Raw genomic sequence first — 112,225 nt, 5'->3', positions numbered from 1 at the left:
GGACGGGTCCAGGAGCGTGACCTGGACGCCGCGGCGGGCGGCGAGGTAGCCGATGGCGCCCATCAGGGTCGACTTGCCGCCGCCGGGTTCGGCGACGAAGACCGAGAGGCCGGACTTCTCGCGGACCTCGGTGGCGAAGTGCAGGTCGAGGAAGACCGGGCTGCGGGACGTGCCGGCGGTGCGGCCGATGAGGTCGCCGCGGCGGTCGCCGACGACCGAGGCGGCCTGCGGCATCGCGGCGGACATGAGCTTGACGGGCATGCGGCGGACGTACCCGGTCTGGGCGACGGGCTCGCCGGGGATGAACTCGCGGGCGAGCCAGTCCTGGTTCTTCGGGTGCTGGAGGCTGATGCGCATGTCCCGCTGGTACATCTGCATGAGGGTGCGGGCGCGCTCCAGGCACTCCTCCTTCGTGTCGGCGGTGACGGCGAGGCGGTGCCAGCCGTGGGCGCGGGCGGCGTCGATCGGCAGGCCGGTGGTCATCTCGTCGCCGACGCCGAGGGCTCGCTCGGCGAGGCGCTGCAGCTCCGGCGGGGCGTCCATGGCGTGCTCGTCGTAGTCGCGCTGCTGGGAGCGGATGAGGCGGAGCCGGTGGTCGAGGTCGCGGAAGGCCTCGCCGGCGCCGAGGATGTCGATGCGGCTGGACAGCTCGACGGGCCACGGGCAGCGCTCGTGGAAGTGCAGCCACGGCTCGTGGCGCTGGGGGATCTCGAGCTCCTCCATGCGGCCGACGGTGAGGACCGCGGTGTGCTTCTCCTCGCCGGTGAGCCGGTTGACGAGCTTGACGGTGGAGCCGTACGGGCTGCGGTAGCGCTCGATGGACTCGGTGAGGGCGAGGACGTCGCCGGGCTCCCAGTCGCCGTTCGAGCCCGAGAGCAGGCGCGGCGGCTCCATGCCGAGGGCGACGGAGCGGAACACGAGCCACTCGAGCTCCTCGGTGGTGGCGCGGCGGGCGCGCACGCCGAAGGAGCCGAGGACCTCGTCGAACTGGAGGCTGCGCTTCTCGATCTTCTCGCGTTCGGAGAGCTTGGTGCCGCGTCCGAACATGCGGCCGACCTTCTCGCCGACCTGGTCGAACGCGCCGCGCCGGGAGAAGGTGATGCCGAGGAACGTCTCGCCCTCGGCGTGGGAGAGCTGCTGGAGGTGGCGCTGGGCGGCGACGAGGTGGTCGGCCCAGCTGGTGCCGCCGGGGACGGTGCGCAGCGGCCGCGCGGTGTGCTTGTCGACGGTGCGGGCCCACTGGTCGGCCGGGAACGGCCGGGTGGTGCGGCGCAGGTGGACGCGCATGCCGGCGAGGCCGGCGTACTGCTCGGCGATGGCGACGATGAGCGCCTCGCGTTCGAGGTCGGGCCGGAAGGACCAGCGCACGCCGGGCAGCTTGTACCAGGCGGTGACCGACGCGGGCGTGAACGTGACGTGCCCGGCGATCTCGGTGAGGCTCAGCTCCCGGAGCGGCTGGCGCTCCTTCTCGGCCCCGATCGGCTTGACGCGCGCCGGCTTGCCGTCGGCGGACGCCACCCGGACCGCTTCGGCGCGGGCCTGGCGGACCGGGACGAGGTCCTGGCTCGGCGGCCGTTGTGTACTGGTTTGCGCAGCCGGACGGCGACCTGCGGCTGCGGGCCCGCGAGCCTGGTCAACAGCCTGTGGATAACTCGTCCCCTGCTGTGGATAACTGCCGTTGCGCTGTGGATAACCCTGTGGATTCCCGCTGGTCGGAGGCGGTGCGTAACGCTGTGGATACCCCTGTGGATAACTCGGCTGATTCTGTGGATAACCCTGGGGATAATCCTGTGGACGAGTGGTGGAGGGCGGGGTCATCGATGCAGGTGGCGACGCGTGTCGCATCGACTCCACTGGGGACGCCTGACGGGGCTCCCGGGGCGCCTGCCGCGGCTCGCTCTGCGGGCCGGGGGCGCTCTGCGGCCGCGCCTTCGCGGGCTCCCCTCGGAACACCGCGTCCGCGAGGGCGGTCGCGTCGTCGCCGAGGTCGCCGGACGACCGCTCCCGGTCCCGCACGGGCGCGGGGGGCCGGGGGGCCGAGAACTTGGCGACGGGCTGACGGCGGTCCTCGCCGCTCATAGGCGCTCCTCAGTTCGGACGGGCTCCACGAGTGTGGGCCGCAGGCGGATCGATCGGGTCGTGAACGCCGGTATCCGGACCTCGCGGCCGTCGCCGCGCGTGTGCCGCCAGTCGGTGAGCACGGTGCGCAGGACGGTCGTCGCGGGCCGGTCGGCGTCGACGTATCGGAAGATCAGCGAGGTCGCGACGAGGGCGAGGGAGATCTCGATGGCGGGGAAGAGGTCGACGTCGCCGGTGAAGGCCCAGCGCAGCAGCATGAACAGCGCCAGGATCGCGGCGAACGCCCCGTACTGCCCGTAGGGGAGGTGGACCGGGAGCGTGTAGCCGGGGGGGCCGAGGTACAGCAGGCGGGCACGGTAGATGTCGTCGTCGGTGCGCAAGCGCATGGGCGTCCTCCGTCCGGCCTGACTGCTGCAGGGGCGATGTGGGGCTTGCTAGTCCTCTTGGCTGAAGAGCACGTCGACGAGGCCGCCGCCGACGGCGACCAGGACGACCGCGCCGGCGATGAAGGCGATGCCGATGATGGCGATCGTCGACGAGGTGAGGACCCGGCTGACCTCGCCCTTGTTCGCGCGGGCGATGAAGATGAGGCCGAGGATGGCCAGGAGGATCGGGGCGATCTTCGACAGGAAGAACCCGATGATCCCCTGCGTGTTGATCTCGGCGCCGGCCTGGGCGTGCGCGGCGACCGTCCAAAGAGTCTCGTGAACCGTCATCAGTACCATCCTTCCGTCACATAAGTCACTAGAGCCTCACGTAACGCAATTTTCACTCATGTTTCTTGTCTCCCAACCCATCGCGGGGTCTGCCCTCATCATATGCCGGACCCCTGACGGAACGCACCTTCGTCGGCTCGAAGAGCGACCGTAAGACCGGACACCGAGAACTGAAACAGATAAGCCGGGAAGTATCAATCCGATGGCCGTGATCACTGCGTGTCGGCAATCCGACACTAAGATGGGAGCGCCCGGTGTCCTACGATCAAGCCGCACAATAGACCCCGGCAGCCCGCACCGCCCGGAGCGCGCAGCACCAGCCCGAACCGCCCGGCCGCCCGGCCGCGCACCGACCTCGCGGAGACCACCATGGACTACATCGACGACATCGCCGGCCGGCTCACCGCCGCGGCCGTCGCCTTCGCGGTGGCCGGTCTCGCGGTCGCCGCGCTCGCGGCCGTCGCGCTCGGCGGCGTCCGCGCCTCCGAGAAGTGGCCCTCCGCGCCTGTCCCCCGGCTCGGCCGCCCCGCCGTCATGGCCGGCGCGCTCGCCGGCCTCGTCGTCTTCGCCCTCGCCGCGGGACTGTTCTCCCTGGCGCGCTTCGGCACCGATTTGAACGCCAACGTCCGGGTACTCCTCGCCGTGGGCGTGGACCTCCTCGCCCTCGCCGCCGGGCTCTGGCTCGTCGGCTTCGTCGCCGGCAAGGTCGAGATGCGCACCCTGATCGCCGTCCCCGACCACCACGCGACGCCGCCGCCGATCCCGGTCTCCGGCGACCCGACCCGCTACCAGATCCCCGACTACACGGAGACGCCCGTGGAACCCGACCCGCAGGACCAGCCGCACCACTACCCGCCCGAGCCGCGCCACCCCCAGGCCCCCTACGCCCCCGACACGTCCGGGACCGGGAGCCTCCCCGCGACCCGGCCGAACGTCCCCACGATCCCCACCGACACCCGGCCCGGCTGGGTCTTCCAGGACAAGGGCACCGGCGCGTTCTACGCCGCCGTCGCCCAGAGCCGCGGCGGCATCAGCCTCCTCGCCCTCGACGACTTCACCGTCGCCCGCACCGCCTCCCTGGTCGGACCGCTCGAACTCGTCGGCTCCGTCGAGGCCACCGTGTGGCCGCTGGAGAACGGCGACACCCGCGCCGACGCCGGAGCGGATCGCACCGTCTGACACGAAACGGGCTCGGTCACGGAGCGCGCGGTTCGCTATCCTCGGAGTGACCTCCAGCGAAGCGAGCCGCGACTGTGAACGACGCCGAACAGGTCTTCACCGACCTCGACGAGCACGTGACGCTGCGCGTGCTCGACGGCCGCGTCACCGTCGAGGTCGCCCCCTCCGGCCTGCGCCAGCCCCCGCACGCCCTCGCCAACCTCATCGTCGAGCTCGCCGGGCGGATGCCGCGGCCCGGCGACGCGTCCGACCGGGCCCTCGCCGCCGGCGTCGACGCCGTCGCCGGCCTCCAGCAGGCCGCCGCCACCGGCGGCTACGAGGACTTCGCCGCCATGATGCGCGGCCGCCTCGGCATCGAGGCGCCCCAGCACACCCTCAGCCGCGACCCCGAGTTCGACCGCGCCATCGCCAACCGCCTCGACGGTGTCCTCAACGCGATGCGCTCCGCCCAGACCGCCCGCGCCGAACCCGCCCGCGAGGTCCTCACCGCCGAGGTCACCGCCGACGAAGGGGACCTCGCCGTCACCTCCAGCTCCGAGCGCGCCGTCGCCGGCGTGTGGATCGGACCCGAGGCCCGCACCCGCGGCACCGACGGCCTCGGCGCCGCCCTGACCTCGCTCGTCGCCCGCGCCCGCAGCGAGGTCGAGCGCCTCGCCGAGGAGCGCGCCCGCGCCGCCCTCCCCGACGGAGTGGCGAAGACGATCGACAATGCTCCCGAGGACGCCGAACGCGCCGGCGCCGCCACGACGCAGATCGTCGACCGCATCGCCCAGGCCAACGAGACCATCCAGAGGAAGGCAGGACGCGCATGACCCGGATCTTCGACCCCGAGTTCGTCAGCGGGCTCGGCGAGCGCATCGACCAGAAGGTCGTCCCCGTCCTCCAGTCCACGAACGAGGACCTCCCGGCCCTCAGCGAGCTCGACCGGAGCCTCTACACGACCGTCACCCTCCCCATGGCCGCCGCGTACTCCCTCGCGACCTCCACGGTCACCGAGTCGATGGCCGGCGCCGCCGAGTGCTTCCGGCAGATGCGCGACGCCCTCGAGTCCTGCGCCAAGGACATGACCGACACCGACGACGCCTGCGCCCAGGCGTTCGGCGGCAACTGAGGGGGCCGCGCATGTCGACCGGGCAGCACCTCTACGAGGCAGGGGAAGCGATGTCGCCGTACTACAACGGCGTCATCAAGTCCTGCGCGGTCGCCATCGCCCCGCCCGCGATCGTCTTCGGACTCGCCGTGCAGGCCATGGCGACCAGCGTCTACCTCAACCAGTGCAACCCCGGCGACGTCCTCAAGGCCGCCGGCGCCTGGGTCTCCCTCGCCGAGAAGAACACCGAGGCCGCCGACGCCCTCCAGGCCGAGGTCGACACCGTCACCGACGACAACTGGAGCGGCGACGACGCCGACGCGTTCCGCGAGGCCGCCGGGAACGTCAAGGCCCAGCTCCAGCAGCTCGCCGTCACCGCGTTCCTCATCGGAGCCCAGCTCCTCGCGTTCTCGGTGATGCTCACCGTCTACTGGCTGTTCCTCACCGCCTGCACCGTCGTCATGGACGCCTTCCTCGCCGCCTACCTCGCGGCCCTCGCCGGCGTCCTCACCGCCCCCGGCGCCCCCGCGATCATGGCCAGCGCCCAGACCGTCGCCACCAGCCTCGTCGCCTCCATGAAGAGCATCGAGTCGTACCTCATCACCGTCTCCACCGGGTGCGCCACGCTCACCGGCGGGCTCACTGCGATCACCTTCGGGTTCCAGAAGGCCAACGGCAACCCCGTCGACCCGCTCGACGTCGCCGGCGCCGGACTCGCCAACATGCTCGAAGGGTTCCTCGTCTACGGCGTCAACGTCGCCACGATGACCCCCGGCGGCCGCCACGCCAACGTCGCCAACGCCATGCACGTCTTCCAGGGCGTCTCCGCGATCTTCCCGACCTACAAGGGCGACGGCGAGACCGGCGCGCTCCTCGACGGCGGCGGCCCGGCCCTCGGCATCCCCGACTCCCTCCTCAACCTGTGGGAGGACCACGCCCCCGACCGGTTCACCAACCCCGAGTCGGTCAAGTGGCGGTTACCCGGGCGGCCGCGGTCAGGCGGGCCGCCGCCGCGCTGTTCGTCCTCGTCCCGCTCCTGGCCCTCGCCGCCGCCACCGTCCGGTACCTGGAGTTCCGGTCCGCCGCGGGCGGCGCCTCCGGCACGCCCGGCGTCGCCATGGTCGAGCGGGCGAACGTCTCCGGCGGCGGCGACGAGGTCTGCACCGGCGCCTTCACCCCGGACGGCGGCGGCCCCGCGACCGAGGTCGACATCGAGGTCGACGGCCGGTGCACCGAAGGCGATCGCCTCGACGCGTTCCTCGTCGAACCCGCGGCGCTGCACCCGGACTGGTGGGGCCGACCGACCGCGTGGACGGCCGGCACCGGCACGGGCGAGCACCTCGCCCCGGTGATCGCCGTCGTCGTCTTCCTGGTGCTCCCGGTCCTGCTGGCCGCCTGGTGGTTCCGGGGGCCCCTGCGGCGCTCGCTCAGGCGTCGTCCGGCGTCCGGGTAGCCGGCGCGGTCGCGCCCCGGTGCGCGGAGGCGTCGCCCCGGGTCAGCACGGCGTGGATCTCGGCGATCTGCCGTTCGATCGCGGTCAGCCGCTCCCCGATCCGGGCCAGGGCCTCGCGGTCGGCGCGCTCCTCCGCGGCCGACACCCGGTCCACGAACCAGGAGGCGAGGGAGCCGCTGACGAGGCCGACCAGGCCGATCGCCGCGAACATGAGCATCGCGGCCACGACGCGGCCGGTCGCGGTCTGCGGTACGACGTCGCCGTACCCGACCGTCGAGGCCGTCACCACCGACCACCACAGCGCGTCGCCGAAGTCGTGGATCTGGCCGCCCTCCGCGGCGCGCTCGGCGTCCAGTGCGGCCAGGCTCGAGACCAGCAGGATCATCCCGGTCACGCCGGCGATGTACGCGCCGGTCCGCAGGCGCAGCCCCGTCGTGGCGTGGCGCCGGAAGACCTCGACGAACAGCAGGACGGTGCGCACCACGCGCAGCGGCTGGACGAGCGGGAACAGGACCATGACGAGGTCGAGCGGGTGGGTCCGCAGGAACCGGGTGATCCTGCCCCGTCCGGCCATCGCCAGGCGCACCGCGAAGTCGGCGGCGTACAGGGCCCAGACGACCAGCCCCACCGCGGCCGCGGTGGCGTGCGCCCAGCCGGGCAGGCCGGGGTGGAGGATCGGCACCGCGTACGTCGCCAGGAACAGCAGCGCGAGGGTGAGCAGGGGCAGGTTGGTGGCGTGCTCCCAGGCGGTGAGCTGCGGAGGCCACTCGTCTTCGGGAGGGGTTCGAGGGGTCACGGCACCAAGGCTAGCGGCGTCGCGGCGGGGTCGCACACCGTGAATCCGGCACCTCGGGCGCCCCTGCGGGACGGTGCGGCTTGCTACGGTGAAGGGGTCCTGCCACCCGTCCCCCTCGCGAGGTGAGTATCGATGAGCGACAACGAGACCTACCAGGGCCTCGCCGCCGAGCAGCCCGGTCCCGCGGCCCCCCGGGCCGCGTGCTCGGACCCCCAGTGCGGCAACGCGACCGAGCACCCCGCCGAGCGCGGATGGCAGCGGCTCATGTCGGCCGTCCCCTCCGAGGACACGCTGCACCGCCTGCGCCCCAGAGCATCCGCGATGTCGTACCCGTCCGAGGCCGACTTCCGCGCCGCGGTCGCCGCGGCCCGTCCCGACGACGCCGGCGCGCACTCCCTGGAGCGGCTGCGGAACGCCTGGACCGACGACGTCTCCGGCCGCCTCGCCGACTGGCCCGACCAGATCCGCGCCCGCCTCGCCGACCTCGCCGGAGGCTGGTCGGGCCCCGACTTCGAGGCGTTCGCGGCGGTCTGCGCGCAGACCCGCGAACTCGTCGAGGACCTCGTCGACGACGTCGACGCCACCGTCGCGAGCCTCCAGGTCACCGAGGACGCGCTGGCCGCGATCCAGGGCGGCGGTGCAGGCGCGATCCCGTACCCCGCACCGCAGTTCTGGATCGACGGCGACTGGCACAGCTGGGCGTCGGTGCACATCCGGCCCGCCTGGTGGCACGGCGACTGCATCCGCTACACCTGCCAGGACGCCGAGCACGTGCTCGCCCTCGGCGGCGGCGCCCCCGAGCTCGCGACCGAGATCATCGACTACATCGACGAGCGCATCCTCCACTACGTCGACGTCTACGCCAATCCCGCCGCCATCGAGCGCGAAGGCCTCGACCCCGTCGAGGGCCTCACCGTCGAGGAGGCCAAGGAGCTCGCGGTCGCCGACGCCGCCGAGCACTACGGCACCCTCGTCGACCAGAGCTGGGGCGCCTACGACGCCCGCCACGCCGAGATCGACGCCGACATCGAGCGGCGCAGCGCCGACACCGACGCCGAGGCCCGCTCGGTCCGCACCGTCCACGGCGACCGGGACTGCCCGGCCGCCGCCGACCCCGCGTACATGGACCTCGACACCCCGCCCCTTGACCAGCCCTCGGGCCTCGCCGCACCCCGGACCGCGGAGGGCCCGTCCCTGGAACCGCCGTCGGGCCGGCCGGCAGTCGCAGAGGAAGCGGTGCCGGCCGCGGACGACGCACCCGTGCTGGCCGCTCCGGCCGTCGCCGTCGTCGCGGTGGCCGCCGCCCCTGAAGCCGGCGCGACGCCGGACGCGGCGCCCGCCGACGACAAGGCGAGCGAACCCGACGCCGACCCGGTCCAGGACGCTAGCCTGTGGGGCGTCGTCGACGAAGACGACGACCCGTACGCCTGACCCCTTCGAGAACTGGAGCCCCGCATGGCGAACCGCGCCTTCGACCCCGCCGCGCTCGAACGCTGCCGGCAGTTCCTCGGCGACCTCATCGACGAGCTCGAGCACGACGTCATCCCGTCCGTGCGCGACGGCGCCCTGCGCAAGGCCCCCGCCTTCGGGTCCTCGCCCGGCGCGACAGACCACGCCGCCGTCGAGTACGCCGAGTTCCGGGCCGCCGCCTGGCGCGACCTCCAGTACCTTCGCGGCACGCTCCACGGCCTCCGCGCCGGCCTCCAGTCGGCCCTCGACAACGGCGGCGTCGTCGACCGGCAGACCGCCGCCGGGCTCCTCGGGCTCACCGGCGGCGACGATCTCTACGCGTGATCCCGGGCGCCGCGAGCTGCGGTCACGCTCCGTGTTGACCCGGTTGTTCTCAGGCGCACGGTTTGCACACCCCTGCTAACCTGAACCGTGAACTTACAGTCGAGACCCGCGTAATCCCCCCGAAGGACGCAAGGCAGCGCGCAGATTCCGCACCGCCCCGATCGCGCCCTCGCGCGAAGGAGTCTGACCGCACGTCGGGGGACCGTACCGCAGGTACTGAACTCACAGACAGGGAATGCGATGCCGAAGGTCGACCCAGAAGCACTGCGTGCATACCAGCGAACGGTGCAGGCGCAGCTGGACAAGCTTGAAGACGAGATCATCTCCGAACTTCGCCAGGACAAAGGCCTTGGCAAGCTCCCCGCCTTCGGAATGCTCCAGGGTTCGGATGCCGCCCGGCAGACCTACACGTTGTTCCATGAGACCACCTGGAACAACCTTCAGGCGCTGCGCGAGGCCCTCGACGGCATCGTGACGACCCTCGACGACTCTGCGAAGGGCCACGAGGACTCCGACGAGGTCAGCGGCCAGAACTTCGACGCACAGCTGTGACAGTGGTCAGCCGACGACCGGGCGACCGACAGAGAGGACCCAACCAAGTGACCCGAAAACTGACCCTGATCAGCGGTATCGCTGCTGCCGGTGCGGCCGCCCTGGTGCTGTCCGCCTGTGGCGGCGACGAACCTCCCGGGCCGTCCGGGAACGGCGATGCGGACACCGACAGCTCCGGTTCCGGCTCGTACAGCGTGATGGCCGAGTGGGACGGCTGCCCCGCCCTCAGCGACATCCAGGCCATCCACGACTACATGGGGGTCACGGACTGGGGATCCAACGGGCTCACCTCCACCGACATCCCCAGCGGCATGGACGGCGAGGCCTTCAACTGCGGCGCCGTCCTCGCCGAGCTCGCGGTCTTCATGCAGGACAACGAGGCCACCGCTGACCGAGAGATTCCCGGAACCGCGAACATCGACGTCGGCGTGGCCCCGTGGGACTCCGACGCCGAGGCGACCGAGAACTTCCAAGCCCGCGTCGAGCAGCTGCAGACCGCGCTCGAAACCGGCGGCACCGAGTACTCGAACGTGCTGGAAGGCGAGTTCGAAGGCGACTGGGACGAGACCTACTACTACGCCGGCCGTTCCGACGTCGGCTACCTCACCAACGCCATCGCCCGCAAGGGCGACATCGTGATCTACGTGTTCATCGACTACTCGAACGACCCGGCCGTCATCGCGGGCGAAGACCCGATCTTCCCCTTCACCGACGAGGAATTCACCGACTGGGTCCTCAACGAGTACCTCCCGCCGACTTACGCGGACCTCCTCGCCAAGAAAGAGAGCGGACTCTAGCCATGGCAGAAGAATTCGAGAAGGAAGAGTACGGCGACGCCAAAGAGGGGATGGCCAACTCCGCGATCCAGGCCCGGATCAACGAGTTGATGAAGACCCCCACGTGCAGCCTCGGCGAGTGCACCAACAAGACGGTGGACCCCGCTGAGGAGGCTTGGCTCAAGCTGATGTCGGCGGTGCCCAAGGGCGCGGGAGCGACGGCGAACATCCGCCCCTCCCGTGAGATCCAGGGATACGCGCTCCCGGACGGCGAGTCGGTCCAGTCGATGGTCGCCTCGCTCCGCCCGAGCAGTCCCGACGATTACGCGATCCTCGTGATCAGCCAGAAGTGGAAGGACCTCGCCGGCAAGTTCGTCGCTCTCCCCGAGGAACTCCAGACGGGCCTCACCGCGCTCTCCGGAGAGTGGGAGGGCGAGGACTACGACGCCTTCGAAGAGCAGGTTCAGACGGTCATCAAGAACTGCAACAAGGTTCTGAAGGACATCGAGGGCGAAGGCGGTGGCGGCGGCGCCGTCAAGAACCTCGAAGAGAAGGCCGAGGAGATCCTGCGGCAGCAGGGCGGGGACGAGTGCCCCTACCCGTCGCCGAAGTTCCACCTCGAGGACGCCGCGGCCTGCTCGCACAAGATCCACATCCGGCCGCCGTACTTCCCGTCGTGCGAGGTCTTCGCCGACGACGAGACCAAGGTCGCGATGGAGTGGGCCGGGTTCGACGCCACGATCGTCGACGAGGTCGAGAGCGAGCGCCAGCGCGTCTACGACAACTGGATCGAGTACACGAACGCGAACCCCGACTACACCGAGGACGGCAGGAGCGGCGCGGAGCTCGCGAAGCACTACTCCGACGAGTACGCCAAGACCGTGACCGACAATCTCGGCACCGACGGTCAGGAGCAGCTCCAAGAGCAGGCTTCGATCGTCAACGAGGACATCACCGACCGGTCGAGCAACACCGACATGGCGGTGTCGGAGATCAAGCCCGAAGCGGTGCAGTCGGACCCGACGACGTTCAACGACGGCAACACCGAGCCGCCCGGCGGCCTCGACGGCGGCGGGGCTCCTCCCGGCGGCGGCGGGGCGCCTCCCGGTCTCGGCGACATGAAGCCCCCGGGCTCGCCCAAGCCGATCACGCCCTCGAACCCGGGCCTGCCCGACGGCCCCGGCGGCTCCGATCTTCCCGGCGGTTCCGACCTGCCGGGCGGCTCCGACATCCCCGGCCCCGGCGACCTCGAGGACAGCCCGTGGGACCCGTCCACGCCTGACCCGGACGACCTGCCCTCGGGTGGTCTGGCCGGCGGTGGCGGCGGCCTCGGCGGTGGCGGTCTCGGCGGCGGCGGCCTCGGTGGCGGTCTCGGCGGCGCGGGCGGGGGTCTCCCCGGCGGCGGCGCGGGCGGCATCGGCGCCGGTGCGGGCAGCCTGCCTCCGGGCGGCGGCATGGGCGGCATGATGGGCGGCGGCCGCGGCGGTGGTGTCGGCGCCGGAGCGGGCGGCGGCCGCGGTGCGGGTGGTCGCGGCATGGGCGGCGGCGGGCGCGGGCCCGGCGGCATGGGCCGCGGCGGCGGCATGATGGGCGGCGGCATGATGGGCGGCGCCGGCGGCCGACCCGGCGGCATGGGCGAGGACGGTCAGGAGACCGGCACCTGGCTCACCGAGGACGACGACGTGTGGGGCATCGGGAACGAGAACGAGGACCCGTACGCGTAAGCGCTGCAATGTGAACCGGGCCGACGGCGAATGACGTCGGCCCGGTTTGCGTCTGTCCGCGGCTTCCGCCGCCGGCCTGTCACGTCTGTCCGCGGCCGCCCGCGCTGCGCGGCCCGTTCAGCTCACTGGAGCGCCTGCTCGGCGGTCCTCGTCGCGGTGGCGATCGCGGTCCGGTGGTCCTTGAGGAAGTCGAGCACCGGGCGGATCTTCTGGAGGACGTCGGCGACCGCGGCGACGACCTTCGCTGCGGCCGTGGAGATCCGCAGGACCTGCGCGATGGACCGCAAGGCGCTCATGATCATCGAGGCGACCTTGGCGACGCCCGTCGCGACCGCGGCGGCGAGCGAGGCGCCGAAGGTCGCGACGGACGCGGCGACCTGGGGGAGCAGGGTCGAGAGCATCCAGGAGACGCCCTTGGCGATGAGGTCGACGATGTCCTGGCGGAGCATCTTCGCGAGGTCGCCCATCTGGGTCAGCAGGGCGTTCATGCCCACCGCGACGAACCCCATGGTGGACACCGCCCGGCCCGTCTCGCCGACGCTGCCGCGCGCGGCGTCCCCGTCGGCGCCGACCCAGTCGGCGAGCGCCGCGCCGCCGGTCTCGGTGATGTAGTCCCCGACCTCCTGGCAGCCCTCGGCGACCTTCACCCACATCTCCGCGGACCTGCGCATGCGCGACTCGTTGCCGGAGACGAGGCCGACGAGGTCCTCCAGCGGCTGGAACAGCTGGACGAGGAAGTCGAGGAGGGTCCCCGCGAGCCACTGGACGGGGTCGAACTTCGGGTCGGTCACGCACTCGACGAACGCCTGGTACTGCTGGGCCATGTCCATGACCGAGGTGAGGTCCCCGGCGAGGCCGGTGACGGCGTTCGCGATGCCGTCCCAGTCGTTGAGGCCCTCGATCTTCGCGACGTTCGCGTACGTGTTCAGGCCCGCGGTGACAGGCGCGGTCGCGCTCTGGAGCAGGTGCATGCCCGAGTTCGAATGCTGCGACCGGGCGTTGTACAGCAGGCTTCCGTCGGTGTCGCGGCCGCTGACGCGGGTGTCGGTGCCGACGGCGTCCCCGGCCCGGTTGACGCGGGTGTCGTTCCCGCTGCCCGCGAGGACCGAGTTCGCCCACTGGTGCAGGCCGCTGCGGGGGTCGGCGGCGTCCACGGGCCGGGAGCCCTTGCCCGCCAGCGCGTCGTAGCCCTCCTTGACCGAGGGCGTCCAGTCGCCGGCGGCGGCCTGCTCGGGCAGGGCCCCGTCGTTCCAGGTCGGTTCCTCGACGCCGCTCACCGGTCGCCGCCCAGCTGGGCGGCGATCTTCGCCAGGTCGGCGGCGATCCCGGCGTCGTTGCTCTGGTGCGCGTCGGCGCACTCGTCGAGGCGGGCGCACAGGCCCTCGATCGCGGCTTGCGCGTCCTCCAGGGCCGGGTGGAAGACCCCTTCCGACACGCCGAAGTACAAGCCGGCGAACGGGATGCCGCCGAGGCCCCACGTCCACCAGTCGGGGTCGGACTCGCGCGCGTAGTCGGCGACGGCCTGCACCTCGCCCGCGGTCGTCCTGATCTGGGCGGCGGCGTCGCGCAGCTTCTGGGGGTCGACGTCGATCCATGGCATGGGGCATCACTCCGGGGGGTACCAGTGCCGGTCGCGGGGCGGCGGCCGGACTCGGGGCAGGGGCCGAACCGTCCGAATCCACAGCATAGTGACGACCCGCCACTCGGCTCCGCGGCCGCACGGCCACGGTATGGCGTGGGTGCGATAGCTTGGAGCGACGGCCCCCGAGCCCCCTCCGCCCCATCTGTCCAGAGGAGTCCGCATGTCGGATCAGTACGGCTCTGACATCACCCAGTACGGGACCCCCGAGGCGCCCGGCGACGTCCGGCGCGCCGTCAACTCGACGCCCGTCGTCGGCTCGGCCACGAGCCTCGCCGAGAACATCTACGGCACCATCGCCGGCGACGACCGCCTCTCCTCCGCCGCGGGCATCCCCGGCGACATCGCCGGGATCGCCATGCAGGGCCTCCTCGCGGTCCGCGACCCGATCTACGCGCTCGTCAACGCGGGGCTCGGCTTCCTCATCGAGCTCATCGACCCGCTGCAGGAGCTGATGGACTCCGTCGCCGGGGACAAGGACGAGATGGCCCGCCAGGCCGAGGTCTGGGGTCAGGTCGGCGACGCGCTCGGCGCGCTGAGCGGCGAGACCGGCGACGCCGTCCGCAGCAACCTCACCGGCTGGTCCGGCGAGGCCGCCGACGCCGGGTTCCAGCAGCTCAACGCCATCGAGGCCGCGATCATGGCGGCCTCCCAGGAGGCGATGAGCGTCCAGACCCTGCTCGGCTGGGCGCAGGCGCTGTCCGAGGCGATCGAGGGGTGCATCCGCTCGATCGTCGCCGAGCTCCTGTCGTGGCTGGTGACCCGCGGCCTCATCGCGCTGGCGAACAGCGCCTGGTCGTTCGGGGCGTCGGTGGCGACGTTCATCCTCGGCGCCGTCGCCAAGGGCTACGCGATGTTCATGCGGGCCATGCAGTGGGTGCAGAAGAGCGTCAAGGTGTTCTCGAAGCTCGCCACGGTCATGCTGAAGTTCCTGGGCAAGAACCCGTTCCGCGGCATCAACCCCGCCAACGGGTTCGAGCTCGTCGGCAAGGGCCTGTGGCTGGGCGTCCTCAAGAACGTCGGCGTCAAGGCGGGCCTCGGGCTCCTCCAGGGCCGCGGCACCGCGCAGACCACCGCGAAGGGCGCGGCGACGAACGCGGTCTCCGGCGCGATGCTCGACTCCAGCGGCGCGTCCGGCGCGCCGATCACGGTCGACCTCGAGTCGCTGGAGACGACCGCGGGGAGTTTCGACGGCCTCTCCACGAACGCCGGGGCCATCCAGAACGTCGCCCAGGACGCCTCGGTCGCCCAGATGACCTGGGGTCTGACCGGCGCGTTCGGGTTCGAGGAGGCCTACGGCGAGAACACCGTGGGCCTCGCCGAGGCGATCACCGCGATCGAGGGGGCGCTCGGCGGCTCCGCGGTCCTGTTGCGCGGCACCGCCGCCGACTACCAGGCCTCCGACGACCAGGCCGCGGCCGAGCTCAACCGGATCCTCCAGGAATTCGGGAACTGACCTATGGCGAAGGACCCGGCGGTCGACCTCACGCGCGACGCGCAGCGCGTCCTCGGGGCGGGCTGGCTCGAACCGGACGAGCGCCTCATCGAGGCGGCGCCGGTGTGGGGGCTGCCCGCGCTCGACGGCGTCCCGAAGCCGCCGTGGCCCGCCGACCAGCTCGGGCGGCGGGCCGTGAAGGTCGTCGGCTTGACGCTGCTGTGGATCGCCGGGTCCGTGGTCGTGCTCATCGTGCTGCTGGTCCTCGCCGACGGCATGGGCGGCGGAGGCGGGGAGAGCGGGAGCACCCGCACCAAGGGCCCCGCGGTCGTCCTGCACGGCAGGGGCCGCGAGTCGCTGGCCGGGCGCCTCGCCACCCCGGCGCTGCGCCGCCGCGGCTGGTGGGTGTTCACCAACAGGCGGGTCGCGTTCGTCGCCCCGCGCGGCAAGGTCGCCGCGAAGTTCTGGAGCGGATCGGGCCCCGAGAACGAGTTCGCCGGGCCGGTCCCGGTCGACACGGTCGCCGAGGTCCGCGACACCGCCTACACGTACGAGGGCGACGTGGACCGCGTGCGCCGCACCAGGTTCCTGCGCCGCCGCAAGCCCGCGGGCCTGTACAAGCGGGTCCGGTTCGCCGACGGCTCCGGCGTCGACTTCCGCCGCCGCCACCAGTGACCCGCTAGGGCCAGATCCGGGGCGGCACCCAGTCGTCGGGGTCGGCGTTGCTCTGGTAGACGCGGCCGACGAGCGTCTTGGCGCGCTTGGTGATCCGGTGCGCGAGCTGCGGCGCGAAGGGCTCGAAGGCGCCGGCGGCCGGATCCCAGACGCGGCAGACGCGGACGGGGACGTGGACGACCATGGCGTCGCCGCGGCCGGGCACGTCGAGCGTGAACTCGGTGGCGGCCTCGCCGGCGTAGTCGACGCGGAACCGGTGCGGGCCGGGGGCGAGCGGGTGGTGCCAGGCGGACCAGTCGCACGGGACCTCGGCGCCGTCGATCCAGGTGCGGAGCGGACCGGCGTGGGCGAGCGCGAGGGGCGCGCCGGTGCCCTCGTAGGCGGCGGTGCCGTCGCCGTTCCTGGTGAGCCGGTACAGGAACAGGTCGAAGACGAGGAGCAGGCCGCCGTCGACCAGGCCGCGGGCGTCCTCGGCGGACGGGTAGGCGGTCGCGCCCGCTTCGGTGCGGGCCGGGTCGAGGCGGTTCGCCTTGGCGCGCTTGTGGAGTGAACGGGTGGCGAGGATGCCGGCGGCGACGCCGCCGATGAGGGCGAGGCCGCCGACCGCGCCGATCGCGCCGGCGACCGTCGCGAACGCGCCGCCGGGGGCCACCGAGACCGCGATCATCGCGAAGACGAGGGCGGCGCCGCCCGCGACGGCGAGGAGGCAGCCCGCGCCCGAGGCGTTCGCCGCGCGGCCGCCGAGGACCGGGAGGAGGTCGGCCGGGTCGGCGACCCGGTACAGGCGGGTGCGGAAGTCGACCTGGTCGCGGACCGCGACGCCCTGGCCGGTGGTGAAGTGGACGCGGTCGCCCGCGGCGGCGTGGAAGACGGCACTGGCGGCGTCGGCGCCCTGGACTTCGAGCCGGTGCGGGCCGGGGGCGACGTCGAACTGGTAGCGGCCGTCGCCGGCGGCGATCGGGGCGCCGTCGAGGAGGAGGACGCCGGTGCGGTCGAGACTCGGTGCGGTGCAGACGAGGACGTCGAGGAGGGCCGAGCCGGGGCCGGGGTCGGCCTGCGGGGAGCGGCCCGCGCGGTAGTCCGCGACGGTGTCGAAGCGCAGCGGCGGGGCGCCGGGCGCCTCGTGGCGGCGGCCGTCGCGGTCGCGGTACGCCTCCCGCGGCGCGCCGTCGGTGTCGCGGGGGTCCCCGGCGGCCATAAGCCGTTGAGCCCGTCGACGATCGAGGCGTCGGAGGGCCCGCCCGCGCCGGCCATGTTCCCGGTCGCGCCGACGAACTTGATCCCGGCCTCCGCGAGCGGCGAGGCGGCCTTGCCGAGGGTCTCCACGACCCGGCCGAGGATGGTGTTGGCCTGGAGGAACGCGTCGACGGCGGTCTTGTACCGCTTGAGCGCCAGGACGATCGACTGGATCGCGGAGCGGATCGAGTTGATCATCGCGGCGACGGCCGCGCCGCCGAAGGTCACGGCCGAGAGCGGCCCGGCGGCGGCCCAGGTGATGATCTGCTGGCTGCACCACTTCCCGGCGATGTCGAGGAGGGTCTTGCGGATGAGGGTCGCGATGAGCTCGGTGACCTGGAGGAGGCCCTGCATGACCTGGATCTTGTCGCCGACGTCGATGACGGCCTCGGCGAACTGGGCGATCTTGTCGCGGGCGGCGTCGCCGTCGGACCCGGCCCACTCGGTGAGCATCTCCTCGGGGACCTTCGCGACGGCCTCGCCGATCGGCGGCAGGGCGTCCTTGATCGGGTCCCACCGCTGGATCTCGGCGTTCATGCGCTCGCCGTTGCCGGTGACCATGCCGACCAGGTCGTCGATGGGCTGGATGAGCGAGATGAGGAAGTCGAGCCCGGCGGAGAACAGGAACATGAGCGGGTCGGTGACGATCTGGGCGACGTCGTTCATGGTGCCCAGCAGCGAGTTCGAGACGTCGGCGACGGCCCCGACGAGCTCGCCGGCGTTGTCGGCGCGCCCGACCTTCTGGATCTTCTCGGCGGTGTCCATGGCCCCGAAGATCGGCTTCGCGTACGACTGCTTCTTCGACTCGCCGGTCTCGAACATCTGGAAGTCGCCGTTCCCGTCGGTGAACGTCGACCCGCCCCAGTCGATGGACGCGCCGAGCCCGTCGGGCGCGTACTGGGCGAAGTCCTTCGCGACGGCGAGGTCGACGTTCTGCCACGACTCGCGGCACTCCTTGAGGCGGCCGGCGTGGCCCTCCAGGCCCAGGGCCAGCATCTCGAACATCTCGCGCAGCTCGCCGAGCATCTGGTAGTAGCCGGGGGAGAAGCACAGGCCGGGGACGCCCCACGCCATCATGTCGAGCCCGTCCTCGTTCGCCTTGCCCTTGAGCTGCTCGGCGGCGGGGAGCTGGCCGCGGAGCTGCTGCTCGGCGCTCTCCAGCTGGGAGGGCGTGACGCCGACAGGTGTGCTCATGGGGCTCCTCTGGTCACTGGGGCGGGAAGGACTCGGGTCAATATAACGAAGCACCCCGAACGCCGCCGCAGGCGAACCTGTTCACACCCGCAACCGGCGCTAGCGGCATGCCGTTAGCATCGTGTGATGCGGCGGCCGAACCACCGGCCGCGCCCGCCCGGGAGGAGAAGCGGTATGCCGGAGGATCCGGCCGAGGACATGCGCCGCAAGGCCAAGGACATCGAGCGCCTCGCCGTCGAGCTCGAAGGCGAGGCGGTCAGCGAGGACGGCGCGGTCCGCGTGGTGACCGGCGCGGCCGGCAACGTCAAGGAGCTGGACCTGCGCATGAGCGCGTACCAGATGTCCGGCGTCGAGCTCGGCGAGCTCATCGTCGCGACCATCCGCGCCGCCGACCGCCGGACGCAGGCCGACCTCGCGCAGCGCGTCGGCGCCATCATGGGCGCCCCGGTGACCCCCGACGACCTCGGCGGCTCGGGCCTCGCCCCCATCGACGTCGAGGAGCCCCGATGAGCGACCGCGAACGCCCGACCGACCCCGAGGCGATGATGCGCCGCCTCGAGCAGATGCAGGCCGAGGCCGAGGCGATGCTCGCGAAGTTCAACGAGCTCAGCGAGCGGCTCGGCGCCGACGCCGTGGAGGTCGTCTCCGAGGACGGCCGCATCCGCGTCAAGCTCGACGCCGAGGGCAAGGTCGCCGAGATCGGCATCGACGAGTACGCGATGCGCATGCGGCAGTCCCTCGCGCCCACCATCATGGCGCTCATCCAGGAGGCGAGCGCCACCCACGCGCTGAAGATGGCCCAGATGGCGCAGTCCCTCGTCGGCGACAAGATCGACGTCATGGGCCTGGTGAACCGGGACATGCCCGAGGGCCTGCGCGACCGCGCCCGCGACAACCTCGACCGCTAGGGCCCCTGCGGCATCGGCGCTCGAGCGATGCCGCAGGGTCACCGCCCTGTTGCCCGGCACCGGTATGTTGCTCGCATGGGAATGAAAGACCGCCTGGAGCACATCAAGCAGCGCGCGCAGGACGCCGGGAAGATGGTCGTCGACGTCGGCGTCGAGGCCGCCCGCGAGAAGCGCGACGCCGCCGCGGGCTTCGCCAAGGGCAAGGTCGACGCCGCGACCGGCTACGCCGCGCAGAAGCGCGACGCCGCCAAGGACCTGGCCGACACCACCAGGTCCGCCTTCAAGGAAGGCGACTTCGAGGAGCTCCTCGCCCGCCTCCCCCTGCCGGCCCGGCCGGTCCAGGAGGACTGGCAGTGGAGCCTCGGCAAGCTCATCACCTCCGGGAGCAAGCCGCCGACCGGCACCGGGATGCTCCTGGGCCTGCTCGACAACTTCGGGACGATCGACATCGGCCCGAACGAGGTCGGCTTCGACGGCGGCACCGCCAAGTGGCACAAGGTGAAGGCCATCCGGACCCGGTCCCTCGACGGGATCCTCCAGAAGCTCTCCACCGACACGTTCACCGAGTCGATCGAGAACCTCCTGCCGCCCGTCCCCGGCCGCGGCTGGGTCTCCGAGAGGGCCACCTCCGCGATCTTCACCCTGTGGGCCATGGTCGCCGACCTCGCCATCCGCGACCCCGAGGCCGGGCGGCGCCAGGTCGTCTGCGAGATCGAGTACAAGGGCTGGATCTTCACCAAGGAGGCCGCGACCGGGTTCTTCACCGGACCCGTCATGGCGCTCCTGCCGAACCTCGACCAGATCTTCCGCGAGGAGGCCGCCGCCCGCGGCGTCCTCGTCGAGCAGGCCGAGGACACCGCGATCGAGAGCGCCGAGGCCCGCGTGGCGTGGCTGCGCGAGAAGCACGCCGCCATCGCCGCGAAGCGCGCCGAGGCGCAGCGGGCGATCGAGTACTAGTGGAGCGGTGCGCGGGCGTCCCCCGCGCACCCGCTACGACTGCTTGGGGTGGGTCTCGCCCGGGTAGCGCAGCCCGATGGACGACCGCACCGCGTCGAGGATCTCCATGACCTCGATCGTGCTCTGCGGCGGCACCAGGGTCGACTCCAGCCGGCCCTGCCGCAGCGCGCGGTGCACCTCGAGCGCCTCGTGGACGTAGCCGTGGCCCACGTACGGGGCCTCGAACTCGCGCGACGACCCGTCGTACCGCACCAGGGTGTACCCGCTCGGCCGGTACGCGTAGTCGTGCAGCTCGATCCGGCCCTCGGTGCCCGCGATCGTGACCTCGTTCGCGGCCCCGCCGCGGTAGGAGCACGACAGCTGCGCGACGGCGTTCGGGTACTTCAGGGTGATCGCGGTCTGCGCGTCGACGCCCGTCACCTCGTCCATGACGGCCACCGCCGACACCGACTCGGGGACGCCGAGCGCCAAGTGCGCCAGCGTCACCGGGTACACGCCCAGGTCGAGGAGGGCCCCGCCGGCGAGCTCGGGGTTGCGGAGGCGGTGCGAGGGCGGGATGTCGCCGGAGATCGCGAAGTTCCCGTTCACGGACACGACCTCGCCGATCATGCCCTCCTTGATGGCCCGGCGCATCTCGCGGATCGCCGGGTTGCAGCGGGTCCACATGGCCTCCATGAGGAACCGCTGGTGCTCGCGGGCGACGTCGAACATGGTGCGGGCCTGTGCGGCGTTGTACGCGAACGCCTTCTCGCACAGCACGTGCTTCCCCGCCTCCAGCAGCTGGAGCGTGGGCAGGTAGTGATGGGAGTGCGGGGTCGCGACGTAGACGATGTCCACCTCGTCGCTGGCCGCGAGCGCCTGGACGGAGTCCAGGGCGTGAGGGAGGTCGTACTTCTTGGCGAACGCGGCGGCGCGCTCCGCCGATCGAGAGGCCACAGCGGTGACGCGGCAATCGTCGAGGAGGGCAAGATCTTCCACAAAGGTCGATGCGATTCCGCCGGTCGCCAGGATTCCCCATCGGATCGGTTCAACCATGGACGTAAGCACACCACAACTTCCGGCGATCGTCAACACGAGGGTGAGTGGCACTATCTCCGCCAACCGGGCCTTTTCGATGCATCACGGTGACCATGCGTGATCACTTCTAGTCCCGGGGTAGCCGGTGTGACGATTCCCCCACCGGGGAACCGATCGGACCGTGGCACTATGGCGACATGCAGACGACTCCCATCGCACGCGCGGCCGCGCTCGTGCTGGCCGCCGCGGTCGGCGGGGCCGTGGCGCTCGGGACGGCCTCCCCGGCCTCGGCCCACGCCGCCCTGACGGGCACCGACCCCGAGGACGGCGCGACCCTCGCCGAGGCCCCGGCCGAGGTGTCGGCGACGTTCTCGGAGCACCTCGACGGGCCCTCCACCGAGATCGCCGTGACCGACCCGGCCGGCGCGGTCCTCGACGTGGCCGACCCCGTGTACGAAGGCGACACGTTCACCCAGCCGATGCTGTACACGACCCCCGGCACCTACACGGTCGCGTTCCGGGTGATCTCCGAGGACGGCCACCGCGTGGACGACTCGCTGGAGTTCACCGTCGAGTCGATCCCCGAGGGCCTGTACGCGCCCGGCGCCGAGCCGACCGCCGCGGCCACCGAGGAGAGCGCCGCCGCGACCACCGCGGCCCCGCGGGAGTCGGCCGAGGCGACCTCGGCCGCCGCGGCCGAGGAGGACTCGAACACGGGCGCGGCGCTCGCCGCGATCCTGCTCGGCCTGCTCGTCATCGTCGTCGGCGGCGTGGTCCTGGTGAAGACCGTGGGCCGCAAGAAGAAGGACGCCGGCGCCGAGGGCTGACGCCCGAGGCCTACGGGCAGTTCACCCACTCGTCGGTGCCGTCGTCGAAGTACTGGTGCTTCCAGATCGCCAGGCGCGCCTTCACCTCGTCGACCAGGTCCGCGCAGGCGTCGAACGCCTCCTTGCGGTGCTCCGCGGCCACGGCCGCCACCAGCGCCGGGTCGCCGATCGCGAGGTCGCCGACCCGGTGCGAGACGACCACGCCGCGCACCCCGGGCCGCGCCGCGACCTCCTCGGCGATCCGCCGCAGCTCCTCGCCCGCGGACGGGTGCCCCTCGTAGGAGAGCGACAGCACGCCGCGCCCGCGGTCGTGGTTGCGCACCACCCCGGCGAACGAGACGACCGCCCCGGCCTCGGCCGCCGCCACCACCCGCTCGTGCTCCTGCACGTCCAGGGGGGCGTCCACGACCCACGCCCGGATCACCTGATTGCTCATCGCCGTACTCCGATCATCGCCAGATTCCATTCACTGCCAGACCCCCGGGACGGTTGCCAGACCGACGGAGCGCCCCGCGGCGGCCTCCGACCCGGGCGGGACCACCGCGAACCCGGCGGCGCTCGCGAGGCCGCGGAGCATCGCCGAACCGTGGTGGGCGAGCCGCCGGCCGGCCGGGTCGACCAACGCGAGGTGCGTGAACGAGCCGCGGCCCGGCACGTCCTCGGCGAGCTCGACCGTGCGCAGCGGCGGCAGCGGCAGGCCCCGCAGGCCCGCCAGCAGCGGCGCGACGACGGTGACGACCGCGATCACGGCCGACTGCGGATTGCCGGGGAGCCCGGCGACGAACTTGCCGTCCGCGGTGCGCGCCAGCAGCATCGGGAAGCCCGGCCGCACGGCGACGGTGTTGAGCACGTACTCGGCGCCGATCTCGGCGAGCGCGGCGTGCAGGTGGTCGACGGGGCCGACCATGGTGCCGCCGGTAGTGCACACCAGGTCGGCGTCGGCGAGCGCCTCGCGCAGGGCCGCGACGTGCGCTTCGAGGGTGTCCTCGACCGGGCCGAGGCTCGGCCCGGCGTCGGCGCCCGCGGCGGTGAGCATGTGGGGGACCATCGGGCCGAGCGCGTCGCGGATGCGGCCCTTCCCGGAGACGCCGCTGGTCAGCAGCTCGTCGCCGAAGACGACGACGCGAGCCTTGGGCCGCCCGTGCGCGGGCAGCGTCAGGTGCCCGGCGGCCGCGGCCAGGCCGATCACCGGCGGGGTGACGGGCGTGCCCGCGGGCAGCAGCTCCTCGCCGTGGCGCGCCTCCTCGCCGGCCTCGCGCCACTCGCGCGCGACCGGCCCCGCGACGACGCCGTCGGCGACCTCGGCGTGCTCCAGGCGGATGATCCCGTCGGTGCCCTCGGGGACCTGCGCGCCGGTCGCGATCTTCACGGCCGCACCGGCGCCGAGTGCGTCCGGGACGTGCCCGGCGAGCGCCTTGCCGCCGATGCGCCACGGGCCCGGGCCCGCGACGGCCCAGCCGTCGACGGCCGAGGTCGGGAATGCGGGCAGGTCGGACACGGCCACCAGCGGCGCGGCCAGCGCCGACCCGGCGGCCTCGGCGAACGGGAGCTCCGAAGGGGCGGGCTTCGCGTCGTAGCCTGCGGCCCAAGCGGTCTCGCGGGCCTGGTCCCAGGCGATGGGGTCGGTCATGCGTTCCTCTCATGGTCGCCGTCGTGCAGCTGCGCGACGGCGTGCTCGACGAACCGGGCCGTCAGCACGGCCAGCCCGTCCTTCGCGGCGCCGCGCGAGCCGGCGAGGTTCACGATCAGGGTCCTGGCGGCGACCCCGGCGATGCCGCGCGACAGCGCCGCGTGCGGGGTGTTCGCGAGCCCGGCCGCGCGGATCGCCTCGGCGATGCCGGGGACCTCGAAGTCCACGACGCGGCTGGTCTCCTCCGGGGTCAGGTCGAGCGCGGTCAGGCCGGTCCCGCCGGAGGTGACCACCAGGTCCGCGCCGTCGGCGACGGCCGCCCGGAGCGCCTCCCCGACCTCGGCGCCGTCGTGGACGACGACCGGTCCGGTCACGTCGAAGCCGCGGCCGCGGAAGCCCTCCGCCAGGAGGGGCCCGGACTCGTCCTCGTACACCCCGTCGGCCGCCCGGTTCGAGGCGACGACGACGGTGACCTTCACCGGTGCCACGTGCCGGTCTTCCCTCCGAGCTTCTCCTCGACCCGGACGTCGGTGATGACGGCGGCCGGGTCGACGGCCTTGACCATGTCCACCAGGGTGAGGCCGGCGACCGACACGGCCGTCAGGGCCTCCATCTCGACGCCGGTGCGGTCGGCGGTCTTGACGCGCGCGGCGATGTCGACGCCCTCGTCGGTGACGGTGAGCTCGACCTTCACGCCGCTGACGGCGATCGGGTGGCACAGCGGCACCAGGTCGGGGGTGCGCTTCGCGGCCATGATCCCGGCGATCCGGGCGGTGGCGAGCGCGTCGCCCTTGGCCAGGGAGTTCGCGCGCAGCGCGGCGACGACCTCCGGCGTGGTCGCGAGCCGGCCGGTGGCGAGTGCGGAGCGCTCGGACACGTCCTTGCCGGAGACGTCCACCATGCGCGCCGCGCCGCTGGGGTCGACGTGGGTCAGGTCTGCCATGCAGCGAAGTCTAGCCGCGGGGGCGGACACGGGACCGCTTCCAGCGCCGCGCGGGCGGGCGCGGGGCCACTTCGCGGTCCGGCCTCGGATTCGCCGCGGCGGGCCTGTATTAGCGTCGGGTGCGTGATCGAATGGCTCTACCTCGCGGCCCAGGCGGCCGCGCTGGCGATGAGCGCCTGGTTCCTCGTGGAGACGGCGCGCGCGGTGCAGGTGGGGCGGCGCCACTTCGTGGGCGTCGCCGTCCTGGAGGCGGTGCTGCTCGCGCAGCTGGTCGCCGGGATCGCGATCGTGCCGGGCGAGGACGGCCCGGGGGCGGGGCTGTTCTTCTCGTACCTGGTCACGGCCCTGCTCGTGCCGGTGGCGGCCGCGTTCTGGGGGTCGATCGACCGGAGCCGCTGGGGCATCGGGACGGTCGCGGCCTCCGGTGTCGTCGTGGCGGCGCTGCTGCTGCGCATCCACCAGATCTGGGAGTTCCAGATCCATGTCGGCTGAACCGGAGGCGCGGGCGCCGCGCTCGCTCGCGGACGGCTTCGGCCGCCTCATCGTGCTCGTCTACGTCGTGTTCGCGGTCTCCGCGGGCGCCCGGGCGGGCTACCAGGTCGCGACCAAGTTCGGGGACGCGCCGCTGAGCTTCGCGCTGAGCGCCGTCGCCGCCGCGATCTACCTGGTCGCGGCGGTCGCGATCATCCGCGGCGCGGCCCGGACCGCGCTGGTCGCGGTCGGGGTGGAGCTGGTCGGCGTGATCGCGGTGGGCGCGTTGTGCTTCGCGGACCCGGACTGGTTCCCGGAGCCGTCCGTGTGGTCCCACTTCGGGTCCGGGTACGGCTATGTGCCGCTGGTGCTCCCGGTGGCGGGCCTGGTGTACCTGCTCAGGCGCCGCCGGACCGGCTGAGGCCGGCCGGTTCCGTCAGCTGAAGAACCCGAGGCAGGCGACGACGAGGGTCGAGCCGCAGAGGACGAGGCCGAGGCGGAAGTTCCGTTCGAGCTTCGCGTGCTCGTCGCCGATGCGCGGGCGGGTGGCGACGCCGATGGTGAGCCAGCCGAGGCAGAACGCGGCGAGCGGGGCGGCGACGAGGATCGCGCCGAGGACGATCGCGCCGGTCATGTCGTCGGCGCGCACGGTGCGGAGGACGACGAGCTGCACGAGGACGCACGCGAGCGCGAACACCCCGTAGATCAGTCCGTTGCGCTCGTCGGCGCGCCAGCGCGGCAGCCAGGGCGGCCGGTGGGCGAGGTACCGGGCGTCGTCGAGTCGCGTTGCGGCCGTCTGGAGTTCGTGCTCGGCGGCGGTGAGTTCGGCGTGGGGGTCGCCGAGGGGCGCGGGCGGTGCGGTGCGCTGCGGGGGCGCGGTGCGGGCCGTGCGGGCGAGCTCGTCGACGGCGGCGCGCTGCGCGGCGGCCTGCTCGGCGATGCGGGTGGTGCGCTGCGCGAGGGTCTCGGTCGCGGTGGCGGTGCGGGCGGCGGCCTCGTCGGCGGTGCGGCGGGCGTCGTCGAGGCGCCGGAGCTGGGCGAGGTAGTCGTCGAAGGCGCTCACTGGCGGGTCCTCTCGATGGTGTCCTCGCCGCTGCGGCGCGGGCCGGGCGCGTGGCCCTCGGGGCGCGAGAACGGGACGACGAGGCGCCCGCCCGCGGTGTCGGCGTGCCGGTCGACCAGGAGCGCGCGCCCGGGCCGGGGGTGCCAGTGCTGGAACTGGGGGCCGAAGTGGCCCATGATCTCGCTGCCGGGGAGGTTGAGGACGAGCGCGCCGGCGACGTCCTCGCGTCCGGCGGTGCCGCCGATGTCGTCGGTGTAGCGGCGGAGGTTCCGCCACCAGCCGAGGAGGTGGGCGCCGCGGGCGGGCCCGGTGCGCAGGAGGTCGCGGAGTGCCTTCTGCCCCTTGGTGTCGAGGGCGGCGGCGTCGAGGCCCCAGGCGGCGAGGACGGTGCCGTCGGGGATCTCGGCGAGGGCCGCGGCGAACGCGTCGGGCGCGATCCGCGCGGTGGTGCGGCGCAGGTCGGCGTGGCCGGTGAGGTCGACGCCCCACACCTGGGCGCCGTTGCCTGTGAGGGCTTCGACGGCCGCTTCGAGCGCTTCGCCGCCGACGGGGTCGGAGCCGAGGATCGCGAGGTTGCGGCCGGGCCGGCGGTCGAGGTCGAATCCGGCGGCGGCGAGGTGGAGGGACACCTCGCGGCCCAGGAGCGCGCGTCCGGGCTTGCGCTCCCCGGGGAGGGCGTCGGCGAGGTGGACGGGCCGGTAGCCGTAGAAGACGCGGGGCGCGCCGACGCCGGCGTGGGCGCGGCCGAGCTGCTCTCGCAGGCGGAGCATGACCTCGGGGTCGGTGTCGGGGAAGCGCGCGACGCGGTCGGCGCCGGCGGTGCCGCCCTCGGTGTTGACGACGACCTGTCCGAGCGAGATCCGCGCGGCCGCGTCGTTGTTGGGCTCCAGGACGGTGCGCGCGCCGGGGAGGGCGATGCGCATCGGGAACTGCCCGAAGATCGAGTCCTTCTTGGCCCACAGGGCCTCGATGCCGGAGATCGTCTGGGAGGCGAGCACGAGGTGGACGCCGTAGGAGCGGCCCTTGCGGGCCAGGTTCTCCAGGAGCGCCACGGCTTCGGAGGCGACCCGGTCGTTCCCGGCGAGGAGGACCTGGAACTCGTCGGCGACGCACACGATCCGCGGGTACGCCTCGTGCCCGCGGAGCCCGGCGAAGGAGTTGGTGCCGTAGCGCTTCATGACGTTCGAGCGCCGGGTCATCTCCTCGTTCAGCGTCTTGAGGACGGCGAGGCCGTACTCGCGGTCGGACTCGACGCCGACGGCGCGCGCGTGCGGGATGAAGCTCGGGTCGCGCTCGGTCGGGATGAACTCGGTGAACGACACGCCCTCTTTGAAGTCGAGGAGGAACAGCGCCAGGTCCGAAGGGGCGTACCGGGACGCGAGGCCGTAGAGGACGTCGAGGAGGAACACGGTCTTGCCGCCGCCGGTGCGCCCGCCGACGAGCCAGTGCGGGGTCGCGTCGTCGAAGCGGAGCCGCACCTCCCCGGCGGCGTCGCGTCCGATGAGGACCTCGAGGCCGCGGGCGGGGTCGCCGGACTCGGGGGCGGCGGGGATGAGGTCGCCGAAGGTGAGGGTCGCGGCGGCCTTGGCGCGCTCGGCGAGCCGCACGGCCTCCCCGGCCACGAAGGACGGGTCGGGCGCGTCGGGCCAGGCGACGGGCGCGGCGAGGCGGTCGCCGCGGCCGAACGGCGCGGCGGGCGGGTTGGTGATCTCGACGCGGTCGCCGACGGCGTGCATGACGGCGGCCTGCGGGAGGTCGGGGAGGCCGCAGCCGAGGACCGTGACCCCGTGCGCGAGGCCGGACCGGGCGAGCGCGTCGATGCGCTCGACGAGGGTGCGGGGCGCGTCGCCGAGGGAGGCGACGACGAGGAGGAGCCGGTCGGTGCGCCGTCTCGCGATGTGCTCGGCCACTTGGGATTCGGCGAGCGCGACCGCGTCGGCGGCGGCGCGCGCGTCGGTCGCGACGGCCTCGATGACGCCCGCGTCGGCGAGCGGGCGCAGCGGCGCGAAGGACGCCCCGAGGGTCGCGGTGTCGATGCCGACCACGCGCAGCCCGTTCGGTTCGCGGGCGGCGACGGCGTGCAGGACCGCGGTGCGCACCAGGGCCGCGACGCCCTCGACGCGGGCGTCCACGGAGGTTGCGAGGTGCCCGCGGGCGCCGAAGGGGACCAGCAGCGGCACCGAGCGGCCCTCGTGCAGGACGACCCGGCCGGCCTGGAGCAGTTCGGGATCGGCGCGCAGCTGCTGCGCCGACGCGGCCGCCGCGTCGGATATCTGACGTTCCGCGGCCAGGAGCGCGGGGTCCACAGGGGTCTGGAAGGCGGCGTCGCCGAGCCGCTCGGCCGCGAGGCCGGCGCGGGAGGCGGCCGCGTCGCACGCCGCCGCCGCGTTCACCAGCGCAGTCTGGAAACCGGGCACCGGGCCTCCCCTTCAAGCGGGTTCGGGACCGCACCGGGCGCGCCCGGACGGCGACTGTACAACCGGTCACACCTTATCGCGGAACGGCTCCCCGCGCCCTCGCGCGGGCGCGAACGCCCGCTTTGCGCAACCTTCCCCCGGCGGGACGCGTGCACTACCCTAGAAGCAAGCCCGAACTCGCTGACCCGAGTGCCCTGACCCGCCAGCCCGCGCGTGCGGACCGTCCGCGCCCGCGGCCACCAACCAGAACCGACGACGAGACCCGCGCGCCGCCCCGCGGCGTCAGCGGGTCCTATCCGGCATCGTCGAGAAGGACCCGTGCCCCATGAGTGAGTTCCTGGACATCGCCCTCTCCTTCCCCCCGGTCGTGTTCTCCTTCGGCCTCGTCGTGGTGGTCCTGTACTGGCTCGCGGTCATCGTCGGCGCGCTCGACGTGGACGTCGTCGACGTCGGCGACCCCGAGGTCGGGATCGAGGCCGGCGGCTTCTGGGGCGCCTTCGGGTTCGGCGCGGTCCCCTTCACCGTGGTGCTGTCCCTGTGGATCACCCTCGGCTGGATCGTGACCGTCCTCGGCACCAGCTGGGTGCGCAGCGCCGACGTGGTCATCCCCCCGGCGGCTTCCGGCATCGCCGTGCTCGTCGCCGGACTCGGCGTCGGCATGCTCGGCGCGAAGCTCCTCACCAGGCCGCTGTCGCGCCTGTTCGACGACGCGCCCGCCACGAGCCACGCCGAACTCGTCGGCAAGGTGTGCGTCGTGCGCACCAGCACCGTCACCCTCGACTCCGGGCAGGCGGAGGTCATCGACGAGGAGGGCGCGGTGATCCTCATCAACGTCCGCCGCTCCCCGCACGAGCCCGAAGGCATCGAGGACGCCCTCTTCTCGCGCCACTCGAAGGTCGTCGTATTCGACTACGACGAGCTCGACCAGGTGTTCCTCGTCGTCCCGGTCGCATTCCCGCCGGACATCGCCGTGCTTGAGGCATAAGCGCTTCCGGCCCGATTCGCCCTCCCGGAATCGTGCCGCGGGAGTGAACGCGGACCCCGCATGGGGCGGCGGTCGTTTATCGTGGTGCCACGCCCGACCGAATCCGCACCGACGCCCGCACCCTCTCCGAAGTCTCGTAAGGAACCACCGAATGGACGCCTCCAACTCGGCTACCCTCGTCACGCTCGTGGTGGCCGCGCTCATCTTCCTGGGCCTGCTGCTCATGATCGTCCGCCTCTACCGGAAGGTCGCCCCCGGCCAGGCGCTCGTCGTCACCAAGCTCCGCACCCGGAAGGTCTCGTTCACCTCCGCCCTCGTGCTCCCGATCATCCACCGGGCCGAGTACATGGACATCTCGGTGAAGACGATCGAGATCAACCGCGCCGGCAAGGACGGCCTGATCTGCCAGGACAACATCCGCGCGGACATCTCCATCACGTTCTTCGTGCGCGTCAACGCGACCGCCGACGACGTCATCAACGTCGCCGGCGCCATCGGCACCAAGCGCGCCTCCGACCAGGAGACCCTCCAGGAGCTGTTCAACGCCAAGTTCTCCGAGGCCGTCAAGACCGTCGGCAAGCAGCTCGACTTCACCGACCTGTACACCAACCGCGACGAGTTCCGCGACCGCATCCTCAACGTGATCGGCACCGACCTCAACGGCTACTCCCTCGAGGACGCCGCCATCGACTACCTCGAGCAGACCCCCCTCGAGCACCTCGACCCCCAGAACATCCTCGACGCGCAGGGCATCCGCAAGATCACCGAGCTCACGGCGCGGGAGTCGGTGACCACCAACGAGCACCGCCGCCACGAGGAGAAGGAGATCAAGCGCCAGGACGTCGAGGCCCGCGAGGCCGTCCTCGAACTCGAACGCCGCCAGACCGAGGCCGAGATCCGCCAGCAGCGCGAGATCGAGACCCTCCGCGCCCGCGAGTCCGCCGAGGTCCAGAAGGTCCAGGCCGAGGAGCGCCTCAAGTCCGAGACCGCCCGCATCCGCACCGAGGAGGCCACGGGCGTCCAGCACGAGAACCGCCTCCGCGAGATCGCCGTCGCCGAGAAGAACCGCGAGCGCGTCCTCGCCGTCGAGACCGAGCGCATCGAGAAGGACCGCGTCCTGGAGGTCGTCGCTCGCGAGCGCGAGGAGGAGCTCGCCCGCATCGCCGCCAACAAGGAGCTCGAGGCGCAGAAGCGCGAGATCGCCGACGTCATCCGCGAGCGCATCGCCGTCGAGAAGACCGTCGCCGAGCAGGAAGAGGGCATCAAGCGCCTGCGCGCGGTCGAAGAGGCCGAGCGCGAGCGCCAGCGCGTCATCATCCTCGCCGAGGCCGAGGCCCAGGAGAGCCTGGTCAAGGACATCAAGGCCGCCGAGGCCGCCGAGGCCGCGTCCAAGCACCTCGCCCGCCAGCGCCTCACCGAGGCCGAGGCCGCCCAGCAGGCCGCCGAGCTCGAGGCCCGCGCCAAGATCCGCCAGGCCGAAGGGGAGCAGGCGCTCGCCGCCGCCCCGGGCCTCGCCGAGGTCCAGGTCCGCGAGGCCGAGGCCGACGCGATCGAGAAGGGCGGGCTCGCCGAGGCGAAGGCCGCCGAGGCCAAGGGCAAGGCCGAGGCCGAGGCCCAGGCCGCCATCGGCAAGGCCGAGGCCACCGCAACCGCCGCGAAGGGCACCGCCGAGGCGAACGCCCTGCGCGAGAAGCTCCTCGCCGAGTCCGCCGGCCTCACCGAGAAGGCCGTCGCCATGGACGCGCTCTCCGACGCCAGCCGCGGCCACGAGGAGTACCGCCTCCGCCTGGAGATGGAGAAGGAGCTGCGCGGCATGGAGATCGACGCCCGCCGCGCCATCGCCGAGCAGCAGGCCGGGGTCATCTCCGCCGGGCTCAGCGGCGCCGACATCTCCCTGGTCGGCGGCGACACCCAGTTCTTCGACCGCGTCGTCGGCGCGATCGGATACGGCAAGGCCGTCGACGGGTTCGTCGCCCACTCCGACGTCGCCCAGACCGCGGTCGCCGCGTGGGGCAACGGCTCCACGTCGTTCGCCGAGGACCTCAAGGGGGTCCTGGGCGGGATCGGCACCGAGGACGTCAAGAACCTCACCGTGTCCGCCGCGCTCCTCAAGCTCATCCAGGGCGGCGGCGACGAGGGCTCCCTCAACGGCCTCCTGTCCAAGGCCCGCGAGCTCGGCCTGTCCGAGCGCCCGGCCTACGAGATCGCCGCGAAGTAACGCAGAACCGGACCGCGGGCCCCGCCACCCTTGGGGCCCGCGGTCCCCTCGCCCGCACCTGAAACCCAACGCTCCCAGGGGATCCCATGGCCGAAGAGACGACCGCCGCGCCCGAGGGCGCCACCGCCGACGCGTCCCTGGACGGCGGCACCTACGAGGTCCTCTCCTCCCGCCTCGCCGGCTACGCCGCCGAGCTCGCCGACCGGGCCGAGGCCCTCAACACCGCCCGCACCGACGCGTTCGGCTCCACCGAGCTCTCGCTCCTGGGGACCGTGCGCATCCGCACCGCGAACAACTGCGTCCCCCGCGACATCGCCCGCGTCGGGGACCGCCTCCTCTTCGGCTACAACGTCCACATGGGACTGAAGTCGCAGACCGGCGTCGCCGACGTCTTCGCCCTCCACGACTTCGAGCGCGACAACGGGAACTTCGCGTTCCACGAGGTCACCGAGCCCGGCCACGTCCTCGACGACCCGAAGTTCACCACCGACTTCACCGAGATCTACCGGTACTACCGCTCCGCCGAGCTCCTCCAGGTGCGCGAGGTCGACACCCGCCTCCTCGCCGTCTTCAAGATCGGCGACCAGCTCGCCGACCAGCGCGTCCTGCGCTGGCAGCTCCGGCCCGACGGCACGGCCGACTACATCGACGCCCGCGGCGAGGCCGACGCGGTCTGGCCCGAGCCCCACGACTTCGAGTGGGTCCAGACCACCCGCGACCACCACGTCACCGGCCGCCACCCGCACGTGTCCATCGAGGACGAGATCTTCGTCGAGTGCCTCGGCGGCGACCTCACCGTCAAGATCGAGAACAACACCGACACCGGCGAGGGCGTCTACTCCGAGCCCGTCGCCGAGCCGCTCCAGTCCCTCGCCGACGCCGAGATCGCCTACGCCCGCATCGGCCCCCTCATCATCCTGCGGATCCTCCCGTACAAGGAGACCGTCGCCCGCCACCTGATCTACAACACCCGCACCGCGACGGTGGTGCGCGCCGACGCGATCGGCGCGGCCTGCCGCCGCCTCCCGGAGGACCACGGCGTGGTCTTCCCCGGCGGGTACTACCTCAACGAGGGCGTGCTCAAGACCTTCGACCACGACAGCGCCGGGCTGCGCTTCAAGAAGGTCGTGCGCTCGCCCAACGGCGAGGACGTCCTCTACGTCTTCTACGACCAGGCCGAGGGCCGCTCGCTCCTGCTGCCGTACAACGTGATCCGCAAAGAGGTCGCGGCGCCGATGAGCGTCCACGGCTACGCGGTCTTCGACGACGGCACCCTGGTCGCCTTCCGCGCCAGCGGCGACGAGGCCACCCGAGTCCACCCGATGCAGGTGTGGGCCACCCCGTTCTGCTCCGAGGCGCACGCCGCCGCGACCGAGTCCGGCGACACCCCGGTGCACCGCATCGGCAACGCCGAGGCCGTGCGCGCCGTCTCCGACGCGCTCTCGGTGGCCCGCCTGGTCCGCGAGATGGAGCCCGCGCAGGCGGTCTTCGAGGCGCTCATCGCCGCCGCCGTCCGCTGCCTCGACGACTACCCGTGGCTCGGCGACGAGGGCCTCCACCGTCTCGACGAGACCCTCAGGCAGGTCCGCGACACCGCCGAGGCCGTCCTCGACGAGTACGCCACCGTCGCCGAGCTGACCGCCGGCGCGAAGCGAGCCCTGGAGGAGGCGCAGACCGGCACGGTCAAGCTCCTGCGCCGCGCCCGCGGCGAGACCCCCAAGTCCGCGGAGGAGTGGGTCGGGCTCCTCACCGAGCTCCGCGGCGCCTCCGGGCACCTCGTGACGCTCCGCGAGACCCGCTACATCGACCTCGCGGGCATCGACGCCCTCGCCGCCGAGGTCGCCGAGTCCCTCGCGGCCACCGGCCGCCGCGCCGTCGCGTTCCTGGAGCGCGAGGACGCCTTCACCGCGTACCACGAGCAGATCGCCGGCCTGGAGGCGAAGGCCGAGGCCATCGAGACCGTGGCCGAGGCGAACCCGGTCCTGGAGGACCTCGACGCCCGCCAGCGGGGCCTGGAGACCCTGACCGAGGTCGTCGCCAACCTCGACATCGGCGACGCCGTGGTGCGCACCGCGATCCTCGGGCGCGTCTCCGAGGTGCTCGCCGCCGCCAACCGCGCCCGCGCCGCCCTCGCCGCGCGTCGCCGCGAACTCGCCGTGGGCGAGGGCAAGGCCGAGTTCGCGGCCGAGTTCGCGCTCCTCGGCCAGTCCGTGACCGCCGCGATCAGCGCCGCCGGCACGCCCGCCGCGTGCGACGAGCAGCTGGGACGGCTCCTGCTCACCATCGAGAACCTCGAGACCCGCTTCGCCGACTTCGACGAGTTCCTGACCCGCCTGGCCGACAAGCGCACCGACGTCTACGAGGCGTTCTCCTCGCGCAAGCAGCACCTCCTCGACGAGGCCGCCCGCCGCGCCGAGCAGCTCGCCGCCTCCGCCGACCGGATCCTGGAGGCCGTCGCCCGCCGCACCCTCACACTGTCCTCTCTGGACGAGGTGAACACGTACTTCGCGACCGACCCGATGGTCGAGCGGCTGCGCAAGGTCGTGGGCGAGCTCCGCGGCCTCGACGACACCGTGCGCGCCGAGGAGATCGAGGGCCGCATCGCCGCCGCCCGCGCCGAGGCCGGGCGGGCCCTGACCGACCGCATCGACCTCTTCGACGGCGACGCCGTCAAGTTCGGCGAGCACCGCCTCCCCGTCAACACCCAGCCCCTCGACCTGACGCTGGTGCCCACGGGCGACGAACTCGCGTTCTCGCTCACCGGCACCGACTACCGCCATGTGGTGGACGACCCGGCCTTCGCCGACACCAGGCCGTACTGGCAGCAGTTCCTCCCCTCCGAGAACCCCGAGGTCTACCGGTCCGAGCACCTGGCCGCGGCCCTCCTCGCCGAGCACGGCGCCGCCGCACTCCTCGCCGAGGCGGACCTGCCCAAGTTCGTGGCCGCCGCCGCGGCCGAACGCTACGACGAGGGCTACGAGCGCGGCGTCCACGACGCCGACGCCGCCGCGATCCTCGCCGAGGTGCTGCGCCTCCAGGGCGCGGCCGGCCTGCTCCGCTACCCCGCCGCCGAGCGCGCCCTCGCCCGCCTGTTCTGGCACCGGCCCGCCGACGGGCCCGACACCGACCGCGACCGCAAAGAGCGCCAGGCGGTCTGGACCACCCGGGCCCGCTCGCTGGCCCGCGCCCGCGACACCTTCGGCCGCGCGGACGTCATGACCGGCCTCGTCGCCGACCTCGACGCCGCGCTCACCGGGTTCCTCGCCCAGGCCGGGCTCGCCGCCCACCCGCAGTCCCCGCTCGCCCCCGACACGCGCCTCACCGCCGAGTACCTCGCCGAGCAGCTCGCCTCCGGCGCCGCGTTCGCCGCCTCCGGCCGCGCCCGCGCCCTCCTCGCCGCCTTCGAGAACCACATCGGACCCGCAGCCCGGGCCGCCCTCGACGACGACCTCCAGGGCGTCGGCGCCGACCTCGCCGACCGGTGGGGCCTGGCCTGGAACTGGCTCGACGCGTTCCTCGCCCGCGCCGACGGCGACCGGTTCGACCGCACCGACCTCCCCGAGGCCCTCGCGCTGCTCATCGCCCCCGGCGACGCCGCCGACCACGACGCCGAACTCACCGCGCAGGTCACCGGGCTCCTGGGCACCCACGCGCGCATCGAGCAGCGCGTGCTGACGTTCCGCCTCGACGAGTTCCTCTCCCGCACGGACCGCTTCCGCCGCACCGTCCTCCCCGGCTACCGGGCCTACCAGCGCCGCCGCGCCGACCTCATCGAGGCGCACCGCTCGACCCTCCGCATCGAGGAGTTCAAGCCCAAGACGATGGCCGGGTTCGTGCGCAACCAGCTCATCGACGACGTGTACCTGCCGCTCATCGGCGCGAACCTCGCCAAGCAGATCGGCGCCGGCTCGGGGGAGGGCCGGCGCACCGACCAGTCGGGGATGCTCATGCTCATCTCCCCGCCCGGCTACGGCAAGACGACCCTCATGGAGTACGTCGCCGACCGCCTCGGGATGCTCCTGGTCAAGGTCAACGGGCCCGCGCTCGGCCACGAGACGACCTCGGTCGACCCGGCCGACGCGCCGAACGCGACCGCCCGCGCCGAGGTCCAGAAGATCAACTTCGCGCTCGAATGCGGCTCGAACATCCTGCTGTACCTCGACGACATCCAGCACACCAACCCCGAGCTGCTCCAGAAGTTCATCTCCCTGTGCGACGCGCAGCGGAAGATGGAGGGGGTCTGGAACGGCCGCACCCGCACGTACGACCTGCGCGGCAAGCGGTTCGCCGTGTGCATGGCCGGCAACCCGTACACCGAGGCCGGCCAGAAGTTCCGCATCCCCGACATGCTCGCCAACCGCGCCGACGTGTGGAACCTCGGCGACGTCCTCTCCGGACGCGACCGGGTCTTCGCCCAGTCCTACATCGAGAACGCGCTCACCTCGAACAAGGTGACCGCGCCGCTGGCCGGGCGCGGCCGCGCCGACGTGCAGCTGCTCGTCCGCCTCGCCGCGGGCGACCCGACCGCCGCTCCCGACGGCCTCGCCCACCCGTACTCGGCGGGCGAGCTCGACCAGGTCCTGTCGGTGCTGCGCAAGCTCGTACGCCTCCAGGAGACCGTGCTCCGCAACAACCTCGCGTACATCGCGTCGGCCGCGACCGACGACGCCGCCCGCACCGAGCCGCCGTTCCTGCTCCAGGGCTCGTACCGGAACATGAACCGGCTCGCCGAGCGCGTCGTCCCGGTCATGAACGACGAGGAGCTGGAGGCGGTCATCGACGACCACTACGCGGGCGAGGCGCAGACGCTCGCGTCCGGCGCGGAGTCGAACCTGCTGAAACTCGCGGAGCTCCGCGGGCGCCTCGACGGCGACCGCGAGGCCCGCTGGGAGGCCGTCAAGGACGCGTTCCGGCGCGAGCAGTCCCTCGGCGGCGCGAGCGATGATCCAATGTCGAGGGCCGTCGGCGCCATCGGCCTGCTGTCGGACCGCGTCGCCGGAATCGAGACCGCCCTGCGGCAAAGAAGCAGCGTCCAAGGGGACTAAAGGCTCGCCGCTGGTCCGCGCCGACCCGGTCACCCGGTACGCTTTCGAACAAGAGCCCGGCGCTAGCCCGCAGTGCCCCTGAACGCCGCAGAATTATCGAATAAGGGAGGTTCCCGTGCCGACGAAGACGGGAGACAAGATCCGGATCATCGTCTTGGGCACCGGCCCCGACGCCGACACCGCCCGCGCTATCGCCGAGTCCGACGCCGATGTCGCACTCGCCAAACAGTTCACCAAGACCGTGACCCACCTGGTCGTCGACGACACCGTCAAGGCCGGCGAGGCCCGCGTGAAGAAGGCCGAGGAGGCCGGCGTCCCCGTCCTCACCGTCGCCGAGTTCCGCGCCCTGCTGGTCGCCGGAGCCGAGGACGAGGAGGCCGAGGCCGAAGCGGTCGAGGTCCCCGCGGCCGACGAGGCCCCCGACGCCGGCCCCGAGCTCGTCGACGAGCCCGCTCCGGTCGAGGACGAGACCGCCGCCGCGACCGCGGACGTCGAGCCCGAGCCCGTCGCCGCCGACCCGGAGCCCGTCACCGCCCCGGCGGAGGAGCCCGTCGAGGAGCTGGCGCCGGTCGCCGAGTCCGAGAAGCCCTCGGAGGCCGCGCCCACCGACACCGTCGCCGCCGAGCCGGTCGCCGAGGCGATCGACGAGCCGGAGGAGGCCGCGGCCGACCCGGAGAAGGCCGTCCCCTCCCAGGCGGAGGCGCCCGCCATCGAGACCACCGAGGCCGGCGCCGAGAAGTCCAAGCCGGGCTTCCTCGCCAAGATCAAGTCGATCTTCGGCCTCACCGGCGCGCGCAAGTAGCGTCCGGTGGCCGAAAGCCCCGAGCCCGCCGGGCTCGGGGCTTTACGCTTGCCCCGGAAAACCGTCCCGGGTTCGCTGAGGGCGAACGCGGTAAGTTCACCGTTAAAACTTGAGCCGTCTAGACTCAACTTGGCGGCCCCGAACCCGGCCGCCGAGGCCGCTCGGACCCGGCATCCGAGCGTGCCGCGCACGAGCGAACCGACGAGAGGAAGGCCGACCGCAGTGGACGTCAACCGCCTGACCACCAAGAGCCGCGAAGTGATCTCCCAGGCCGCGCGCACCGCCGCGGCGAACGGCAACCCCGCCGTCGAGCCCTGGCACCTCCTCGACGCGCTCCTCACCGTCGACGGCTCCACCGCGCCCGGCCTCCTCCAGCTCGTCGGCGTCGCCCCCGGCACCGTCTCCGCCGAGACCGAGCGCCGCATCGACGAGCTCCCCTCGGCCTCCGGGCCCTCGGTCTCCGAGCCGTCCATGGCCCGGGAGTCCCTGCGCGCCATCAACGCCGCCGACAAGATCGCCGTCGACTACGGCGACGAGTACGTCTCCACCGAGCACCTGCTCACCGGCCTCGCCCAGGCCGGCGGCGAGGTGGGCCGCCACCTCGCCGAGACCGGCGCCACCGACAAGAAGCTCATCAGCGCCTTCCCCACCCTCCGCGGCGGCGACCGCAAGATCTCCTCCTCCGACCCCGAGCAGGGGTACAAGGCCCTCGAGAAGTACGGCGTCGACCTCACCGAGACCGCGCGCTCGGGCAAGGTCGACCCCGTCATCGGCCGCGACACCGAGATCCGCCGCGTCATCCAGGTGCTGTCGCGCCGCACCAAGAACAACCCGGTCCTCATCGGCGAGCCCGGCGTCGGCAAGACCGCCATCGTCGAGGGCCTCGCCCAGCGCATCGTCGCCGGCGACGTCCCCGAGTCCCTCCGCGACCGCCGCGTCATCCTCCTCGACCTCGCCAGCATGATCGCCGGCGCCCAGTACCGCGGCCAGTTCGAGGAGCGCTTCAAGTCCGTCATGGAGGAGATCAAGTCCTCCGACGGCGAGATCATCCCCTTCATCGACGAGCTCCACACCATGGTCGGCGCCGGCAAGTCCGAGGGCTCCCTCGACGCCGGCAACATGCTCAAGCCCGCCCTCGCCCGCGGCGAGCTCCACATGATCGGCGCCACCACCCTCAACGAGTACCGCGAGCACATCGAGAAGGACGCCGCCCTCGAACGCCGCTTCCAGCAGGTCTACGTCGGCGAACCCTCCATCGAGGACACCGTCGCGATCCTCCGCGGCCTCAAGGAGCGCTACGAGGTCCACCACGGCGTCCGCATCACCGACTCCGCCCTCGTCGCCGCCGTCCAGCTCTCGGCCCGCTACCTCCCCGACCGCCGCCTCCCCGACAAGGCCATCGACCTCGTCGACGAGGCTGCCTCCCGCCTGCGCATCGAGATCGACTCCCGCCCCGAGGAGATCGACCAGGTCGAGCGCGCCGTCCGCCGCCTCGAGATCGAGGAGACCGCCCTCCAGAACGAGACCGACGACCCGGCCTCCGCCGAGCGCCTCGCCTCCCTCCAGCGCGAACTCGCCGACCAGCGCGAGCGCCTCGCCGCGCTCTCGCGCCAGTGGGAGTCCGAGAAGGGTCGCATCGCCAAGGTCTCCGACATCAAGGAGGAGCTCGACGACCTCAAGACCCAGGCCGAGCGCGCCGAGCGCGAGTACGACCTGGAGAAGGCCGCCCAGCTCCGCTACGGCCGGATCCCCGAACTCGAGCAGCAGCTCCAGGACGCCGAGGCCGAGCTCGCCACCGCCGACACCGACCCCGCCCACCAGCCGATGCTCAAGGAGGAGATCGACGCCGACGAGATCGCCGACGTCGTCTCCGCCTGGACCGGCATCCCCGCCGGGCGCCTCCAGGAGTCCGAGACCCACAAGCTCCTCCACGCCGAGGAGGTCCTCGGCGAGCGCGTCGTGGGCCAGCTCGAAGCGGTCACCGTCGTCTCCGACGCCCTCCGCCGCGCCCGCGCCGGCCTCTCCGACCCCAACCGGCCCACCGGGTCGTTCATCTTCGCCGGCCCCACCGGCGTCGGCAAGACCGAGCTCGCGAAGGCCCTGGCCGAGTTCATGTTCGACGACGACCGCGCCATGATCCGCATCGACATGGGCGAGTACACCGAGCAGCACTCCGTCGCCCGCCTCATCGGCGCCCCGCCCGGCTACGTCGGGTACGAGGAGGGCGGCCAGCTCACCGAGCCCGTCCGCCGCCGCCCGTACTCCGTGGTCCTCCTCGACGAGGTCGAGAAGGCCCACCCGCGGGTCTTCGACACGCTCCTCCAGGTCCTCGACGACGGCCGCCTCACCGACGGCCAGGGCCGCACCGTCGACTTCCGCAACGTCATCCTCATCATGACCTCGAACCTCGGCTCCTCGGCCCTGGTCGACCCGCTCCTGGAGGACACGGCCAAACGCGACCAGGTCCTCGCGGCCATCCGCACCCACTTCAAGCCCGAGTTCCTCAACCGCCTCGACGACATCGTCATCTTCCACGCGCTCGAGCACGACCACCTCAAGGCGATCGTCACCGTCCAGCTCCGCCACCTGGAGCACCGCATGGAGGCCCGCCGCCTCCGCCTCGACGTCAACGACGCCGCCAAGTCCTGGCTCGCCGACCGCGGCTTCGACCCCGTCTACGGTGCTCGCCCGCTCCGCAGGCTCATCCAGTCGTCCATCGGCGACCCGCTCTCCCGCGACCTCCTCGAAGGCAAGATCACCGACGGCGACACCGTCAAGGTCGCCACCACCGACCTCGGCGACAGGCTCACGGTGACCAAGGGCTGATCCGCCCCGGCTCGGCATCCCCGTCGAGCGCCGAGGGGCCGCGACCGGTCGGCGGCACCCGCGGGAGTCGCCACCGAGCCGTCCGCGACCGGTCGCCTCGTCTCGGCCGGCAGCCGCCTTCGGCACCGGCCGCCGAGCGCAGCGCCGACGCGATCGGTCGACGCATCACCTGCGCCCCGGACACGAGACCCCGTCTCGCGTCCGGGGCGCTGTCGTACCCGCCGGGCACCATCGAAGCCGGGGGCGGCTCCCGGCGCCCGAAATGCGCAGACCCGCCGAGGCTCACCCGACTCCCCGCCCGGGCGCGCCGTCCCACGACCCGGTCACTGACCGTGGCCGCCGGGCCGAACCGTTCCTACCATTGGCCCGGTGACCGAAACCCCCACGCGACCCGAGCGGGCGCGCCCGCGGCGCGCCCGCCTCGACTGGCTCGACCTGGTCAGCCTGGGCGTGCTCGCCGCCGGGCTGCTGTGCTGGGCCACCGGGGCGCTGCCCACGGGCGACGCACTCGCGAGCCTGGAGCGGATCGCCCCGCTCGTGCTGTTCCTCGGCACGGTCATGGTCATGGTCGCGATCGTCCAGGCTTCGCAGCTGTTCGACGTCGCCGCGCTCGGCCTCGCCCGCCTGGCCCGCGGCAGCCACGCCGCCCTGTTCGCCTGCTGCTTCGTCCTCGCCGCGCTCACCACGACGTTCCTCAACCTCGACACCACGATCGTGCTGCTCACCCCCGTGATGCTCGCGCTCGCCGCCGCCACCCGCGCCCCGGCGCTCGCCCTCGCCATGACCACGGTCTGGCTCGCGAACACCGCGAGCCTGCTCCTGCCCGTGTCGAACCTGACGAACCTCCTCGCCGCCGACCGGATCGGCCTCGACCCCCTCGGCTTCGCGGCCCGGATGTGGGCCCCGCAGCTCGCGGTCCTCGCCGTCACCGCGCTCTGCCTGTGGCTCGGGTTCTGGCGGCGCCGCCACCGCGAGCGCGACCGGTACACCGTCCCCGCCGAGCCGGCCCCGATCGCCGACCGGCGCCTGTTCTGGACCGCCGCCGCGGTCTGCGCCGGGTTCGTCCTCGCCGTGGTCGCCGAGGTCCCGATCCAGGTCGTGTCCACGGCCGCGGCCGCGGTCCTCGTCGCCCACTGCGTGCGCCGCCGCCGCGACCTCCTGTCCTGGCACCTCATCCCGTGGCGCCTCCTCGTGCTCACCGCGGGCCTGTTCCTGGTGGTGCCCGCGCTCATGCGCCACGGCGGCGGCGACCTCGTCTCGGCCCTGGCCGGGACCGGCGCCGGCGACGCGGGCGTGTTCCGCGCGGGCCTCGCCGGCGCGGGCCTGTCGAACCTCGTGAACAACCTGCCCGCGTACGCCGCCGTCGAGTCGGTGATCCCCAGCGGGAACCCGGACGCGCTCCTCGGGGTGCTCATCGGCGCCAACGTCGGCCCGCTGGTCCTGCCGTGGGCCTCGATGGCGACGCTGCTCTGGTTCGACCTGGTCACCGGCCGCCGCCCCGGCGTCCCCGCGGACCAGCGCCTCCGTGTGCCGCTCGGGCGCTTCGTCGCGTCCGGGGCGGTCCTCGCGGCCGCCGCCGTCACCGCGGGCCTGGCCGCGCTCGTCTGGCTCTGAACACGGACCCGATCCGGAATGCAATACCACTATGGAATGAAAGTTCGTGATTCCCCCGTATAACGCGGCACCATTGGTCATAGTGCTCACATGGCCTTCACTGGTAGCTCGGGCGCCACGCCGCGCCTGACCCGCCGCACCGTCCTCACCGGCGCGGCCGCCCTCCTGGCCGGAGCCGCCGTTCCGGCCGCGAAGCCTGCCCGCGCCGCCGCGAACCCGCAGATCTACGCGGCCGCCGCCGGCTGGACCGGGTACGGCGGCGAGCTGCTCGTGCTCACCGGCGAGGCCGAGACCGACCACGCGCTGCGCGTCCTCGAACCCGCCGAGTCCGCCGGCACCGTGACCGGCGTCCTCGGCCCGCCGCTCCCGCTGCCCCTGCCCGACGGCTTCGTCCCGCACTCGATGGCCGCGACCGGCGCGACCCTGTGGGTCACCGGCGCCAGGGAGCTCGGCCCCGACCGCGCCGTGCCCGCCCTGGTCCGCATCGACGGCGCCGCCGGCGAGTACGTCGACCTGCCCGTCCCCGACTCGATCCGCTCCGGCATCGCCACCGCGGTGACCCCGCTCGGCACCGGCCTCGCCGTCGCCGTCGAGGGCGGCCCCGACGAGCACCTCACGGTCCTCTCCCGCAGCCACCTCGCGATCACCGCCGACGGCCGCGCCTGGACCGAGCAGGAGCTCGCCGCCGGTCTCGGCGAGGGGTACGGCACCGTGCTCGCCGAGACCGACCGCGGCCTGTTCGCCGCGGTCGCCGACGGCGCGGGCACGCAGTCCGCCTTCACCGGCCGCCTCGCCGAGGCCGCGGTCCCGCGCCTGGTCCTCACCGCCGCGGGCACCGTCGCGAACGCGGGCCGCCCCATGGCCGCCGTCGCCGCCGACGCGTACGTCAGCCTTTACTCCGACCGGGACGGCGTCATCACCGAGACCCGCTACACCGGCGACGAGCGCACCGAGACCGCGTTCGGCGGCACCACCGGCGACTGCGCCTGCCTCGGCGAGGTCCTCGCCGTGCCCGGCCGGCGCGGCCTCTGGCTCGAGACCGACGGCACCACCATCCACATCAGAGGGAATCGATAACGACGAGGAGGACCGATGGCATTCCCCAGCAGCGGCAAGGCGTTCGCCCGATCGAGCTGCGAGCTCCCCGACGTCACGCGCGACTGGCTGTGGGCCACGGCCTGGAAAATGCGGTACCGGACCGCGTTCACCGGCGACGGCTTCGGCGTCCACCCCTCCACCACGTCGTTCACCATGCACGCGGAGACCCACAAGCAGGCCGGGCGCGTCGTGCGCGACCTCGACGACCTCGGACGGAGCTACGGGTACAACGACGGCACCTGGGGCTACCAGTGGACCGGCGTGGCGGGCGCGAAGGTCTGCAAGCCCGGCTACCACCGCTACGGCGCGGCCATCGACTTCACGCACTTCAACTGGGGCAAGGAGATCTTCGTCGACACGGCCGTCCACGGCAAGGCCAGGCGCTACCTGCGCCGCCGCTACCTCGCGGTGATCGCCGTGTGCCGCAAGCACTTCGGCACGGTCCTCCACTGCTACAACGACCCCGACGGCTCCCACTGGAACCACATCCACGTCGACCGCGGCCGCCGCGCCGTGGCCGCCGACTGGGACTACCAGACCGACACCACGATCATCCAGTGGGCCGCGAGGGATCTCGCCGGGATGTCGAAGATCCGGATCGACGGCGACTTCGGCCCGCAGACGAAGCAGGGCCTCGAGGCGCTCAAGAAGGCGTTCAGGGCCGAGAAGCTCGACCCCACCGCGTCGTCCGCCAACTACCTGGTCTGGCTCGACCTCATCGCCCGGCACGGCATGGCCGACAAGGACGCCGGAACGTTCCGGGCCGAATGACGAAGGAGGACCACATGACCCGCTCCGCCAGGACCCGCGTCGCGGTCGCCGCGGCCGTGCTCGCCCTCCTCGCCGCCTGCGACACCGCCGCCACCGGCGACGACGCCGACTCCGGCGTCTTCTACGGCCTCGGCGACGACCACGTGCTCTACCGCTGGGAGCCCGGCGCGGCCCGCGAGGGCGACGACGAGGCGCCCCCGGCCGAGCCAGTGCTCGACCTCAGCGGCGTGTGGAGCGCCGAAGGCGACGTCGGCGCGGTCCTCCGCGCCTCCCTCACGGTCGACCCCCGCCAGCGCACCGCCGCCTGGATCGAGGGCGCCTCCCCGAGCGAGGTCCTGAAGTTCGGCGACCTCGAGACCGGCGAGATCAGCACCGTCGTCGAATACCCCCTCGACCACGCCTGCGTCGACCCGACCTGGCTCGCCGACGGCTCCGCCCTCCTCGTCCACCGCGGCGCGGTCTGGGGCGTCGAATCCGATGCCGCCCAAGGCGACGCGACGCCGCTCCCGGTCGAGGCCTGGGGCGACGCCGAGTGGTACGCCCCGGACGCCGGCAAGCTGCCGTCCACCGTGGAGCTCCAGCCGGCGGGCTGCCGCCTCCGCTGGTACACCGCCGAGGACGGCTCGGCCCAGGCGGTCTACCACAACCTCGACGTCTCCGAGCTGTACCGGATCGACGCCGAAGGCACGGTCCTGGAGACCATCCGGGTCGGCGGCCTCACCGGCGCCGAACCGCTCACGATCGGCCTCGTGGGGGTCGACCCCACCGGCCGCTACGCGTGCATGGTCGACGACTACGGCCCCTACGGCGCGTTCAAGGGCGGCTTCACGCCCCACGCCGAGGCCGGCACCCGCGTGATCGACCTGAGCACCGGCGAGGCCGCCGGCTCCGAGTCCTCGCCCGCCTGCACCTCGCTGCAGGCCGACGGCTACCTGTCGCGCGACGGCGCGGCCGCGAGCTTCATCGACTACGACGGGTCCACTGAGTGGACCGTGGACCTCCCGGCGGTCATCGCGGAGTCGCCGGTGCTGTTCCACTACCCGGCAACGTCCTTAGGGCTCCTCCTGCGCGTCCGGACGGGCGGTGGACCGGCACTGACCGGCCGCACGGCCAGGCGGCATACGATGCTCCCGTGAACACGCTCGCCGAGATCCGCCGCCACCCGCTCAAGTCCGCCGCCGCCGAGCACCTGACCGAGACCGCGATCGGCGAGCGCGGCCTCGACGGCGACCGCATCTGGGCGTGCTTCGACGCGGACGGCACCATCGGCACCGGCAAGCAGCCGCGGCTGTGGGGCGCGCTCCTCGACGTCGCCGCCGAGTACCTCGCGGCCCGGGACGAGGTCCGCCTGACCGTCCCCGGCGCCGCCCCCGTCACCGCCGGCACCCCCGAGGCGGACGCGGCGCTGTCGGACTGGCTCGCCCGCCCGGTCCGCGTCACGCGCACCGCCCCCCAGGAGGTCAAGCGGCACCACTGGTGGCCCGACGAGCCCGGCATGATCCCCGAGTGGGCCGCCGACGTCGAGCCCGGCGGCGAGACGGTCCAGCGCGTCGGCGGCGCCGCCGACGGCCGCTTCTTCGACTTCGGGCCCCTCCACCTCGTCACGACCGGCGCGGTGGCGCAGCTCGGCGACGAGCACGGCTCCGCGGTCGACCCGACCCGCTTCCGCCCCAACCTGATCCTCGACCTCCCCGCCGATCCGCAAGCGGGGCAGCGCATCGCGATCGGCGACGACGTCCTCCTCGAAGTGACGCTCCCGACCCCGCGCTGCATCATCCCCTCGATCGCCCACGGCCCGGCCCCGGCCGACAAGGGCCTGCTCAAGACCCTCGCCGCGCACCACCGCATCGAGGTCCCGGGCTTCGGCCGCGCCACCTGCTTCGGCTTCTACGCCGACGTCCTCTCGACCGGCGACGTCCGCGTCGGCGACGAGATCAGGTTCCTCTGACGTGCGACGGCCGGGCGCGGTGCGCGCCCGGCCGCCGAGTCCTCCGCCTAGTTGTACGCGGTGGTGTAGTACCGGGCCTTGTAGAACTCGGCGCCCGACCGCGTCCGGTCCGCGGACTGCGAGAACACCACGGTCGGGCTGCCCCAGTCCCGCGAGCCCGTGTTGTCGCCGCGCACGTAGAAGTACTCGCCGGACTTCATCTTCACGTACGCCTTGATGCGCGTCGTGGTGTGCAGCGTGGCCTTCGCGAGCGTCGACTTGTTGATCGAGTAGACCCCGTACGAGTCCGAGACCTGCAAGAGCGACAAATTCGAGAAGTCCGGCTGGAGGTCGTGCCCGAGCCCGGAGAGCGCCACCTTCTTGCTCGACGCCTTCAACCGGATGTTCCGGTACGTGCCCGAGACGCTGTACGCCTGCACGATCTTGTTGCCGGAGGCCCACAGCAGCGAGTTCTGGGGATCCCAGACCACCCCGTGCGCACCCGCGAGCGAGACGGTCTGCACCTTGGCGAGCGTGGACGGGTTGGACACCGCGGTGGGCGCGTACACGGTGAGGAACCCGTCCGAGGACGCCGACACGAACGCCCCGAGGTTCGGGATGCGTTCGAGCGCATGCGGGTTCCCGCCCGGCGTCGCGCTCCACAGCACGTCGTTGAGCTCCTGGTCCTTCTCGGTCGTGATGTTCCAGATCCCGACCTTGCCGCCCGACGCGGCCGCCAGCCCGATCGCGCCGAACTGCGACGTGTCGCGGATGCGGCAGTCGGAGAGGTTCGACCACCCGCCGGTGCCGGGGCTCCACGACTTGTACCGGTTCGCGTCGCTGAACGACGCGTTCTTGTCGAACACCATGACCTTGTTCTGGACCTGCTCGGTCACCATGACCTTGAAGTTGGCGGTGTCCGCCGCCGCGATCCCGGCGCCGACCGCTCCGGCCGTCGCGAGGGGCGCGCCGATCGCGAGCGCCCGCAACAGGTTTCGTCTCTTCACGAGTGAACTCCTCTAGGGGGTAGGGAGAGTCCCGACCCGATCCGGGCCGCGAACCGCCACCAGTGTGCGCCATCGCGACAAACCCGGAACGTCCCGGTTCGTTCACTCGCTCAGCGGCGCCGAGTCACTACACTTCGGACATGAACGCGCTCCGACGCCTCCTCCTCGGCCCCGGCCGCCTCCCCGACGACCTCCGCGCGGCGCTCCGCGCCGAAGGCATGGTCCTCCTGGTCGAAGGCGCCCCCGGCTCCGCCACCTACCGCAACCTCAAGACCCCCGGCCGCCGCGCCAACTGGAAGCGGACCGCGGTCTCCGCCGCCGTCGCCCTCTCCACCAAGCGCTTCGTGGTCCACGCCCACCGCTTCAAGCACATCGACGTCCCGATCACCGACCTCGCCCGCTACCGCATCAAGGCGACCAACCCCGCCCCCGACCGCCTCCAGATCGACTACGACCTGAGCACCACGAACCCCACCCGGCAGGGCCGGGTGACACTGAGCCTCAAAACCGAGGAAGCAGCAAGGATCATCCGAATCCTGACTCAGCCCAGGCCGTAGCCGCAGGTCACTTCAGGAATTCGACCACTGCAGAGCGAAGGCCCGCTTCGTCGAGGTCGCCCTCTTCGAACAGTTCGGGGTCGCCACAGAACACATCGACATCCGTGAACAACTGGTCCACTGCATCCGACGTCGGTACTCCGTGGTCGCGCATCGTCCTCCATCGGTTCATGAACTCGCGCTCGAATTCGGTTCCCGACATCCTGCCCTGCACGAACGCGGAGCCGATCGCATCGAAGACGTCGTCCCGCACTGAGGCGAGACCGTCTGCATCGCCGGCTTTCGCAAATTGATCGGTGCGCTCCAGCACACGAAGCTCTGCGGCGGTCAGTTCCATGATCATCCTCCTCCGAGGTCGCCCGTAGTGAGCACATGCTGCAACTGGGCACTGCTCAGCTCCCAAGCGCTGACGAATTCTCCGCTCGGCGTCGTGATGACGTTCAAGCCGGTGTTCGGATCCACGTAGTGGATCACATCCTCGCCACGGTAGGTACCTGGGACCTGGTTGGTGCCCGGAGCGTCGACATGTGCTTCCATGGCCTCCTGGAACTTCTTCTGGTTGGCGAAGTTGTTGTTGCCGTCGACGTCGAAGTCCGACGCGTGCTTGAACTTCTTGTTCAGTTTCTTCTTGTCGAAGGTGATGGCGTCCGACGGCTTGTTCGGGGTCGTGGTGACGTCAGGCTGGCCGTCGCCGTCCGAGTCGGTCGCCCGGCCGTCCTCAGCCTCGGACTTCGCGGTGTCGTGGACTCCGGCCATGTCCGTGGAGGCGTTCTTGCCCTGGAAGTTCAGGCGCTCCTGGCGCTCTTCGGAGTCCTTCGGGCGCCCGGTGAGCGGGTCGACGTCACCGCCGTTGCCGTCGGGCCCGTCAGGGCCGTCGCCGCCGCCTTTCCGGGCCAGGAGGATGCCGGTGCCGACCAGCAGGAGCAGCTTCAACGCTGTGCGCATGCCTCACACCCCCAGCAGGGTCTTGAGGTTGGTGAGCGACTGCACGAGCGCCATGCCGTAGCCCATGATGATGCCGGCCCACTTCACCACGGCCGCCACGATCTGCGCGGCGATGACCGGGATCGTGACCACGAAGATCGCCTCGATCGCCCACACGATCACGTGCCCGACCAGCTCGGCGATCAGGTCGCGCACGATCTCGTGCGTGATCTGCACGAGGCTCCCCGCGCCCTCGGTCGCCGCGGCCATCGCCTCCGCCGTCGCCGCGAGCGCGGAAGCCGAGGTCACGTTGTGGGCCATGAGCGACTTGTACGCGTCGGCCGCCTCCCCAGTCCAGCTCGGCATGTCGCCGTCCAGGTGCACCGTCAGCTCCTCGACGATCGCCAGCAGCTCCCCGGACATGTTGCTCCAGGTCTGGGCGTGCGCCATGACCACGTCGGCCTTGCCTGTGACCTCCTGGAGCATCTCGCGCAGCGGCTCGAAGTACTCCAGCGCCCACCCGATCCCCGCGGACAGCAGCGCGCTGAACGGGTCAAGCACCGACCCGACGACCTCCAGCGCGAACCCGCCTCCGGCGAGCAGGTCGTCCACCCAGCCTTCGGACTTGAACGCGTCGATCATGCCGTGGTACGAGTCGAGCGGCCCTGCGCCCGTGTACCACTTGTTCGTCGACTGCACCGGCGCGACGAGCGGATTGTCGGACATCGCTACGCCCCCATCCGGTCGCGCAGCTCGGTGAAGGCCGTCTGCGAGTCCGTATCGCTGACCTCGTACTCCTCAGCGGCCGCGCGCAGCGCGTTGGCCGCGATGGTGAAGTTCTCCGCGAGGTACGACGTGATGTCGTCCTGCTTCTGGTGTCGCTCCTCCAGGCACCCGGAGATCCACCCGCACAGCGTCCCGTACGCTTCGTCGTCCTGCTCGATGTAGTTGCTGGCGTTCATGACCTGGTCGAACCGCTCTTTGACCGTCTCCAGGTACCGCGCGTGCTCCCGCAGCTCCTCGGGGTCGACGTCGAATCCGCTCGCCATGTGGCTCAGTCCTCCTCACCGGTCTTCGGCATCAGCTGCGCGCGGACCCTGCTTGCGATCGCCTGCCCTGCAGGCGAATCCTCGCCGAGCGTCTCCGAGATGATCTGCGCCGAGGCCTCGGCCATCTGCGCCCGCGCGGCGGCGACCGCCGCGAGGATGGCCTGCCCGGTGTACTCGGTGTCGATCCGCCGAGTGCGCTCGCTGAGCTGCACGTCCACCATGTTCCCGCCGGAGTCCACGGTGACCCTGACGAGCCCTTCGGGGTCGGCGCCGACCGCCTTCAGGACCTCGAACCGGTTGCTCATCTCCTGCGTGTCGGCGGCGAGCTGCTCGATCCTGCCCTTCCACGCTTCAAGGTGCTGCCTGGATGCCTCCGGGTCGGGGATGCCCATGGTCGCCTCTGCTCCTCAGGTGGATACCGGCACACGGGGTCATGTGCCGAACACGATCCGAGAGTCTATCGGGTCTCGGCCAATCGGAGGGGGCGCTCACTTGCGGCCGGCATCGATCCGACCGGTGAGCCCCCCGGAGTTCCGTTGCAGCCGTTACTCCTTGAGCAGCACTTCGACGCCGAGCGCGTGGTCGAGGTCGTCGGCCAGGGTGAAGACGCTCTTGCCGCCGCAGAGGCCGACGTGGGATCCGAAGGCGCGGTTCACGAAGGACCACCCGCCCCCCGAGTCGCCCTTCACCGTGTAGGCGTCCTTCATGCGGATCAGGCTCTCGGTGAGGTACCCCTCCAAGGTGCAGGAGTAGAAGATGTTCTGGACCCCGGCAGAGCATCGCCGCACGTCGGTCTTGCGTCCGAAGACGCAGATCGTCTCGCCCACGGAGACCTCCCACCACCGTTCGATGGAGAGCGTGTCGCGGCGCGTGTTCGGTGAGGAGTAGAACTCCGGCCGGTCGATCTGGGCGGTCGTGGTGTGCCACTCCACGTCGCCCCAGGTGCCGCGGTGCTGGGCCTGGAAGTCGAGGCTGACGGTGCCGTTCTCGGCGGTCCAGGTCCCGGTGAGCCCCTGGCAGTGGCCGGCCGAGGTCGTGCCGCCGACGCCGTTCTCGTCGACGACGCTCCACCCGGTGGTGCAGGTGAAGTTGACGCCGGCGTACGCGGGCAGGCCGCCGTACGTGTACTGCACGGCGTTGCCGAGGTCGCCGACGACGTCGAGCGCGACGCCGTCCTGGAGTCCACTGGAGAGCTCCCGGAGGATCGCGGCCGGATCGGTCTCCAGGCCCGGCTGGGCGGCCACTTCGGCGCTGATCGTGCCGGTGGTGATGTCGACGCCGCTCGACAGGTCCGCGTACCCGAGCGCGACCAGCTCGCGGTTCAGCTGCCGGTTGCGCTCCTTCAGTTCGAGGAACGAGAACGGCTGGCCGTCGGCGACGACGACCTCCTGGCCGCTGCCGCGCACGGCCTCCAGGACCACGTCGTCGGCCTCGCCCTTGATGTACAGCGTCGGGGTGCCGCCGGGGTGCTCCGACAGGGCGGTGCCGACGAGCACGTCGAGGCGGTCGGCGGCGATGGCCGAGGCGATGCCGTCGAGCGCCTGTGCCACCCGGTGCTGGGCCTCCGCCTCCTCGAACGTCCAGCCTTGGGCCGCGGCGGTGAGCGCGAGGTCGTCGCGGAGGCTCTCCTCGGCGGTCTGGTAGGCGGTATCGGCGACGTCCTGGGCGTGGGCGGCGGGCGGCGCGAGCAGCAGTGAGGGGATCGCGAGCGCGGCGACGAGGCGCGCCGCGAGGGGCTTGTTCATTGGGGGGTGTCCGATCTGGTCAGTGCGGAGCCAGGCCGGGTTCATCGGCCCGGACTCCCAGTGACGCTACCGATCCGGAGCGCGATCATGGGCCCCCGTGCGAAGTCCTGGCACGAACCCGCGACTCGCCTTGATCTACAGCCACCCCCAGCAGACCGTGAACGACAGCTCTGGGAAGTCGGGGACCTCCTCGTAGGCCCAGCCCCAGCCGTTGCACCAGCTCTCGCCGTCGACGATCTCGTTGGTGCGGCCGGTGACGTAGGCGTTGCCGTCGTCGCAGTCGGACACGAACTCGGCGTACGTGTAGTCGGAGTTCATCGACAGGCAGTCGTCGACCTCGGCGTACCCGATGTCGCCGCTGGCGTACATCATCTGGAGGCAGAGCGTGGTGTCCAGATAGGTGGTTCCGGTGGAGTAGGCGAGACCGTAGATGTAGTAGGTGGAGTCGCTGCACGCGCTGGTGCTGGACTGGCCGTCGAGCCGCTCGATGATCTTGAACGCGCCGTCCTGGCAGTCGATCACGTACCAGGCGGTGCCGATCGTGGAGGAGCCGTAGACGCACTGGTCGACCTGGGCGTGGTACGCGTCGTCGCCGTCCATCACGTTGTAGCTCAAGCACAGCACGCGGTCGACGCCGGTGGAGTTGACCGCGAGGTTGACGGCGGGCGTGCCGTCGCAGGCCGTCAGGTCGCTGGTGCCCTCGACGATGTCGACGGTCTCGAAGGCCCCGGCCCCGCAGACCGCCGTCTCCAGATCGGGGAGGGTCTCGTCGCCGTAGTTGTAGAAGCAGTCGCCGATCACGGCGTCCGCCACCGGGTCGGCCACGACGGCCTCGCTCGGGTCCGCACTCGAGGTGTCGCCGCCGGTGTCGCCGCCTCCGCTCCCGCCGTCGTCCGCGGTGGTGGTGCTCGGCGAGTCCGCGTTGTCGAGGGCGAACACGATCCCGGTGATGCCCAGGCCGACGACGAGCACGATGCCGAGCGCGATGCCGACCCAGCCGGCCGCGGAGATGCCCGAACCCTGCGGGGGTACGGGCGCGTACTGCGGCGGCATGCCGGGATAGCCGCCCTGGTACGGGTTCGGCGCCGCGTAGGGCCCCTGCGGCGGCGGCACCGGGGCGCCCGGCGGCGGGTAGCCGATGCTGTAGCTCGTCTCCGGGCCGGGCGTGTAGCCCGGCGGGGGCCCGTAGGGCGAGCCGTTCGGGCTCTGGTTGTCGGGCGCGCCCGGATTGGGGTTGTAGGAGTAGGGGTCCATGAGGCGATTGTGTCAGGCAGGTGCAACCGCGCGGCGGCGTCGCGCGCGGGCCGACGGACCGGCCGCGGCGCCGGCGGCCGGGCGACTCGGCCGGACGGCGGCGCGGGTCGGTATCGTGCTGGTGCGGCCCGATCGGGTCGGTGCGACCTGTGAGAGGGGACGGTTCATGGAGTACACGCGGGTGGGGGCGTCAGGTCTCAAGGTCAGCCGAATCGCGCTGGGGTGCATGAGCTTCGGCCAGATGCCCGGGGATTCGGACGCATGGGCGCTCGGCCCGGAGGAGTCGGCGCCGCTGTTCCGCCGGGCGGTCGAACTGGGGATCACCTTCTGGGACACCGCGAACATGTACTGGGCCGGCAGCTCGGAGGAGCTGGTCGGCAAGGCGATCCGTGAGTACACCCGCCGCGAGGACGTGGTCCTCGCCACGAAGGTGTTCTTCAAGATGCACGACGGTCCGGGCGGATCGGGCCTGTCGCGCCGGGCCATCCTCGAGCAGATCGACGCCTCGCTGGCGCGGCTGGGCACCGACTACGTCGACCTGTACCAGATCCACCGCTTCGACCCCGAGACGCCGGTCGAGGAGACCATGGAGGCACTGCACGACGTGGTGCGCGCGGGGAAGGTCCGCTACATCGGCGCGTCATCCATGTGGGCCTGGCAGTTCGCCAAGATGCAGCACGCGGCCGACGCGAACGGCTGGACCCGGTTCATCTCCATGCAGGACCAGTACAACCTGATGCAGCGCGAGGAGGAGCGCGAGATGTTCGGACTGCTCGATGACCAGGGCGTCGGCAGCCTCCCGTGGAGCCCGCTCGCCAAGGGCCGCCTGGCCCGCCCCTGGGGGGAGCGGACGGCCCGGTCCGAGCGCGACCCGATGGCCGCCCGCTACGACGTCGACCGCGACCGCCCGATCGTGGAGGCCGTGGCCCGGATCGCGCAGGAGCGCGGCGTGCCCATGGCGCAGATCGCCCTCGCCTGGGTGCTCGGGAAGTCCGCGGTGACCGCACCGATCGTGGGCCCCACCGGATCGCACCACCTGGCCGACGCCGCGGCGGCCGTCGACCTCCGCCTCACCGACGACGAGGTCGCGGCCCTGGAGGAGCACTACACGCCGCGCCTGCCCACCGCCTTCAGCTAGCCGTGCAACGCGTCCCGCGCCCCTCGGCGCGGGACGCGAGCGCGTGCCGTTCGCGTGCAACGCCTCTCGGGCGAGTATCCAGCGGCGCCGAGCGCCGGCCCGCTCCGATCGACCGGCACAGGGGCGGAAACGTCCTGAAGCTCATACAATGGGGACCCTCCCGACCCCAGGAGCCCCGATGGCCAGCACCCCGCCCGACAAGCGGCAGCGACGCAAGCACGCCCGCGAACAGGTCGCGCGCGCCCGCGACACGCTGCGGCAGTTCGACGACCTCACGGCAGCCCCCGTGCGGCTGCGCAACGCCGTGCGCGGGCACGTCGCCGCCCTCGCCGAGGAGGACGCCTCCGGGCAGCTCGTGACGATGCGGATCACCGAGCTGAAGAAGGTCGCAAAGGGACTCCGCCTGACGCGACTCGAAGAGGCCGGAATCGCCACGGTCGCCGACGTGCTCGCGAACTCCCGCGAGCAGCTGCTGTCCGTCCCGGGCGTCGGCGCGCAGACCGTCGACGAGGTCAAGGCCGCGGCTGAGATGCTCGCCGCGCGCTCCGCCGCCGACACGCGCCCCAGGTTCGACCCGGACCGGCGCGACCCGCGGCAGACGCGCATCCTCGCGCACCTGCGGGCCGAGCAGACCGCGACCGCCGCGGTGGACGACCTGCGGGAGGCCGTGTACCGCTTCCGCGAACGCGCCCTGCCGTACTTCGCCGCGGCCGACCGGGCCGGCAGCCGCCTCGCCATGCTGTTCGCAAGGCGCAAGCGCAAAGCCGAGACCCTGGCCGGGCTCGAAGTCCTCGAAGGCGTCAACGCCGACCCCGAGACCCGGGCTCTGGAAAGGGATCTCGCCGCCGCCCTCGACCGCGCGAAGCCCGAGCGCTGGACCTCCGAGGAGCTGTGGCGCGACTACGAGGACCGGGCCGCGAGCGTCAACACCCAGCTCGCCAAGCTCACCGGCACCGATCTCGAGGACGCCGAGCACACCGAGGACTTCGTCGGCGGCGAACTGCGGCAGGAGATCGAGACGCTGCCGCTCGACCGCTCGCTCCTGCGCACCGACCTGCGCTACTACCAGCTGTTCGGCGCGAAGTACGTGATCCACCAGCGGAAGGCCATCATCGGCGACGAGATGGGCCTGGGCAAGACCATCCAGGCCCTCGCCGCCGCCGCGCACCTCGCCGCGAAGGGCCAGAAGCGCTGCCTCGTCATCTGTCCGGCGAGCGTCGTCCCCAACTGGCTCAACGAGATCCGCAAGCACACGCACCTCGACGCGTTCGGCCTCCACGGGCCGGACCGGGAGGAGCAGACCCGCCGGTGGCTGCGCCGCGGCGGCGTCGCGGTGACCACGTTCAACACCATCGACCGGCTCGAATCGATGCCGCAGCGCTCGAAGCTCGCGCTCCTCATCGTGGACGAGGCCCACTACATCAAGAACCCGAACGCGAAGCGCAGCATCGCGGTCGGGGCCGCGATCGCCCGGTCCAAACGAGCGCTCCTGCTGTCCGGCACGCCGATGGAGAACCGCGTCAAGGAGTTCCAGTCCCTCATCGGGCACCTCCGGCCCGATCTCGCCGAACTGGTCGGCGAGGGCGACGAGGTCGTCGGCGCGGACGACTTCCGGCGCACGGTCGCCCCGGTCTACCTGCGGCGCAACCAGGAAGACGTGCTCACCGAACTCCCCGAGAAGATCGAGGTCGAGGAGTGGGTGCAGTTCAACGCCGAGGACGAGGACGAGTACCGCGAGCAGGTGCGGCGCCGCAACCTCATGGGCATGCGCCGCGCCTCCTCGGCCATGCCCGGCTCGGCGAAGCTGGAGCGCCTGGCCGAACTCATCGAGGACGCCGGCGACGAGGGCCAGAAGGTCATCGTGTTCTCGTACTTCCTCGACGTGCTCAAGGCCGTCGGCGAACGGGTCGGCGACCACGCCATCGGACCGATCTCCGGCAAGGTCGCCGCACCGAAGCGCCAGACCATGGTCGACGAGTTCACCCGCCGCACCGGCCCGGCGGTGATCCTCGCCCAGATCGAGGCCGGCGGCGTCGGCCTCAACATCCAGTCCGCCTCCGTCGTCGTCCTCGCCGAGCCCCAGTGGAAGCCCAGCATCGAGCAGCAGGCCGTCGCCCGCGCCCACCGCATGGGCCAGACCCGCCGCGTCCAGGTCCACCGCCTCCTCGCCAAGGACGGCGTCGACGAGCGCATCCGCGAAGTCCAGGAGCACAAAGAGCTCCTCTTCGAGCACTACGCCCGCCACTCCGACGCCAAGGGCACCGGCGCCATGGCCACCGCGACCGCCCTCGCGACCCGCGACGAGTCCCTGGAACAGCGCGTCATCGCCGCCGAACGCACCCGCCTCGGCCTCGACCGCCCCTGAACGGAATCCCGCATGCGGCCGACCCCGGACAGCAAGAAAGCCGGGCCTCGGACCCGGCTTCGCAGTGGTGGTGCGCCGCGAGGGATTCGAACCCCCAACCTTCTGATCCGTAGTCAGATGCTCTATCCGTTGAGCTAGCGGCGCCTGGCCCGGTTGAGCAGGCCGGGCATAACCTTACCCGGCTCGGGATCGCGCCTGCAACCGGGTATGAACTTGTGTCCTGGGCCATTCGTCCCCTCTTGGACGCGCCCGCACGCCGCCGGTCAGCAGTTGTCCAGGACCGTCTTCGCCAGGGCCCGCCAGGCCTGCGGGAGCTCCTCGGCGCGGTGCTCGGAGCGCACGGCCGCCCAGACGGCGGCCTCGGCCTCGGGGACCTCGTCGCCGAGGAGGTAGCGGGCGACGAAGTCGGCTCGGTTGGCGTGGCCGGGGAAGAAGTAGCCGCCGGCGGCGAAGAGGGCGACGTAGGCGCGGTGGAGGCCGGCGGTGAGGGTCTCGGCCAGGTCCCAGGGGTCGGCGGCGGCGCCGAGGCGCTCGGCGAGGGCGTCAGCCTCGGCGGCGACGGCGTCGCGGGAGGCGTCGGCGAGGGCCTGGGGGAACTCGGTGACGTCGGCGCGGGCCTTGGAGCCCAGCTCGGAGTCGTCGGCGAGGAGCGTGCCCTCGGCGAAGGCGCCGATGACGCGGAGGGCCTCGGAGTCGGGGAGGCGCCAGCCCTCGCCGCGGTCGAGCTGCTCCAGGAGCTCCTGGAAGCGGGTGACCGTGAGGTGGACCGCGTCGTCCCCGGCGTCCTCGGGGACGTCGGTGGTCTCCCACACGCACACGAGCTCGGCCTCCTCGCCGAACCCGGACAGAGCCGGGCCGTGCGCATAGGCAAACGCCAGGCGCTCGTCGTCGTTGATGTCGGCGAGGACGTCGGTGGAGAGCCTGAGGACCGCGTTCGGAAGGGACATGCCGCAATTGTGTCCGTTCCTCGCAACCGCGTCCACCGGTCTGAGCAGAGCGGTCGTCCGTGATTCCCGCCATTGGGGCGGGCGGTTCGGGGGAGTACTCATGTCGCCTCCTGCCGATAGCATGAGCGCATGTCCACACCCACCGGTGACGTCACGCCGACCTCGATCGCGGCATGGCGCGCCCACTCCCAGCGGCTGCGCGGCGAGCGCCTCGCGACGCCGCTGGAGGCCTTCCGGCACCTCGGGGCGGTCCAGTCGCAGGAGTACCAGCCTTCGAAGCTCACCCCCGCGATGCGGGCCGAACCGGACGGGGACGGCCTCGCGTACGCCGGCGTCGCCGCCGTCGACGCGCTCATCGAGCAGGGCCAGGTCGTGCGCACCCACGTGCTCCGCCCCACCTGGCACACCGTGCCCGTCGAGGACCTGCGGATGATGCTCACCGCGACCGCCGACCGCGTCCAGCAGGTGGCGGCCACCCAGTACCGCTCCCTCGGGCTGAGCCGGGAGGAGCTGGAGCGGGGCGACGACGCGCTCGCGGCGGCCACGGCCGGCGGGCGGCACCTCGGCCGGGAGGAGGCGTCGGCGGCGCTGGCGGAGGCCGGGATCGCCGACCCGACCGGGGCGCGCCTGATCCACCTGCTGTTCCACGCCGAGCTGGAGGCCCGGATCTGCTCGGGGACGCCGAAGGACGGGAAGCAGACGTACGCGAACTTCGACGAGCGGATCCCCGCGGGCGCGCTCGGGAAGGACGAGGCGGTCCGGGAGCTCGCGCACCGGTTCTTCACCTCGCGCGGGCCCGCCACGGTGAAGGACTTCACCCGCTGGGCCACGCTGAAAGTGGCCGACGCCAAGGCCGCCGTCGACGAGCTCGGCCTGCGCGAGCTGCGGTACGACGACCGGGTCTTCTACCACGCGGGCGAGCGGCCCGAGCTGCCCGAGGGCGGGCCGGTGGTCGACTTCGTGCAGGGCTTCGACGAGATGACCTGCTCCTACACCGACACGAAGGACCTGGTCCTGCACCACTCGGTGCCGCGGACCGCGTTCCCCGACCGGCCGCGGTTCAACTCGGCGATCCTCCTCGACGGCCAGGTGATCGGCAACTGGAAAGCCGCCGTGAAGAAGGACCGGGTGGTCATCGAGACGTGGCGCGTGCGCGGGTTCACCGCCGCCGAGATCGCCGCACTGCGCCGCGGCGCCGACCGGCTGCGCGCCTGGTTCGGGAGCCCGGAGATGGAACTCGGCCTCGACCACGCATGACACAGGGGTGCCGCGATGCGGTCATATCCGTAATGACGGATATGTTCCGATCGCAGCACCCCCGTTCAACAATCCGTACCCGCCGGGTACGACAGGATCACCGAATCCGAGAACGCCTCGGTTACAGGCGCGCGAGCGCCTCGGCGAACGGGGTGAGCCCCATCGAACCGAGGTTCAGGGCGTCGGTGTGGAACTGCTTCAGGCTGAAGTCGTCGCCCTTGCGGGCCTTGTAGTCCTCGCGGGCCTGCATCCACAGGCGCTCGCCGACCTTGTACGACGGGGCCTGGCCGGCCCAGCCGAGGTAGCGGTTGCGCTCGAACGACAGCATGTCGTCCTCGATGGTGCGGGTGTGGGCCTTCATGAACTCGAACATCTTCTCGCCGTCCCACTCCTCGCCCGGCCGCCAGCCGAACGGGTTGTCCGCGGGGATCGCGAACTCGCAGTGGAGGCCGATGTCGACGACCACGCGCGCGGCCCGGAACGCCTGCGCGTCGAGCATGCCGAGGCGCCCGGCCGGGTCCTCGTCGTAGTAGCCGAGCTGGTCCATGAGGCGCTCGGAGTACAGGGCCCAGCCCTCGCCGTGGCCCGAGCACCACATCATCTGGCGCTGGAAGCGGTTGAGCAGCTCCACGCGGGCCATCGTCTGGCCGACCTGGAGGTGGTGGCCGGGCACGCCCTCGTGGTACACGGTGGACTTCTCGCGCCACTTGCCGAACAGCTTCTGCCCCTCGGGGACGGACCACCACATGGCGCCCGGACGGGAGAAGTCCTCACTCGGGCCCGTGTAGTAGATCGCACCATCCTCGGTCGGCGCGATCTTGCAGTCGATCGTGCGGATCTGCTCGGGGATGTCGAAGTGCTTGTCCGCGAGGTCGGCGATCGTCGAGTCGGCGAGCTCCTGCATCCAGTCGCGGAACAGGTTCTTGTCGGTGAAGTTCTCGTCCTCGTCCTGGTCGAGGTACGCCACGACCTCCTCGATCGACGCGCCCGGCTTGATGCGCTCGGCCGTCGCCCGCATGTCCGCCTCGATGCGGGCCAGCTCCTGCCAGCCCCACGCGTACGTCTCCTCCAGGTCGATCTCCGCGCCGATGAAGTAGCGCGACGCCCGCGAGTAGCGGTCGCGGCCGACCGCGTCCTTCTCCGGCGCCTGCGGCGCCAGCTCCTCGCGCAGGAACAGCGCGAACTTCGTCGCGGCGGACCGCGCCCAGTTCGCGCCGTTGCTCAGGGCGATGCGCAGCGGCCCGGTCTTGATCGGCTCCCCGTCGATCGTGACGGAGTTCGCCAGGCCCGCCCAGAAGTCGGTGTCCTTGCCCTTGGCGCCGTTCCAGTTGTCGCAGTGGGTGGCGACCTCCAGGACCTGGCGCTTCGCCGCGACCCGGCCGGCGGCGGCCTCCGCGCGCAGCGTCTCGGTGTACTGCTCGAACGCGGTGGGGACGGCGGCCAGGCGGGCGGCGATGTTCTCGGCCGCGACCTTCCCGTCCTTCGGCATCAGGTCGAAGATCTGGCGCACGCTGTGCACCTCCGACGCGAGGACGTTCAGGCCCAGATACGTGTCGCCGGCGTCGTAGCGCTCCTGGCTCAGCCGCAGGCGCTCCAGGATGGCCTCCTTGGCGACGCGCTCGCGCTCGTCGACCGGCTCGGCGGCCTCCAGCGCGGCGATGGTGCGCCGCTCCAGGTCGGCGAACGCGGCCAACCCGGCGGGTGAGAGGTCATCGAGTTCGTGATCGTGCCCGGGGACGCCCATGGCGGTGGCGTTCATCGGGCTGAGGGCGATGGCGTCCTCGACGTACTGATCGGCAATCTGATCGATTTTTCTCATGAAGTGGACTGTACGCGAGGTCGCCGCCCGATCGCGACCTCACTTTCGACCGCCTCGACCCAGCCGCCCGCGGCCCCCAGGTCCAGCAGCGCCTCACGCGTGAGGGCGACCCGCTCCGGCTCTCCGGGCGCCGGCGGCCAGGCCGCGCGCACCGCCCTCGCGCGGTCGAACCAGCCGGCCGCGGCCTCCGGCCGGTCCCGGTCCGCGTCGACCGCCCGCCGCGCCTCGTCGAGCTGCGCCCCGAACGCGTCGAGGGCCGCGAGGAGCTCGGCGCGGTTGCCCTCGACCATCCCGGTGAACAGCATGGTCTGGGCGGCCGCGACGCGCGTGCCGTCGCGGTACGACCCCGCGGCGAGCGCCTGCGACAGCGGGTCGGCCGCGGTGTGCACGAGCGCGGCCGCGACCAGGTGCTCCAGGTGCGAGATCCGCGCGGCGGCCGCGTCGTGGGCGGCGGCGGTGGCCGGGACGACGCGCGCGCCGACCGCGGTCCACAGGCGCGCGAGCAGCAGCCAGTCGCCGAGGTCGGTGTCCGCTTCGAGGCACAGCACCCAGACGCGGTCGCGGAACAGGTCCGGCTCCGCGCTGGCGAACCCGGCGGTCTCCTTGCCGGCCATGGGGTGCCCGCCGACGAACCGCGGGAGCGCGGCGAACGCGCGGCGCGCGTCGGCCTTGACGGAGGCCACGTCGGTGACCAGGCCGCGGAAGCCCGCGAGCGACGCGGCGACCGCGTCGAGGTGCCGCACCGGCGCGGCGACGACCGCGACGTCGGCGTCGAGGAGGTCGGCCGGGTCGGCGGTGACGGCGAAGTGCGCGGCGGCGGCCGCACGGGTCGCGGGGTCGGGGTCGTGCCCGATCACGTCGTGGCCGGCGCCGGCCAGCGCGAGGGCGGCGGACCCGCCGATGAGGCCGAGCCCGGTGACCGCGACGCGCATCAGAGGTAGAGCCCCGTGCCGTCGTTGTCGACGCGCTTGGCGGCGACGGCGTGGATGTCGCGCTCGCGCAGGAGGATGTAGGTGCGGCCCTGGATCTCGACCTCGGCCTTGTCCTCGGGGTCGAAGAGCACGCGGTCGCCGTTCTCGACGGAGCGGACCAGCGGCCCGACCCCCACGGCCTCGGCCCAGTGCAGGCGGCGGCCCATCTGCGCGGTCGCGGGGATGACGATCCCGGCGGCCGAGCGGCGCTCGGAGTCGGCGTCCTCGCGGACGAGGAGGCGGTCGTGCAGCAGGCGGACGGGCAGGCCGGTCGTCGAGTCCAACGGAGTTTCGGTCACAGCGCCCCAGCCTACCGCCCGGCCGGTGCCGCCCCGAGCGGGAAGTCTCGCTCCAGGGGCGGCTCCACGGGGCCGGGCGTGTCGCTTCGAAGCGCCCCCCGGTTCAAGAGTGCCCCGCGCGACCGACATCCGGGCGGCTCCGCCCCCCGAGGGCTCGTGTGTCGCATTGCGCGCCCCCCGCACAAGGGTGCCTGCGGGGTGCGACAGCAGCGCGGCGACGGCGCGGCAAGGGCGCGCGGGCAGCCCGGAAACATGAGGCCGGTGGCGCCTGCGGGACCGGTCTCGGTGGCGCTGGCTGGATGGGGGTGGTCGCACCGAACCGGTACGGTACGTGGTGACGTTGCACCCGCGTCTTTGGGAGAGACCGTGAGCCGATTCCGCCGTACGACCGCCCGCGCACGACAGCTGTGGGTGGGCATGCGGGTCAACCCGGTCGCCGAGCGGGCCCTCGCCGCGCGGGAGGACGAGCCGGTCCCCGAGGCCGCCGAGGACCTGCCGCCGGACGCGACGCCGGTCGACCCGGACAACCCCGAGCGCCGCTACGTCCCCACCGGACTGGTCGTCGGCGCCGCGTGGTCGTGGCGGCTGCTCATGATCGGCACGCTCCTGGCCGTGGTCCTGTACCTGCTCAGCCAGGTCACCATGGTCGTCATCCCGGTCGTCATCTCGTTCCTGCTCGCGGCGATGCTGCAACCGGTCGCTGCCTGGCTGATCCGCCACGGCTGGAACAAGTCCCTCGCGTCGATCGTCGTGCTCATCGCGGGCCTCGCCGTCGTCGGCGCGATCATCACGTTCGTCATCCAGCAGTTCATCGCGGGCGTCCCCGACTTCTACCAGTCGATCGTCACTGGCCTGCGCGACGCGCAGGACTGGCTGGAGGCCGGCCCGTGGGGCCTCGACGGCGCCCAGGTCGCCGAGGTGCTCGCCGACATCCAGAACCAGATCACCGACTGGTACCAGGTCAACCAGGAGACGATCGTCCAGACCGGCCTCTCCGTCGCCGGCTCGACCGCCTCGGGCCTGGGGAACTTCGTCACCGGCCTGTTCCTGGTCCTGTTCACCACCTTCTTCTTCATCCGCGACGGCCGCCGCATCTGGACCTTCCTCACCGGCTGGCTCCCCCGCCCGGCCACCGAGTCGATGCGGTACGCCGGCGGCGCCGGCTGGTCGACGCTCGTCCAGTACATGCGCACCATCGTGGTCGTCGCCGCCGTCGACGCGATCTTCATCGGCCTCGGCCTGTGGCTCCTCGACATCCCGCTGTGGCTGCCGCTGACCACGCTCGTGTTCCTCGGCGCGTTCATCCCGATCATCGGCGCCACCGTCTCGGGCGCGGTCGCCGTCGTCGTCGCGCTCGTCGGCACCGAGAACGGGCTCGTCAACGCGCTCATCGTCCTCGGCATCGTCCTGGCCGTGCAGCAGCTGGAGTCGAACCTGCTCCAGCCGTTCCTCATGAGCCGGGCCGTCAAGCTCCACCCGCTCGCGATCGTCCTCGCGGTCACCGCGGGCGGCTTCGTGTGGGGCATCATCGGCGCGCTCGTCGCCGTCCCGCTCCTCGCGATCGTCAACGGCACCGTCCGCGCCCTCAACCGCTTCAAGGAGGCCCGCCGCGAAGCCCAGGCGAGGGGCCTCGGCGACGGCGAGGCGACCATAGCGGCCGCGAACGAGAACGGCGACCCGATCGACGGCGGCCGTCAGGCGGCCCGGGAGCGATGAGCGCCGACACCGAAGCCCTGAAGATCCTCGACGCGGCCGTCGCCGCCACCCCCGGCGGCGCCACCCGCGACGGGCAGCGCGAGATGTGCGCGGCCGTCGCCACCGCCGTCGACTCCGGCAAGCACCTGCTCGTGCAGGCCGGCACCGGCACCGGCAAGTCCCTCGCGTACCTGTGCGCGGCGCTCGCCACCGGCAAGACCGTGGTCGTCTCGACCGCGACGCTCGCGCTCCAGCACCAGCTCGTCGCCGTCGACCTGCCGCGCCTCGTGGAGGCCGTCGCGCCCGTCCTCGGCCGCAAGCCCTCCTTCGCGCTCCTCAAGGGACGCCACAACTACCTGTGCAAGCGCAAGATCGCGGGCGACGAGGAGGAGGACGAGGGCGTCCTCGAAGGCACCGAGCAGCTCAAGTGGGCCGGCCAGCAGGCGTCCTTCGCCAAGCAGGTCCAGCGCCTGTACGACTGGGCGAACGACACCGACACCGGCGACCGGGACGACCTCGACCCCGGGGTGAGCGACCGCGCCTGGAAGCAGGGCTCGACCACGTCCAGCGAGTGCCCGGGCGCGAAGGACTGCGCGCAGGGCCCCGACTGCTTCGCCGAGCTCGCGCGCGCCCGCGCGCACGAGGCCGACATCGTCGTCACCAACCACGCGCTCCTGTCGATCGACATGATGAACGAGCGCTCGGTCCTGCCCGAGCACCAGGTCCTCATCGTCGACGAGGCCCACGAGCTCGTCGACCGGGTCACCAACGCGGCCCGCGCCGAGCTCCACCCGGCCCGGCTGCGGTTCCTCGCCCAGCGCGGCCGCCGGCTCATCGACACCGACGTCGCCGACCAGATCCGCGAGGCCGCCGACTCCCTCGAGAACGCCCTGAACATGGCGGGGGAGCGGCGCTTCTCCGGCGACCTGCCCGCGCCGCTCACCGAGGCGCTCAACCTCGTCAACGCCTCCTGCGTCAAGGCCACGACCCATTTGGGCGCCCTCGACGCGGAGACGAAGAAGCAGCTCAGCGCCCAGCAGCTCAAGGCCGGCCTGGTCGAGGCGATCGAGACCGCGGGCCGGTGCATCGGGCCCGCCGGGGACGACGTCATCTGGGCCGAGCCGAACGGCCCCGTGCTCGTGGCCGCGCCGCTCTCGGTCGGCGGGCTCCTCTCGGCGATGCTCTACGAGGACCGCACCGTCATCGCGGCGTCCGCGACCCTGACGCTCGGCGGGAAGTTCGACACCGTCGCCCGCAACATCGGTCTCCCCGGCGACGGGCACGGCTGGGCCTCGCTCGACGTCGGCTCGCCGTTCGACTACGCCAAGAAGGGCATCCTCTACGTCGCGGCGGCACTGCCGCGCCCGACCGCGTCGGGGCTCTCCGACGACGCCGGGAAGGAGCTGCTGCGCCTGGTCGAGGCCAGCCGCGGCGCGACCCTGGGCCTGTTCTCGTCCAAGAAGGCCGCCTCGGAGGCCGCGGAGCTGCTGCGCGCCAAGACCGACTACTCGATCCTGCTGCAGGGCGAGGAGACCCTCGGGAGCCTGGTCAAGCGGTTCAAGGAGGAGGACTCGACGTGCCTCCTCGGGGTCATGAGCCTGTGGCAGGGTGTCGACGTGCCGGGCATGACCTGCCGCCTCGTCGTCGTCGACCGCATCCCGTTCCCGCGCCCGACCGAGCCCCTGACGGCCGCCCGGTCGGAGGCCGCCGACGCGGCGGGCCGCTCGGGCTTCGCGGAGGTGTCGGTCCCGGCCGCGGCGATCCGGCTCGCGCAGGGCGCGGGGCGGCTCATCCGCCGCACCGACGACCGCGGCGTGGTCGCGATCCTCGACTCGCGGCTCCAGACGAACCGCTCGTACGGGAAGTTCATGCGGGACTCGCTGCCGCCGTTCTGGTACACCACGAAGTCCGACTCGGTCGCGGGCGCGCTCGGCCGGCTCGCGGACAGCGCCGCCGAATAATCTCGCCGAATCGGGGAACCCGCCTGATCCTGCCCGGAAACGGCGCCGGCGTCCGCTTCCGAGGCGTCGCAGACATCGAAGGTGAACTCTGGATGAATTCAAGTGAAACCTTTGCATAACCCCAGCTTGGAGCGGTTTCGTGGATTCTCACACAGCGGCCTTCGCAATCTTGTCTCGCGTTCACCTGGATGTTAACTTCGGCGTGACGATTTCCAGCCGTCCCCTGGCCCGATCGGTACAGTGAGGACAGTCAAAGCGACCGAAAGCAGGGGTGCCCGGTGCGGTTCTCGCTGAAGCCTCAGGACGACGCGTTCTACGCCTTCTTCAACGACGCTGCGGACAACATCCGCCGCGGTGTCGGGATCCTGTCCGAGCTGGGCGACGACCAGCCCGACTTCCAGAAGATCTCCGAGCGCCTCGTCGACGTGGAGCACGACAACGACCAGCTGACGCACCGCCTGTTCAACAAGGTCAACTCCACGTTCGTGACGCCCATGGACCGCACGGACATGTACCACCTGGCCGGGAAGCTCGACGACATCCTGGACCACATCGAGGCCGCGGCGAACCTCGTCTACCTCTACGGCCTCTCCGACCTCCCGACCCTGCCGCGCGAGATGATCGAGCAGATCACCGTCCTGGGCCAGCAGGCCGACCTCCTCGTCGAGTTCATGCCGAAGCTCAAGGGCCTCAACTCCTCCATGCAGGAGTTCTGGGTCGAGTGCAACCGCCTCGAGAACGACGGCGACCGCGCCTACCGCATGCTCCTGGTCCGCCTCTACTCCGGCGAGTACGAGGCCCTGACGGTCATGAAGCTCAAAGAGGTCGGCGACGAGCTCGAGGCCGCCTGCGACTCGTTCGAGTCGGTCTCCAACGTCGTCGAGTCCGTCTACGTCAAGGAATCCTGAGCGTGGACAGCGTCACCATCGCGGTATTCCTCTGCATCGCCGCGGCGCTCCTCTTCGGATACACCAACGGCTTCCACGACTCCGCGAACGCCATCGCCACCTCGATCTCGACGCGGGCGCTCAAGCCCCGCGTCGCGCTCGGCATGGCCGCGGTCGGCAACTTCGTCGGCGCGCACCTCGGCGCGAAGGTCGCCAAGACCGTCGCCGAGGGCCTCGTGGTCCTCCCCACCGGCATCGAAGGCCTCCTCATCGTGATGTCCGGCCTCCTCGGCGCCATCACCTGGAACTTCATCACCTGGTACTACGGCCTGCCGACCTCGTCCTCGCACTCGCTGTTCGGCGGCATCGTCGGCGCGACCATGGCCGGCGGCCTCGTCATCGCGGGCAACGCGAACGACTGGGTCCTGTGGAGCGGCATCGTCGACAAGATCGTCCTCCCGACGATCATCTCCCCGGTGGTCGGCTTCGTCCTCGGCTTCCTGGTCATGATCGCCGTGTACTGGCTCTTCCGCCGCGGCCGCCCCGACAAGCTCAACCGCGGCTTCCGCCACGCGCAGACCGTCTCGGCCGCCGCGATGGCCCTCGGCCACGGCATGCAGGACGCCGCCAAGATCATCGGCGTCATCGTCCTCGCGCTGTACGTCGGCGGCATCCAGGACGACGCCACGCACATCCCGCAGTGGGTGTACTGGGTCGCCGCCGCCGTCATGGCCGCCGGCACCTACGCGGGCGGCTGGCGCATCATCAAGACCATGGGCCGCCGCATCATCGACCTCGGCCCGCCCCAGGGCTTCGCGGCCGAGACCGTCGCCTCCACGGTGCTGTACGCGAACACGTGGCTGCTCGGCGCGCCGATCTCGACCACGCACACCATCACCTCCGCGATCATGGGCGTCGGCTCGACCGGCGGCAAGCGCGCGGTCCGGTGGGGCGTGGCCCGGTCGATCGTCATCGCCTGGATCATCACGTTCCCCATCGCGGCCCTGGTGGGAGCCCTGTTCTACCTGCCCATCCAGTTCCTCGGTTAAGACGTTTCGGACGCGGCCCGGCCCACTCGGCCGGGCCGCCTCCGTTTCCGCCGTTGCGCACTGGCGGGGGCCGGGATTGCACTAGCGTGGGGTGCATGTCCATCCAGCGCTTCGGGAAGTGGGACTTCCGGGCGGTCGACTCGACGTCGGCCGCTCGCGCCCTCGCCCGACTCAAGGAGCAGGGCGCTCCGGCCGAGCCCGATCGCGCCGCCGTCGTCGTCCTCCTGCGCGAGGCGCCGCTGCGGGTGTTCCTGCTGCGGCACGCCGCGAAGGAGCCGTTCGGGCTCCCCGCGATCGGCCGCGCCGACCTCCCCGGGGCCACCGCGCGCGAGCGCTGGGCCCACCTGGACCTGGACGGCACGTATGAGCGGACCGCGGGCGGCCTCAAGGGCTCGCTGTACGGCTTCCCGGGCGGCCGCCACAAGCCCGACGACCCCGACGTCGCCATGACCGGCGTGCGGGCCGTCGAGGAGGAGACCGGCGCGATGGTCGCCCTCCAGCGGGCGTGGGCCCGGTGGGTGACGCCCGAGTACGAGCCGGTCCGCTTCGACACCTGGATCTACGTGGCGACCCTCGCCGAGGGCTTCCAACCGCGCATCCGCGTGCGCGAACCCGAGTACGCGACCTGGATCGGCCCCGAGCAGGCCGTGTGCCAGTACGGCGGCCAGATGTCGATGCCCGAGGCCACGACGCTCGCGGAGCTGTCGCGGTACTCGACCGTGGGCGAGGTCTTCGCCGCCGCCGAGCAGCGCGAGATGTCGCCGATCCTGCCGCGCGTCAGCCTCCGCGAAGGGGAGGCCCGGCTGGTCCTGCCCGGTGAAGAGGAGTACCCGGCGGGGGCGCTCACCCGCGCGTGAGGCTCCTGGACCACTGCACGTCGGTGCGCACCACCTCGAAGCCCTGCTTGCGGTAGAGGCCGACCGCCTTCGTGTTCGACTCGTCCGCGTACAGGTCGACCTGTCGGATGCCGTGGGCCGCAAGGTGGGCGAGCCCGGCCAGCGTCAGGGTCCGGCCGAGGCCGGTGCCCTGGGCCCGCGGGTCGACGCCGAGCACGTAGACCTCGCCGACGCCGCCTTCCACTTTGGTCCAGTGGAAGCCGAGCATCCCCTCGGCGTCCTCGGCGACGAGCAGGCCGTCCGGGTCGAACCAGGACTCCTCCTCGCGCGCCCGCAGGTCCGCGGCGGTCCAGCGGCCCTGCTCGGGGTGGTCGGCGAACGCGGCGGCGTTGACCCGCAGCCACTCGGCCTCGTCCCGTCCGGACCTGAAGGGCCGCAGCCGGACGCCGTCGGCGAGCACCGCCGTTGGGGCGTCGCCGCGCGGCCAGTTCCTTCCGGCGCCCTCGGGCCACTCGGCGGGCCAGGGGAACCCCTGGAGGTCGCGGGAGAACTGGAACAGCACGCGCGCCCGCTCGAACCCGTGCTTCGCCGCGAACCGCGTCGAGGCGGCCAGGTCGCCGTGCCCCCAGACCCGGAGTTCGCCCGCCGAGGGCGCGATCCAGTCGAGGACGTTGCCGAGCAGCCGGGCGCCGACCCCTTTGCCCCGGTGGGCCGGATCGACCGCCAACTCGGCTTCCGCGACGTCCCCGACGACCTCCGCGCCGGCGTACGCGATGACCGAGTCGTTCAGGGGCACAACGAAATGCCTGCGATGCTTGTCGGGGTTCCGGGACAGTCCCAGGGTGGTCTGCTCGTTGAAGGGGGCGATGCCGTCGGCCTCCTCGCAGCGGCGGGCCATGGTAACGATTCTGTGAATATCCCGACCCGGAAGTGAAGCATGTTGCGCCATGGGGTTACTCTATTCCTGGACTCAGCACCGTGCCGGGGTGCTGAGTCCTTTTATGTGCCCAGAGCGCGGCCGGGCGACCGCGGAAGCACAACCCGAGGCGGTCAGGTTCCTTCGCAGCGTTCGGTTCGTACTGATGGCGGAGAGGGTGGGATTCGAACCCACGGTGGGTTGTGACACCCACGGCGGTTTTCAAGACCGCTGCACTAGTCCACTATGCGACCCCTCCAGGGCCTTCGAGGCAAGCGCCAATCTATCAAACGCGGGATGACGCGGAACCGCAGATCAGCAGCGGTCGGTCTGGACGCAGCAGGTCGAGCAGGTGCGGCCGCCCTCGATGGTGAGGGCGAGGCAGCAGGTGCGGCGGCGGTAGAGGAGGCGGCCGGACTCGTCGGTGGAGACGTCGACCAGGTGCGCGACGTCGAACGCGTCGAGCAGGGTCTTCGCGATGACGTCGTCGGGGTCGGGCACGACCTGCGCCATCGACGCGACCGCGTACGACAGGCCGGAGGCCAGCGAGCCCATGAGCGTGCGGCGCCCGACCCGGACCCGGGCCAGGAACGCGTCGAGGACCGGTCCGAGGTGGTCGTCGAACGCGGTGGCGCGCAGGCGGTCCAGCAGCTCGCCTTCGTTCGCGACGACCTCGACGTCGGGACGGCCGGCGCACGGGTCGTGCGGGAGCGCCAGGAACCGCGGGCGGACCTGCCGCACCGAGAACATCGGGGCGTCGGCGCTCACCGAGAAGACGGTGTTCGCGGCGTCCATGACGGGGACGCGGCGGGCGGCGGTGTAGCCGAGGACGGCGGGTGCGAGGGTCCAGTAGCAGTAGGTCTTCCACGCGAGCGCGGCGTTCGCGTGGGCGGAGCCGCCCCACAGGGCCGCGGCGGCGGCCATGAGCTCCTCGACGCGCTCGCCGGAGGCGAGCTCGGCGGCGTGGAACTCGACGGCGTCGGTGGCGGGCTCGCCGTGGAGCCAGGACCTGATGCCCGCGACGGGGTGGGGGCTGACCTCGCGCTCGACCCGGGCCGCGACGGCGCGGAGCGCGCGCATCGGGTGGGGGGCGGGGACCGGGCCGTCGGCGAATGCGAATACGGCCGGGAGGGCCTCCGCAGTCGCGAGCCGCATCAGGGTACCCCTCTCAGGTAAGGACTGGCTAACCTTACCTGATTATGCAAGCGGAGTGTCAATAAACCGACAGACGCGGCGCGGCGACGGGGTGTAGGCAGGCGAGGTGCCGTGATGGTGAGCGTCGCCGAGTGGGATGAGTTTCACAGCACCTCGCCTTACAGGAACGATCATGCGCCTGACTCGGGGCGACGCGTCGCACACACGGTGCGATCGGTCCCGTCGCGACGGCCGCGTCCAGGGCTCTGGCACTCTGGTGCGCATGTCCGAGACCGAGGCCCCGCCCCTCCTCCCGCGCCGCACGATCGGCCGCGAGGTCGTCATCGTGCTCCTGCTCTCCCTGGGCGCCTCGGCGGTCTGGTCGATCGTCGACATCGTCGGGACCCTCACCGAGCCCGGCGGCCTCGCCGACTCCGTGCAGTCCATGAACTCGGCGCGGGCCGAGGCCGAGCGGCCCTGGTACGACCTCGCGCAGCAGCTCGTGAGCCTCACGCTCGCCATGGCCCCGGTCGCCCTCGCGCTGCACCTGCTCAGTCTCGACCGCGGGAACCCGTTCCGCCTCATCGGCCTCGACGCCCGCCGGCCCGCCTTCGACCTCCTCGGCGGCGCCGCCCTCGCGGCGTGCATCGGCATCCCGGGCCTGGCCCTCTACTTCACCGCCCGCGCGCTCGGCCTGAACGCGACCATCGCGGCCGCGAACCTGAACGACGTGTGGTGGGCCGTCCCGGTCCTCGTCCTCGCCGCCCTCAAGAACGCGGTCATCGAAGAGGTCGTCGGCGTCGGCTACCTCGTCACCCGCCTCCGGCAGCTCGCCTGGCGCCCCGCGACCATCGTCGCCGCCCACGCCCTCCTGCGCGGCACCTACCACCTCTACCAGGGCTTCGGCGGCTTCATCGGCAACGCCGTCATGGGCGCGGTCTTCGCGCTCTGCTTCCTCAAGTGGAAGCGCACCGGCCCCCTCGTCGTCGCCCACACCCTCCTCGACATCGCCGCCTTCGTCGGATACCTCCTGGTCGCACCCCACGTGAGCTGGCTGTAGGCCTGACGAGCCCGGTTACCATACTAGATTCCTGACCGGTATGCTCGATGCTCGTACGTCTGACGTGCGGCTCCTGGAGGATTCGCATAGTGGCCTAGTGCGCCCGCCTGCTAAGCGGGTTTCGGGTGATACCCGATCATGGGTTCAAATCCCATATCCTCCGCCACGAAGTGGGGGAGGTCCAAATGCAGGGCCTCCACCACGAAGTGGAGGAGGTCCAGATACGGGGCCTCCGCCACATATCGCATGAAGACGTGATCGACCTGCGGGGACACTGCCACATCGGACAGTGTCCCCGCAGTCGTCTCCTCTGGCTCGCCGACCTGTGCGAAGCACGACTGTGCCTGGCGTTGAACGAGATCCGTAGGATGGGCCGGAGAGGTCGACCGCATCCCCGGTCGGGTTCGACACCGCTCTGGAGGTCCCGTGCACCCCTTGCCCCCGACAGAACGCCACCGGCTCGGCAGGTTCAGCGTGATCGCCGAGTTGGGGCAGGGGGCGATGGGCCGGGTGTTCCTCGGGTACGGACCGGACGGGCGGTGGGCGGCGGTCAAGGTCGTGCACGGCGTGCACGTCGCCGATGCGGGATTCCGGGCGCGGTTCCGTGAGGAGGTCGCCGCCTCGCGCCGCGTCTCAGGCGGCTACACCGCGGCCGTGCTCGACGCCGGTCCCGACAGCCCGACACCGTGGATGGCCTCCGAGTTCCTCCTCGGGCCGACGCTGCGAGAGGCGACCGAGGCGGCCGGGGGCCTGCCGGAGCAGGCGCTGGTGCGCCTCGCGGCAGGACTCGCCGCGGCCCTGGCGGAGATCCACCGCGCCGGGATCATCCACCGCGACCTCAAGCCCGGCAACGTCATCCTCACCGGCGACGGCCCTCGCGTCATCGACTTCGGGATCGCCCGCGCCCTCGCCCGCACCGGAACGGATCTCACCCGCACCGGCGGCGTGATCGGCACCCCCGAGTTCATGTCGCCCGAACAGGTCGAGTCCCGCCCGCTGACCCCGGCCTCGGACGTGTTCGCGCTCGGCTCCGTGCTCGCGGCCGCGGCGAACGGCGCCAGTCCGTTCGCGGCCCCGGCCACCTTCCACGTGCTCACCGGCATCGTGCGCGCCGAGCCCGACCTCTCCGGCCTGCCCGGGCGCCTCCGCGACCTCGTGGCCCCGTGCCTCACCGCCGACCCCCGCGACCGCCCCACGCCCGCCGACCTGCTGGACCTCATCGGCCAGGTCGAACCGACCGCGAACCCCTGGCCGGGCACACGCAGCGCCGGCAACTCACCGAGCTGCTCGCCCACGCGCCCGAAGGCGCGACGCGGCTGGACGACGGCCCCACCCTGGTGGCCGACCCGGCCCGGCCGACATGGGCGCAGACGCCGCCGCCGCAGGCGACCCGGCCCCCGGAGCAGCGCCGCCGTCCTGAAGCGCCGGACCGGGCCGGGCCCGAAGCGCCGCCCCGATCGGTCCGCGCGGCGCGGCGCCTCGCGTGGTGGTGCCTGCCCGGCTTCGTGTGCGTGCTCGCCGCCGGGGTGCTCTCGCTCGGCGCACCGGGCTCGCCGAAAGCGGTGATCGCGGTGAACATCGTGCTCGCCGCCGCATCGATCGCCGCGATCACGGTGGGGAACCGGTGGCTCCTCCACCGCGAGAGCGCCGGAGTCGGACTCATCGCCGCCGCGACCGCAGTGGCGGCCCTGCAGGCCATGACGATCCCGCTGCAGGTGGTACTGACCGGCGGCGACCTCTCGTTCGGCGGCAACGACCCGTTCGAGACGCTGCTCTCCGTCTTCGTGTACCTCGTCGCGTCGGCGGCCGCCGTCACCGCGATCGCCGCTCTCACCTTCGTGCTGCTCCCCGCCACCCGCGCCTGGTGCCGCACCTGACCGTCGGGCTTCCGCCGCCTCCGATCCCAGATGTCCTGCGGCCCAGTGCAGCAGCGCCCGTGACCGCGCGGGACGTGGAGCGGGCGGGGAATCGGTATCGTCGATCCATGTCGACGAGCCTCCCCCTCAGCGAAGCACTCGCCCACCTGCGCGACGAACTCAGGGACGCCCGGCTCCGGGCCGACCCCGAGCTCAGACTGAACATCTCCTCCATCGAGCTCGAGCTGGCGCTCGAGGTGCACGCGTCGGCGGGCGCGGAAGCCGGTGCGAGCGTGTGGAAGGTGATCACCGCCAAGGCGGCGGCCGACCGGTCGTCCGACCGCGTCCACCGGCTGCACCTGACGATCGAACCCGCGTATGTGGACGACGCGGGGAACGAGCGCGAGTTCGCGGTCTCCCCGCGCGCGCCGATCCAGGACCGCGACTAGGAGCGCCGATGGCAGGTCGGATCAACCGGCGCGCCGCCGCGGCGGTCAAGATCCGCATCACGGCCGAGGACGGGAGCGAGGCGCTGATCGGCAGCGGCCACCTCGTCGACTCGGGCCTCGTGCTCACCGCGGGCCATGTGCTCGACCACCTCGAGTCCCAGTCGGACGCGACCCGGCTTCGGGTGCGGGGCCGCGACAAGTCCTTCAAGGTCACCGGCGTGATCCGCTTCGAGGGCCTGGACGCGGCCGCCCTCCTCGTGCCGCGCCTGGGCCGGCCTTCCGGCCGCCACCCCGCCGGCTCCTACACCGGCGACCGGCCCCTGGGCGGCTGCTCGGTCGTCGGCTTCCCGGAGGCCGGCGCCGGCAAGGACCAGATGCACCCCGAGTACCTCGAGGTCAGCGTGCTCCCCGTCGTCGACGACCGCAGTCCGCGGCTCGCGCTCGCCGTGCACTCGCCGCTGCCGGTGGACGCCCGGACCTGGGCGGGCATCTCCGGCGCGGGGATCCTGGACCCCGACGGGCACCTGCTCGGCATCGTCACCCACGTTCCGCTGCAATGGAACGGACGGCTGCACGGCGTGCCGATCGAGTCGATCATGCGGGGCGCGGCGACCCTCGCGACCAGGCTCCCGGCCGCGGGCATGCTGGCGGACCTGCCACTGGTCGTCAACACCGGCGAAGACCCGCTCATCAAGCCCGTCGAGCAGCTGCCCGCCGTCTCCGGCGCCGACGAGTCCCTGTTCGAGCTGCTCCACTACCGGAACCACGTGGTGCCGTTCGTCGCCGAAGGGGAGGCGAACCGGATCATCGCCGACGCCCTCCGGTGGGCCCGCTCGGGCGCGGAGGAACCGGATCTCAGCGTCATGGTGCTCACCGGGCCCGCCGGTACCGGGAAGTCGCGGCTCGCCGCCGAGGTGTGCGACCGGCTCGCACGGGCGGACCGGTGGTGGCGCACCGGGTTCGTCGACTACGCCGAACTCGCCACCGTCCGTCCGCCGACCACGCCGCTGCTCGCGGTGTGCGACTACCCCGAACGGCAGGCGGAGACCGTCGGCGCCTTCCTCTCCCGCGTCACCAGGCTCCGGCGCGACGGCGTCCTCCAAGCCCCGGTGCGGGTCATGCTCGTCGCCCGGTCGCAGGGCGAATGGTTCGAGCGCATCCGCGACCACGCCCCGAACATCGACCGCCTCGTCCGCCTCCAGGAGGCGCTGCCGCTGGGCGGCTTCGGAAGCGACGTCCGGCATGCGCACGCGCAGCAGGCGTTCGGGGCGTTCGCCCTCCGCTTCGGCACGGAGGCCGAGCTCCCGCCCGGCCTCGAACGCTACGACCGCCCGCTCACCATCCACGCCGCGGCGCTCATGGCGGCCGCGGGGGAGACGCTCCCCGACCCGTCGGCGGGGGACGCGCGAGACGCGCTCCTGCGGCAGCTCATCCGGCGCGAGGGGAGCCGATGGGCCTCCCTGACCGACAGCGGCGGCCACGCGGTCCTCACCGATCACGAGCGCGGCATGGAGGCCCTGTGCGTAGCGACCCTGACCGCGCCGTACAAGGCCCACCTGGTCGAGCTGCTCCGCGCCGTCCCCTCCCTCGCGGACGCGAGCGCCGAGCGCCGCACCGGCATATCCGACGCGCTCCACGAGCTCTATCCCGGCTCCAGCCGCGACGAGGCCCGGGTCGCCCCGGTCGAACCTGACCTCATCGCCGCGCATCTGCTGGCCCACACCGGGACCCGCTCCGAGATCGTGCGGAACCTGGTCGACTCGACCGTGCTCCACCGGCATCCCGCCTACCACGCCCGGCTCGTCCACGCCCTGCTCCTCGCGGCCGACGAGTACCCGGTGGTCGCAGTGGACCTCAGCGACCACCTCGCGACCTCGCTGTCGGCGCTCACCGGCGCGGAGGAGCACGTCGCCCTCGCCGAGCTGCTCGAGAGCAGCCTGCCGCAGCTGGTCGCCGCCGCCGTCCGCGACGTGCTCGAACGCCGCGACCTGACCGCGGCCCGGCACCTCGTGATGGCGCTGGACCTGCCGCACGAGCTCATCGACTCGGCGGTGGCCGAGCACGCCGACGACATCCTGCTCGCCGGCGTCATACCCTCCACCAACCCGGCGCTCGCCGGCCTCGGATCGGCCCTCGCGAACATGGCCGTGCACTACTGGCGCCAGCGGTACGCCGCGTCGCCGGAGTCGGAGGCCAAGGCCAGGCTCGCCGACTCCATGGCCGAACTCGGCGTCTGGCAGGAGCTCGACGATCGCCACACCGCCGCCCACGTCGCGAAGCAGCGCGCGATGGACCTGTACGAGCAGCTCGCCGGCGACGACGAGCAGTTCATCCCCGATCTCGCACGCGCGGTCAACAACTTCTCGATCGCCACCTCGATCGCCGGGGAGACCGACGCCTCGATCCACCTGACGCAGCGGGCCATCGAGCTGTGGCAGTACTCCGACGAGGCCCTCGACGGGGACTTCCGCGACCGGCTCGCCCTGGCGCGCGCGAATCTGAGCTTCTCGCTGCTCGAGGCGTACCGGCCGCAGGAGGCCCTCGTGTCCGCCCGCCGCGCGGAACGCTCGCTCGAGGAGCTGTGCGGCGACGACCCCGACGAGTACCTGCCGGAGCTGCAGCGGGCGCGGTTCGCCCATGCGGCCAGCCTGGCGGGGGTCGGACGCGCCGGTGAGGCGGTCGTGCTCGGCGAGCGCGCGGTCGCACTGGGAGACGACCTGGTCCGCATCGACCGGACCGTCCATCTGCCGCGGCTGGCGCGCGCGGTCGAGGCGCTCGGGCGGTACCTCGAGAGCGCCGGCAGGCCCCGCGAGGCGCTCGCTCCGAAGCGCCGGGCGGTGCGGCTCTGGCTGGAGGCCACGGAGCGGATGCCCGGCGCCTACATGCTCGAGCACGTCGAAGCCCTCGGGGAGATCGCCTCGTACTTCGCGCGCGCGGGCCGGCGCACGGAGGCGCTGGAGGCTTCCGACCAGGCGGTCGACGTCGCCGAGCGGCGATTCCGGCTGGGCGGAGGGCGGTGCCTGCCGGTGGTCGCCGTGGCGCTGGAGACCGCGACGGCCGTCAGACTCGACCTGAACGCCGACCTGACGAACGCCCTCTACTTCGCCGGCCGGGTCGAATCCGTTCTCGCCGAACTGGACGCGCGGACCCCCGGGAGGTACGCCGAACGGCTGGCGCTCGTCCGGGACGCGCAGCGCCAGATCCACCGGCGACTCGCCCGAACGGGTGACCAGCACCGCAAGTGGGGCCAACCCTGAAGCCGCGCAACGGATAGACTGCCACTCCGAGGCCAAGCCGAACCGAACCCCCGAATCGGCCTCGAACATCCCTGTGCTCACCGACCCCCCGGAGGCGCCAGTGGACGATCTGTACGCGGTCGTCGGAATCGACCCGACAGCAGACGTAGGCGACATCGAAACCAAGATCAAAGAGCAGGCCCGCCTGTGGAACAAGCGGATCAACTCACCTGACATCAACAAGCGCCACGAGGCGGAGAACATGATCCGCCTCCTCGACCAGGCGCGGACCACCCTGCTCGACCCCCGCAAACGCGCCGAGTACGACCGCGACCTCGCGGCGCACCGGGCGAGCGGGCAGGCGGCCCAGGCCTCGCCCGGGGCCGGCATCGACTGGCTGGACCGGGCGGAGGCCGCGCTCGCCGCGAACGACTACCTCGCCGCGGCGTACGCCGCGAAGCAGGCCCGTGAGCACCAAGGCGAGTCGGCCGGCGTGTGGGCCGCCCTCTACCGCTCCAATGTGGGCCTCGGGAACTTCCAGGACGCGCTGTACGAAGCCCGCCAGACCCTCGACTACACCCCTGACGACGCCGGCCTCTACATGGACCTCGGATTCATCCACGAGAACCTGGGCGATCAGGCGGGCGCGCTGTCCGCGTACGGGAAGGTCGCCCAGTCTCCCGGCCACCACGCGCAGGGGCAGATGGCGTCCGCGATCGTGCTCGCGAAGATGTCCAGGTACAACGAGGCCGTCCCGATCCTGGAGCAGCTGTACACCTCGGCCCCGAGGGAGCTGGACCGGGCCCTCACCGGCGACTACCTCGCCGAGGTGCTCATCGAGTCGGCGGAGAAGGTCCCGGCCCACCGCAGCGGCGACCAGTACATGGTGACCACGCCGTACGAGCTGTCGGTGATGCAGCGGGCGTCCGCCCGCGCCCTCCAGGTGGCCTCCAACCCGCAGGTCGTCCATGCGGCGCACCGCCTCGACGGGTATCTCCGATCGATGCACACGAGGCGGTTCTGGCCGGGCTTCCCCGTCCGGGGCGTCGTCATCCCCGCGGTCGCCTTCATTGCGATCGCCATGTGCGCTTCGGCCACCGAGAGCGGCGCCGTCCTCGTGCCGATCACCGCCGTCGTCTGCGGTCTCATCACCTGGTACCAGATCGCGAGCGCCCAGAAGCCCCAGTGGGAGATCAACGCCATCGTGACCCGGATGAACCGCAACGGCAACTGAGGAGCACCAGTGACCATCGGAATCGACCTCGGCACCACCTATTCGGCCGTCGCCGTCGTCCACGAGGACGGCGCGCCCGAGATCCTCGAAGGCGAGTCGGGGCGCCTCACCCCGTCCGTGGTGTTCTTCGACGGCATACAGCCCCTGGTGGGCCTCGCCGCGAAGAACATGGCGGCGGTCGCACCCGACTCCTACGTCGAACTCGTCAAGCGGCGCATGGGCACCCGCTACGTGGCGCACTCCGACGAGAACGGCAAGGAGTACGTTCCCGAGGAGATCTCGGCGATCATCCTGCGCCACCTCGCCGACAACGCGCGACGCCATCTCGGCACCGACGAGAAGGACGTGGTCGTCACCGTCCCGGCCTACTTCGACGACGCCGCCCGCACCGCGACCAAGGACGCGGCGAAGATCGCCGGGCTGCACGTGCGGCGGCTCATCAACGAACCGACCGCCGCCGGGATCGCCTACGGCATCACCAAGAACACCAAAGGGACCTACCTGGTCTTCGACCTCGGCGGGGGCACGTTCGACGTCACCATCATGAAGGTGGGCGACGAGGGCTTCGAGGTCGTCGCGACCGGCGGCAACCGCGCCCTCGGTGGCTTCGACTTCGACAACCTCCTGATGTCGCACGTCAACGCCGACGTCGGCGCCCAGGGCGGACCCGACCTGTTCGACGACGGCGCGCTCCAGGCGGCGCTGCGCCGGGACTGCGAGGAGGCGAAGCGCCGCCTCACCCAGTTGACCAGGACGTCGATCAACACCGCCGCGGACAACCGTCTGTTCAGGACTTCCGTCACGCGGGACGAGTTCGAGGCGATGTCCGCTCCGCTGCTGCGCCGGACCGAGGACATCGCCGAAGAGGTCCTCGACGAGGCCGGCATCGCCTGGTCGGCCGTCGACGGCACCCTGCTGGTCGGCGGCTCCACCCGGATGCCGATGGTGGCGGCGATGGTCGAGCGGCTCTCGGGCTCCAAGCCCAGGTCCGACGCCAACCCCGACGAGGTCGTCGCGATCGGGGCGGCCTTGATCGCGGCCAGCCTCGACGCCGAGCAGGAGGGCACCCGGCCGCAGCGGACGATCCGCGACGTCACCTCGCACGGCATGGGCACGATCGTGCAGGACGCGGCGACGCAGCAGCCGTACAACGCGGTGATCATCCCCAAGAACTCCACGATCCCCTGCGAGTTCCAGGACACCTTCTACACCCTGATCGCCAGGCAGGAGCATCTCGACTTCGAGATCACCGAGGGGGACTCCGCGGTCGTGGCCGACGTCGAGGTGCACCACGTCGACACGCTCCGGCTGCCTCCCGGGCTGCCGGAGGGCGCGCCCATCCACATCACGATGGCGTACGACGTCGACGGCACGATCCACGCGGACATCCTCGACGTCACCAACAACCGGCCGCTGGGGGACTTCCATCTGCCGCGGCCGAACAACATGAGCAGCGAGGAAGTGGCGGCGGCGACCGTCCGGCTGCGGTCGATGCCGGAGGAGGAGTGACGACCGGCGGGGAGCGGGCGACCGCGGCGGAGGCGGTGCTCGCCCGGCTCGAGGCCATCGAGTCGCTGCTGGTCGAGCAGGCGGAGCATCTCCGGATCGAGTCGCACCGCAAGCAGGCGATCATCTCCGAGCAGTCGCAGCGGCTCAGGGAGGCCGAGGGCGGCCTGTTCCGCGAGCTCCAGCTGCCGCTGGTGAGCGCCATGGGAGGGCTGGTCGACCGGCTCACCGGCTATTCGGGCTCCGATGCGGTGCTGGCGGAGTCCGTCCGCGAGGAGCTGCTCGAAGCGCTGGCGATGGTCGACATCCATCCGGTGCCCACCGGCGGCGGGTTCGACCCGGCGCTCCACCGGGCGGCGGGGACCGCCGCCGAGCCGTCGCTTCCGGACGGCGCCATCGTCGAGGTCTGGAGCAGCGGCTGGGCGCGTGGCCGGACGGTGATCCGGCACGCCTCGGTGGTGGTCAACAAGACCGCGAACAGCGGTCCGCCCCCGGGCCGCGGCCGGCCCGCACCGTGACGGACCGGGATCCCGGGGGACGCCGCCGTCGGCGTCCCCCGGACCCGCCTCGGGAGGAGGACCCGACGAGGACACGGGGAAGCCCGTGCCGCGGGACGGGCCTTGACGCGGCGGCAAAGCATTGGCAAACTTCGATGTGTCGATTGGGAGCGCTTCCGCTCTCGTCGGGACCCATTGGAGGGCACGTCATGCAGGTACGAAGACGAAGGAGCACGGCCGTCGTCGGGGTGGTCGTCGCCGCGCTCGGGGCGAGTGCCGTCACGATCGCGGGCGCGCAGCACGCGAGCGCGGCCGAGGGCTGCGAGGTCGAGTACACCGTGGTGAGCGACTGGGGCTCCGGCTTCCAGGCGAACATCAGCATCACCGCGGACGAGCCGATCGACGGCTGGACCGTGGAATGGGACTTCACCGGCGCTGTCTCCGGCATCAGCGCCTGGAACGTCACCGGGCAGTCCCTCAGCGGCAGGCACTTCGAGGCCTCCGACGCGGGCTGGAACGGCGCCATCGCCTCCGGCCAGACGAGGGAGGTCTTCGGGTTCACCGCGAGCGGCAGTGCGGGGGACATCGAGAACGCCGCCGTCAACGGCGTCGAGTGCGGCGGGGACGGCAGCGGGGAGCCGACCGAGCCCGAGCCCACCGACCCCGACCCGACCGACCCGCCGCCCGCCGGGACCCCGGTCGAGCGGCACGGGCAGCTGAGCGTGTGCGGCAACAACATGTGCAACGAGGACGGCCAGGAGATCCAGCTCCGCGGCGTCTCCAGCATGTGGCTGCACTGGCAGACCCAGCCGTACGCGCAGAACCTCGACGCGCTCGAGTGGATGCGGGACGAGTGGAACATCGAGGTGTTCCGCGTCGCCATGGGCGTCGAGCCCGAGGGCGCGTACCTCGACGACCCGAACGGCTGGAAGTCCCAGGTGGAGACCGTCATCCAGAACGCCGCCGAGGCGGGCGTGTACGTGATCGTCGACTTCCACGCGCACCAGGCGCACCAGCACCAGGCCGCGGCGGTCGCGTTCTTCACCGACCTCGCCGACCGCTACGGGCACCTCCCGAACGTCATCTGGGAGCCGTACAACGAGCCCGAGCAGGTCTCCTGGGCCGGCGCCGTCAAGCCGTACCACGAGGCCGTCGTGGCCGCGATCCGCGCGCAGGACCCGGACAACATCGTGGTGCTCGGCACCCCGACCTGGTCGCAGGACGTCGACGTGGCCGCCGCGAACCCCGTGGCCGGCACCAACCTGATGTACACGCTGCACTTCTACTCGTGCACGCACGCGCAGTGGAACCGGGACAAGGCCAACACCGCGATCAACGCGGGCCTCGCCCTGTTCGTCACCGAGTGGGGCGCCAGCGCCGCCGACGGCGGCCTCGACGGGCGCGTCTGCCTCGACGAGGCCCAGCGGTGGATCGACTGGATGGGCGGGAACAAGATCTCCTGGACCGCATGGAAACTGGACGTCGGCAACGACTCCACGAACCTGCTGTCCGCCGGGGCGCCGCTGACCGGGGGGTGGAGCAACCACCTCCACGGCCACGCGCCGTTCGTGATCGCCAACCTGCCGCAGTAGCCGACCCGCGCCGCCCGCCGGGGCCATCCCGGCGGGCGGCCCGCGTCAGGGTCGTGTCAGCGACGTGTCAGGGCCCGACCGCATCGTGGGGGCATGAACCACCACCCACCCGCGCCGGTCGAGCTCGCCGGCGTCACCCGCGTGTACGGCTCCCGGGGCACCGCCGTGCGCGCCCTCGACGACGTGCACATCGCGTTCCCTTCCGGGTCCTGGACCGCCGTCATGGGCCCCTCCGGGTCCGGCAAGTCCACGCTCCTCCACTGCGCCGCGGGCCTCGAGCGGGTCACCTCCGGCACGGTCCGCATCGGCGGGAACGACATCACCGACGCCTCCGACGCCGAACTCACCCGCCTGCGCCGCACCGAGATCGGGTTCGCCTTCCAGACGTTCAACCTCATCGGGTCCCTCACCGCCGAGCAGAACGTCGCCATGCCCCTGCGCCTCGCCGGGCAGCGCCCGAAGCGCCGCGACGTGCACGAGGTCCTCGACGCGGTCGGCCTCGCCGACCGCCGCCGGCACCGCCCCCGCGAGCTCTCCGGCGGCCAGCAGCAGCGCGTCGCCATCGCCCGCGCCATGGTCACCCGCCCCGCGGTGCTCTTCGCCGACGAGCCCACCGGCGCCCTCGACACCAAGGCCGCCCGCGACGTCCTGCACCTCATGCGCCGCATGGTGGACGAGCGCGGCCAGACCACGATCATGGTCACCCACGACCCCGCCGCGGCCGCGAGCGCCGACCGGGTCGTGCTCCTGCGCGACGGCCGGATCGTCGACCGCGTCGACCGCCCCTCGACCCGCGAGGTCGCCGAGCGCCTCGCCGCCCTGGAGGACTGATGCTCCTCCTCGCCTGGCACACGTTCCGCGACCGCTGGCAGGTCTTCGCGGGCGCGATCCTCACCGTCTGCATCGGCACCGCGCTTGTCCAGTCCTCGCTCCTCGCGCTGGTCGCCGCCGCGGGCGCGGCGGTGCCGTCCGGGCTCGACCCCGAAGCGGCCCTGGCCCTCCAGGGGGCGTACGACGGGGCCGCGACGCTCCTGTCGATGGTGCTCGCCCTGTCCGCGTTCGTCGCCGTCTTCATCGTCGCCTCGACGTTCGGGTTCACCGTGGCCCAGCGCCGACGCGAGCTCGCGCTCCTGCGGCTCACCGGCGCGAGCCGGGGCCAGATCCGGGCGCTGCTCACCGGGGAGGCGGTGCTGCTCGGCCTCGTCGGCTCCGCGCTCGGCGTCGTCGCCGGGCTGCCGGTCGCGCGGGTCCAGACACGGCTCCTCGAACGGCTCGACTTCGCCCCGCCCGGGTTCGAAGTCCCTTGGCGCCCTTGGGTGGTCGCGGTGTCGCTGGGCACCGGGGTGCTCATCGCCGTCCTCGGCGTGCTGGCGTCCTCGCGCCGGGCCGCGGGCGTCCGCCCCCAGGAGGCGCTCCGCGAGGGCGCGGCGGCCGCGCAGGTCATGACGGTCTCGCGCTGGATCGTCGGCGTCCTGTTCATCGCGGGCGCGGCGGTCCTGTTCGCGCTCTTCCCCGGCGGCGACGCGGCGATGCCGGTGTGGTTCGTCCAGCTCACGCCGTTCCTGGTGACGGTGCCGCTGGTGATCGGCCTCAGCGCGCTGGCCCCGCTGGTCGTCCCGCTGGCCGCGGCGCTGCTCGGCACGGTGTGCCGCGGCGTGCTGGGCGAGCTGGCGCTGTCGAACCTGCGCTCGGACGCGCGGCGCAGCGCGTCCACGGCCGCGCCCGTGATGGTGCTGTTCGCGCTCACCGCGGGCATCGGCGGGACGCTGGCGACCGTGGGGGAGGCGGGCCGCCAGGAGGTGCTGAGCACTGTGGACGGCGACCTGCTGGTCGCCGCCGACCGGGACGCCTCGGCCGAACTGGCCGGAATGGACGGTGTCGCGGCCGTGTCCGCGGAGGCCGAGGTCATGTTCGAGCTCGCGTTCGCCGAGGCCGGGACCAGCTGGTACGTGCCGGGTCTCGGGACCGCGGTCGATCCCGCGGCCTACACCGCGACCCATGACGTCGCGCCCGTCGCCGGGGACCTCGCCGACCTGACCGGCGCTGCGATCGCCGTGAGCCCCAGCGAGGGCTACGAGCGCGACTGGCGCGTGGGCGACGTCCTCCCAATGCGGTTGGGCGGCGAGGACGTCGAGGTGCGGATCGCCGCGCTGCTGCCGCCCACCGTGGCCGGACCGCACTACCTCCTCTCGCCCGACCTGCTGCCCGCCGACGCCGGCGAGTGGCGGCACGTGGTGCGGCTCGACGACGGCGCGGACCGCGACGACGCGGCCGCCCGGCTCGCGGCGTTCGGCGAGGTGACCACCGTGGGGGCGTGGGTCGACGCCGCGGCCGCGGAGGACGAGCGCCTCACGCGGAACATCATGATCGTGCTGCTGGGGATGACCATGCTGTACACGGCGATCGCGATCGTCAACGCCGTCGTGATCGCCGCGTCGAACCGCCGCCGCGAGTTCGCCGCCGCGCGCGTCACCGGCCTCGGCCGCGCCCAGGTGGTCGCGCTGGCGCTCCTGGAGTCGCAGGCGGTCGCCGCGATCGGCCTGCTCCTCGGCGCCCTCGCCGCGGCGGGCTCGGTCCTCGGCACCGCGGTCGCGGTGCGGCGCCTGATCGGGATCACGGTGGTCGACGTCCAGTGGCCGCTGCTCGCGGGCCTCGCTCTCGGCGCCGCCGCGGTCGTGGGGGTGACGAGCCTGGTCACGGCCCTGTCGGCGACGCGCACGCCGCCGATCCGCCTGGTCGCGTCCCGCGAGTGACGGGCCCCGCTCGACATATTCCGTTATGGGTATATGATTGGTGCATGGCACGAGCCGCGACCACCTCCGACGCGTTCAACGCGATCGCCGAGCCCCAGCGCCGGCGCATCCTCGACCTGCTGCGGGGGCGGGAGATGGCCGTGTCCGAGCTCGCGAGCGAGCTCGACCTCCCGCAACCCGGGGTGTCCAAGCACCTGCGGGTCCTGCGGGAGGTCGAGCTGGTGCGCGTGCGCGGCGACGGTAAGCAGCGCCTCTACCGCGTGAACGCCCGCGCCCTGCGACCGGTCCAGGAGTGGATCGGCGGGTTCGCGGCGTTCTGGGAGGCCAGCTTCGACCGCCTCGACGACTACGTGCAGGAACTCAAGGAGGAACACGATGGGGAATGAGCAGGAGACGGCGGACCGGGAGATCGTGCTCTCGCGGGTCGTCAACGGCCCGAGGGACCTGGTGTTCCAGGCGTTCACCGAGGTCCGGCACCTCTCCCGCTGGTGGGGCCCCGCCGGGTTCACCACCACCACGAGCGCCTTCGCGTTCCGCGAGGGCGGCGAGTGGGAGTTCACCATGCACGGCCCCGACGGCACCGACTACCCGGAGTGGATCCAGTGGCGCGTGATCGCGCCGCCGGAGCGGATCGAGCTGGTGCACGGGGCGTTCCGGGACGATCCGGAATCGTTCGAGCAGGTCCTCACCTTCACCGCGAACGGCGACACCACCGAGCTCGAGATGCGGACCCTGTTCCCCACCAAGGCGCTCCGCGACCGCGCCGTCCAGCGCTTCGGCGCGATCGAGGGCGGCAGGCAGACACTGGGCCGGCTGGCGGAGTACGTCACCGGCATGACCGAGAAGGAAGGCGAGAACTGATGGCCGGCAAGGTGTTCTTCAGTGTGACGATGAGCCTCGACGGCTTCATGGCGCCGCTGGACGACGGCGCCCTGGAGGCGATGAACCAGGGCCGGAACGACGACCCGTCGCTGCGGCGGTGGATGTCGCAGTGGGGCGAGCTCCAGGGCTGGGCCCTCAAGCAGCGCTTCATGCGCGAGAACCTGCAGTTCGGCGAGGGCGGGGAGACCGGCCCGAACGACGACTTCCTGCGCGGCGTCTTCGACCGCACCGGTTCCACCGTCCTCGGCAAGCGCATGTTCGACGGCGGCGAGGGCGGCTGGCCCGAGGACGCGCCCTTCCACACCCCGGTCTTCGTGGTCACCCACGAGGTCCGCGAGCCGTGGAAGCGCCTGGGCGGCACCACCTTCCACTTCGTCAACGACGGCATCGAGAGCGCGCTGGCGCAGGCCCGCGAGGCCGCGGGCGACCGCGACGTGCGCATCGGCGGCGGCGCCGAGACGATCCTCCAGTTCCTGAACGCCGGGCTCGTGGACGAGTTCACGGTCTCCCTGCGCCCGGTGTTCTTCGGCACCGGCGTGCCGCTCTTCAAGGGCGTCGACCAGACCGCCGTCGCACTCGACCTGGCGCGCACCGAGGCCACGCCGGAGGTCACGCACCTGACGTACACGGTGCGTCGCCGCTGACGCCCGGATCGTCCGGCCCCGCAACGGGACTCGCGAGGTCCCGCCGCGGGGCCCCGCGACCCGTGCCGCCCGGCGGTCCCGCCTCAGTCGAGGCTGACCGCCTCGGCCGCGTGCGACAGCCGCGAGTCGAACCGGCTGAGGAACCGCAGCAGCGGACCCGAGCGCAGGAGCGCGTTCCGGGCCCCGATCGCGAAGCCGCTCTTGGGGACGAGGAAGTCCAGACCGGGATCGGCGATCCCCTGGTTCGCGGTCGCGTACGGGCGCATCCGGCGCTCGTACGCGGCCAGGGCCGGCCCGGGCTCGTCGCGGCCCGCGAGCTCGGCGGCGAGGATGTACGCGCCGACGAGCGCGAGGCTGGTGCCCTGCCCGGACATCGGCGACGGGCAGTAGCCCGCGTCGCCGAGGAGCACGACCCGGCCCTTCGACCACGCGCCCATGCGGATCTGCGTGACCGAGTCGAAGTAGAAGTCCGGCGCGTCGGCGAAGTCGGCGAGGATGCGGTCGGTCTCCCAGCCCATCCCGCCGAACACCTCGCGCAGGTGCTCCCGCTGCGCCGCAGGCGCTTGCCGGTCCACCTCGGACTCCATGCGGGTCCGGTGGAGCAGCAGCGCCTTCGCCCCCTCCGACCGCGGCGTGTGGTACAGCGCGGCGAGCCGGCCGGGGGTGTTGAACAGGCGCGCCTCCCCGTTGAGCTCCAGCCGGTTCGGGACGGTCGCGATGCTGACGTACGAGTCCAGGAACCGGCGGAAGGGCCGCTCCGGCCCGAACGCCAGGGCCCGCGTGTTCGAGTGGAGCCCGTCGGCCCCTACGACGAGGTCGAAGGACTCCTCGCCGCCCGAGGCGAACCGGACCGACACCCCGTCGCCGAGGTCCTTCATGGACTCGATCGAGTCGCCGTACCGGTACTCGGCGTCCGGCGCGGCGTCGTGGAGCAGGCCGACGAGGTCGCCGCGGAGGATCTCCAGCGAGCGCTCCTCGGCCGAGACGAGGCCGGCGCCGAAGCTCGCGCGGGTGCGGCCGTCGGCGTCGACCATCGCGACACCGGTGATCCCGGTCTTCGCGGCGCGCACGCCGTCGAGCACGCCCATGCGCTCGGCGACGTCGACCGCCTTGCCGCGCAAGTCGATCGCGTACCCGCCGGTCCGCCGCGAGGCGGCCTTCTCGACCACGACGGCGCGGATGCCGCGGCGCCCGAGCCAGTGCGCGAGCGCGGGGCCGGCGATGCTCGCGCCGGAGATGAGGACGTTCCGTACTGCGGTCATGAGGGGTCCGTTCGCTTGCTGTCGGTGTCGTCGAAGCCCTGTTCGAGGAGGGCCAGGGCGCGGTCGATGTACTCGAAGGGGGGCGAATCGAAGCCGGCGTGGCACCAGAGGCGGAGCGCGCCGATGACGCCGCCCACGAAGGCGTGCACGAAGATCTCGGTCCGGAACGGGTCGCCGCCGAGGGGCCCGACGGCGGCCGCGATGAGTCGCGACTTCCGGTGGGCGTGGAGGACGTACGCGGCCTCGATCGCGGAGTGGCGGTAGACGAGCGCCACGCGCCGCCGGATCAGCCGGAGCTGCGCCTCGTCCATCCGGGCGAAGGCCGCGCGGAAGGTCCCGCGGAGCAGGGTCACCGGGTCGACCGCGGCGAACTCGGCGGCGAGCGGGCTCAGCGGCAGCTCGTCCTCCTCGTCCCAGATGACGAGCATCTCCTTGGAGCCGAAGTAGCGGTAGACGGTCCGAGGGGAGACCTCGGCCGCCGCGGCGACCGCCTCGATGGCGACGGCGTCGAAGCCCTGCGCCTCGAACAGGTCGAGGGCCGCATCCTGGATGCGGCGCATCGCGGCGAGCTTCTTGCGGTGCTGGAGTCCGTGGTCCATGGCTTCAGTATAGGCAGTCACTGCCAGAAGGCAGTGACTGCCTATCGATGGTCGGCGGGGATAATCCAATCAGCCCTTCGGCGACACCCCGCCGCGCCTCCCCGCGCGGCCCGCCGACCGCCACCCGGAAGGAGACCGACCATGACCGTCCTGGTCACCGGCGCGCGAGGCACCATCGCGCGTAACGTCATCGCGCACCTGATCCTCGCCGGCGCCCCCGTCCGCGCCGCCAGCCGCAACCCCGCCGACGTCGAGCTGCCGGGCGGGGCCCTGCCCGCCCTCGTCGACTTCACCCGCCCCGAGACCCTCGGCCCCGCCCTGGACGGCGTCGAGCAGGTCTTTTTGTACGCCGCCCACGAGGGCATGGCGCACTTCGTCGCCGCGGCGGAGGCGAGCGGCGTCAAGCGCGTCGTCCTGCTGTCCTCCGCGGCCGCCGCGGGGTCCGGTGACGACTGGATCGCCCGGGCGCACCGCGAGGCCGAGGCGCCCGTCGAGGCGTCGGGCCTCGCGTGGACGTTCGTGCGTCCCGCCGTGTTCGCCGGCAACGCCCTCTGGTGGGCCGACTCGATCAGGAGCGAGGGCGTCGTGCGCCTGCCCCACCCCGACGCGCCCGTCAACCCCGTCCACGAGCGCGACGTCGCCGACGTGGTCGCGACCGCGCTCCTCGGCGCCGGCCACGAAGGCCGGAAGTACTTTGTGGACGGACCGGGGCACCTGACGCAGCGCGAGCAGGTCGCCCTGATCGCCAAGGCGATCGGCCGCGGCATCGAAGTCGAGGAGCTGCCGCGCGAGGCCGCCGGGCACTCCATGCCCGCGCCCGTGCTCGACCTGCTCGAGGCCGCGTGGACCGATGCCCCGGGCCCGACCGCGGAGGCCGTGACCGGCCGCCCGGCCCGCACGTTCGAGCGGTGGGCCGCCGACCACGCCGGCGACTTCCGCTGAGCCTCAGCGCGCCCGGTTGAGCCGGGCCGCCTGCCTGAGCAGGTGGCGCAGCTCGGCCGCGCTCGCGGCGGTCTTGGACGCGGCCGTGTAGCGCCGCGCGGCCTCGGCCGTGTTCCCCGCCCGCTCGTGGAGGTACGCGGCCACGGCGTCGCGCCGCGGCAGCGTCGGGTCGAGGGCCTCGACCAGGCGCAGCCCGGCGAGCGGGCCGTCGACGTGGCCGACCGCGACCGCCCGGTTCAGGGCCACCACGGGGTGGTCCGGGCTGATCGCCGCGAGCTCGTCGTACCACTCGAGGATCTGCGGCCAGTCGGTCTCCGCCGCGCACGCGGCGTCGTCGTGGAGCGCGGCGATGGCCGCCTGGATCTGGTACTCGCCCAACCGGTCGCGCACGAGCGCGCCCTGGAGCACCGCCACCCCCTCGGCGATCATCGCGGTGTCCCAGCGGGACCGGTCCTGGAGCGCGAGCGGGACGAGCTCGCCCGCGGCGTCGGTGCGGGCCTCGCGGCGCGCGTGGTGCAGGAGCATCAGCGCGAGCAGCCCCGCGGCCTCGGGGTCGCCGGGGACGGACGCGACGAGCTGGCGCCCCAGGCGGATCGCCTCCGCGGCCAGGTCGGCGTCGCCGGGCCGCCGCTCGCCCGCGAAGCCCTGGTCGAACATCAGGTAGAGCACGCGCAGCACGGCGCGCACGTCGCCGGGCCGCTCGAAGCGCTCCCCGGCGAGGGTCCGCTTCGCCCGCGAGATCCGCTGCGCCATCGTCGACTCCGGCACCAGGAACGCCCGCGCGATCTGCGCCGTCGTCAGCCCGCCGACCGCGCGGAGCGTCAGCGCGACCGCCGAGGCGGGCGTGAGCGAGGGGTGGCAGCAGCGGCTCAGCAGGAGCAGCGTGTCGTCGGCCTGCCCGGCCGGGCCCGGCGACCGCTCGCGCCGCACGGCCACCTCGCGGAGCGCCCGCGCCGAGGCCGAGCGCCGCGCGTCGAGGAACCGCCGCCAGGCCACGGTCACCAGCCAGCCCTTGGGGTCGTCGGGGGCGTCGCCGTCCCAGCGGCGCACGGCCTCCACGAGGGCGTCCTGGACGGGGTGCTCGGCCGCCGCGAAGTCCGCGCCGCGGCGGACGAGGACGCCGAGTACCTGCGGGGTCAGGTCCCGGAGCAGGTGGTCGTCGAACATCGGCGCCGGGCTACTCGACGACCGGCGCGTGCGACAGGAACGGCCGGACCTCGATCCACTCGTGCAGCGGCCTCCCGTCCTTGCCCGGGGCCGACGAGAGGCGGGCCGCGGCCTCGTGGGCGCGCTCCTTGGAGTCGACGTCGATGATCATCCACCCGGCGATGACGTCCTTGGTCTCGGCGAACGGCCCGTCGGTGACGGGGGCGGCGCCCTCGCCGCCGTAGCGCACGAACTCGCCCTCGAACGCGAGCGCCTGCGCGTCGACGAACTCGCCGCGCTCGCGCAGCTCGTCGGCGACCGCGCCCATGAACGCGATGTGCTCGGAGATCTCCTCCGGCGTCCAGTCGTCCATCGGGGCGACCGCGTTCGGGTGCTGGACCGGTCCACCGCGGTAGTGCTTGAGCAACAGGTACTTGGCCATGACTGCAATCCTCCGTCCCGTGCGGCGTCCTTCGCCGCCGGCACCCCTGGGACGGAGCCCGGACGCGGTTCTCGACATCCCCGGGGGAATTCTCCAGAAGTTTTTTCTCCGCGTACCGGAGCCGCAGGTCCTGCGCGCGCCGGCCTCCGGGCACGGGAAAGGCCCGCCCTCCGCGACGAGCGCGGCGGCAGGCCTTGTGAAGTGCGGGGTCGGGACGGCGGCGCCTAGGCCCCGCCGTCCCGGTTCGCTTTAGAGCACGCGGATGTTCGCGGCCTGCGGGCCCTTCTGGCCCTGCTCGACGTCGAACTCGACGTGCTGGTTTTCTTCAAGGTCGCGGCGACCAGTTCCCTGGATGGCGGAGAAGTGCGCGAACACGTCCGCAGAGCCGTCGTCGGGAGCGATGAAGCCGAAGCCCTTGTCGCCGTTGAACCATTTCACAGTGCCAGTGGCCATGTGTTCCTCCTGTTGTGCGTCGGACCGTCAAGACGGCCCGACTTCTTCATTGGACCGCCGAGGCGGTCCAAATCCCACGCCGATGAATCCGGCGCGGAAGTCTGGTGCGGGGTGTCGGGGCATGCGGCGACCGGCCGCGGTTGCGAGACCGCGTGCCACAAAGTGATCCGTGTCGACTGGACGTCGGACCGTTCGATCGATGAGATGGTTCGCCTGATTCGTTGAAGGTTGAGAAACGCCGCTCTGCCAACTTGCCGGCGGCGTTGAGAAGCTTGCCCGACCCTACACCAACTCAGCGGCGCGTGACCCTGTGCAGCGCCTCTCGGCCGCGCTCGGGCAGTTCCGCGGCCGCCGACATCAGCGAATCCCGGGCGTCTTCGAGTTGCTCCAGGGCCCTGCGGTACCCGTGGGTCTTGTGGTGCCGGTCGTACGCGAGCTTGATCGCGACCACCGTCACGGCGGCGATGCCCGCGACCGCGACGGCGGCCACGATCGGACGGATGCCGCGCCTCGGCTCTGGCTGCCAGACGTCCTCGTCGAGCAGCTCTTTTCCATGCAGCTCACCGATGTCCGCGCCTTCGCCCCCCGCGATGTCGGACATCCGGATCGCGTCGGCCTCCGCCCCCGGGCCGGTGATCTCGTCGGTCGAATCCTTCTGTTTCGCCATGTTCTCCTCCTCCTTGACCCGGCAGGATTCCCCGCCCGGGGACCCGGGAAACCTGCCTCGGAAGCACTCGGATGTTCATGTCATCGGGATGATCACGTATCCTGAATCGGCGCGAGCGAAGGAGCGAACATGGCGAGACTCACACGAATCCAGCAGCAGGCCCGGACCCGCGCGGCGGTCCTGGCCGCCGCGCGGGACGAATTCGTCGAGCACGGCTACGGCCCGGCGAAGGTCGACCGGATCGCCGAGCGGGCCGAGCTCACCCGCGGCGCGGTCTACTCCAACTTCCCGAGCAAGCGGGCCCTCTACCTGGCGGTCCTCGTCGCCATGATCGAGCGCGCCCCCGCCGCCCCGGCCCCGGCCGCCCCGCGGTCCGCCGAGGACGCCCTCGGGCGGTTCGCCCGCGCCTGGCTGGAGCGGCTCCCGCTCGCCGGGGACACCGCCGCGGGCGGCCGCCTCCAGCTCCGCTCCCTGGTCGGCGTGGTGGACGACGACCGCGGCCGGGCCGCCCTCGCGCAGCTCGCCCGCCTGGAGGCCCTGCTCCTCGCCGTCGGCCTCGAATCGTGCGAGCCTGGCCGCCGGGTCCGCCTCGCCGAACTCGCCCTCACCTTCCTCTCCGGCGCGGGCCTCGTCGCCGAGCTCGCCCCCGGCTTCGGCGACCCCTTCGACCGGGCCCGCGCCTGCGGGCACCTCGCGTCCCTGGGCCTGGACGACGCCTGGGCGCCGCCCCACCTGCCGTTCGCCGCGCCCGCCGAAGCCGTCCGCGAGCCCCTGGCCGCGCCGGGCGGCCTCGTCGACCTCGTCTCCGGCGGGCCGGTCGACCCGGCCGCCGACGGCCTCGTCACCGTCCTCGGGATCGGCCGCCTGGCCGCGGCCGAGGACGCCGTCAGGTCCGCCGCCCCCGGCGAGCGGGTCACCGTCCTGGTCGCGGTGCCCGACCTTCCCGAGACGGGGAACCTCGTGCGGCTCAGAGTGAGCGACCTCACCTCGTGCCTGCGGGCGGTGTTCCCCGCGAGCGCCTGGCGGCGGCTGCAGGTCGCCGTCGCCGACCGGGCGGCGGCCGCCGCCCTCGGCGTCGAGGAGGTCGCCGACGACACCGAGGCGGCGCTGCGGGTGCGCGGCGGCGCCGTCACCACCCGCGGCACCGGCGTGGGCGCCGCCCACGCGGTCGCTCGGTCCGAGCGGACGGTCCGGTGAGCGTCCTCCACGCCCTCCGCTGCGGCGGCTACGCGGGCGTCGCGCGCCTCGCCGCCGCCACCGGGCTCGACCCGGCCGCCGTCGAGTCCGAGCTCATCGACCTCGGCGTCGCCGGCCTCGTCACCCGCATCGAGGGCGGCGCCTGGGGCCTGACCGGCCCGGGCCGCGCCGCCGACGCCGAACGGACCGCCGCCGAACTCGCCGCCGCGGGCGCCCGGCCCGCGGTCGCGGCCGCGTACGAGCGCTTCCTCGTCCTCAACCCCGAGCTCCTCGACCTCTGCACCGCCTGGCAGCTGCGGCCCGTCGACGGCGCCGTCGCGGTCAACGACCACGACGACCTCGCCTACGACACCCGCGTCCTCGACCGCTTCGCCGACCTCGACGCCCGCGCGGCCGGCGTCTGCGCCGCGCTGACCGCTGCCCTGCCCCGCTTCGGCCGCTACCCGGTCCGGCTGCGGGCGGCGCTCGACCGGGTCGCGAACGGCGACCTGGAGTACCTGACGGACCACACCGGCTCGTACCACGCGATCTGGGCCGAACTCCACGAAGACCAGCTCGCGACCCTGGGGATGCCGCGGTGACGTGGGTCCGCGCGGTCGACGCCGCCACCGAGGGCGGGCCGGAGGCGCTGGGAGGGAAGGCCCACGGGCTGGTGGCGCTGCACCGGGCGGGGCTGCCGGTGCCGCCCGCGTTCGTGGTGGTCGCGGAGGCGTGCCGCGAGTACCTGCGGGGCGGCGGGATGCCGGCCGGGCTCCGGGAGGAGCTGGCGGAGGCCGTGGCGGGGTTGACCGGCGCGGGGACGGGAGCCGGGCGCGGCGCCGGCGCGGTCGCCGTGCGGTCGGGCGCGGCCGTGTCGATGCCCGGGATGATGGACACGGTCCTGGGCCTGGACCCCCGTGAGTCCTCAGTGGAGGACGCCGTCGCCTCGGTGTTCGACTCGTGGAACTCGGACCGCGCCCGCACCTACCGCGAGCTGCACGGCGTGCCGCACGACCTCGGCACCGCGGTCATCGTGCAGGCCATGGTCTTCGGCGACCGCGACGAGCGCAGCGGCACGGGGGTCGCCTTCAGCCGCGACCCGAACACCGGCGGCGCCGAGCCGTTCGGCGACGTGCTGTTCGGGCACCGCGGCGAGGCGGTGGTCTCGGGCCGGACGGCGACGCTGCCGCTGCGGGCGCTCGCCGAGCGCGAACCGGCGGTGTGGCGGGGCCTGGCCGATGCGCTGCGCCGGATCGAGGGGCATTACCGCGACGCGTGCTACCTGGAGTTCACCTTCGAGTCCGGCGAGCTGTGGCTGCTGCAGGCCCGGCCGGGCCGGTTCGCGGGCGCGGCGGCCGTCCGGCTCGCGGTCGACCTCGCGGAGGAGGGTGCGATCACGAAAGCCGAAGCGCTGCTGCGGGTCTCGCCGCAGCACTTGCAGCGGGCGCGCACGCCGCGCCTCGCCGACGGGCACGAGATCCTCGCCCGGGGGATCGGCGCCTGCCCCGGCGTCGCCACCGGCCGGATATCGACCACTGTGGACGAGGCGGTCCGCATGGCTGCGGACGGGCCGGTGATCCTCGTGCGGCCCGAGACCTCGCCCCACGACATGAGCGGCCTGGCCGCGGCCGCCGGGATCGTCACCGAGCGGGGCGGACCGGCCAGTCACGCGGCCGTCGTCGCGCGGGCGATGGGCCGGCCGGCGGTGGTGGGCGTCGGCGGCTTCGAGCCCGTCCCGGGGGAGCTCGTGACGATCGACGGCACGAGCGGCGTGGTCGTGCGCGGCCGCGCTCCGGCCGTCGAGGACGCCGCCGGCCCGCACTTGGACCGCCTGCTCGGCTGGGCCGACGAGGTCACCGGAGACACCGGCCCTCGCAGCGAGGCGGAGCGGTTGCGCGCGGCCCGTGCCGCACTCACCGGCTGAGCAGCAGGCGTTCGGTGAGAGTCCGTGCCGACCGACGACCCTTCGGCCGGGACGTCCTGCGCCCAGGCCAGACGCGGCGGCTTCAACACCCGTGCCGTGTGGGTTCGAATCCCAACCCGGCTCACGGCTTCGCGCCGCCCGCGAAACCGGTCCAGCGCAGGGCCTCCGGCAGGTGGCCCATGTCGTTGAAGAGGATCACCCGCGGTGCGCCGCCGGAAGGGAAGTCGATCGCGGTGAGGCCGGTGTTCCCGGAGTTGAGGCCGAGCCAGCGCTCGGGCGGCGCGTCCAGGGCGTGGCGGAGCATCCAGGCGACCTGGTACGCGTGGGTGACGAGGACTTCGTGCACCTCGGTCGCCGCGGGCCCGGCGAACCGCTCCGTCAGCGCGGCGGCGAGGCGCGCGCCGGCCGCGGCCTCGGCGCGGTCGAAGCCGTCGAAGAAGCCGGCCCATTCGGGGAGCATCGGGTCGGGGACGTGCGGCACGTGGTCGACGAGCTCCGCCGCCTCCTCGGCCGGGACGCCGAGCCGGTCGGCGATGATCGCCGCCGAGGCCGCGGCGCGGGAGAGGGGCGAGTGGAGGACGGCGTCGATCGGCAAGGCCGCCAACCGGTCGGCGAGGAGGGCGGCCTGGTGCCGCCCGGTGTCGGTGAGTTCGCCGAAGGGGTCCGCCTCGCCGTGCCGCACCAAGTACAGGTGCCTGGTCGCCATGTGCCCCGCTCTCCGCGCCCCGAATGGCCGCTCAATTCGGATGATCTCAACATCTTAAATCGGGGCCGCGGGCCGCGCGCGCGGCGCCCCTCGCCGCCGCTCGTCTCCGCTTGCGGCAGAGACGATCCGGCGGCGACCGGCGCGCCGGTCGGCGTGCCGCAAGCCGGCGTGCTCCGGAGGCGAATCACCGCAAAGCCACTGCATATGGGCGTGGAACGGGCGGATCGCGGGTGAATCAGGCCACGCCGGGCGTCGCGGTCGGAGGTCGCGGGCGTCAATGGGGACGGACCCCCTGAACCGTCATGCGGATTACCACTCTTGTTAACCCTCAACGCAATAGCATTGTCCAACCATCTCGCGGGGGGAGCGGCCACCGTTCCTGAAGGGCCGCGCGAGCACAAGGAGAGCAAGCAAGTGAGCGAGACCCCCGATCACCCCGAACAGGCCGAGGAGTTCGACCTCGCGGCCTTCATGGCGGACTTCGAGAAGCGCATGTCATCGCTCCGTGGCGAGGCGCGGTCCGTGCGGCACCTGGTCGACGCCACCAGCGTCCGGATCGTCTCGGAGGGCGGGGAGGTGGCCGTGACGACGAGCATCGCGGGTGCGCTCGTCGACGTCGAGTTCCTGCCGCCGGCGACGTCGCTGACGCCGCTGGAGCAGGCCGCCCTGGTCGTCCGCACCTACGAGGAGGCGGCCGGCGCCGCCCGCGACCGCACTCAGGACATCGTGGCGGGCTTCGTGGACGAGTCCGCCCGCACCCGGGAACTCGCGCGCCGCCTGGTCCACGAGGCCCGGGAGCGCAAGCAGGCCCCCGAGCGGTAGCGACCGGGAAGCCAAGGCCGCCAAGCGCAATGCCCGGCGGCCTCGTGCGCGTCCGCGTCAGTCCCGCAGGAGCGGCAGCAGCTGGTCGCCCTGCCGTTCGATCTCCCGCAGGTACGGGGTGTCGGAGAGGACGAAGTGCGTGATGCCGAGCTCGCGGTACTTCCGCAGGGAGGCGGCGACGTCGGCGGGGGAGCCGACGAGCCAGGTGGTGCCCGCGCCGCCGCCGCCGAACTTGCCGGGGGCGGTGTAGAGGTTGTCGTCGAGAACCTCGCCGCGCTCGGCGAGGTCGAGGAGCCGCTGCTGGCCGACCGCGGTGCGGCGGTGGGCGTCCCGCAGGTACTCCTGGTTCCCGGCGGCCATGGTCGCGACCTTCGCCTCGGCCTCGGCCCACGCCTGCTCGGTCGTGTCGCGCACGAACGTGGTGATGCGCAGCCCGAACTCCAGGGGCGCGTGCTCGCGGCCGACCTCCTCGCTGAGCTTCTTGAGCCGCTCGATGCGCTCGCGCACGCCGTCGAGGGGCTCGCCCCAGAAGAGCTGCACGTCGGCCTCGGCGGCCGCGACCCGTTCCGCCGCTTCGGAGGCGCCGCCGAAGTACAGCCGCGGGTGCCGCCGCTCGCCGTCGGCGACGGGCTTGAGCTCCAGGGCCGAGTCGGTCACGGAGAAGTGCTCGCCCTGGAACGTCACGCGCTCCTCGGTCCAGAGGCGCCGCACGATCTGGATGAACTCCTTGGTGCGGGCGTAGCGGTGGGCCTGGTCGCCCTCGCTGTCGCCGTACGCGGCCAGGTCGTCCTGGCCGGAGACGATGTTGACCAGGACGCGGCCGCCGGTGAGGTGGTCGAGGGTGGCGGCGGCGGAGGCGAAGTTCGCGGGCCGCCAGTAGCCGGGGCGGATCGCGATGAGGGGCTTGAAGGTCGTGGTGCGGGCCGCGAGGGCGGTGGCGACGGTGAAGGTGTCGGGCCGGCCCCAGCTGGTGCCGAGGAGCGCGCCGCCCCAGCCGTGGTCCTCCAGGGCCTTCGCATGGCCGGTCAGGGTGTCCAGGCTGTTGTGGCCCTCGACGGCGTCGTCGCCGCGGTGCCCGGGCCGGGCCTGGTTGGGGATGTACCAGAGGAATTCGGCGCTCATGTGTCTCCTAGCTCAGCTCATCTATTCTATTTCTCCTATCGATGTAGTATAGATTTAGATGCGGCTACCATCCACCCCATCGGCGGGCCCCGGTCCGCGAACCACCACCGAGAGGCTGGCCCCATGACCTACGGCGCTTTCGAGCAGACCCACGCCGCCGCCGAGGACCGCTACGAGCGCCTCGCCTACCGCCGCGCCGGCCGCTCCGGCCTCGACCTGCCCGCGCTCTCCCTCGGGCTGTGGCAGAAGTTCGGCAACGACTACCCGTACGACACCCAGCGCGAGATCATCCTGCACGCCTTCGACCTCGGGATCACGCACTTCGACAACGCCGACCGCTACGGGCCCCCGCACCGCGCCGCCCAGCAGGTCTTCGGCCGCGTCCTCGCCCGGGACCTCGCCCCCTACCGCGACGAGATCGTCCTCTCCACCAAGGCCGGCAACCCCATCAGCCCCAGCCCCTACCACAAGGGAGGGTCGCGCAAGTCGCTCCTCAACTCGCTGGAGCACAGCCTCCGCGACCTCGGCACCGACTACGTCGACGTCTTCTACCACCACCGCCCCGACCCCTCCACGCCGCTCGAGGAGACCACCGGCGCCCTCGCCGACGCCGTGCGCCAGGGCAAGGCCCTGTACGCCGGCGTCTCCAACTACACCCCCGAGCAGGCCCACGACGCCGCCGAACTCCTTCGCGCCCAAGGCGTCCCGCTCCTGGTCCACCAGCCGCGCTACTCGGTCTTCGACCGCAGCCCCGAACGCAACGGCCTCCTCGACACCGCCGCCGCGGACGGCTTCGGCCTCGTCGTCTACTCCCCGCTCGCGCAGGGCCTCCTGACCGACAAGTACCTCCAGGACATCCCCGCCGGCGCCCGCGCCCAGAACAGCGCGTTCCTCAAGCCCGACGTCATCGACGCCACCTACCGCGAGCGCGCCGCCGCCCTCAACGACCTCGCGAAGGGCCGCGGCCAGTCCCTCGCGCAGCTCGCCCTCCAGTGGGTCCTGCGCCGCCCCGAGGTCACCTCCGCGCTCGTCGGCGCCAGCTCCACCTGGCAGCTCGACCACAACGTGCGGGCCCTCGACTTCCCCGCGCTCACCGACGACGAGCTCAAGCTCATCGACGAGCACGGCGTCCACGGCACCGGCCTGGGGATCTGACATGTCCGTGACCGCCCGCTACGGCGACCCCGCGGCCCGGCTCGACGCCGTCAACGACATCGTCCGCGTCCAGCTCGCCCACCGCTCCGTGCGCCGGTTCGGCCCCCGCGACGTCACCGAGGCCGAGCTGACCACCCTCGTCGCCGCCGCCCAGTCCGCGCCGACCTCCTCGAACCTCCAGCCCTGGAGCGTGATCGCCGTCCGCGACCCCGAGCGCAAGGCCCGCCTCGCGCACCTCGCCGGACAGCAGGACTTCATCGCCCAGGCGCCCCTGTTCCTGGTCTGGATCGCCGACCTCGGCCGCGCCCGCCGCCTCGCCGCCCGCCGCGGCGCCTCGGTCGACGCCGCCGACTACCTGGAGACGACCCTCATCGGGTTCATCGACACCGCACTGGCCGCGCAGAACGCCGTGACCGCCGCCGAGTCCCTCGGCCTCGGCTCGGTCTTCGTGGGCGCCATCCGCAACCGCACCGAGGAGGTCGCCGCGGAGCTGAAGCTCCCGCCGCACACCGTGGCCGCCTTCGGCCTCGCCGTCGGCGAGCCCGACCCGGACGAGGCCGCCGACGTCAAGCCGCGCCTCCCGCAGGCCGCCGTCCTCCACCGCGAGCAGTACACGGAGGCCGCCGACGACCACATCGACGACTACGACGGGCGGCTCGCCGCCTACAACGCCCGCTTCGGCCTGGCCGGGAACTGGTCGGACCGGGTGCTCGCCCGCCTGAAGGGCCCCGAGTCGATGGGCGGTCGCCACCGCCTCCGGTCGGTCCTCGAATCGCTCGGTTTTCCTTCGCGCTGAGGGGGAGAGGCCGTTCCCATCACCGTGGTGAGAACGGCCTCAGTGGAGTCGCGCCCTTGATCAACTTCTCCGGGCGTGCGAGGATGCGGTGGCGAGTGCCCAGTGTCCCCTCCCCGGAAGGACTCGTCCCGTGCGACGCGTATCCCGCCTGGTCGTCCCCGTCAACGCCGCCATGCAGTCCTCGGCCCGGCGCCAGGCCGCCGACCCCGACGGCTACTTCGAGAAGCTGGTCCGCCAGGCCGAGGACGCCTCCGGCGGCAGCGCCCGCGGCGACGAGGAGTTCCTGGAGGGGTACCGGTTCCTGCTCCGCCAGGTCGCCAAGGTCCGCACCATGTCCCCCCTGGGCTGGACCGGCTTCACCGCCGACATGAAGAGCCGCATGACGAACCGCTTCCGCGTGAAGCGCCTCGTCGCCGAGCACCCCCAGATCCTCGACGAGCCCATCGAGCGGCCCATCGTCGTCACCGGCATGCCCCGCACCGCGACCACGCTGGCGCACAAGATCCTCGCCTACCCCGAGGGCAACCGGGCCCCGCTCATGTGGGAGCTCCAGGCCACCGACCGCAGCGACATCGACCCGAAGGTCCGCAAGCGCCGCATCGCCGTCGCCCGCGCCTCCGCCCGCTTCGGGCACTTCTTCTCCCCGGTGCTCCCCGACATCCACGCCATGGAGCCCGAGTCCCCCGAGGAGTGCGTCTTCGCACTTCCCCACGGCCGCAACCTGCTCGTCACCTTCCGGATGCCCGGGTACCGCAACTGGCTCGACGAGCACGACTTCCTCCCCGACTACGAGTACTACAAGCAGGTGCTCCAGGTCCTCCAGTACGGCGCGCCCCGCCGCCGCTGGGTCCTCAAGTCCCCGTACCACCTCGAGCACCTCGGCGTCCTCATGAAGGTCTTCCCCGACGCCCAGATCGTGTGGACCCACCGCGACCCCAACACCGTCATGGGCTCCTGGTGCTCGCTCATGGAGACCGGCGTCGCCATCTGCAACAAGGAGTACGACCCCCACCAGATCGGCGAGGACTGGCTCGACATGCTCTCGCGCGTGGTCGAGAAGGGCCGCGACGTGCGCACCACCCTCGCCCGCGACCGCGTCATCGACGTCTCCTACCACCAGCTCACCGCCAACCCCTACGACGAGCTCCCCGGCATCTTCCGCCGCCTCGGCATGGACTTCACCCCCCGCGACGAGCAGAACCTCCACGACGTCCTCGCCCGCCCCGGCATGAAGCGCGGCCACGAGTACAGCCTCCGCCACTACGGCCTCGACCCCGACATGATCGACAAGGCCTTCGGCGACTACACCCGCATGGTCCACGCCATGCGCTGATCGCGTGCCGCCGCCCCCGCCGCGGCTTAGGATTGCGGCGGGAGGCGGCCAATGACCGATCTGACACCTGGCTTCCAGGGGCGCCGGCGCGCGGTGGACGACCGCGTGCCGCCCGGCCAGTACCTGACCGACGACTTCCCGGTGCTCTCCGCCGGGCCCACGCCGACGGTGCGGACCGACCGGTGGACGTTCACCGTGACCACCGAGACCGGCGAGCGCCGCGCCTGGACGTGGGACGAGTTCGCCGCGCTTCCGCACGAGACGCCCACGGTCGACATCCACTGCGTCACGCGCTGGTCGAAGCTCGACACGACCTGGCGGGGCGTCTCCGCGGACACCCTCCTCGCGGGCCTGGAGACGAAGGCCGACTACGTGGTCGTGCACTCCTTCGACGGATACACCACGAACCTCCCGTTCCAGGACATCACGGGCGGCCGTGCCTGGGTCGCCACCGGCTACGACGGCCGGCCGCTCCACGCCGAGCACGGCGGCCCGGCGCGCTTCCTCGTGCCGCACCTGTACTTCTGGAAGTCCGCCAAGTGGGTCTCGGGCCTGACCCTCCACACTGAGGACCGGCCCGGGTTCTGGGAGCGCGCGGGCTACCACGACTACGGCGACCCGTGGCTCGAGCAGCGCTACCAGGCGGGGTTCTGAGCGGCATGGGGCCCGGCCAGGAGAGCGGCGCGGCCGCGGGCGGCGGCCTGAGCGGGTCGGCGGGCGGCACCAGCGCCCCCGCGACGAGCGCCTGGCGGCGGGCCCGCCTGGTCGAGCGCCGAGTGGAGACGCCCACCGCCGTCACGCTCGTCTTCGAGCCCGAGGGCTGGCCCGGCCACCTCGCCGGCCAGCACGCCGACATCCGGCTCACCGCCGCGGACGGCTACACGGCCGTCCGCTCCTATTCGATGGCCGCGCCCGCGCGCGACGGTCTGGTCGAGTTCACGATTCAGCGCGTCGGCGACGGCGAGGTCTCCACCTATCTCTGCGACGACCTCCCGATCGGCGCGTACGCGGAGGTCAAGGGCCCCATCGGCGGCTGGTTCGTCTGGCGCGAGACCGACACCGCGCCGGTGCTCCTCGTCGCGGGCGGCTCCGGCATCGTCCCGCTGCGGGCGATGATCCGCCAGCGCCGCGACGCCGGCTCCCGCGCGCCGTTCCGGCTCGTCTACTCCGTGCGCACCCCCGCCGACGTCATCTACGCCGACGAGCTCGCCCGCCCCGACGCCACCGGCCTGGAGACCGCGGTCCTCTACACCCGCCGCGCGCCAGACGGCTCGACCCGCCCGCCGGCCCGCATCGGCCTCGCCGACCTCAACACCCACGGCTGGCCTCCGGACTTCCAGCCGACCTGCTTCGTCTGCGGCCCCAACGGCTTCGTCGAGACCGCCGCCAAGGCCCTCATCGCCCTCGGCCACGACTCCCACCGCATCAAGACCGAGCGCTTCGGCTGAGCGCGCCGCAGCCCCCGGCCTCTCGGTCGGGGGCTGCGACGTGCAGAGAGACCGGCGCCGTCGCTACCGGCGGGTGAGCGCCTGGAGCGACACCGCGGACGCCCACAGCCAGATCAGCGACCCGCCCGCGAGCATCCACCGGTAGTCGCCGATCGCGAGCGCCACAGCGGTGAGCGTCACGTACACGACCGGCACCATGTAGCACGCTGCGCGCCAACCGGTCCGGCCTTCACGGGCGAACCGGCGTGCCAGGACGAAGCACGCGACGAGCAGCGTCAGCCCGGCCCCGGGGGCCGCGAACGCGTGCAGGATGCTGTGCCAGCTCTGCGACGCCGGCGCGCCGTCGGGCGTCCCCGCCGGGAACCCGAACGCGGGATCGGCGACGAACACGCCGCCCCACACGAGCGCGATCCCATACAGCCCGAACAGCCTCGGCCCCCATTTGGACCCGGGCCCGTCGGCGAGCGCCCGGCGCAGGCCCACCGCGCCGAGGACCGCGAGCAGCCCGGACACGATGAAGTTCGTGATCTGGATCCACCCGTGCTCGCCGACGCTCAACAGGCTCAACGGATGCAGCACCGGATCGAACCCCTCCCGCGTCGCGGCGAGCACCAGGGTGGTCCCGACGAACAGCGGCGCGGCGGCCGTGCCGCACCAGAGGCGGCCTTTTGAGACGGTGGAAAGTGGACGGACGACAGTGATGGCGGTGGCGGTTGTCATGACGAGTGCTCCCTGGGGTGGTGAACGAGTGGTGCCCGTATTGACGACGGACCGCCCGCGGATTCATCGCCCATGACCACCGTCACTCCCGCGCCCGCCGCATGCGCGTGGGCGCATGTGTGTGTGGATACGCGCCCGTCGCATGCTCGCGGGCGCATGCGGCGGGCGCATTCCGCCCTGCCCCGGCAGCGCCCGCACTACACTCGCTGCCATGGCGGAGCAACCGAAGAGCGTCGACGAATACCTCAACGCACTCGACCCCGCGCCCCGAGCGGAACTCGAACGCATCCGCGCGCTCGTGACCCGGCTCGTGCCGGACGCCGAGGAGACGATGAGCTACGCCATGCCGACCCTCAAGTACAAGGGCCGCGCCCTGGTGTACTTCACCGCCTCCAAGAAGCACATGAGCCTCTACCCCTCGTCCTGGGCCATCGAGGAGCTGAAAGACCGCCTCGCGCCCTACAAGACCACCGAGCACGCCGTCCAGTTCACCCTCGACAACCCCCTCCCCGACGACCTCATCGAGGCCCTCGTCCGCAACCACGTCCGCGACATCGACACCGACAGGCAGCGGTAGCGCCGCCTACTCGGAGCGGTCCGGGACCGGAGCGAGGTCGGGAGCACCGGGGATCGGTTCGACCGCGCCGAGGACGCTGAACGCGCCTTCGTCGAGCTCGTCGCTGTCGAGGACGACCTGACCGTGCGTGCCGTCCGGCGCCACCAGGGTCCACCGGTACTCCTCGGCCGCTTCCGGAGCGACGATCACGCGCTTGCGGGTGCGGGTCGCGAGTTCGATCGCGATCGCCACCGGGTCGGTTCGGCCGGTGTGCTCGGCGAAGGGCTCGAAGGCCACGAACTCGGCGGAGGCCCCCGGCCCGGAGCCGGCCGCAACCTGGGCGAGCACCGGTTCTGCGACCGGCGCGATGAAGGTCTGGCCGTTCCAGAGCTCGATCGACTCGCGGGGGATCGCGAACGCCTCGGCGGCGGCCTGCGCCACCGCTTCCAGCTCCACCGGTTCGATGAAGACGACCGTGTAGTCACGCATCGAGGTCTCCCTGCCCTTGTTCGAAGACGCTCCGGGCCCGGGCCCAGGTCTCGTCGGTCATGTGCCGCTGGAACCTCGCGACCTTCGGGTCGCGCTCTGCGGCGGCCCGGTCTCCTCCGTGCGCGAGCAGGCCCTTGAGCGCCGTGAACTCCAGTCTGTCCATCTCGACGAACCCGTCGCCCCTCACAGGGTAGACCGTGCCGGACGGGGTCTCGATCCCGTAAATGCGATCGCCGACCTCGTAGAGATTGTCACGGACATGCCGCGCCCGACCCGATCTGATCGCCCCGATGTCGGCATCGGTGTCGACGCGCGGGAGCACCACCGTGTTCTTCTCCTTCGCCGGGCTGTTGATCCGGATCTGCCCGAGCAGATGGCGCTTCCCCACCCGAGTCGGCTCGGTCGATGCCGCAGGGCCCTTCAACGGTCGCGTCGAGTCTCCGGTTCCCGCGCCGATCTGGCCTCCGCCAGCGGCTCCGGCCAGTAAACCCTTCAGGGCCTCGATGTGGGATCGGAGCGTGTCGAGGGCGTCGGCGAGGGCGTTCGCGTGGCTGGCGAGCTCCTGGGCGCGGTCGCTGGCGGCTTTCGCGTGGCCGGTCTTGCCGTCCAGGCCGAGGGCCGCGAGGGCGCCGATGAGGCCGTCGATCACGTCCTTCGACGCGGTGATGCCGCTCGTGAGTTCGCGCGCCTGCTCGGCATTGCCGCCGACAGATGCGGAGGCCTCCTCGACGCTGGGCATCCGCACTCCTCACACCCGAACCGATGACGCTCAGCGACAACCATATGCGTGCATCGCGAAACTTGCCCTCAGTCGGACCCTGGCGCCTCACCCATCCGGTTCTCGGGGACACACAGCCACGTTCACCTCTGCTCTAATCAGGATCGGCAGTGAGGTCGCGCGGAGGTGCAGTACGTCGTGAACTTCAGATGGAACGCGGACGGACTCTCGGAGCCGGCCAAATCGCTCTGGGCCAAATCACCTCAAGGGCGACATGGCAGCTCCTGGATGCCCTGGTTCCGGCACAGCGCCGACGCCGCCGAGGTCGCCGCCCACCTGTTTCTTCGCTTCCTGCCGGTCTCGGTCCGAAGGCTGATCGCCGAAGCGCTTCCCGGCGGCGAACCAGACGCACTCGCTTTGACCGCACTGGTCGCAGCGCTGCACGACATCGGGAAGGCCACGCCCTCTTTTGCGTTCGCCCTGGGATCGCCCTCGATGGTCAATCGCATGGAGGGCGCGGGTTTCACGGCTCGTCAACGAGCCCTGGCGATCCGCCGGGACGGTCGCCACGAGCTCACCGGCATGATCATCTTCGACGAATGGCTTCGGGAGCGCCACGGCTGGGATCCCGACCGCACCCGCCAGCTCAGTGCCGTCGTCGGCGGCCATCACGGCATTCCGCCCAGCGAGCATCAGTACCGGCACGCGACGGACAACCCGCTCCTGCTCGGCCGGTCGCGGCACGACACGCCCCTCTGGGCGGCGACGCAGAACGAACTGCTCGACTGGGCCGCCGCATCGGTCGGCGCCGACACCAGGCTCGCCGACTGGGCGGAGGTCGAGCTGCCGCAGCCGGTGCAGGTGCTGCTCACCGGGTTGGTCGTCATGGCCGACAACATCGTCAGCAATCACGTGCTGTTCCCGTACCGCACCGACACCGTGTTCGATTCCGACCGGATCGTGAACGGTGTCGGGTCGCTCAACCTGCCCCGCCCGTGGATCGCGACCGCACCCGTCGCCGCACCCGACCTGCTCGCCACCCGTTTCGGAATCGAAAGCGACGAAGGCCTGCGGCCTATGCAGAAGGCCGTGCTCGATGCGGCCTCATCCGTGAGCGAACCTGCCTTGATGATCGTCGAGGCCGCGATGGGCAGCGGCAAGACCGAGGCGGCGTTCCTCGCGGCAGAGGCCCTCGCCGCGAGATTCGGCGCAGGGGGCATCTTCTACGCTCTGCCGACTCAGGCGAGCGCCGATGCGATCTTCGCACGCGAACTCGAATGGGCCGTCCGGCTCCCCGGCGCCGCACCGACGAACTACAGCATCGGACTCGCTCACGCGCGCGCACACCACAACTCGATGTTCACCAGCCTCTTCAAGCGGGGCACGTCCGCTGCGATCGCGCAGGACCACGACGCCGACGAGCGGGAGCTCAACGCGCTCATCACGCACTGGTGGTCGAGCGGCCGCAAGACCTCGTTCCTGTTCAACAACTTCGTCATCGGCACCATCGACCAGCTGCTGTTCACCGCCCTAAGAGTCCGGCACCTGCCCCTGCGGCACCTCGCGCTCGCCGGGAAGGTCGTCATCGTTGACGAAGCCCACGCCTACGACGTCTACATGGGCGAATACCTCGACAAGGCGATCGAATGGCTCGCTTCATATGGAGCCTCGGTGATCATCCTGTCCGCGACGCTCCCGGCCCGGCGACGCCGCGAACTCGTCCAGGCCTACGAGCGGGGGAGGACGGGCCCGCCACCGCCGATCGGCCGCCGCACGCTCGCGCCGCCTCCGAGCGAGGCGCCCCATCCGGAGCTCGACGGCGACATCGGCTATCCGACCATCGTCACCGCACACCCCGGCAAGCCCGCGGACATCAGGACGGTGAAGGAGTCCGGCAGGACGACCCGCATCGAGGTGCGCACACTCGACGACCGCGGCCGCACCAAGCTCATCGCCGCGCTCCGCGAGGAGCTCGCCGACGGCGGTTGCGCCCTCGTGCTCCACAACACGGTCGCCCGCGTCCACAAGACCGCCGAAGCCCTGCGCACGTTCTTCGGTGCGGCCAACGTGACCGTAGCCCACTCCCGCTTCACTGCGCCCGACCGGGCCGAGAACGACCAACTACTGCGGTCCCGCTTCGGTCCGCCCGGTAGCACCGGAGAACGGACCGACCGCCCCACCAAGCACATCGTCGTCGCCAGCCAGGTCGCCGAGCAGAGCCTCGACCTCGACTTCGACGTGCTGTTCACCGACATGGCCCCCGCGGACCTCGTCCTCCAGCGCATGGGCCGCCTCCATCGGCACCACCGGCCCTGGCGCGACCGGCCCGCCCGCTGCTACCTCATCGGCGCGGACTGGACCGCGGACATCCCGCGGTTCGCCAGAGGCTCGAACTTCGTCTACGACCAGTGGACGCTCCTGCGGTCGACCGCCGTGCTCCTGCCCTTCGCCGAGGACCGCGAACCCCTCGAACTCCCTCGGGACATCTCCCGCCTGGTTCAGGAGGCATACGGCGACAGAGAGATCGGCCCGGATCGATGGCAGGAGGCACTCAAGAACGCCGACCATGAGCGCCGCAAGAAGCAGCAGCGCAAACGCGAGGACGCGCGCCAGTTCCGCATCGCCTCACCCGGCCGCCCCGGCGAGGACCTGATGACCTGGCTGACCCGATCCAGCCCGATCAGCGACGACGAGAGCAACGAGGGCCGCGCGATCGTCCGCGACATCCCGGTCGACGTCGTCGAGGTGCTCCTCGTGGCCCGAGACGGCGACGAGTACAGCACCCTGCCCTGGTTGCCCGACCACCTCGGCCGGCCGATCCCCGTCACCGAGCCTCCTGAGGAGGACGTCGCCAAGACGATCGCTGCCACCACCCTCAGTCTCCCGATCAGGCTCTCCGGCGACGCGATCCGCAAGGAGATCAAAGCGCAGCAGGAACCGATCGGCGAATGGTCCCGATCGCCGTTCCTCACCGATCAGCTCATCCTCGCCATCGACCTCGCCGAGGGGACCGACCTGGGGGATCACCACCTTCACTACGACCGACGCGACGGATTGCGAGTGTGGAAGCGTTGGGCACCGGATTCAATCTCATAGACGAGCCGTGGATCCTCGCGCAGCGCCGCGGCGGCTCCGTGGACACCGTCTCGCTCCTCCGTCTCTTCGCCGATGCTGAGGACTACGTCCGTTTGACAGGCGACCTTCCCACCCAGGCGCTTCCGATCCTGCGTCTGATGCTCGCCATCGTGCACCAGGCGGTGGACGGCCCCCGGGACCGGAGCCACTGGCTCGACCTCTGGAAGGCGGAGGGCCTGCCCCTCAGAGCGATCGAGGACTACCTGAACGAGCACCGGCACCGATTCGACCTGGTACATCCGAAGTCCCCGTTCTACCAGGTCGCCGACCTCGACATCAAGCGAACCGAACGCAGTCTCGCGGTCTTCATCGCCGACGTCCCGACCGGAGACCCGAAGTACGCCACCCGCGCCGCCGAAGGGCTCGCCCGTATCGGACTCGGCGAGGCAGCGCGCTGGCTCGTCCACTGCCACGCCTTCGACGTCGCGGGCATCAAAGGCGCCGCGTTCGGAGATCCGCGAGCGAAGAAGGGCAAGAGCTACCCCATCGGACCGGGATCGCTCGGACTCCTCGGCGCCGTCTACGCCGAAGGCGCCAATCTCGCCGAGACGATCCTGCTCAATCTCATCCCCGACGAATTCCTCAGCCGACGTGGAGAACTGGACCCCACCGACGTGCCCTCCTGGGAACGCGAGCCGCACGGCCCCGGCCCGGAGCAACGGGACGGGGAAGGGATCCCGAGGGGACTGCGAGACCTGTACTCCTGGCAGTCCCGGCGGGTTCGGCTCTTCGTCGAGGAGAAGAACGTTGAGAGCGTCATCATCTGCCAAGGTGACCGCCTGCAGATCCTCGACCAGTTCCGCAACGAGCCCATGACCGCATGGCAGCGAAGTCTTCCCCTGGAGAAGCAGACGAAATCAGCGGACCCGATGTACATGCCGAGAAGGCACGATCCCGCACGCGCCGTGTGGCGAGGCCTCGCCGCCACACTCCAGTCGATGCCGAAGCGCGCCGCCCGCGGCGTCCCGAGCATGCCGCCGTTGATCATCGACTGGATCAGCGAGATCTCGAACCGCCTCGGCCGCACCAAGCGCATCGGGTACCACGTCACTGGAGTCGTATACGGCAAAAAGAACGTTTCTATCGCCGAGGTCATCGACGACCGGCTCACTGTTGCGGCCGCCGTGTTCGACCCCGAGGACCGCGAACTCGCCAACACGGTCACCCAAGCCGTGCGCGACGCCGATCGCTCTATCGGGGCGCTCGCCAACCTCGCTCGCGGCCTCGCCCGAGCCGCGGGCGACCGCGACGGAGTCGAGGGCGCGGCCGCCCGTGCTTCAGAGTCCGCGTATGCCGCCCTGGATGTCGAATACCGGGACTGGCTCGCCGAACTGGACCCTGACTCCGACACCGATGCGGCCGCCACCGAGTGGCAGCGCTCGGTGCGACGCGCCGTCCTCACACGGGCCGAGCAGCTCGTCAACACCACGGGAGCCGCAGCATGGCGCGGTCGGACCATCGAGAAGCGGCTCGTCAACAGTTCGATCGTCCAGAACGAATTCCAACGCAGGCTCTACCGCCTGCTCCCGCTCGCGTACGCGAAACCGGGCGACCCGACCGATGAGAACGGAGGCCGCTGAATGGTCGACCCGCCCTCGACCCCCTCCCCGCCGATCCGCCGCCCACTCAGAACCAGGACGGTCTCTGAGTTCGGCCGGCACGTCTCCGGAGTCGTGGGACGACTCCAAGCCGGCTACCTCGAAAAGCGCCCGAACTCGATCAGCTCGCTGGCCAGATTGCGCAACTCCGTCAACTTCGCGCCGGGCGCCGCGAAGTCCGCCGAGGCGATCTGGCTGCCGTCCGAACTCCTCGGCGCGGAGTACGTCAGACCCGACGAGCCGAGTCACACGGAGACCGCACTGCACACCGCGGTCACGCTCTTCGCGGTCCATCAGCAGTCCCAGGCTGAGCGAATGCACCGAAGCGGCGTCACCTTCGCCGCTGCGGTGCAGCGGCTCGCGCTGGGAAGCAGCAACGAGGACACCGTGCACCGGCGATTCGCGGCGATCGGCTCCGCGGTCGACTACAGCGAGCTGGTCTACCACGCACGCGGTCTTGTCACGCAGCTCCGCGGCGAGAAGATCGGCTTCGACTATGGACTCTTCGCGGACGACCTGTGCACGTTCCAGAGTCGGACCAGTCCGGCTTCCGGGCTCTCCGGAGCCGAATACGTGCGCGCCCTCTGGGGGCGCGAGTACTGGCGGGCGAGGCCGAAGCCGAACGGTTCAGACGACCCCGACACGGCCGAGACCGCCGACGCCGATGACGCCTACAACGACGAGCAGGAGTAACCATGCCCCGCACGATCATCGAGTTCCATGCCCTCCACACCGTCCCGCCGTCGAACCTCAATCGCGACGACACCGGCTCGCCGAAGACCGCGGTCTTCGGCGGTGTCCGCCGCTCCCGCGTGTCAAGCCAGTCCTGGAAGCGCGCGATCCGGCTCGACTTCCGCGAGACGCTCGACTCGACCGACCTGGGTTGGCGCACCAAGCAGATTGTGCGCCTCGTCGCCGAACGCGTCATGACGATCTCGAATATCGACGGACCGACGGCGCGCGACCTGACGGTGAAGGCGTTCAACGCGGGGATGATCGAGGTCAAGATCCAGAAGAAGGGCGACGAGATCGAGGAGTCGGGTTACCTGGTCTTCCTCAGCCGCAACCAGATCAATGAGCTCGCCGAGGCCATCGCCACCGCGTTCGGGAAGGGCGAGAAGCTTGGGAAGAAGCAGGTGACGGAGATCCTGAAAGCCAACAACTCCATCGACCTCGCCCTCTTCGGCCGCATGGTCGCCAAGGAGAAGTTCCTCAACGTCGATGCGGCATGCCAAGTGGCCCATGCCATCAGCGTCCACGGTGTCGCGACAGACTACGACTACTACACCGCCGTCGACGACCAGAAGGACGAGGAGGCGGAGTCCGGTGCCGGCATGATCGGAACGGTCGAGTTCAACTCCGCGACGCTCTACCGATACGCGAACCTCGACGTGGACCGACTCCGCGAAAACCTCGGCGACGACGCCGCGACTACGAGGGCCGCAGTGGCGTTCACACGTAGCTTCATCCGCGCGATGCCCTCAGGAAAGATGAACACCTTCGCGAATCGGACCCTCCCCGAAGTGGTCCTCGTGACCGTCCGCGACAGCCAGGCGATCAACCTGGCCGGCGCGTTCGAGCAGCCCATCGCCGAGACCAACGGCCGCCTCGAGCGCACGTGCGAGGAACTGCGGAATCACCTCGTGGAAGTCGCCAAGACCTATGGAGAGCGACCGCTCAAGATCTGGACCGTCCGCCTCGGGAACCGGACCAAGGCTCTCGCGGAGACCGGCGACCAGGTCGACCTCCAGGGCCTCCTCGACGGCGTCGGCGCACTCGTGTCGGACCGGATCGGGTCCTGATGCCGAGCAGGACGCTATTGATGACACTTGCGGGACCCATGCAGTCGTGGGGCACCGCAGGCCGCTTCGCTCGGCGGACCACCGACCTGGCGCCCTCGAAGAGCGGCGTCATCGGCCTGCTCGCGGCTGCCAAGGGCATTCGCCGCACCGAGCCAGAAGCGTTGGCCGAGTTGGCGAAGCTGCGCTTCGGCGTTCGGATCGACCAGCCCGGCTCCCTCCTGCGCGACTACCAGACCAGCCACTCCTTGGATGAGCCGCATCGCGACGGAACCGTTGCGGAGCGCTTCTATCTGGAGGACGCCGTATTCCTCGCAGCGGTTGAGGGCCAGGACGATGTGATCGACGATCTCGCAGAGGCCCTGCGGCGTCCGTATTTCCAACTCTTCCTGGGCCGCCGGTCCTGCCCACCGTCGCAGCAGGTTCTCCTCGCGTCCGTCTCGGAGCCGCTCGAGAAGGCCCTCAAGGGTCGGCCCTGGGCCGCGTCGAAGCACCATCGCCGGGGTCGCGAGACATCGGTCAAACTCTGGATGCTGTGCGACGCGCAGCCCGATGAGCGGAGTGACACCGTGCAGGATGTACCACTCAGCTTCGATCCTCGGTACCGGAGATACGGCTGGAGGCAGGTACACCGGGTATCCGTCGAGGTCGCCAATCCTGATGCGGACAAGCCTCGGCATGATCCCTTCGCGCTCTTCGACGAGCTGGAGGGATGACATGTACCTCACCAGATTCCGCTTCAACACGGCCCGGAGAGGGGCGCGCGACCTTCTCGAAGGGCCACAGCGCATTCATGCCGCGGTGCTGCACGGATTTCCTGACCCCGAACGCCTCCAGGACGAATCGGGTCGTGTCCTCTGGCGCGTCGACCAGACCTCTCGACATGATGCGCTGCTGTACATCGCGAGCCCCGACGCGCCTGACCTTACGCACTTGGTGGAGGAGGCCGGTTGGCCCGCCAGGAGCGCCGACGATGGATGGGACACGCGCTCCTACGACAAGCTCCTTGCGCGACTGGAAAATGGTCAGCTGTGGGCTTTTCGCCTGACCGCCAATCCAACCCGCCACCAACGGGTTCGTCAAGATGGCCCGAGGGTGTGGACGCCGCTGATCGATCCAGGCCAGCAACTGCAATGGCTCCTGGATCGGAGTCAGGCCCGCGGCTTCACGATCCTGTCGATGGAGAACGGTGAGCCCATCGTTGCCATTCAGGAGAGTTCCTGGCTCTACTTCACGAAGCTGGAAGGTCGCCGTGCAGTGACTCTGCGGTCGGCGACATTCGAAGGGCTGCTGAAGGTCTCCGATGCAGATGCCCTTCGCCGAAGCTTGACATTCGGAATCGGCAGGGCAAGAGCATACGGGTGCGGAATGCTGACACTCGCGCCGCTCCACGGCGGCAGGTGACCCACTCAACGCGTTGTTTGAGAACTCAACAGTGGAAGCCCCGCACCCGCGGGGATGAGCCCGCCTGGCACGCGGCGAACCCGCAGACGTGGACGGAAGCCCCCGCACCCGCGGGGATGAGCACCTGCCCGCCCATCTCGTCGCGGGCGATCTCGAGGAAGCCCCGCACCCGCGGGGATGAGCCCTCCAGCGCGTTCACGTCCGAGACGGTCATCAAGGAAGCCCCGCACCCGCGGGGATGAGCCGGGGGAGTCGTCGAACAGGGTCTCGTCGCTCATGGAAGCCCCGCACCCGCGGGGATGAGCCGTCGGCGCGGGTGGCTTGGTCAACGCGGTCGAGGGAAGCCCCGCACCCGCGGGGATGAGCCCCAGGGTCCTCCTGGCCCAGGCGGCGCAGGATCGGAAGCCCCGCACCCGCGGGGATGAGCCGATGCCGGC

The 112,225-nt window shown here is 72.0% G+C and carries 106 protein-coding genes, 3 tRNA genes, 1 pseudogene and 1 CRISPR repeat array (1 of these 111 cut by a window edge); of the genes and pseudogenes, 68 read left to right on the top strand and 42 right to left on the bottom strand.

All coding sequences use genetic code 11. From position 1 onward, the window contains the following. From ABD419_RS01245 to ABD419_RS01235, 3 genes are all read right to left on the bottom strand, one after another. Positions 1–1,818 carry the 5' portion of an ATP-binding protein gene (locus tag ABD419_RS01245; RefSeq protein ID WP_344481449.1) on the bottom strand. The gene continues 1,047 nt to the left of window position 1, outside the view, so only the first 1,818 of its 2,865 coding nucleotides appear in the window; the start codon lies at positions 1,816–1,818; the stop codon falls past the left edge of the window. 257 nt (positions 1,819–2,075) lie between these two features. Continuing rightward, complete coding sequence (locus tag ABD419_RS01240; protein ID WP_344480781.1) at positions 2,076–2,465, bottom strand: hypothetical protein; 390 nt, start codon at positions 2,463–2,465, stop codon at positions 2,076–2,078. A gap of 48 nt (positions 2,466–2,513) precedes the next feature. Next, on the bottom strand, positions 2,514–2,795 hold the full coding sequence (locus tag ABD419_RS01235; protein ID WP_218126532.1) for a hypothetical protein: 282 nt from the start codon (positions 2,793–2,795) through the stop codon (positions 2,514–2,516). 369 nt (positions 2,796–3,164) lie between these two features. Here ABD419_RS01235 and ABD419_RS01230 point away from each other — a divergent pair, with 369 nt between their 5' ends. The 4 genes from ABD419_RS01230 (at position 3,165) to ABD419_RS01215 (ending at position 6,416) form a co-directional block, all read left to right on the top strand. Next, entirely contained in the window at positions 3,165–3,974 is an 810-nt protein-coding gene (locus ABD419_RS01230; protein ID WP_344480777.1) for a hypothetical protein, read from the top strand. Between the two features lie 74 nt (positions 3,975–4,048). Continuing rightward, on the top strand, positions 4,049–4,786 hold the full coding sequence (locus ABD419_RS01225; protein ID WP_344480774.1) for a hypothetical protein: 738 nt from the start codon (positions 4,049–4,051) through the stop codon (positions 4,784–4,786). After that, positions 4,783–5,085: a hypothetical protein gene (locus ABD419_RS01220; protein ID WP_344480772.1), complete on the top strand. Its 303-nt coding sequence runs from the start codon at positions 4,783–4,785 to the stop codon at positions 5,083–5,085. Before ABD419_RS01225 ends, ABD419_RS01220 begins: the two co-directional genes overlap by 4 nt. An 11-nt stretch (positions 5,086–5,096) precedes the next feature. Further along, the gene (locus ABD419_RS01215) at positions 5,097–6,416 is read left to right on the top strand and encodes a WXG100 family type VII secretion target (protein WP_344480768.1); all 1,320 of its coding nucleotides are present in this window, start codon (positions 5,097–5,099) and stop codon (positions 6,414–6,416) included. 75 nt (positions 6,417–6,491) lie between these two features. On the opposite strand, the gene ABD419_RS01210 is transcribed toward ABD419_RS01215, so the two are convergent. Next, positions 6,492–7,313, bottom strand: coding sequence for a potassium channel family protein (locus ABD419_RS01210; RefSeq protein ID WP_344480765.1), 822 nt, complete (start codon positions 7,311–7,313; stop codon positions 6,492–6,494). A gap of 132 nt (positions 7,314–7,445) precedes the next feature. Here ABD419_RS01210 and ABD419_RS01205 point away from each other — a divergent pair, with 132 nt between their 5' ends. The 5 genes from ABD419_RS01205 to ABD419_RS01185 all read left to right on the top strand — a co-directional run bounded on the left by ABD419_RS01205 (position 7,446) and on the right by ABD419_RS01185 (position 12,159). Next, positions 7,446–8,744, top strand: a complete 1,299-nt coding sequence (locus ABD419_RS01205; RefSeq protein ID WP_344480762.1) for a WXG100 family type VII secretion target — start codon at positions 7,446–7,448, stop codon at positions 8,742–8,744. Between the two features lie 24 nt (positions 8,745–8,768). Then, entirely contained in the window at positions 8,769–9,107 is a 339-nt protein-coding gene (locus tag ABD419_RS01200; RefSeq protein WP_344480759.1) for a hypothetical protein, read from the top strand. A 240-nt stretch (positions 9,108–9,347) separates the two neighbouring features. Continuing rightward, positions 9,348–9,659: a hypothetical protein gene (locus tag ABD419_RS01195; protein WP_344480756.1), complete on the top strand. Its 312-nt coding sequence runs from the start codon at positions 9,348–9,350 to the stop codon at positions 9,657–9,659. Positions 9,660–9,706: 47 nt separating this feature from the next. Next, positions 9,707–10,456 (top strand): hypothetical protein, encoded by a 750-nt coding sequence (locus ABD419_RS01190; RefSeq protein ID WP_344480753.1) that lies wholly within the window; start codon positions 9,707–9,709, stop codon positions 10,454–10,456. A gap of 2 nt (positions 10,457–10,458) precedes the next feature. Then, a complete protein-coding gene (locus ABD419_RS01185; RefSeq protein ID WP_344480750.1) occupies positions 10,459–12,159 on the top strand; it encodes a hypothetical protein in 1,701 nt (566 codons plus the stop codon). A gap of 122 nt (positions 12,160–12,281) precedes the next feature. On the opposite strand, the gene ABD419_RS01180 is transcribed toward ABD419_RS01185, so the two are convergent. Together ABD419_RS01180 and ABD419_RS01175 are read right to left on the bottom strand one after the other, a co-directional pair. Continuing rightward, a complete protein-coding gene (locus tag ABD419_RS01180) occupies positions 12,282–13,436 on the bottom strand; it encodes a WXG100-like domain-containing protein (RefSeq protein WP_344480747.1) in 1,155 nt (384 codons plus the stop codon). Beyond that, positions 13,433–13,759: a type VII secretion target gene (locus ABD419_RS01175; protein ID WP_344480744.1), complete on the bottom strand. Its 327-nt coding sequence runs from the start codon at positions 13,757–13,759 to the stop codon at positions 13,433–13,435. Before ABD419_RS01175 ends, ABD419_RS01180 begins: the two co-directional genes overlap by 4 nt. A gap of 202 nt (positions 13,760–13,961) precedes the next feature. On the opposite strand from ABD419_RS01175, the gene ABD419_RS01170 reads away from it, so the two are divergent. Further along, a complete protein-coding gene (locus ABD419_RS01170) occupies positions 13,962–15,254 on the top strand; it encodes a hypothetical protein (protein WP_344480741.1) in 1,293 nt (430 codons plus the stop codon). Between the two features lie 3 nt (positions 15,255–15,257). Further along, positions 15,258–15,908, top strand: coding sequence for a hypothetical protein (locus ABD419_RS01165; protein WP_344480739.1), 651 nt, complete (start codon positions 15,258–15,260; stop codon positions 15,906–15,908). Between the two features lie 4 nt (positions 15,909–15,912). Here the strand turns inward: ABD419_RS01165 and ABD419_RS01160 are convergent, their stop codons facing one another. Then, on the bottom strand, positions 15,913–16,575 hold the full coding sequence (locus ABD419_RS01160) for a hypothetical protein (protein WP_344480736.1): 663 nt from the start codon (positions 16,573–16,575) through the stop codon (positions 15,913–15,915). Further along, a complete protein-coding gene (locus ABD419_RS01155) occupies positions 16,572–18,338 on the bottom strand; it encodes a hypothetical protein (protein WP_344480733.1) in 1,767 nt (588 codons plus the stop codon). Before ABD419_RS01155 ends, ABD419_RS01160 begins: the two co-directional genes overlap by 4 nt. Positions 18,339–18,512: 174 nt before the next feature. On the opposite strand from ABD419_RS01155, the gene ABD419_RS01150 reads away from it, so the two are divergent. The 3 genes from ABD419_RS01150 (at position 18,513) to ABD419_RS01140 (ending at position 20,203) form a co-directional block, all read left to right on the top strand. Next, a complete protein-coding gene (locus ABD419_RS01150) occupies positions 18,513–18,848 on the top strand; it encodes a YbaB/EbfC family nucleoid-associated protein (protein WP_344480731.1) in 336 nt (111 codons plus the stop codon). After that, on the top strand, positions 18,845–19,246 hold the full coding sequence (locus ABD419_RS01145) for a YbaB/EbfC family nucleoid-associated protein (protein ID WP_344480728.1): 402 nt from the start codon (positions 18,845–18,847) through the stop codon (positions 19,244–19,246). The genes ABD419_RS01150 and ABD419_RS01145 overlap by 4 nt, the downstream gene beginning before the upstream one ends. Before the next feature lie 75 nt (positions 19,247–19,321). Next, the gene (locus ABD419_RS01140; protein WP_344480726.1) at positions 19,322–20,203 is read left to right on the top strand and encodes a hypothetical protein; all 882 of its coding nucleotides are present in this window, start codon (positions 19,322–19,324) and stop codon (positions 20,201–20,203) included. 33 nt (positions 20,204–20,236) lie between these two features. Here the strand turns inward: ABD419_RS01140 and ABD419_RS01135 are convergent, their stop codons facing one another. Further along, the gene (locus ABD419_RS01135; RefSeq protein WP_344480723.1) at positions 20,237–21,238 is read right to left on the bottom strand and encodes a Gfo/Idh/MocA family protein; all 1,002 of its coding nucleotides are present in this window, start codon (positions 21,236–21,238) and stop codon (positions 20,237–20,239) included. A gap of 179 nt (positions 21,239–21,417) precedes the next feature. On the opposite strand from ABD419_RS01135, the gene ABD419_RS01130 reads away from it, so the two are divergent. Then, entirely contained in the window at positions 21,418–22,047 is a 630-nt protein-coding gene (locus ABD419_RS01130) for a copper resistance CopC family protein (RefSeq protein ID WP_344480721.1), read from the top strand. A 10-nt stretch (positions 22,048–22,057) separates the two neighbouring features. On the opposite strand, the pseudogene ABD419_RS01125 reads toward ABD419_RS01130, so the two are convergent. The 4 genes and pseudogenes from ABD419_RS01125 to moaC form a co-directional block, all read right to left on the bottom strand. Continuing rightward, positions 22,058–22,474: pseudogene (locus tag ABD419_RS01125) on the bottom strand (molybdenum cofactor biosynthesis protein MoaE); the annotation flags it as partial. A gap of 39 nt (positions 22,475–22,513) precedes the next feature. After that, a complete protein-coding gene (locus tag ABD419_RS01120; RefSeq protein ID WP_344480717.1) occupies positions 22,514–23,677 on the bottom strand; it encodes a molybdopterin molybdotransferase MoeA in 1,164 nt (387 codons plus the stop codon). Further along, positions 23,674–24,165, bottom strand: a complete 492-nt coding sequence (locus ABD419_RS01115; protein ID WP_344480714.1) for a MogA/MoaB family molybdenum cofactor biosynthesis protein — start codon at positions 24,163–24,165, stop codon at positions 23,674–23,676. Before ABD419_RS01115 ends, ABD419_RS01120 begins: the two co-directional genes overlap by 4 nt. After that, positions 24,153–24,620 carry a cyclic pyranopterin monophosphate synthase MoaC gene (gene moaC / locus ABD419_RS01110; protein ID WP_344480712.1) on the bottom strand — a complete coding sequence of 156 codons (468 nt, stop codon included), beginning with the start codon at positions 24,618–24,620 and terminating at the stop codon, positions 24,153–24,155. Before moaC ends, ABD419_RS01115 begins: the two co-directional genes overlap by 13 nt. Before the next feature lie 123 nt (positions 24,621–24,743). On the opposite strand from moaC, the gene ABD419_RS01105 reads away from it, so the two are divergent. Further along, the gene (locus ABD419_RS01105; protein ID WP_344480710.1) at positions 24,744–25,112 is read left to right on the top strand and encodes a hypothetical protein; all 369 of its coding nucleotides are present in this window, start codon (positions 24,744–24,746) and stop codon (positions 25,110–25,112) included. Then, positions 25,102–25,512, top strand: coding sequence for a hypothetical protein (locus tag ABD419_RS01100; RefSeq protein WP_344480707.1), 411 nt, complete (start codon positions 25,102–25,104; stop codon positions 25,510–25,512). Before ABD419_RS01105 ends, ABD419_RS01100 begins: the two co-directional genes overlap by 11 nt. A 15-nt stretch (positions 25,513–25,527) precedes the next feature. On the opposite strand, the gene ABD419_RS01095 is transcribed toward ABD419_RS01100, so the two are convergent. Beyond that, positions 25,528–26,154 carry a hypothetical protein gene (locus ABD419_RS01095; RefSeq protein WP_344480705.1) on the bottom strand — a complete coding sequence of 209 codons (627 nt, stop codon included), beginning with the start codon at positions 26,152–26,154 and terminating at the stop codon, positions 25,528–25,530. Further along, on the bottom strand, positions 26,151–28,571 hold the full coding sequence (locus ABD419_RS01090) for an FtsK/SpoIIIE domain-containing protein (protein WP_344480703.1): 2,421 nt from the start codon (positions 28,569–28,571) through the stop codon (positions 26,151–26,153). Before ABD419_RS01090 ends, ABD419_RS01095 begins: the two co-directional genes overlap by 4 nt. A 325-nt stretch (positions 28,572–28,896) precedes the next feature. On the opposite strand from ABD419_RS01090, the gene ABD419_RS01085 reads away from it, so the two are divergent. The 10 genes from ABD419_RS01085 to ABD419_RS01040 all read left to right on the top strand — a co-directional run bounded on the left by ABD419_RS01085 (position 28,897) and on the right by ABD419_RS01040 (position 45,878). Continuing rightward, the gene (locus tag ABD419_RS01085; RefSeq protein ID WP_344480701.1) at positions 28,897–29,556 is read left to right on the top strand and encodes a hypothetical protein; all 660 of its coding nucleotides are present in this window, start codon (positions 28,897–28,899) and stop codon (positions 29,554–29,556) included. Between the two features lie 151 nt (positions 29,557–29,707). Next, a complete protein-coding gene (locus ABD419_RS01080; protein WP_344480699.1) occupies positions 29,708–31,774 on the top strand; it encodes an SPFH domain-containing protein in 2,067 nt (688 codons plus the stop codon). An 86-nt stretch (positions 31,775–31,860) separates the two neighbouring features. Continuing rightward, positions 31,861–36,819 carry a DNA repair ATPase gene (locus ABD419_RS01075; protein WP_344480697.1) on the top strand — a complete coding sequence of 1,653 codons (4,959 nt, stop codon included), beginning with the start codon at positions 31,861–31,863 and terminating at the stop codon, positions 36,817–36,819. Positions 36,820–36,934: 115 nt separating this feature from the next. Next, entirely contained in the window at positions 36,935–37,621 is a 687-nt protein-coding gene (locus tag ABD419_RS01070) for a hypothetical protein (RefSeq protein WP_344480694.1), read from the top strand. A gap of 222 nt (positions 37,622–37,843) precedes the next feature. Further along, positions 37,844–40,447 carry an ATP-dependent chaperone ClpB gene (gene clpB, locus ABD419_RS01065; protein WP_344480692.1) on the top strand — a complete coding sequence of 868 codons (2,604 nt, stop codon included), beginning with the start codon at positions 37,844–37,846 and terminating at the stop codon, positions 40,445–40,447. A gap of 369 nt (positions 40,448–40,816) precedes the next feature. Continuing rightward, positions 40,817–42,061 carry an ArsB/NhaD family transporter gene (locus ABD419_RS01060; protein ID WP_344480689.1) on the top strand — a complete coding sequence of 415 codons (1,245 nt, stop codon included), beginning with the start codon at positions 40,817–40,819 and terminating at the stop codon, positions 42,059–42,061. 90 nt (positions 42,062–42,151) lie between these two features. After that, positions 42,152–43,138, top strand: coding sequence for a hypothetical protein (locus ABD419_RS01055; protein WP_344480687.1), 987 nt, complete (start codon positions 42,152–42,154; stop codon positions 43,136–43,138). A 15-nt stretch (positions 43,139–43,153) separates the two neighbouring features. Further along, positions 43,154–43,930, top strand: a complete 777-nt coding sequence (locus tag ABD419_RS01050) for a hypothetical protein (protein ID WP_344480685.1) — start codon at positions 43,154–43,156, stop codon at positions 43,928–43,930. Positions 43,931–43,944: 14 nt separating this feature from the next. After that, positions 43,945–45,066 carry a hypothetical protein gene (locus ABD419_RS01045; protein WP_344480682.1) on the top strand — a complete coding sequence of 374 codons (1,122 nt, stop codon included), beginning with the start codon at positions 43,945–43,947 and terminating at the stop codon, positions 45,064–45,066. Then, positions 45,063–45,878 (top strand): MOSC domain-containing protein, encoded by an 816-nt coding sequence (locus ABD419_RS01040; RefSeq protein WP_344480680.1) that lies wholly within the window; start codon positions 45,063–45,065, stop codon positions 45,876–45,878. Before ABD419_RS01045 ends, ABD419_RS01040 begins: the two co-directional genes overlap by 4 nt. A gap of 47 nt (positions 45,879–45,925) precedes the next feature. Here the strand turns inward: ABD419_RS01040 and ABD419_RS01035 are convergent, their stop codons facing one another. Beyond that, positions 45,926–46,864, bottom strand: coding sequence for a DUF6528 family protein (locus ABD419_RS01035; RefSeq protein WP_344480678.1), 939 nt, complete (start codon positions 46,862–46,864; stop codon positions 45,926–45,928). A 140-nt stretch (positions 46,865–47,004) separates the two neighbouring features. Between ABD419_RS01035 and ABD419_RS01030 the strand changes: the two genes are divergently transcribed. Next, the gene (locus ABD419_RS01030) at positions 47,005–47,421 is read left to right on the top strand and encodes a hypothetical protein (RefSeq protein ID WP_344480676.1); all 417 of its coding nucleotides are present in this window, start codon (positions 47,005–47,007) and stop codon (positions 47,419–47,421) included. Positions 47,422–47,428: 7 nt separating this feature from the next. On the opposite strand, the gene ABD419_RS01025 is transcribed toward ABD419_RS01030, so the two are convergent. From ABD419_RS01025 to ABD419_RS00995, 7 genes are all read right to left on the bottom strand, one after another. Beyond that, positions 47,429–47,758, bottom strand: coding sequence for a colicin immunity domain-containing protein (locus ABD419_RS01025; RefSeq protein WP_344480674.1), 330 nt, complete (start codon positions 47,756–47,758; stop codon positions 47,429–47,431). A gap of 2 nt (positions 47,759–47,760) precedes the next feature. Next, complete coding sequence (locus tag ABD419_RS01020) at positions 47,761–48,366, bottom strand: colicin D domain-containing protein (RefSeq protein ID WP_344480671.1); 606 nt, start codon at positions 48,364–48,366, stop codon at positions 47,761–47,763. Between the two features lie 3 nt (positions 48,367–48,369). After that, on the bottom strand, positions 48,370–49,071 hold the full coding sequence (locus ABD419_RS01015; protein ID WP_344480669.1) for a WXG100 family type VII secretion target: 702 nt from the start codon (positions 49,069–49,071) through the stop codon (positions 48,370–48,372). Positions 49,072–49,073: 2 nt separating this feature from the next. Further along, positions 49,074–49,394: a type VII secretion target gene (locus tag ABD419_RS01010; protein WP_344480666.1), complete on the bottom strand. Its 321-nt coding sequence runs from the start codon at positions 49,392–49,394 to the stop codon at positions 49,074–49,076. A 5-nt stretch (positions 49,395–49,399) separates the two neighbouring features. Beyond that, positions 49,400–49,786 (bottom strand): YbaB/EbfC family nucleoid-associated protein, encoded by a 387-nt coding sequence (locus ABD419_RS01005; RefSeq protein WP_344480663.1) that lies wholly within the window; start codon positions 49,784–49,786, stop codon positions 49,400–49,402. A 153-nt stretch (positions 49,787–49,939) separates the two neighbouring features. After that, on the bottom strand, positions 49,940–51,139 hold the full coding sequence (locus tag ABD419_RS01000; RefSeq protein WP_344480660.1) for a chymotrypsin family serine protease: 1,200 nt from the start codon (positions 51,137–51,139) through the stop codon (positions 49,940–49,942). A gap of 135 nt (positions 51,140–51,274) precedes the next feature. Then, the gene (locus tag ABD419_RS00995) at positions 51,275–52,393 is read right to left on the bottom strand and encodes an LppU/SCO3897 family protein (RefSeq protein ID WP_344480657.1); all 1,119 of its coding nucleotides are present in this window, start codon (positions 52,391–52,393) and stop codon (positions 51,275–51,277) included. A gap of 166 nt (positions 52,394–52,559) precedes the next feature. Here ABD419_RS00995 and ABD419_RS00990 point away from each other — a divergent pair, with 166 nt between their 5' ends. Continuing rightward, positions 52,560–53,531 (top strand): aldo/keto reductase, encoded by a 972-nt coding sequence (locus ABD419_RS00990; protein ID WP_344480655.1) that lies wholly within the window; start codon positions 52,560–52,562, stop codon positions 53,529–53,531. Positions 53,532–53,709: 178 nt separating this feature from the next. Further along, the gene (locus ABD419_RS00985) at positions 53,710–55,896 is read left to right on the top strand and encodes a DEAD/DEAH box helicase (RefSeq protein WP_344480652.1); all 2,187 of its coding nucleotides are present in this window, start codon (positions 53,710–53,712) and stop codon (positions 55,894–55,896) included. 68 nt (positions 55,897–55,964) lie between these two features. On the opposite strand, the gene ABD419_RS00980 is transcribed toward ABD419_RS00985, so the two are convergent. Beyond that, positions 55,965–56,040, bottom strand: a tRNA-Arg gene (locus ABD419_RS00980). A 119-nt stretch (positions 56,041–56,159) separates the two neighbouring features. Continuing rightward, positions 56,160–56,843: a hypothetical protein gene (locus ABD419_RS00975; protein ID WP_344480649.1), complete on the bottom strand. Its 684-nt coding sequence runs from the start codon at positions 56,841–56,843 to the stop codon at positions 56,160–56,162. A gap of 129 nt (positions 56,844–56,972) precedes the next feature. Here ABD419_RS00975 and ABD419_RS00970 point away from each other — a divergent pair, with 129 nt between their 5' ends. Further along, positions 56,973–58,100 carry a winged helix DNA-binding domain-containing protein gene (locus tag ABD419_RS00970; RefSeq protein WP_344480646.1) on the top strand — a complete coding sequence of 376 codons (1,128 nt, stop codon included), beginning with the start codon at positions 56,973–56,975 and terminating at the stop codon, positions 58,098–58,100. A 121-nt stretch (positions 58,101–58,221) separates the two neighbouring features. Here the strand turns inward: ABD419_RS00970 and ABD419_RS00965 are convergent, their stop codons facing one another. The 3 genes from ABD419_RS00965 to ABD419_RS00955 are packed head-to-tail and all read right to left on the bottom strand — an operon-like array spanning position 58,222 to position 61,189. Then, entirely contained in the window at positions 58,222–59,919 is a 1,698-nt protein-coding gene (locus ABD419_RS00965; protein WP_344480643.1) for a DUF885 domain-containing protein, read from the bottom strand. Then, positions 59,916–60,851 carry a prephenate dehydrogenase gene (locus tag ABD419_RS00960; RefSeq protein WP_344480640.1) on the bottom strand — a complete coding sequence of 312 codons (936 nt, stop codon included), beginning with the start codon at positions 60,849–60,851 and terminating at the stop codon, positions 59,916–59,918. The genes ABD419_RS00965 and ABD419_RS00960 overlap by 4 nt, the downstream gene beginning before the upstream one ends. Then, on the bottom strand, positions 60,851–61,189 hold the full coding sequence (locus ABD419_RS00955; RefSeq protein WP_091051808.1) for a GroES family chaperonin: 339 nt from the start codon (positions 61,187–61,189) through the stop codon (positions 60,851–60,853). Before ABD419_RS00955 ends, ABD419_RS00960 begins: the two co-directional genes overlap by 1 nt. Positions 61,190–61,555: 366 nt before the next feature. Here ABD419_RS00955 and ABD419_RS00950 point away from each other — a divergent pair, with 366 nt between their 5' ends. From ABD419_RS00950 to ABD419_RS00930, 5 genes are all read left to right on the top strand, one after another. Continuing rightward, positions 61,556–62,905: an AI-2E family transporter gene (locus ABD419_RS00950; RefSeq protein WP_344480634.1), complete on the top strand. Its 1,350-nt coding sequence runs from the start codon at positions 61,556–61,558 to the stop codon at positions 62,903–62,905. Next, a complete protein-coding gene (locus ABD419_RS00945; RefSeq protein ID WP_344480631.1) occupies positions 62,902–64,845 on the top strand; it encodes an ATP-dependent DNA helicase in 1,944 nt (647 codons plus the stop codon). The genes ABD419_RS00950 and ABD419_RS00945 overlap by 4 nt, the downstream gene beginning before the upstream one ends. 278 nt (positions 64,846–65,123) lie before the next feature. Further along, positions 65,124–65,753, top strand: a complete 630-nt coding sequence (locus ABD419_RS00940; protein ID WP_344480628.1) for a DUF47 domain-containing protein — start codon at positions 65,124–65,126, stop codon at positions 65,751–65,753. Positions 65,754–65,755: 2 nt separating this feature from the next. After that, positions 65,756–66,781 (top strand): inorganic phosphate transporter, encoded by a 1,026-nt coding sequence (locus ABD419_RS00935; RefSeq protein WP_344480625.1) that lies wholly within the window; start codon positions 65,756–65,758, stop codon positions 66,779–66,781. A gap of 95 nt (positions 66,782–66,876) precedes the next feature. After that, positions 66,877–67,638, top strand: coding sequence for an NUDIX hydrolase (locus ABD419_RS00930; protein WP_344480622.1), 762 nt, complete (start codon positions 66,877–66,879; stop codon positions 67,636–67,638). Here the strand turns inward: ABD419_RS00930 and mshD are convergent. The 3 genes from mshD to ABD419_RS00915 all read right to left on the bottom strand — a co-directional run bounded on the left by mshD (position 67,625) and on the right by ABD419_RS00915 (position 69,688). Beyond that, positions 67,625–68,566, bottom strand: a complete 942-nt coding sequence (gene mshD / locus ABD419_RS00925) for a mycothiol synthase (RefSeq protein ID WP_344480619.1) — start codon at positions 68,564–68,566, stop codon at positions 67,625–67,627. The genes ABD419_RS00930 and mshD overlap by 14 nt on opposite strands. 134 nt (positions 68,567–68,700) lie before the next feature. Then, positions 68,701–68,792 (bottom strand) — tRNA-Ser (locus ABD419_RS00920). 56 nt (positions 68,793–68,848) lie between these two features. Beyond that, positions 68,849–69,688, bottom strand: coding sequence for a hypothetical protein (locus ABD419_RS00915; RefSeq protein ID WP_344480616.1), 840 nt, complete (start codon positions 69,686–69,688; stop codon positions 68,849–68,851). A 262-nt stretch (positions 69,689–69,950) separates the two neighbouring features. On the opposite strand from ABD419_RS00915, the gene ABD419_RS00910 reads away from it, so the two are divergent. From ABD419_RS00910 to ABD419_RS00840, 15 genes are all read left to right on the top strand, one after another. Continuing rightward, positions 69,951–70,727, top strand: coding sequence for a CPBP family intramembrane glutamic endopeptidase (locus ABD419_RS00910; RefSeq protein ID WP_344480613.1), 777 nt, complete (start codon positions 69,951–69,953; stop codon positions 70,725–70,727). Between the two features lie 75 nt (positions 70,728–70,802). Next, positions 70,803–70,893 (top strand) — tRNA-Ser (locus ABD419_RS00905). A 308-nt stretch (positions 70,894–71,201) separates the two neighbouring features. Continuing rightward, positions 71,202–72,293 carry a serine/threonine-protein kinase gene (locus ABD419_RS00900; RefSeq protein WP_344480610.1) on the top strand — a complete coding sequence of 364 codons (1,092 nt, stop codon included), beginning with the start codon at positions 71,202–71,204 and terminating at the stop codon, positions 72,291–72,293. A gap of 5 nt (positions 72,294–72,298) precedes the next feature. Beyond that, complete coding sequence (locus tag ABD419_RS00895) at positions 72,299–72,604, top strand: hypothetical protein (protein ID WP_344480607.1); 306 nt, start codon at positions 72,299–72,301, stop codon at positions 72,602–72,604. A 107-nt stretch (positions 72,605–72,711) separates the two neighbouring features. Beyond that, positions 72,712–73,032: a trypco2 family protein gene (locus tag ABD419_RS00890; protein ID WP_344480604.1), complete on the top strand. Its 321-nt coding sequence runs from the start codon at positions 72,712–72,714 to the stop codon at positions 73,030–73,032. A gap of 8 nt (positions 73,033–73,040) precedes the next feature. Continuing rightward, a complete protein-coding gene (locus tag ABD419_RS00885; RefSeq protein WP_344480601.1) occupies positions 73,041–76,289 on the top strand; it encodes a trypsin-like peptidase domain-containing protein in 3,249 nt (1,082 codons plus the stop codon). Positions 76,290–76,389: 100 nt separating this feature from the next. Then, on the top strand, positions 76,390–77,502 hold the full coding sequence (locus tag ABD419_RS00880) for a J domain-containing protein (protein ID WP_344480598.1): 1,113 nt from the start codon (positions 76,390–76,392) through the stop codon (positions 77,500–77,502). 9 nt (positions 77,503–77,511) lie between these two features. Then, positions 77,512–79,011 carry an Hsp70 family protein gene (locus tag ABD419_RS00875; protein WP_344480595.1) on the top strand — a complete coding sequence of 500 codons (1,500 nt, stop codon included), beginning with the start codon at positions 77,512–77,514 and terminating at the stop codon, positions 79,009–79,011. Further along, positions 79,008–79,526, top strand: a complete 519-nt coding sequence (gene grpE / locus ABD419_RS00870) for a nucleotide exchange factor GrpE (protein WP_344480592.1) — start codon at positions 79,008–79,010, stop codon at positions 79,524–79,526. Before ABD419_RS00875 ends, grpE begins: the two co-directional genes overlap by 4 nt. A gap of 188 nt (positions 79,527–79,714) precedes the next feature. After that, positions 79,715–81,097 carry a cellulase family glycosylhydrolase gene (locus ABD419_RS00865; RefSeq protein WP_344480589.1) on the top strand — a complete coding sequence of 461 codons (1,383 nt, stop codon included), beginning with the start codon at positions 79,715–79,717 and terminating at the stop codon, positions 81,095–81,097. A gap of 93 nt (positions 81,098–81,190) precedes the next feature. Further along, a complete protein-coding gene (locus ABD419_RS00860) occupies positions 81,191–81,928 on the top strand; it encodes an ABC transporter ATP-binding protein (RefSeq protein ID WP_344480586.1) in 738 nt (245 codons plus the stop codon). Next, positions 81,928–83,850: an FtsX-like permease family protein gene (locus ABD419_RS00855; protein WP_344480584.1), complete on the top strand. Its 1,923-nt coding sequence runs from the start codon at positions 81,928–81,930 to the stop codon at positions 83,848–83,850. The genes ABD419_RS00860 and ABD419_RS00855 overlap by 1 nt, the downstream gene beginning before the upstream one ends. 44 nt (positions 83,851–83,894) lie before the next feature. Further along, entirely contained in the window at positions 83,895–84,236 is a 342-nt protein-coding gene (locus tag ABD419_RS00850) for an ArsR/SmtB family transcription factor (protein ID WP_344480581.1), read from the top strand. Next, positions 84,226–84,711, top strand: a complete 486-nt coding sequence (locus ABD419_RS00845; RefSeq protein ID WP_344480578.1) for an SRPBCC family protein — start codon at positions 84,226–84,228, stop codon at positions 84,709–84,711. Before ABD419_RS00850 ends, ABD419_RS00845 begins: the two co-directional genes overlap by 11 nt. Then, entirely contained in the window at positions 84,711–85,376 is a 666-nt protein-coding gene (locus ABD419_RS00840) for a dihydrofolate reductase family protein (RefSeq protein WP_344480575.1), read from the top strand. Before ABD419_RS00845 ends, ABD419_RS00840 begins: the two co-directional genes overlap by 1 nt. Positions 85,377–85,459: 83 nt before the next feature. Here the strand turns inward: ABD419_RS00840 and ABD419_RS00835 are convergent, their stop codons facing one another. Both ABD419_RS00835 and ABD419_RS00830 read right to left on the bottom strand, forming a co-directional pair. Continuing rightward, positions 85,460–86,638, bottom strand: coding sequence for an FAD-dependent monooxygenase (locus ABD419_RS00835; protein WP_344480572.1), 1,179 nt, complete (start codon positions 86,636–86,638; stop codon positions 85,460–85,462). Further along, positions 86,635–87,237: a TetR family transcriptional regulator gene (locus tag ABD419_RS00830; RefSeq protein WP_344480570.1), complete on the bottom strand. Its 603-nt coding sequence runs from the start codon at positions 87,235–87,237 to the stop codon at positions 86,635–86,637. Before ABD419_RS00830 ends, ABD419_RS00835 begins: the two co-directional genes overlap by 4 nt. A gap of 141 nt (positions 87,238–87,378) precedes the next feature. Here ABD419_RS00830 and ABD419_RS00825 point away from each other — a divergent pair, with 141 nt between their 5' ends. After that, entirely contained in the window at positions 87,379–88,179 is an 801-nt protein-coding gene (locus ABD419_RS00825; RefSeq protein WP_344480567.1) for an SDR family oxidoreductase, read from the top strand. A gap of 3 nt (positions 88,180–88,182) precedes the next feature. Here ABD419_RS00825 and ABD419_RS00820 read toward each other — a convergent pair whose 3' ends face one another. The 4 genes from ABD419_RS00820 to ABD419_RS00805 form a co-directional block, all read right to left on the bottom strand. Then, entirely contained in the window at positions 88,183–89,346 is a 1,164-nt protein-coding gene (locus ABD419_RS00820; protein ID WP_344480565.1) for an RNA polymerase sigma factor, read from the bottom strand. 10 nt (positions 89,347–89,356) lie between these two features. Next, positions 89,357–89,767 (bottom strand): YciI family protein, encoded by a 411-nt coding sequence (locus ABD419_RS00815; RefSeq protein ID WP_344480562.1) that lies wholly within the window; start codon positions 89,765–89,767, stop codon positions 89,357–89,359. 249 nt (positions 89,768–90,016) lie between these two features. After that, the gene (locus tag ABD419_RS00810) at positions 90,017–90,220 is read right to left on the bottom strand and encodes a cold-shock protein (RefSeq protein WP_091051883.1); all 204 of its coding nucleotides are present in this window, start codon (positions 90,218–90,220) and stop codon (positions 90,017–90,019) included. A gap of 292 nt (positions 90,221–90,512) precedes the next feature. Then, positions 90,513–90,887 (bottom strand): hypothetical protein, encoded by a 375-nt coding sequence (locus ABD419_RS00805; RefSeq protein ID WP_344480551.1) that lies wholly within the window; start codon positions 90,885–90,887, stop codon positions 90,513–90,515. A 129-nt stretch (positions 90,888–91,016) separates the two neighbouring features. Between ABD419_RS00805 and ABD419_RS00800 the strand changes: the two genes are divergently transcribed. From ABD419_RS00800 to ABD419_RS00790, 3 genes are read left to right on the top strand one after another with little or no spacing between them, the layout of a single operon-like run. Next, positions 91,017–92,084, top strand: coding sequence for a TetR/AcrR family transcriptional regulator (locus ABD419_RS00800; protein ID WP_344480548.1), 1,068 nt, complete (start codon positions 91,017–91,019; stop codon positions 92,082–92,084). Beyond that, positions 92,081–92,665, top strand: coding sequence for a transcriptional regulator (locus ABD419_RS00795; protein ID WP_344480546.1), 585 nt, complete (start codon positions 92,081–92,083; stop codon positions 92,663–92,665). The genes ABD419_RS00800 and ABD419_RS00795 overlap by 4 nt, the downstream gene beginning before the upstream one ends. After that, on the top strand, positions 92,662–93,987 hold the full coding sequence (locus tag ABD419_RS00790; RefSeq protein ID WP_344480544.1) for a PEP/pyruvate-binding domain-containing protein: 1,326 nt from the start codon (positions 92,662–92,664) through the stop codon (positions 93,985–93,987). The genes ABD419_RS00795 and ABD419_RS00790 overlap by 4 nt, the downstream gene beginning before the upstream one ends. A 121-nt stretch (positions 93,988–94,108) precedes the next feature. On the opposite strand, the gene ABD419_RS00785 is transcribed toward ABD419_RS00790, so the two are convergent. Further along, the gene (locus tag ABD419_RS00785) at positions 94,109–94,693 is read right to left on the bottom strand and encodes a histidine phosphatase family protein (RefSeq protein WP_344480543.1); all 585 of its coding nucleotides are present in this window, start codon (positions 94,691–94,693) and stop codon (positions 94,109–94,111) included. 414 nt (positions 94,694–95,107) lie between these two features. On the opposite strand from ABD419_RS00785, the gene ABD419_RS00780 reads away from it, so the two are divergent. Continuing rightward, positions 95,108–95,515, top strand: coding sequence for a hypothetical protein (locus ABD419_RS00780; RefSeq protein WP_344480541.1), 408 nt, complete (start codon positions 95,108–95,110; stop codon positions 95,513–95,515). 57 nt (positions 95,516–95,572) lie between these two features. On the opposite strand, the gene ABD419_RS00775 is transcribed toward ABD419_RS00780, so the two are convergent. After that, a complete protein-coding gene (locus tag ABD419_RS00775) occupies positions 95,573–96,637 on the bottom strand; it encodes an LLM class flavin-dependent oxidoreductase (RefSeq protein ID WP_344480538.1) in 1,065 nt (354 codons plus the stop codon). Positions 96,638–96,760: 123 nt separating this feature from the next. Between ABD419_RS00775 and ABD419_RS00770 the strand changes: the two genes are divergently transcribed. The 5 genes from ABD419_RS00770 (at position 96,761) to ABD419_RS00750 (ending at position 101,369) form a co-directional block, all read left to right on the top strand. Beyond that, positions 96,761–97,792 (top strand): aldo/keto reductase, encoded by a 1,032-nt coding sequence (locus ABD419_RS00770; RefSeq protein ID WP_344480535.1) that lies wholly within the window; start codon positions 96,761–96,763, stop codon positions 97,790–97,792. A gap of 1 nt (position 97,793) precedes the next feature. Further along, positions 97,794–98,588, top strand: a complete 795-nt coding sequence (locus ABD419_RS00765; protein ID WP_344480532.1) for an NADPH-dependent oxidoreductase — start codon at positions 97,794–97,796, stop codon at positions 98,586–98,588. 130 nt (positions 98,589–98,718) lie between these two features. Next, complete coding sequence (locus ABD419_RS00760; protein ID WP_344480529.1) at positions 98,719–99,921, top strand: sulfotransferase family protein; 1,203 nt, start codon at positions 98,719–98,721, stop codon at positions 99,919–99,921. 51 nt (positions 99,922–99,972) lie between these two features. Next, positions 99,973–100,575, top strand: coding sequence for a sulfite oxidase-like oxidoreductase (locus ABD419_RS00755; protein ID WP_344480526.1), 603 nt, complete (start codon positions 99,973–99,975; stop codon positions 100,573–100,575). A gap of 5 nt (positions 100,576–100,580) precedes the next feature. Then, on the top strand, positions 100,581–101,369 hold the full coding sequence (locus ABD419_RS00750; protein WP_344480523.1) for a ferredoxin reductase: 789 nt from the start codon (positions 100,581–100,583) through the stop codon (positions 101,367–101,369). A gap of 63 nt (positions 101,370–101,432) precedes the next feature. On the opposite strand, the gene ABD419_RS00745 is transcribed toward ABD419_RS00750, so the two are convergent. Beyond that, entirely contained in the window at positions 101,433–102,089 is a 657-nt protein-coding gene (locus ABD419_RS00745; protein WP_344480520.1) for a DUF998 domain-containing protein, read from the bottom strand. Positions 102,090–102,300: 211 nt separating this feature from the next. On the opposite strand from ABD419_RS00745, the gene ABD419_RS00740 reads away from it, so the two are divergent. Beyond that, positions 102,301–102,666, top strand: coding sequence for an iron chaperone (locus tag ABD419_RS00740; RefSeq protein ID WP_344480518.1), 366 nt, complete (start codon positions 102,301–102,303; stop codon positions 102,664–102,666). Between the two features lie 6 nt (positions 102,667–102,672). On the opposite strand, the gene ABD419_RS00735 is transcribed toward ABD419_RS00740, so the two are convergent. Next, entirely contained in the window at positions 102,673–103,134 is a 462-nt protein-coding gene (locus tag ABD419_RS00735) for a hypothetical protein (protein ID WP_344480516.1), read from the bottom strand. Continuing rightward, entirely contained in the window at positions 103,127–103,873 is a 747-nt protein-coding gene (locus ABD419_RS00730; RefSeq protein ID WP_344480514.1) for a hypothetical protein, read from the bottom strand. Before ABD419_RS00730 ends, ABD419_RS00735 begins: the two co-directional genes overlap by 8 nt. A 165-nt stretch (positions 103,874–104,038) precedes the next feature. Here ABD419_RS00730 and cas3 point away from each other — a divergent pair, with 165 nt between their 5' ends. Genes cas3 through cas6e form a run of 6 tightly spaced genes read left to right on the top strand, consistent with a single transcriptional unit; the run spans position 104,039 to position 111,788 of the window. Next, positions 104,039–106,948: a CRISPR-associated helicase Cas3' gene (cas3, locus tag ABD419_RS00725; protein ID WP_344480511.1), complete on the top strand. Its 2,910-nt coding sequence runs from the start codon at positions 104,039–104,041 to the stop codon at positions 106,946–106,948. After that, positions 106,915–108,567: a type I-E CRISPR-associated protein Cse1/CasA gene (casA, locus tag ABD419_RS00720; protein ID WP_344480508.1), complete on the top strand. Its 1,653-nt coding sequence runs from the start codon at positions 106,915–106,917 to the stop codon at positions 108,565–108,567. Before cas3 ends, casA begins: the two co-directional genes overlap by 34 nt. Then, on the top strand, positions 108,568–109,278 hold the full coding sequence (casB, locus tag ABD419_RS00715; protein ID WP_344480505.1) for a type I-E CRISPR-associated protein Cse2/CasB: 711 nt from the start codon (positions 108,568–108,570) through the stop codon (positions 109,276–109,278). It abuts the gene before it with no gap. Between the two features lie 2 nt (positions 109,279–109,280). Further along, positions 109,281–110,387, top strand: a complete 1,107-nt coding sequence (gene cas7e, locus ABD419_RS00710; RefSeq protein WP_344480502.1) for a type I-E CRISPR-associated protein Cas7/Cse4/CasC — start codon at positions 109,281–109,283, stop codon at positions 110,385–110,387. After that, complete coding sequence (gene cas5e, locus ABD419_RS00705) at positions 110,387–111,100, top strand: type I-E CRISPR-associated protein Cas5/CasD (protein ID WP_344480499.1); 714 nt, start codon at positions 110,387–110,389, stop codon at positions 111,098–111,100. The genes cas7e and cas5e overlap by 1 nt, the downstream gene beginning before the upstream one ends. A gap of 1 nt (position 111,101) precedes the next feature. Next, entirely contained in the window at positions 111,102–111,788 is a 687-nt protein-coding gene (cas6e, locus tag ABD419_RS00700; RefSeq protein WP_344480496.1) for a type I-E CRISPR-associated protein Cas6/Cse3/CasE, read from the top strand. A 33-nt stretch (positions 111,789–111,821) separates the two neighbouring features. Further along, a CRISPR array of direct repeats spans positions 111,822–112,216; the repeat unit is 28 nt; unit sequence GGAAGCCCCGCACCCGCGGGGATGAGCC. Positions 112,217–112,225: the final 9 nt, after the last annotated feature.

The sequence above is a fragment of the Glycomyces endophyticus genome (assembly GCF_039531525.1).
GTDB lineage: Bacteria > Actinomycetota > Actinomycetes > Mycobacteriales > Micromonosporaceae > Glycomyces > Glycomyces endophyticus.
The sequence above is the reverse complement of the archived record's forward strand: the minus strand, read 5'-3'. Positions and strand labels throughout refer to the sequence as shown.

Excerpts from the sequence above, each read along its gene's own strand:
- ABD419_RS00860 (WP_344480586.1), top strand. The coding sequence starts at position 81,191 with ATGAACCACCACCCACCCGCGCCGGTCGAGCTCGCCGGCGTCACCCGC.
- cas6e (WP_344480496.1), top strand. The coding sequence starts at position 111,102 with ATGTACCTCACCAGATTCCGCTTCAACACGGCCCGGAGAGGGGCGCGC.
- ABD419_RS01240 (WP_344480781.1), bottom strand. The coding sequence starts at position 2,465 with ATGCGCTTGCGCACCGACGACGACATCTACCGTGCCCGCCTGCTGTAC.
- ABD419_RS01235 (WP_218126532.1), bottom strand. The coding sequence starts at position 2,795 with ATGACGGTTCACGAGACTCTTTGGACGGTCGCCGCGCACGCCCAGGCC.
- moaC (WP_344480712.1), bottom strand. The coding sequence starts at position 24,620 with ATGGCAGACCTGACCCACGTCGACCCCAGCGGCGCGGCGCGCATGGTG.
- ABD419_RS01015 (WP_344480669.1), bottom strand. The coding sequence starts at position 49,071 with ATGTCCGACAATCCGCTCGTCGCGCCGGTGCAGTCGACGAACAAGTGG.
- ABD419_RS00820 (WP_344480565.1), bottom strand. The coding sequence starts at position 89,346 with ATGTTCGACGACCACCTGCTCCGGGACCTGACCCCGCAGGTACTCGGC.
- ABD419_RS00850 (WP_344480581.1), top strand. The coding sequence starts at position 83,895 with ATGGCACGAGCCGCGACCACCTCCGACGCGTTCAACGCGATCGCCGAG.
- ABD419_RS00930 (WP_344480622.1), top strand. The coding sequence starts at position 66,877 with ATGTCCATCCAGCGCTTCGGGAAGTGGGACTTCCGGGCGGTCGACTCG.
- ABD419_RS00865 (WP_344480589.1), top strand. The coding sequence starts at position 79,715 with ATGCAGGTACGAAGACGAAGGAGCACGGCCGTCGTCGGGGTGGTCGTC.
- ABD419_RS01160 (WP_344480736.1), bottom strand. The coding sequence starts at position 16,575 with ATGATCGCGGTCTCGGTGGCCCCCGGCGGCGCGTTCGCGACGGTCGCC.
- ABD419_RS00750 (WP_344480523.1), top strand. The coding sequence starts at position 100,581 with ATGGGGCCCGGCCAGGAGAGCGGCGCGGCCGCGGGCGGCGGCCTGAGC.
- ABD419_RS00815 (WP_344480562.1), bottom strand. The coding sequence starts at position 89,767 with ATGGCCAAGTACCTGTTGCTCAAGCACTACCGCGGTGGACCGGTCCAG.
- ABD419_RS01140 (WP_344480726.1), top strand. The coding sequence starts at position 19,322 with ATGGGAATGAAAGACCGCCTGGAGCACATCAAGCAGCGCGCGCAGGAC.
- ABD419_RS01185 (WP_344480750.1), top strand. The coding sequence starts at position 10,459 with ATGGCAGAAGAATTCGAGAAGGAAGAGTACGGCGACGCCAAAGAGGGG.
- ABD419_RS01195 (WP_344480756.1), top strand. The coding sequence starts at position 9,348 with ATGCCGAAGGTCGACCCAGAAGCACTGCGTGCATACCAGCGAACGGTG.
- ABD419_RS00805 (WP_344480551.1), bottom strand. The coding sequence starts at position 90,887 with ATGGCGAAACAGAAGGATTCGACCGACGAGATCACCGGCCCGGGGGCG.
- ABD419_RS01025 (WP_344480674.1), bottom strand. The coding sequence starts at position 47,758 with ATGGAACTGACCGCCGCAGAGCTTCGTGTGCTGGAGCGCACCGATCAA.
- ABD419_RS01030 (WP_344480676.1), top strand. The coding sequence starts at position 47,005 with ATGAACGCGCTCCGACGCCTCCTCCTCGGCCCCGGCCGCCTCCCCGAC.
- ABD419_RS00965 (WP_344480643.1), bottom strand. The coding sequence starts at position 59,919 with ATGAGAAAAATCGATCAGATTGCCGATCAGTACGTCGAGGACGCCATC.
- ABD419_RS01020 (WP_344480671.1), bottom strand. The coding sequence starts at position 48,366 with ATGCGCACAGCGTTGAAGCTGCTCCTGCTGGTCGGCACCGGCATCCTC.
- ABD419_RS00810 (WP_091051883.1), bottom strand. The coding sequence starts at position 90,220 with ATGGCCACTGGCACTGTGAAATGGTTCAACGGCGACAAGGGCTTCGGC.
- ABD419_RS00995 (WP_344480657.1), bottom strand. The coding sequence starts at position 52,393 with ATGGACCCCTACTCCTACAACCCCAATCCGGGCGCGCCCGACAACCAG.
- ABD419_RS00945 (WP_344480631.1), top strand. The coding sequence starts at position 62,902 with ATGAGCGCCGACACCGAAGCCCTGAAGATCCTCGACGCGGCCGTCGCC.
- ABD419_RS00745 (WP_344480520.1), bottom strand. The coding sequence starts at position 102,089 with ATGACAACCGCCACCGCCATCACTGTCGTCCGTCCACTTTCCACCGTC.
- ABD419_RS01010 (WP_344480666.1), bottom strand. The coding sequence starts at position 49,394 with ATGGCGAGCGGATTCGACGTCGACCCCGAGGAGCTGCGGGAGCACGCG.
- ABD419_RS00970 (WP_344480646.1), top strand. The coding sequence starts at position 56,973 with ATGTCCACACCCACCGGTGACGTCACGCCGACCTCGATCGCGGCATGG.
- ABD419_RS01055 (WP_344480687.1), top strand. The coding sequence starts at position 42,152 with ATGGCCTTCACTGGTAGCTCGGGCGCCACGCCGCGCCTGACCCGCCGC.
- ABD419_RS01100 (WP_344480707.1), top strand. The coding sequence starts at position 25,102 with ATGTCGGCTGAACCGGAGGCGCGGGCGCCGCGCTCGCTCGCGGACGGC.
- ABD419_RS01145 (WP_344480728.1), top strand. The coding sequence starts at position 18,845 with ATGAGCGACCGCGAACGCCCGACCGACCCCGAGGCGATGATGCGCCGC.
- ABD419_RS01170 (WP_344480741.1), top strand. The coding sequence starts at position 13,962 with ATGTCGGATCAGTACGGCTCTGACATCACCCAGTACGGGACCCCCGAG.
- ABD419_RS01045 (WP_344480682.1), top strand. The coding sequence starts at position 43,945 with ATGACCCGCTCCGCCAGGACCCGCGTCGCGGTCGCCGCGGCCGTGCTC.
- cas7e (WP_344480502.1), top strand. The coding sequence starts at position 109,281 with ATGCCCCGCACGATCATCGAGTTCCATGCCCTCCACACCGTCCCGCCG.
- ABD419_RS01075 (WP_344480697.1), top strand. The coding sequence starts at position 31,861 with ATGGCCGAAGAGACGACCGCCGCGCCCGAGGGCGCCACCGCCGACGCG.
- ABD419_RS00845 (WP_344480578.1), top strand. The coding sequence starts at position 84,226 with ATGGGGAATGAGCAGGAGACGGCGGACCGGGAGATCGTGCTCTCGCGG.
- ABD419_RS01130 (WP_344480721.1), top strand. The coding sequence starts at position 21,418 with ATGCAGACGACTCCCATCGCACGCGCGGCCGCGCTCGTGCTGGCCGCC.
- ABD419_RS00990 (WP_344480655.1), top strand. The coding sequence starts at position 52,560 with ATGGAGTACACGCGGGTGGGGGCGTCAGGTCTCAAGGTCAGCCGAATC.
- casB (WP_344480505.1), top strand. The coding sequence starts at position 108,568 with ATGGTCGACCCGCCCTCGACCCCCTCCCCGCCGATCCGCCGCCCACTC.
- ABD419_RS00885 (WP_344480601.1), top strand. The coding sequence starts at position 73,041 with ATGGCAGGTCGGATCAACCGGCGCGCCGCCGCGGCGGTCAAGATCCGC.
- ABD419_RS01175 (WP_344480744.1), bottom strand. The coding sequence starts at position 13,759 with ATGCCATGGATCGACGTCGACCCCCAGAAGCTGCGCGACGCCGCCGCC.
- ABD419_RS00840 (WP_344480575.1), top strand. The coding sequence starts at position 84,711 with ATGGCCGGCAAGGTGTTCTTCAGTGTGACGATGAGCCTCGACGGCTTC.
- ABD419_RS01000 (WP_344480660.1), bottom strand. The coding sequence starts at position 51,139 with ATGAACAAGCCCCTCGCGGCGCGCCTCGTCGCCGCGCTCGCGATCCCC.
- ABD419_RS00800 (WP_344480548.1), top strand. The coding sequence starts at position 91,017 with ATGGCGAGACTCACACGAATCCAGCAGCAGGCCCGGACCCGCGCGGCG.
- ABD419_RS01080 (WP_344480699.1), top strand. The coding sequence starts at position 29,708 with ATGGACGCCTCCAACTCGGCTACCCTCGTCACGCTCGTGGTGGCCGCG.
- ABD419_RS00755 (WP_344480526.1), top strand. The coding sequence starts at position 99,973 with ATGACCGATCTGACACCTGGCTTCCAGGGGCGCCGGCGCGCGGTGGAC.
- ABD419_RS00910 (WP_344480613.1), top strand. The coding sequence starts at position 69,951 with ATGTCCGAGACCGAGGCCCCGCCCCTCCTCCCGCGCCGCACGATCGGC.
- ABD419_RS01085 (WP_344480701.1), top strand. The coding sequence starts at position 28,897 with ATGAGTGAGTTCCTGGACATCGCCCTCTCCTTCCCCCCGGTCGTGTTC.
- ABD419_RS00830 (WP_344480570.1), bottom strand. The coding sequence starts at position 87,237 with ATGGACCACGGACTCCAGCACCGCAAGAAGCTCGCCGCGATGCGCCGC.
- ABD419_RS00985 (WP_344480652.1), top strand. The coding sequence starts at position 53,710 with ATGGCCAGCACCCCGCCCGACAAGCGGCAGCGACGCAAGCACGCCCGC.
- ABD419_RS01150 (WP_344480731.1), top strand. The coding sequence starts at position 18,513 with ATGCCGGAGGATCCGGCCGAGGACATGCGCCGCAAGGCCAAGGACATC.
- ABD419_RS01155 (WP_344480733.1), bottom strand. The coding sequence starts at position 18,338 with ATGAGCACACCTGTCGGCGTCACGCCCTCCCAGCTGGAGAGCGCCGAG.
- ABD419_RS01165 (WP_344480739.1), top strand. The coding sequence starts at position 15,258 with ATGGCGAAGGACCCGGCGGTCGACCTCACGCGCGACGCGCAGCGCGTC.
- ABD419_RS00975 (WP_344480649.1), bottom strand. The coding sequence starts at position 56,843 with ATGTCCCTTCCGAACGCGGTCCTCAGGCTCTCCACCGACGTCCTCGCC.
- ABD419_RS00835 (WP_344480572.1), bottom strand. The coding sequence starts at position 86,638 with ATGACCGCAGTACGGAACGTCCTCATCTCCGGCGCGAGCATCGCCGGC.
- ABD419_RS01135 (WP_344480723.1), bottom strand. The coding sequence starts at position 21,238 with ATGGTTGAACCGATCCGATGGGGAATCCTGGCGACCGGCGGAATCGCA.
- ABD419_RS00735 (WP_344480516.1), bottom strand. The coding sequence starts at position 103,134 with ATGCGTGACTACACGGTCGTCTTCATCGAACCGGTGGAGCTGGAAGCG.
- ABD419_RS01220 (WP_344480772.1), top strand. The coding sequence starts at position 4,783 with ATGACCCGGATCTTCGACCCCGAGTTCGTCAGCGGGCTCGGCGAGCGC.
- ABD419_RS01230 (WP_344480777.1), top strand. The coding sequence starts at position 3,165 with ATGGACTACATCGACGACATCGCCGGCCGGCTCACCGCCGCGGCCGTC.
- ABD419_RS00855 (WP_344480584.1), top strand. The coding sequence starts at position 81,928 with ATGCTCCTCCTCGCCTGGCACACGTTCCGCGACCGCTGGCAGGTCTTC.
- cas5e (WP_344480499.1), top strand. The coding sequence starts at position 110,387 with ATGCCGAGCAGGACGCTATTGATGACACTTGCGGGACCCATGCAGTCG.
- ABD419_RS01120 (WP_344480717.1), bottom strand. The coding sequence starts at position 23,677 with ATGACCGACCCCATCGCCTGGGACCAGGCCCGCGAGACCGCTTGGGCC.
- ABD419_RS00730 (WP_344480514.1), bottom strand. The coding sequence starts at position 103,873 with ATGCCCAGCGTCGAGGAGGCCTCCGCATCTGTCGGCGGCAATGCCGAG.
- ABD419_RS01050 (WP_344480685.1), top strand. The coding sequence starts at position 43,154 with ATGGCATTCCCCAGCAGCGGCAAGGCGTTCGCCCGATCGAGCTGCGAG.
- ABD419_RS00785 (WP_344480543.1), bottom strand. The coding sequence starts at position 94,693 with ATGGCGACCAGGCACCTGTACTTGGTGCGGCACGGCGAGGCGGACCCC.
- ABD419_RS00915 (WP_344480616.1), bottom strand. The coding sequence starts at position 69,688 with ATGCGGCTCGCGACTGCGGAGGCCCTCCCGGCCGTATTCGCATTCGCC.
- ABD419_RS00825 (WP_344480567.1), top strand. The coding sequence starts at position 87,379 with ATGACCGTCCTGGTCACCGGCGCGCGAGGCACCATCGCGCGTAACGTC.
- ABD419_RS01005 (WP_344480663.1), bottom strand. The coding sequence starts at position 49,786 with ATGGGCATCCCCGACCCGGAGGCATCCAGGCAGCACCTTGAAGCGTGG.
- ABD419_RS00775 (WP_344480538.1), bottom strand. The coding sequence starts at position 96,637 with ATGAGCGCCGAATTCCTCTGGTACATCCCCAACCAGGCCCGGCCCGGG.
- ABD419_RS00740 (WP_344480518.1), top strand. The coding sequence starts at position 102,301 with ATGGCGGAGCAACCGAAGAGCGTCGACGAATACCTCAACGCACTCGAC.
- ABD419_RS01200 (WP_344480759.1), top strand. The coding sequence starts at position 8,769 with ATGGCGAACCGCGCCTTCGACCCCGCCGCGCTCGAACGCTGCCGGCAG.
- ABD419_RS00960 (WP_344480640.1), bottom strand. The coding sequence starts at position 60,851 with ATGCGCGTCGCGGTCACCGGGCTCGGCCTCATCGGCGGGTCCGCCGCC.
- ABD419_RS00890 (WP_344480604.1), top strand. The coding sequence starts at position 72,712 with ATGTCGACGAGCCTCCCCCTCAGCGAAGCACTCGCCCACCTGCGCGAC.
- ABD419_RS01205 (WP_344480762.1), top strand. The coding sequence starts at position 7,446 with ATGAGCGACAACGAGACCTACCAGGGCCTCGCCGCCGAGCAGCCCGGT.
- ABD419_RS01215 (WP_344480768.1), top strand. The coding sequence starts at position 5,097 with ATGTCGACCGGGCAGCACCTCTACGAGGCAGGGGAAGCGATGTCGCCG.
- ABD419_RS00770 (WP_344480535.1), top strand. The coding sequence starts at position 96,761 with ATGACCTACGGCGCTTTCGAGCAGACCCACGCCGCCGCCGAGGACCGC.
- mshD (WP_344480619.1), bottom strand. The coding sequence starts at position 68,566 with ATGGCGCAACATGCTTCACTTCCGGGTCGGGATATTCACAGAATCGTT.
- ABD419_RS00765 (WP_344480532.1), top strand. The coding sequence starts at position 97,794 with ATGTCCGTGACCGCCCGCTACGGCGACCCCGCGGCCCGGCTCGACGCC.